The organism is Sandarakinorhabdus sp. (assembly GCF_987265915.1).
This window is the reverse complement of the sequence record NZ_OZ503948.1, coordinates 3217906-3330166: the sequence shown is the minus strand read 5'-3', so window position 1 is coordinate 3330166 and position 112261 is coordinate 3217906. Positions and strand designations below refer to the sequence as shown.

General features: G+C 65.8%; 102 protein-coding genes and 1 tRNA gene (2 of these 103 running past the window's edge). 52 read left to right on the top strand and 51 right to left on the bottom strand.

Features of this window, described 5'->3' with window-relative positions:
- The 4 genes in view from eat to AC6UUM_RS15800 are tightly spaced (at most 57 nt apart) and all read left to right on the top strand, a layout consistent with a single transcriptional unit that may run on beyond the window.
- Window positions 1-1281 carry the 3' portion of an ethanolamine permease gene (gene eat / locus AC6UUM_RS15815; protein ID WP_500803205.1) on the top strand. Its footprint begins 84 nt before the window's first position, so only the last 1281 of its 1365 coding nucleotides appear in the window; its start codon lies beyond the left edge, outside the window; its stop codon occupies window positions 1279-1281.
- On the top strand, window positions 1281-2654 hold the full coding sequence (locus tag AC6UUM_RS15810; protein ID WP_500803204.1) for an ethanolamine ammonia-lyase subunit EutB: 1374 nt from the start codon (window positions 1281-1283) through the stop codon (window positions 2652-2654). Before eat ends, AC6UUM_RS15810 begins: the two co-directional genes overlap by 1 nt.
- Window positions 2647-3360, top strand: a complete 714-nt coding sequence (eutC, locus tag AC6UUM_RS15805) for an ethanolamine ammonia-lyase subunit EutC (RefSeq protein ID WP_500803203.1) — start codon at window positions 2647-2649, stop codon at window positions 3358-3360. The genes AC6UUM_RS15810 and eutC overlap by 8 nt, the downstream gene beginning before the upstream one ends.
- A gap of 57 nt (window positions 3361-3417) precedes the next feature.
- Complete coding sequence (locus AC6UUM_RS15800) at window positions 3418-6672, top strand: VPS10 domain-containing protein (protein ID WP_500803202.1); 3255 nt, start codon at window positions 3418-3420, stop codon at window positions 6670-6672.
- Between the two features lie 12 nt (window positions 6673-6684).
- Here the strand turns inward: AC6UUM_RS15800 and AC6UUM_RS15795 are convergent, their stop codons facing one another.
- From AC6UUM_RS15795 to AC6UUM_RS15780, 4 genes are all read right to left on the bottom strand, one after another.
- Window positions 6685-8112 (bottom strand): amidase family protein, encoded by a 1428-nt coding sequence (locus AC6UUM_RS15795; protein WP_500803201.1) that lies wholly within the window; start codon window positions 8110-8112, stop codon window positions 6685-6687.
- Between the two features lie 109 nt (window positions 8113-8221).
- On the bottom strand, window positions 8222-9061 hold the full coding sequence (locus AC6UUM_RS15790) for an alpha/beta hydrolase (RefSeq protein WP_500803200.1): 840 nt from the start codon (window positions 9059-9061) through the stop codon (window positions 8222-8224).
- A gap of 151 nt (window positions 9062-9212) precedes the next feature.
- On the bottom strand, window positions 9213-11855 hold the full coding sequence (locus AC6UUM_RS15785) for a TonB-dependent receptor plug domain-containing protein (protein ID WP_500803199.1): 2643 nt from the start codon (window positions 11853-11855) through the stop codon (window positions 9213-9215).
- A gap of 337 nt (window positions 11856-12192) precedes the next feature.
- The gene (locus AC6UUM_RS15780) at window positions 12193-12402 is read right to left on the bottom strand and encodes a hypothetical protein (protein ID WP_500803198.1); all 210 of its coding nucleotides are present in this window, start codon (window positions 12400-12402) and stop codon (window positions 12193-12195) included.
- A 331-nt stretch (window positions 12403-12733) separates the two neighbouring features.
- Between AC6UUM_RS15780 and AC6UUM_RS15775 the strand changes: the two genes are divergently transcribed.
- Window positions 12734-12907 carry a hypothetical protein gene (locus AC6UUM_RS15775; protein ID WP_500803197.1) on the top strand — a complete coding sequence of 58 codons (174 nt, stop codon included), beginning with the start codon at window positions 12734-12736 and terminating at the stop codon, window positions 12905-12907.
- Between the two features lie 34 nt (window positions 12908-12941).
- Here the strand turns inward: AC6UUM_RS15775 and ung are convergent, their stop codons facing one another.
- Both ung and AC6UUM_RS15765 read right to left on the bottom strand, forming a co-directional pair.
- Window positions 12942-13628 (bottom strand): uracil-DNA glycosylase, encoded by a 687-nt coding sequence (gene ung, locus AC6UUM_RS15770; protein WP_500803196.1) that lies wholly within the window; start codon window positions 13626-13628, stop codon window positions 12942-12944.
- A gap of 49 nt (window positions 13629-13677) precedes the next feature.
- Window positions 13678-14217 carry a cytochrome b gene (locus AC6UUM_RS15765; protein ID WP_500803195.1) on the bottom strand — a complete coding sequence of 180 codons (540 nt, stop codon included), beginning with the start codon at window positions 14215-14217 and terminating at the stop codon, window positions 13678-13680.
- 140 nt (window positions 14218-14357) lie between these two features.
- Between AC6UUM_RS15765 and AC6UUM_RS15760 the strand changes: the two genes are divergently transcribed.
- Window positions 14358-14651: an EthD family reductase gene (locus AC6UUM_RS15760; protein ID WP_500803194.1), complete on the top strand. Its 294-nt coding sequence runs from the start codon at window positions 14358-14360 to the stop codon at window positions 14649-14651.
- A gap of 185 nt (window positions 14652-14836) precedes the next feature.
- On the opposite strand, the gene AC6UUM_RS15755 is transcribed toward AC6UUM_RS15760, so the two are convergent.
- The 9 genes from AC6UUM_RS15755 to AC6UUM_RS15715 all read right to left on the bottom strand — a co-directional run bounded on the left by AC6UUM_RS15755 (window position 14837) and on the right by AC6UUM_RS15715 (window position 24779).
- Window positions 14837-16894: a TonB-dependent receptor plug domain-containing protein gene (locus tag AC6UUM_RS15755; protein ID WP_500803193.1), complete on the bottom strand. Its 2058-nt coding sequence runs from the start codon at window positions 16892-16894 to the stop codon at window positions 14837-14839.
- A gap of 43 nt (window positions 16895-16937) precedes the next feature.
- Complete coding sequence (locus tag AC6UUM_RS15750) at window positions 16938-18386, bottom strand: TolC family protein (RefSeq protein ID WP_500803192.1); 1449 nt, start codon at window positions 18384-18386, stop codon at window positions 16938-16940.
- Window positions 18387-18405: 19 nt separating this feature from the next.
- Window positions 18406-19482 (bottom strand): efflux RND transporter periplasmic adaptor subunit, encoded by a 1077-nt coding sequence (locus tag AC6UUM_RS15745; RefSeq protein ID WP_500803191.1) that lies wholly within the window; start codon window positions 19480-19482, stop codon window positions 18406-18408.
- Window positions 19472-21190, bottom strand: a complete 1719-nt coding sequence (locus AC6UUM_RS15740) for an ABC transporter transmembrane domain-containing protein (RefSeq protein WP_500803190.1) — start codon at window positions 21188-21190, stop codon at window positions 19472-19474. The genes AC6UUM_RS15745 and AC6UUM_RS15740 overlap by 11 nt, the downstream gene beginning before the upstream one ends.
- A 125-nt stretch (window positions 21191-21315) precedes the next feature.
- Window positions 21316-22641 carry an omega-aminotransferase AptA gene (gene aptA / locus AC6UUM_RS15735; RefSeq protein ID WP_500803189.1) on the bottom strand — a complete coding sequence of 442 codons (1326 nt, stop codon included), beginning with the start codon at window positions 22639-22641 and terminating at the stop codon, window positions 21316-21318.
- 22 nt (window positions 22642-22663) lie between these two features.
- Window positions 22664-23152: a glutathione peroxidase gene (locus AC6UUM_RS15730; protein WP_500803188.1), complete on the bottom strand. Its 489-nt coding sequence runs from the start codon at window positions 23150-23152 to the stop codon at window positions 22664-22666.
- The gene (locus tag AC6UUM_RS15725) at window positions 23149-23757 is read right to left on the bottom strand and encodes a thymidine kinase (protein WP_500803187.1); all 609 of its coding nucleotides are present in this window, start codon (window positions 23755-23757) and stop codon (window positions 23149-23151) included. Before AC6UUM_RS15725 ends, AC6UUM_RS15730 begins: the two co-directional genes overlap by 4 nt.
- A gap of 33 nt (window positions 23758-23790) precedes the next feature.
- Entirely contained in the window at window positions 23791-24222 is a 432-nt protein-coding gene (locus tag AC6UUM_RS15720; protein WP_500803186.1) for an ester cyclase, read from the bottom strand.
- Window positions 24219-24779 (bottom strand): DUF2239 family protein, encoded by a 561-nt coding sequence (locus AC6UUM_RS15715; RefSeq protein ID WP_500803185.1) that lies wholly within the window; start codon window positions 24777-24779, stop codon window positions 24219-24221. Before AC6UUM_RS15715 ends, AC6UUM_RS15720 begins: the two co-directional genes overlap by 4 nt.
- A gap of 75 nt (window positions 24780-24854) precedes the next feature.
- Here AC6UUM_RS15715 and AC6UUM_RS15710 point away from each other — a divergent pair, with 75 nt between their 5' ends.
- On the top strand, window positions 24855-25178 hold the full coding sequence (locus tag AC6UUM_RS15710) for a GIY-YIG nuclease family protein (RefSeq protein ID WP_500803184.1): 324 nt from the start codon (window positions 24855-24857) through the stop codon (window positions 25176-25178).
- A gap of 12 nt (window positions 25179-25190) precedes the next feature.
- Here the strand turns inward: AC6UUM_RS15710 and AC6UUM_RS15705 are convergent, their stop codons facing one another.
- The gene (locus AC6UUM_RS15705; protein ID WP_500803183.1) at window positions 25191-26018 is read right to left on the bottom strand and encodes a TIGR00266 family protein; all 828 of its coding nucleotides are present in this window, start codon (window positions 26016-26018) and stop codon (window positions 25191-25193) included.
- A gap of 131 nt (window positions 26019-26149) precedes the next feature.
- Between AC6UUM_RS15705 and AC6UUM_RS15700 the strand changes: the two genes are divergently transcribed.
- The 3 genes from AC6UUM_RS15700 (at window position 26150) to AC6UUM_RS15690 (ending at window position 27403) form a co-directional block, all read left to right on the top strand.
- Window positions 26150-26488, top strand: a complete 339-nt coding sequence (locus tag AC6UUM_RS15700) for a hypothetical protein (protein WP_500803182.1) — start codon at window positions 26150-26152, stop codon at window positions 26486-26488.
- A gap of 67 nt (window positions 26489-26555) precedes the next feature.
- The gene (locus AC6UUM_RS15695) at window positions 26556-27011 is read left to right on the top strand and encodes a copper chaperone PCu(A)C (RefSeq protein WP_500803181.1); all 456 of its coding nucleotides are present in this window, start codon (window positions 26556-26558) and stop codon (window positions 27009-27011) included.
- Window positions 27012-27031: 20 nt separating this feature from the next.
- The gene (locus tag AC6UUM_RS15690; RefSeq protein ID WP_500803180.1) at window positions 27032-27403 is read left to right on the top strand and encodes a c-type cytochrome; all 372 of its coding nucleotides are present in this window, start codon (window positions 27032-27034) and stop codon (window positions 27401-27403) included.
- A 43-nt stretch (window positions 27404-27446) separates the two neighbouring features.
- Here the strand turns inward: AC6UUM_RS15690 and AC6UUM_RS15685 are convergent, their stop codons facing one another.
- The 4 genes from AC6UUM_RS15685 to AC6UUM_RS15670 all read right to left on the bottom strand — a co-directional run bounded on the left by AC6UUM_RS15685 (window position 27447) and on the right by AC6UUM_RS15670 (window position 33085).
- Complete coding sequence (locus AC6UUM_RS15685; protein ID WP_500803179.1) at window positions 27447-28142, bottom strand: DUF2490 domain-containing protein; 696 nt, start codon at window positions 28140-28142, stop codon at window positions 27447-27449.
- An 87-nt stretch (window positions 28143-28229) separates the two neighbouring features.
- A complete protein-coding gene (locus tag AC6UUM_RS15680) occupies window positions 28230-30398 on the bottom strand; it encodes a xanthine dehydrogenase family protein molybdopterin-binding subunit (RefSeq protein WP_500803178.1) in 2169 nt (722 codons plus the stop codon).
- Window positions 30399-30401: 3 nt separating this feature from the next.
- Window positions 30402-32633 carry a xanthine dehydrogenase family protein molybdopterin-binding subunit gene (locus tag AC6UUM_RS15675; protein WP_500803177.1) on the bottom strand — a complete coding sequence of 744 codons (2232 nt, stop codon included), beginning with the start codon at window positions 32631-32633 and terminating at the stop codon, window positions 30402-30404.
- Entirely contained in the window at window positions 32630-33085 is a 456-nt protein-coding gene (locus AC6UUM_RS15670) for a (2Fe-2S)-binding protein (RefSeq protein ID WP_500804993.1), read from the bottom strand. Before AC6UUM_RS15670 ends, AC6UUM_RS15675 begins: the two co-directional genes overlap by 4 nt.
- A 247-nt stretch (window positions 33086-33332) precedes the next feature.
- Between AC6UUM_RS15670 and AC6UUM_RS15665 the strand changes: the two genes are divergently transcribed.
- Together AC6UUM_RS15665 and AC6UUM_RS15660 are read left to right on the top strand one after the other, a co-directional pair.
- Complete coding sequence (locus tag AC6UUM_RS15665; RefSeq protein ID WP_500803176.1) at window positions 33333-34340, top strand: GGDEF domain-containing protein; 1008 nt, start codon at window positions 33333-33335, stop codon at window positions 34338-34340.
- Between the two features lie 51 nt (window positions 34341-34391).
- Window positions 34392-35255 (top strand): alpha/beta hydrolase, encoded by an 864-nt coding sequence (locus AC6UUM_RS15660; RefSeq protein WP_500803175.1) that lies wholly within the window; start codon window positions 34392-34394, stop codon window positions 35253-35255.
- Here AC6UUM_RS15660 and AC6UUM_RS15655 read toward each other — a convergent pair.
- The 3 genes from AC6UUM_RS15655 to AC6UUM_RS15645 all read right to left on the bottom strand — a co-directional run bounded on the left by AC6UUM_RS15655 (window position 35245) and on the right by AC6UUM_RS15645 (window position 38466).
- A complete protein-coding gene (locus AC6UUM_RS15655) occupies window positions 35245-36396 on the bottom strand; it encodes a DUF1501 domain-containing protein (RefSeq protein ID WP_500803174.1) in 1152 nt (383 codons plus the stop codon). The genes AC6UUM_RS15660 and AC6UUM_RS15655 overlap by 11 nt on opposite strands.
- Window positions 36393-37823 (bottom strand): DUF1800 domain-containing protein, encoded by a 1431-nt coding sequence (locus AC6UUM_RS15650; RefSeq protein WP_500803173.1) that lies wholly within the window; start codon window positions 37821-37823, stop codon window positions 36393-36395. The genes AC6UUM_RS15655 and AC6UUM_RS15650 overlap by 4 nt, the downstream gene beginning before the upstream one ends.
- A 106-nt stretch (window positions 37824-37929) precedes the next feature.
- Window positions 37930-38466, bottom strand: coding sequence for a hypothetical protein (locus AC6UUM_RS15645; RefSeq protein WP_500803172.1), 537 nt, complete (start codon window positions 38464-38466; stop codon window positions 37930-37932).
- A 225-nt stretch (window positions 38467-38691) separates the two neighbouring features.
- Between AC6UUM_RS15645 and AC6UUM_RS15640 the strand changes: the two genes are divergently transcribed.
- On the top strand, window positions 38692-39303 hold the full coding sequence (locus AC6UUM_RS15640) for a DUF4142 domain-containing protein (protein WP_500803171.1): 612 nt from the start codon (window positions 38692-38694) through the stop codon (window positions 39301-39303).
- A 37-nt stretch (window positions 39304-39340) separates the two neighbouring features.
- On the opposite strand, the gene AC6UUM_RS15635 is transcribed toward AC6UUM_RS15640, so the two are convergent.
- Together AC6UUM_RS15635 and AC6UUM_RS15630 are read right to left on the bottom strand one after the other, a co-directional pair.
- A complete protein-coding gene (locus AC6UUM_RS15635) occupies window positions 39341-39730 on the bottom strand; it encodes a type II toxin-antitoxin system VapC family toxin (protein ID WP_500803170.1) in 390 nt (129 codons plus the stop codon).
- The gene (locus AC6UUM_RS15630; RefSeq protein ID WP_500803169.1) at window positions 39727-40005 is read right to left on the bottom strand and encodes an AbrB/MazE/SpoVT family DNA-binding domain-containing protein; all 279 of its coding nucleotides are present in this window, start codon (window positions 40003-40005) and stop codon (window positions 39727-39729) included. The genes AC6UUM_RS15635 and AC6UUM_RS15630 overlap by 4 nt, the downstream gene beginning before the upstream one ends.
- Window positions 40006-40268: 263 nt before the next feature.
- Between AC6UUM_RS15630 and AC6UUM_RS15625 the strand changes: the two genes are divergently transcribed.
- Together AC6UUM_RS15625 and AC6UUM_RS15620 are read left to right on the top strand one after the other, a co-directional pair.
- Window positions 40269-40775 carry a VOC family protein gene (locus tag AC6UUM_RS15625; protein ID WP_500803168.1) on the top strand — a complete coding sequence of 169 codons (507 nt, stop codon included), beginning with the start codon at window positions 40269-40271 and terminating at the stop codon, window positions 40773-40775.
- Window positions 40772-41917 (top strand): alpha/beta fold hydrolase, encoded by a 1146-nt coding sequence (locus tag AC6UUM_RS15620; RefSeq protein ID WP_500803167.1) that lies wholly within the window; start codon window positions 40772-40774, stop codon window positions 41915-41917. The genes AC6UUM_RS15625 and AC6UUM_RS15620 overlap by 4 nt, the downstream gene beginning before the upstream one ends.
- Here AC6UUM_RS15620 and AC6UUM_RS15615 read toward each other — a convergent pair.
- Together AC6UUM_RS15615 and AC6UUM_RS15610 are read right to left on the bottom strand one after the other, a co-directional pair.
- Complete coding sequence (locus AC6UUM_RS15615) at window positions 41912-42703, bottom strand: LytR/AlgR family response regulator transcription factor (RefSeq protein ID WP_500803166.1); 792 nt, start codon at window positions 42701-42703, stop codon at window positions 41912-41914. The genes AC6UUM_RS15620 and AC6UUM_RS15615 overlap by 6 nt on opposite strands.
- A gap of 4 nt (window positions 42704-42707) precedes the next feature.
- Window positions 42708-43835, bottom strand: a complete 1128-nt coding sequence (locus AC6UUM_RS15610) for a sensor histidine kinase (protein ID WP_500803165.1) — start codon at window positions 43833-43835, stop codon at window positions 42708-42710.
- A gap of 243 nt (window positions 43836-44078) precedes the next feature.
- On the opposite strand from AC6UUM_RS15610, the gene AC6UUM_RS15605 reads away from it, so the two are divergent.
- From AC6UUM_RS15605 to AC6UUM_RS15595, 3 genes are read left to right on the top strand one after another with little or no spacing between them, the layout of a single operon-like run.
- On the top strand, window positions 44079-44699 hold the full coding sequence (locus tag AC6UUM_RS15605) for a DNA-3-methyladenine glycosylase family protein (protein WP_500803164.1): 621 nt from the start codon (window positions 44079-44081) through the stop codon (window positions 44697-44699).
- Window positions 44696-45502: a TrmH family RNA methyltransferase gene (locus AC6UUM_RS15600; RefSeq protein ID WP_500803163.1), complete on the top strand. Its 807-nt coding sequence runs from the start codon at window positions 44696-44698 to the stop codon at window positions 45500-45502. Before AC6UUM_RS15605 ends, AC6UUM_RS15600 begins: the two co-directional genes overlap by 4 nt.
- Before the next feature lie 50 nt (window positions 45503-45552).
- Entirely contained in the window at window positions 45553-46926 is a 1374-nt protein-coding gene (locus AC6UUM_RS15595) for an amidohydrolase family protein (RefSeq protein WP_500803162.1), read from the top strand.
- 6 nt (window positions 46927-46932) lie between these two features.
- Here the strand turns inward: AC6UUM_RS15595 and AC6UUM_RS15590 are convergent, their stop codons facing one another.
- Window positions 46933-48435, bottom strand: a complete 1503-nt coding sequence (locus tag AC6UUM_RS15590; protein WP_500803161.1) for a TLP1 C-terminal extension domain-containing protein — start codon at window positions 48433-48435, stop codon at window positions 46933-46935.
- A gap of 124 nt (window positions 48436-48559) precedes the next feature.
- On the opposite strand from AC6UUM_RS15590, the gene AC6UUM_RS15585 reads away from it, so the two are divergent.
- The 5 genes from AC6UUM_RS15585 (at window position 48560) to AC6UUM_RS15565 (ending at window position 52724) form a co-directional block, all read left to right on the top strand.
- Window positions 48560-49621, top strand: coding sequence for an AraC family transcriptional regulator (locus AC6UUM_RS15585; protein WP_500803160.1), 1062 nt, complete (start codon window positions 48560-48562; stop codon window positions 49619-49621).
- 91 nt (window positions 49622-49712) lie between these two features.
- Window positions 49713-50507 carry a sterol desaturase family protein gene (locus AC6UUM_RS15580; protein ID WP_500803159.1) on the top strand — a complete coding sequence of 265 codons (795 nt, stop codon included), beginning with the start codon at window positions 49713-49715 and terminating at the stop codon, window positions 50505-50507.
- Between the two features lie 29 nt (window positions 50508-50536).
- The gene (locus AC6UUM_RS15575) at window positions 50537-50908 is read left to right on the top strand and encodes a hypothetical protein (RefSeq protein ID WP_500803158.1); all 372 of its coding nucleotides are present in this window, start codon (window positions 50537-50539) and stop codon (window positions 50906-50908) included.
- Window positions 50905-51819: a phenylalanine 4-monooxygenase gene (gene phhA / locus AC6UUM_RS15570; RefSeq protein WP_500803157.1), complete on the top strand. Its 915-nt coding sequence runs from the start codon at window positions 50905-50907 to the stop codon at window positions 51817-51819. The genes AC6UUM_RS15575 and phhA overlap by 4 nt, the downstream gene beginning before the upstream one ends.
- A 35-nt stretch (window positions 51820-51854) precedes the next feature.
- Window positions 51855-52724 carry an alpha/beta fold hydrolase gene (locus AC6UUM_RS15565; protein WP_500803156.1) on the top strand — a complete coding sequence of 290 codons (870 nt, stop codon included), beginning with the start codon at window positions 51855-51857 and terminating at the stop codon, window positions 52722-52724.
- Here the strand turns inward: AC6UUM_RS15565 and AC6UUM_RS15560 are convergent.
- A complete protein-coding gene (locus AC6UUM_RS15560) occupies window positions 52721-53368 on the bottom strand; it encodes a TetR/AcrR family transcriptional regulator (RefSeq protein ID WP_500803155.1) in 648 nt (215 codons plus the stop codon). The two genes, AC6UUM_RS15565 and AC6UUM_RS15560, sit on opposite strands and share 4 nt — an antisense overlap.
- Before the next feature lie 70 nt (window positions 53369-53438).
- Here AC6UUM_RS15560 and AC6UUM_RS15555 point away from each other — a divergent pair, with 70 nt between their 5' ends.
- From AC6UUM_RS15555 to AC6UUM_RS15545, 3 genes are read left to right on the top strand one after another with little or no spacing between them, the layout of a single operon-like run.
- Window positions 53439-54863: an efflux transporter outer membrane subunit gene (locus AC6UUM_RS15555; RefSeq protein ID WP_500803154.1), complete on the top strand. Its 1425-nt coding sequence runs from the start codon at window positions 53439-53441 to the stop codon at window positions 54861-54863.
- A complete protein-coding gene (locus tag AC6UUM_RS15550; protein WP_500803153.1) occupies window positions 54856-55983 on the top strand; it encodes an HlyD family secretion protein in 1128 nt (375 codons plus the stop codon). The genes AC6UUM_RS15555 and AC6UUM_RS15550 overlap by 8 nt, the downstream gene beginning before the upstream one ends.
- An 8-nt stretch (window positions 55984-55991) precedes the next feature.
- On the top strand, window positions 55992-57524 hold the full coding sequence (locus AC6UUM_RS15545; RefSeq protein WP_500803152.1) for a DHA2 family efflux MFS transporter permease subunit: 1533 nt from the start codon (window positions 55992-55994) through the stop codon (window positions 57522-57524).
- Between the two features lie 39 nt (window positions 57525-57563).
- Here the strand turns inward: AC6UUM_RS15545 and AC6UUM_RS15540 are convergent, their stop codons facing one another.
- From AC6UUM_RS15540 to AC6UUM_RS15530, 3 genes are read right to left on the bottom strand one after another with little or no spacing between them, the layout of a single operon-like run.
- Window positions 57564-58937, bottom strand: a complete 1374-nt coding sequence (locus AC6UUM_RS15540; RefSeq protein WP_500803151.1) for a sensor histidine kinase — start codon at window positions 58935-58937, stop codon at window positions 57564-57566.
- A complete protein-coding gene (locus AC6UUM_RS15535; protein WP_500803150.1) occupies window positions 58938-59624 on the bottom strand; it encodes a response regulator transcription factor in 687 nt (228 codons plus the stop codon).
- Window positions 59593-60003, bottom strand: a complete 411-nt coding sequence (locus AC6UUM_RS15530) for a PDZ domain-containing protein (protein ID WP_500803149.1) — start codon at window positions 60001-60003, stop codon at window positions 59593-59595. Before AC6UUM_RS15530 ends, AC6UUM_RS15535 begins: the two co-directional genes overlap by 32 nt.
- Window positions 60004-60219: 216 nt before the next feature.
- Between AC6UUM_RS15530 and AC6UUM_RS15525 the strand changes: the two genes are divergently transcribed.
- From AC6UUM_RS15525 to AC6UUM_RS15510, 4 genes are all read left to right on the top strand, one after another.
- Complete coding sequence (locus AC6UUM_RS15525; protein ID WP_500803148.1) at window positions 60220-60417, top strand: hypothetical protein; 198 nt, start codon at window positions 60220-60222, stop codon at window positions 60415-60417.
- Between the two features lie 343 nt (window positions 60418-60760).
- The gene (locus tag AC6UUM_RS15520) at window positions 60761-62104 is read left to right on the top strand and encodes a TolC family protein (RefSeq protein ID WP_500803147.1); all 1344 of its coding nucleotides are present in this window, start codon (window positions 60761-60763) and stop codon (window positions 62102-62104) included.
- Window positions 62101-63222, top strand: a complete 1122-nt coding sequence (locus AC6UUM_RS15515; RefSeq protein ID WP_500803146.1) for an efflux RND transporter periplasmic adaptor subunit — start codon at window positions 62101-62103, stop codon at window positions 63220-63222. The genes AC6UUM_RS15520 and AC6UUM_RS15515 overlap by 4 nt, the downstream gene beginning before the upstream one ends.
- Window positions 63223-63236: 14 nt before the next feature.
- On the top strand, window positions 63237-66341 hold the full coding sequence (locus AC6UUM_RS15510) for an efflux RND transporter permease subunit (protein ID WP_500803145.1): 3105 nt from the start codon (window positions 63237-63239) through the stop codon (window positions 66339-66341).
- Between the two features lie 302 nt (window positions 66342-66643).
- On the opposite strand, the gene AC6UUM_RS15505 is transcribed toward AC6UUM_RS15510, so the two are convergent.
- Window positions 66644-66720, bottom strand: a tRNA-Arg gene (locus AC6UUM_RS15505).
- A gap of 73 nt (window positions 66721-66793) precedes the next feature.
- Here AC6UUM_RS15505 and AC6UUM_RS15500 point away from each other — a divergent pair.
- A complete protein-coding gene (locus tag AC6UUM_RS15500; protein ID WP_500803144.1) occupies window positions 66794-67345 on the top strand; it encodes a hypothetical protein in 552 nt (183 codons plus the stop codon).
- Here AC6UUM_RS15500 and AC6UUM_RS15495 read toward each other — a convergent pair.
- The gene (locus AC6UUM_RS15495; RefSeq protein ID WP_500803143.1) at window positions 67339-68253 is read right to left on the bottom strand and encodes a P1 family peptidase; all 915 of its coding nucleotides are present in this window, start codon (window positions 68251-68253) and stop codon (window positions 67339-67341) included. The genes AC6UUM_RS15500 and AC6UUM_RS15495 overlap by 7 nt on opposite strands.
- Before the next feature lie 88 nt (window positions 68254-68341).
- Between AC6UUM_RS15495 and AC6UUM_RS15490 the strand changes: the two genes are divergently transcribed.
- From AC6UUM_RS15490 to AC6UUM_RS15475, 4 genes are read left to right on the top strand one after another with little or no spacing between them, the layout of a single operon-like run.
- On the top strand, window positions 68342-69439 hold the full coding sequence (locus tag AC6UUM_RS15490; protein ID WP_500803142.1) for a type III polyketide synthase: 1098 nt from the start codon (window positions 68342-68344) through the stop codon (window positions 69437-69439).
- On the top strand, window positions 69436-70170 hold the full coding sequence (locus tag AC6UUM_RS15485; protein WP_500803141.1) for a methyltransferase domain-containing protein: 735 nt from the start codon (window positions 69436-69438) through the stop codon (window positions 70168-70170). Before AC6UUM_RS15490 ends, AC6UUM_RS15485 begins: the two co-directional genes overlap by 4 nt.
- The gene (locus AC6UUM_RS15480; RefSeq protein WP_500803140.1) at window positions 70155-71261 is read left to right on the top strand and encodes an NAD(P)/FAD-dependent oxidoreductase; all 1107 of its coding nucleotides are present in this window, start codon (window positions 70155-70157) and stop codon (window positions 71259-71261) included. Before AC6UUM_RS15485 ends, AC6UUM_RS15480 begins: the two co-directional genes overlap by 16 nt.
- A gap of 21 nt (window positions 71262-71282) precedes the next feature.
- Window positions 71283-72047, top strand: coding sequence for a precorrin-2 dehydrogenase/sirohydrochlorin ferrochelatase family protein (locus AC6UUM_RS15475; RefSeq protein ID WP_500803139.1), 765 nt, complete (start codon window positions 71283-71285; stop codon window positions 72045-72047).
- Window positions 72048-72059: 12 nt separating this feature from the next.
- On the opposite strand, the gene AC6UUM_RS15470 is transcribed toward AC6UUM_RS15475, so the two are convergent.
- The gene (locus AC6UUM_RS15470) at window positions 72060-72644 is read right to left on the bottom strand and encodes a twin-arginine translocation pathway signal protein (RefSeq protein WP_500803138.1); all 585 of its coding nucleotides are present in this window, start codon (window positions 72642-72644) and stop codon (window positions 72060-72062) included.
- Window positions 72641-73834: a hypothetical protein gene (locus AC6UUM_RS15465; RefSeq protein ID WP_500803137.1), complete on the bottom strand. Its 1194-nt coding sequence runs from the start codon at window positions 73832-73834 to the stop codon at window positions 72641-72643. Before AC6UUM_RS15465 ends, AC6UUM_RS15470 begins: the two co-directional genes overlap by 4 nt.
- Window positions 73835-73949: 115 nt before the next feature.
- Here AC6UUM_RS15465 and AC6UUM_RS15460 point away from each other — a divergent pair, with 115 nt between their 5' ends.
- The 3 genes from AC6UUM_RS15460 to AC6UUM_RS15450 all read left to right on the top strand — a co-directional run bounded on the left by AC6UUM_RS15460 (window position 73950) and on the right by AC6UUM_RS15450 (window position 78356).
- Complete coding sequence (locus tag AC6UUM_RS15460; protein ID WP_500803136.1) at window positions 73950-76715, top strand: phosphoenolpyruvate carboxylase; 2766 nt, start codon at window positions 73950-73952, stop codon at window positions 76713-76715.
- Between the two features lie 112 nt (window positions 76716-76827).
- Complete coding sequence (locus tag AC6UUM_RS15455) at window positions 76828-77202, top strand: RidA family protein (protein ID WP_500803135.1); 375 nt, start codon at window positions 76828-76830, stop codon at window positions 77200-77202.
- Window positions 77199-78356, top strand: a complete 1158-nt coding sequence (locus AC6UUM_RS15450) for an alanine racemase (RefSeq protein WP_500803134.1) — start codon at window positions 77199-77201, stop codon at window positions 78354-78356. The genes AC6UUM_RS15455 and AC6UUM_RS15450 overlap by 4 nt, the downstream gene beginning before the upstream one ends.
- A gap of 58 nt (window positions 78357-78414) precedes the next feature.
- Here AC6UUM_RS15450 and AC6UUM_RS15445 read toward each other — a convergent pair whose 3' ends face one another.
- On the bottom strand, window positions 78415-78825 hold the full coding sequence (locus AC6UUM_RS15445) for a MerR family DNA-binding protein (RefSeq protein ID WP_500803133.1): 411 nt from the start codon (window positions 78823-78825) through the stop codon (window positions 78415-78417).
- A 67-nt stretch (window positions 78826-78892) separates the two neighbouring features.
- Here AC6UUM_RS15445 and AC6UUM_RS15440 point away from each other — a divergent pair, with 67 nt between their 5' ends.
- From AC6UUM_RS15440 to AC6UUM_RS15430, 3 genes are read left to right on the top strand one after another with little or no spacing between them, the layout of a single operon-like run.
- Window positions 78893-79639 (top strand): MauE/DoxX family redox-associated membrane protein, encoded by a 747-nt coding sequence (locus tag AC6UUM_RS15440; protein ID WP_500803132.1) that lies wholly within the window; start codon window positions 78893-78895, stop codon window positions 79637-79639.
- Window positions 79636-81618, top strand: coding sequence for a multicopper oxidase domain-containing protein (locus AC6UUM_RS15435; RefSeq protein WP_500803131.1), 1983 nt, complete (start codon window positions 79636-79638; stop codon window positions 81616-81618). The genes AC6UUM_RS15440 and AC6UUM_RS15435 overlap by 4 nt, the downstream gene beginning before the upstream one ends.
- Window positions 81618-82325, top strand: coding sequence for a copper resistance protein B (locus tag AC6UUM_RS15430; RefSeq protein WP_500803130.1), 708 nt, complete (start codon window positions 81618-81620; stop codon window positions 82323-82325). Before AC6UUM_RS15435 ends, AC6UUM_RS15430 begins: the two co-directional genes overlap by 1 nt.
- 1 nt (window position 82326) lies before the next feature.
- Here AC6UUM_RS15430 and AC6UUM_RS15425 read toward each other — a convergent pair whose 3' ends face one another.
- On the bottom strand, window positions 82327-84204 hold the full coding sequence (locus AC6UUM_RS15425) for an NAD(P)-binding protein (protein ID WP_500803129.1): 1878 nt from the start codon (window positions 84202-84204) through the stop codon (window positions 82327-82329).
- 112 nt (window positions 84205-84316) lie between these two features.
- Between AC6UUM_RS15425 and AC6UUM_RS15420 the strand changes: the two genes are divergently transcribed.
- The 8 genes from AC6UUM_RS15420 to AC6UUM_RS15385 all read left to right on the top strand — a co-directional run bounded on the left by AC6UUM_RS15420 (window position 84317) and on the right by AC6UUM_RS15385 (window position 93804).
- Window positions 84317-84847 (top strand): hypothetical protein, encoded by a 531-nt coding sequence (locus AC6UUM_RS15420; RefSeq protein WP_500803128.1) that lies wholly within the window; start codon window positions 84317-84319, stop codon window positions 84845-84847.
- A gap of 271 nt (window positions 84848-85118) precedes the next feature.
- The gene (locus AC6UUM_RS15415) at window positions 85119-86750 is read left to right on the top strand and encodes a M20/M25/M40 family metallo-hydrolase (RefSeq protein ID WP_500803127.1); all 1632 of its coding nucleotides are present in this window, start codon (window positions 85119-85121) and stop codon (window positions 86748-86750) included.
- Between the two features lie 57 nt (window positions 86751-86807).
- Window positions 86808-87572 (top strand): ABC transporter ATP-binding protein, encoded by a 765-nt coding sequence (locus AC6UUM_RS15410; protein WP_500803125.1) that lies wholly within the window; start codon window positions 86808-86810, stop codon window positions 87570-87572.
- A 2-nt stretch (window positions 87573-87574) separates the two neighbouring features.
- On the top strand, window positions 87575-89113 hold the full coding sequence (locus tag AC6UUM_RS15405) for an ABC transporter permease (RefSeq protein WP_500803124.1): 1539 nt from the start codon (window positions 87575-87577) through the stop codon (window positions 89111-89113).
- Window positions 89106-89630: a hypothetical protein gene (locus AC6UUM_RS15400; RefSeq protein ID WP_500803123.1), complete on the top strand. Its 525-nt coding sequence runs from the start codon at window positions 89106-89108 to the stop codon at window positions 89628-89630. Before AC6UUM_RS15405 ends, AC6UUM_RS15400 begins: the two co-directional genes overlap by 8 nt.
- A 5-nt stretch (window positions 89631-89635) precedes the next feature.
- Window positions 89636-91108 carry an ABC transporter permease gene (locus AC6UUM_RS15395; protein WP_500803122.1) on the top strand — a complete coding sequence of 491 codons (1473 nt, stop codon included), beginning with the start codon at window positions 89636-89638 and terminating at the stop codon, window positions 91106-91108.
- A gap of 25 nt (window positions 91109-91133) precedes the next feature.
- On the top strand, window positions 91134-92489 hold the full coding sequence (locus tag AC6UUM_RS15390; RefSeq protein WP_500803121.1) for an ABC transporter permease: 1356 nt from the start codon (window positions 91134-91136) through the stop codon (window positions 92487-92489).
- Between the two features lie 13 nt (window positions 92490-92502).
- Window positions 92503-93804, top strand: coding sequence for a hypothetical protein (locus tag AC6UUM_RS15385; protein WP_500803120.1), 1302 nt, complete (start codon window positions 92503-92505; stop codon window positions 93802-93804).
- A gap of 23 nt (window positions 93805-93827) precedes the next feature.
- Here the strand turns inward: AC6UUM_RS15385 and galE are convergent, their stop codons facing one another.
- The 6 genes from galE to AC6UUM_RS15355 form a co-directional block, all read right to left on the bottom strand.
- Window positions 93828-94820 (bottom strand): UDP-glucose 4-epimerase GalE, encoded by a 993-nt coding sequence (galE, locus tag AC6UUM_RS15380; protein WP_500803119.1) that lies wholly within the window; start codon window positions 94818-94820, stop codon window positions 93828-93830.
- Between the two features lie 50 nt (window positions 94821-94870).
- Window positions 94871-96313 (bottom strand): sigma-54-dependent transcriptional regulator, encoded by a 1443-nt coding sequence (locus AC6UUM_RS15375; RefSeq protein ID WP_500803118.1) that lies wholly within the window; start codon window positions 96311-96313, stop codon window positions 94871-94873.
- Window positions 96314-96315: 2 nt separating this feature from the next.
- Window positions 96316-96855, bottom strand: a complete 540-nt coding sequence (locus tag AC6UUM_RS15370) for a heme NO-binding domain-containing protein (protein WP_500803117.1) — start codon at window positions 96853-96855, stop codon at window positions 96316-96318.
- Window positions 96856-97193: 338 nt separating this feature from the next.
- On the bottom strand, window positions 97194-98201 hold the full coding sequence (locus tag AC6UUM_RS15365) for a glycosyltransferase family 4 protein (RefSeq protein WP_500803116.1): 1008 nt from the start codon (window positions 98199-98201) through the stop codon (window positions 97194-97196).
- Window positions 98198-99193, bottom strand: coding sequence for a glycosyltransferase family 2 protein (locus AC6UUM_RS15360; RefSeq protein WP_500803115.1), 996 nt, complete (start codon window positions 99191-99193; stop codon window positions 98198-98200). The genes AC6UUM_RS15365 and AC6UUM_RS15360 overlap by 4 nt, the downstream gene beginning before the upstream one ends.
- A gap of 96 nt (window positions 99194-99289) precedes the next feature.
- Window positions 99290-100126, bottom strand: a complete 837-nt coding sequence (locus AC6UUM_RS15355) for a glycosyltransferase family 2 protein (protein ID WP_500803114.1) — start codon at window positions 100124-100126, stop codon at window positions 99290-99292.
- Between the two features lie 262 nt (window positions 100127-100388).
- Between AC6UUM_RS15355 and AC6UUM_RS15350 the strand changes: the two genes are divergently transcribed.
- The gene (locus tag AC6UUM_RS15350; protein WP_500803113.1) at window positions 100389-101051 is read left to right on the top strand and encodes a WecB/TagA/CpsF family glycosyltransferase; all 663 of its coding nucleotides are present in this window, start codon (window positions 100389-100391) and stop codon (window positions 101049-101051) included.
- A 58-nt stretch (window positions 101052-101109) separates the two neighbouring features.
- On the opposite strand, the gene AC6UUM_RS15345 is transcribed toward AC6UUM_RS15350, so the two are convergent.
- Together AC6UUM_RS15345 and AC6UUM_RS15340 are read right to left on the bottom strand one after the other, a co-directional pair.
- A complete protein-coding gene (locus AC6UUM_RS15345; RefSeq protein WP_500803112.1) occupies window positions 101110-102807 on the bottom strand; it encodes a response regulator in 1698 nt (565 codons plus the stop codon).
- Entirely contained in the window at window positions 102804-106397 is a 3594-nt protein-coding gene (locus AC6UUM_RS15340; protein WP_500803111.1) for an ATP-binding protein, read from the bottom strand. The genes AC6UUM_RS15345 and AC6UUM_RS15340 overlap by 4 nt, the downstream gene beginning before the upstream one ends.
- A gap of 196 nt (window positions 106398-106593) precedes the next feature.
- Between AC6UUM_RS15340 and AC6UUM_RS15335 the strand changes: the two genes are divergently transcribed.
- Window positions 106594-106752 carry a hypothetical protein gene (locus tag AC6UUM_RS15335; RefSeq protein ID WP_500803110.1) on the top strand — a complete coding sequence of 53 codons (159 nt, stop codon included), beginning with the start codon at window positions 106594-106596 and terminating at the stop codon, window positions 106750-106752.
- 55 nt (window positions 106753-106807) lie between these two features.
- On the opposite strand, the gene AC6UUM_RS15330 is transcribed toward AC6UUM_RS15335, so the two are convergent.
- The 5 genes from AC6UUM_RS15330 to AC6UUM_RS15310 form a co-directional block, all read right to left on the bottom strand.
- Entirely contained in the window at window positions 106808-108331 is a 1524-nt protein-coding gene (locus tag AC6UUM_RS15330) for a hypothetical protein (protein WP_500803109.1), read from the bottom strand.
- Window positions 108331-109932 carry a PDZ domain-containing protein gene (locus tag AC6UUM_RS15325; protein WP_500803108.1) on the bottom strand — a complete coding sequence of 534 codons (1602 nt, stop codon included), beginning with the start codon at window positions 109930-109932 and terminating at the stop codon, window positions 108331-108333. The genes AC6UUM_RS15330 and AC6UUM_RS15325 overlap by 1 nt, the downstream gene beginning before the upstream one ends.
- Window positions 109933-110528: 596 nt before the next feature.
- Entirely contained in the window at window positions 110529-110693 is a 165-nt protein-coding gene (locus tag AC6UUM_RS15320; protein ID WP_500803107.1) for a hypothetical protein, read from the bottom strand.
- 12 nt (window positions 110694-110705) lie between these two features.
- Window positions 110706-110858, bottom strand: a complete 153-nt coding sequence (locus AC6UUM_RS15315; RefSeq protein WP_500803106.1) for a hypothetical protein — start codon at window positions 110856-110858, stop codon at window positions 110706-110708.
- 13 nt (window positions 110859-110871) lie between these two features.
- Window positions 110872-111759 (bottom strand): LysR family transcriptional regulator, encoded by an 888-nt coding sequence (locus AC6UUM_RS15310; RefSeq protein ID WP_500803105.1) that lies wholly within the window; start codon window positions 111757-111759, stop codon window positions 110872-110874.
- A gap of 110 nt (window positions 111760-111869) precedes the next feature.
- On the opposite strand from AC6UUM_RS15310, the gene AC6UUM_RS15305 reads away from it, so the two are divergent.
- Window positions 111870-112261, top strand: the 5' portion of a protein-coding gene (locus AC6UUM_RS15305; protein WP_500803104.1) for a carboxymuconolactone decarboxylase family protein. Its footprint extends 187 nt past the window's final position; 392 of the gene's 579 nt are visible here — the first part of the coding sequence; it begins with the start codon at window positions 111870-111872; the stop codon falls past the right edge of the window.

Below are 112261 nucleotides of genomic sequence, written 5' to 3'. Positions count from 1 at the left end.
GGGGAGTATTTCGGCTGGAGCTATGGCTGGGCGGCGGCGGGCACGCTGGGCTTTCTGATTACCGCGGCCGGCGTGGCGGCGCTCTATGTCGCCTTCATCTTCAGTTTCACCGAATTGACGACGGCAATCCCGCAGGCCGGCGGCCCCTTTGCCTATAGCCTGCGCGCCTTCGGGCCGCTGGGGGGCGCCATTGCCGGCTATGCCACGCTGATCGAATTCCTGTTTGCGCCGCCGGCAATTGCGCTGGCGATCGGCGCCTATCTGGCCGTGCAGTTTCCTGGCAGCGACGAGAAACTGGTGGCGACCGCCGCTTATGCGGTGTTTGTCACGCTCAACATCGTTGGCGTCGCCATTGCCGCCAGCTTTGAACTGGTGGTGACCTTGCTCGCCGTGGCCGAGCTGCTGGTGTTCATGGGCGTGGTGGCACCGGCGTTCCAGTGGCAGGCCTTTGCCGTCGGTGGCTGGGCGGGGGCGGAGCGCTTCAGCCTGGCGGCGCTGCCGGGGATGCTGGCGGCGATCCCCTTTGCCATCTGGTTCTTCCTGGCCATTGAAGGGGTGGCAATGGCCGCCGAGGAAGCGCGCGATCCGCGGCGAACCATCCCGCGCGCTTATGGGGCCGGCATGGTGACGCTGATCCTGCTGGCGTTTGGCGTGATGCTGTTTGCTGGCGGGGCGGGCGATTGGCGGGCACTGGCCAATGTCAATGATCCGCTGCCGCGCGCCATGCAGGCGGTGGTCGGCCAGGCCAGCGGCTGGCTGCACATGCTGGTGTGGCTGGGGCTGTTCGGGCTGGTGGCATCCTTCCATGGCATCATCATGGCCTGTGCCCGGCAAATCTATGCGCTGGCGCGCGGCGGCTTGCTGCCCGGCCCGTTGGCGCGGTTGCATCCGCGTTTCCGCACGCCGCATCTGGCCACCTTGGCCGCTGGCGCCGTGGGCATTGCCGCGATCTGGAGCGACCGCCTTGTCAACATCGGCGGCCAGCCGCTCACCGCCGGCATCGTCACCCTGTCGGTGTTCGGGGCGCTGGTGATGTATGTGATGAGCATGGCTGCCCTGTTCCGCCTGCGCCGGATCGCGCCCGACCTGGAACGCCCGTGGACGGCGCCGTTCTATCCGTGGCTGCCCGGCCTGGCGCTCGTTCTGGCTCTGGCGGCATTGGCGGCGATGATCTGGTTCAACCCTCTCTTGTTTGCGCTGTTTGCCGGGGTGATGGGCGCAGCCGTGCTGGGGGCGGTGCTGGCCACCAGGCGGCGCGGGCCAGCGGTGGTGCCGGTCTGATGCCCTACACCCGCGATCTGGGCGGCACGCGCCACCGCTTTGCCGATCTGCGCGCCGTAATGGCGGCGGCCAGCCCGCACCGGTCCGGCGATGTGCTGGCCGGCGTCGCCGCCACCAGCGCCGAACAGCGGGTGGCGGGGCGGCTGGTGCTGGCCGATCTGCCGCTGGCGACCTTCCTCGCTGATCTGGTGGTGCCGTATGAAACCGACGAGGTGACACGGCTGATCATCGACAGCCATGATTTAGAGGCCTTTGCCGCCATCGCCCATCTGACGGTCGGGGGCTTTCGCGACTGGTTGCTGGCCAGTGATGGCGCCGCCATATCGGCGGTGGCCGCCGGTCTGACACCGGAAATGGTGGCCGCCGTCACCAAGATCATGCGCAATCAGGATCTGATCGCCGTGGCCCGCAAGATCCGGGTGATCACCCGGTTTCGCGGCACCATCGGCCTGCCCGGCCGGCTGTCGGTGCGGTTGCAGCCCAATCATCCGACCGATGATCCGGCCGGGATTGCCGCGGCCATTCTCGATGGCCTGCTGCTGGGATCGGGCGATGCGGTGATCGGCATCAATCCCGCCGGCGACAGTGTGGCGGCGGCGCATGATTTGTTGCGGCTGATCGATGAATTGCGTGCAGCCTATGCCATTCCCACCCAAAGCTGCGTGCTCACCCATGTCACCAACACGCTGCAACTGATCGAGGCCGGCGCGCCGGTGGATCTGTGCTTCCAGTCGATCGGCGGCACGCAAGGCACCAACACTGGCTTTGGCATCGATCTGGCGCTGCTGGCCGAAGCGCGAGATGCCACGCTGGCGCTGGGGCGCGGCACGCTGGGTCAGGATGTGATGTATTTCGAAACCGGCCAGGGCTCGGCGCTGTCGGCCGGGGCCCACCACGGGGTCGATCAACAGACGCTGGAGGCCCGCGCCCATGGCGTGGCGCGCGCCTTCCGGCCCTTGCTGGTCAATTCGGTGGTCGGCTTCATCGGGCCGGAATATCTCTATGACGGCAAACAGATATTGCGCGCCGCGCTGGAGGATCATTGCTGCGGCAAGCTGCTCGGCCTGCCGATGGGGCTCGACATCTGCTACACCAACCATGCCGAAGCCGATCAGAACGACATGGATGGCATCCTCACCCTGGCCGGGGTGGCGGGGGTGAATTTCATCATGGGCGTGCCCGGCGCCGACGATATCATGCTGAATTATCAATCGACGAGCTTTCACGACGCGCTTTACCTGCGCGACGTGCTGGGGCTGAGGCCGGCGCCGGAGTTCGAGGCATGGCTGCTGGACAGCGGCATCACCGATGCGGCCGGGCGCCTCGCGACGTCGCCTGCTCGCCTCGCCCTGCCGGCGCTGCTCGATGGCTGAGCTGCCGGCACGTCTGGCCGCGCTCACCCAGGCGCGCATCGGCCTGCCGCGGACCGGGCAGGCGCTGAACACGGCGGCGACCCTGGCCTTTGATCTGGCGCATGCCCGCGCCCGCGATGCCGTCCACGCCGTGTTCGATGTGGCTGCCCTGCATGCGGCCTTTGATGTGATCGACGTGCACAGCGCCGCGCCCGACCGGGCCACCTATCTGCAGCGGCCCGATCTCGGCCGCATGCTGCCGGCCGCGCAGGCCGCCCGGCTGGTGCCGTCCGGGGCCGACACCGCCATCGTGGTGGCCGATGGCCTGTCCGCAACGGCGGTCGCGCTGCATGCGGTGCCGTTGATCCAGGCGCTGCGGCCCCGGCTGGGCGGCGTGTGGGCGCCTATCGTGGCGGCGCATCAGGCGCGGGTGGCGCTGGGCGATGCGATCGGGGCGGCGCTGGGGGTGGAGATCGTGGTGATGCTGATCGGCGAGCGGCCGGGGCTCAGCGCGCCAGACTCGCTTGGGGCCTATATCACTTGGCAGCCGCGGCCGGGCCGGCAAGACAGCGAGCGCAATTGCGTGTCCAACATCCGCCCGCCGCATGGCCTCGATCATGACACCGCTGCGACCCGGATTGCCTGGCTGGTGCACCAGGCCCGCGCTCGGCGGCTGACCGGGGTGGCGCTGAAGGATGAAAGCGCGGCACCACCCAGATTGGGATAGGGCGTTTGCGGCTGGCGTGCAGCCTGCTAACACGGCGCAAAGCTTGGGGGATATGGGATGCGGGCGATCTTACTGGCGGGTGTTGCGGCCGTGGCGGTGCTGGGCGCGGTTGTGGGGTCGGCGCAGCCGGCCAAGGTGCCGGTAGCGACTGGCGTGGAGGCCTATTTCGGCGGCCTCAAATGGCGCAACATCGGCCCGGCGCGCGGTGGGCGTTCGATTTCGGCGGTGGGCAGCGTGGCGCGGCCCAACGAATATTGGTTTGCCGCCACCGGCGGCGGCCTGTGGAAAAGCGTCGATGGCGGCACAAGCTGGCAGCCGATGACCGACGGCAAGGTGAACACTGCCGCCTTTGGCGGGGTCGCCGTGTGCGAAGCCAATCCCGATATTGTCTATGCCACCACCGGCGAATCCCAGCTGCGCGGCAATATCCTGCCGGGCAATGGCGTGTGGAAAACCAGCGACGGCGGCAAGAGCTGGGCCAAGATCGGTCTGGCCAATGTGCAGAATTTCAGCCGGGTGCGCATCCACCCCAAGCATTGCGACACGGTCTTCGTCGGCGGCTTTGGCCATTATGGCGCCGACAATGACGATCGCGGCGTGTTCCGCACGAAGGATGGCGGCAAGAGCTGGACGAAGTCGCTGTATCGCGACGCCAAGACCGGCGCGGTCGATATCAGCATCGATCCCGCCAACCCCGACATTGTCTATGCCGCGCTGTGGGAAGCCTGGCGCAAGCCGTGGGGCATGTCGAGCGGCGGGCCGGGCAGCGGCCTGTTCAAGAGCGCGGATGGCGGCGGCAGCTGGACCGAGATCAGCCGCGCACCGGGCCTGCCCAAAGACGGCCTGCTCGGCAAGATCGGCGTGAGCGTATCGCCGGCTGATCCCAATCGCGTTTACGCCATCATCGAGCATGAGGCGGCCGGCGGCGTCTATGCCAGCAACGATGGCGGCAAGACATGGGAAAAGCGCAACGAAAGCCGCGACCTGCGCCAGCGCGCCTTTTATTACACGCGCATCGTCGCCGATCCGAAGGACAAGGAACGCGTCTATGTGCTGAATGTCAATTTCCATCGGTCGGACGATGGCGGCAAGACATTTCCCAAGAAGATCAAGGTGCCGCACGGCGACAATCATGATCTGTGGATCGCCGCCGACAACAACAACCGCATGATCCAGACCAATGATGGCGGCGCCAACGTCAGCGTGAACGCCGGCACCAGCTGGACAAGGCAGGATTTTTCCACCGCGCAAATCTATCGCCTGGCGCTGACCGCGCATCAGCCGGCCTATGCCTGCGGCGGCCAGCAGGACAACAGCACCATCTGCGTGCCGGTGCGCGGCCACCGCAATGCGAATGTGCTGGGCGGCGCCTATGGCATTGCCGTGGGTGGCGGCGAAAGCGGCTATGTCGCGCCCGATCCGCGCAATCCGGATATCTTCTATGCCGGCAGCTATGGTGGCCTGCTTACCCGTTATGACCATGCGACCGGCCTCAGCCGCGTCATCAATGTGCTGCCCGACAATCCGATGGGCTATTCGGCGGGCGACATTGCCGAGCGGTTCCAGTGGACCTTCCCGATCGTGTTCGATCCCCATGAGCCCGGCACGCTCTATGTCACGTCGCAGCATGTGTGGCGCAGCCGCAACGAAGGCCAGAGCTGGGAAAAGATCAGCCCCGATCTGACCGCGCATGATCCGGCGACGCTGGGGCCGTCGGGCGGCCCGATCACCCGCGATCAGACCGGGGTGGAAACCTATGCCACCGTCTTCGCCCTGGCGCCGTCCAGGCGGGAAAAGGGCGTGATCTGGGCGGGCAGCGATGATGGCATGGTGCACATCACCCGCAATGGCGGCGCCAGCTGGGCCAACATCACCCCGCCGGCGATGCCGAAATTTGCCAAGATCACCACGGTGGAAGACAGCCCCCACAGCCCCGGCACGGCCTATGTGGTTGCGCACCGCTTCCTGATGGATGATTTTTCGCCCATCGGCTTCAAGACGACCGATTACGGCAAGAGCTGGACGCCGATCACCGCCGGGCTGCCGGCCGACGAGATGCTGCGTTCCATCCGCGAGGATCTGGCGCGCCCCGGCATGCTCTATCTCGGCACCGAACGCGGCGTGCGGGTGAGCTTTGATGGCGGCACCGCCTGGCACAAGTTGCAGGCCAATCTGCCCGATGTGGAGGTGGCCGATCTTGCCGTCTCCGGCCAGGATCTGGTGATCGCCACCCATGGCCGCGGTTTCTGGGTGATGGACAATGTCGGCCTGCTCCGTCAGGTCGATGCCGGCCTGACGCCAGCGACGCGGCTGTTTGCGCCGGCCCCGGCGCAGCGCGGGCTCGATCCCGGCGTGGCCATCGATTATCATCTGGCCGCAGCGCCCAAATCATTGGCCATCGAGATATTGGGCAGCGATGGCAGCCTGATCCAGCGCTTCGAAGGCAAGGCCGAAGCGCCGAAGCCGGAAGTGCCAAAGCCCGATCCGTTGAAACCCGATGGGCAGAAGCCGGAGGCCGCCAACGCCGGCGGCGCGGTCGCGGCCGGCGGTGACGACGACGAGGATGATGGCCCGCCGAAAACACCGACCGCCGCGATGAAGCCGGGCATGAACCGCTTCACCTGGAACATGCGCCACCCCGGCTACACCGTGTTTGACAGCATGATCTTCTGGGCCGCGTCCAACCGCGGTATCGCGGCCCTGCCCGGCGCCTATCGGGCGCGGCTGATCGTCGATGGCCAGGCGTTCGAGCAGAATTTCACCATCGGCGCCGACCCGCGGGTCAAGGTGACGCCAGCGGCCCTGAAGGCACGGTTCGACCTGGCCCGGCAGGTGACAACGCGGGTGAGCGACGCCAACAATGCCGTGCTGCTGGTGCGCGGCATCCGCGCCCAGGTGGATGCGATTGCCAAGGCCGGCAAGCCGGTGCCGGCGACGGTCTCGGCGCTGATGGCCCGGCTGTCGGCGATCGAGGCCGAAATCTACCAGGTGAAGATGCAAAGCCGGCAGGATCCGCTCAACTATCCGATCAAGCTGAACAACAAGTTGGCGGCGCTGATCGGCATCATCGAAAGCGCCGAGGCACCGCCAACGGACGGCACCCGCACCGTGTTTGCTGCGCTGTCGGCCCAGCTTGATGGGCAGTTGAAAGCACTGGAAGCCGCGCTGGCCGAAGGCTTGCCGGCAGCGAATGCGGCGCTGCAAACCGCCGGGATGACGCCGCTGGCCCGCAAGCCGCTGCCGCCGGGCGACAACAAGCCGGTGACCGGCGACGATGATGCGGAGGACGAGGACGAACAGAAGATGTGGTGAGGCGCGCCTGGCTCAGCCGCGCAGCACCGGCGCCGGCAGCGTTCCAAGCACCGCCTCCACCGCCATGCCGATCGCCAACAGCCGCCGGTCGTCACCGGCCGGGCCGTCGAGCTCGATGGCCACCGGCAGGCCGCCAGCCGTCAATCCGCACGGCAGCACCAGCGCCGGCAAGCCCAGGGTGCTGGCCGGGCTGATGTTGCGGGCGATGGCGGTGACAAATGGCACCGACCAGCTGCCGATATCGATATTGCTCTGGTCGCCCACTGGCGTCGCTGCCACCATCGTCGCCGGCAACAGCATGGCATCAATGCGATGATCGGCGAACCAGGCCGCCATCCCCTGTTGCAGCGCCGGGCGTGCGACGTCGCGGGCGGCAAGATAGAGATCATCACCGATGGCCGACGGTGCGCCGCGCAGCGCAACCTGGGCAAACACCTCGGCGACATCGGCGCTGACGCCGGCAAACATCGTCTCGAAATCGACCGGCGCGTCGGATTCGCTGAGGTAGCGTTCAAACGCCGGCACCACATCATGGGCCTGGATCGCCATGGCCACCGGGATGACCTGATCCAGCCCCGGCGCCGGCGCCTCGATGATCACCGCCCCCGCCGCCGCAAGCCGGGCCAGCGCTTGTTCGGTCAGCGCCGCCACCTCGGCGTCAAGGCCGGCGAAGAAGAAATCGCGATCGATGCCGATGCGCAGGCCCGCCAGCGTGGCCGGCGCGATGGGTGCCGCTTCGCCGCTCACCACCGCATCGAACAGCGCCAGATCGGCCACACAACGTGCGTGCGGCCCGATCTGATCGAACAAGGGCGTGATCGGCGCGGTGCCGTCGGTAGGGTAGCGGCCGGTTGTTGGGCGAAAGCCGGCGATGCCGCACAGCGCCGCCGGCACGCGGATGGAGCCTTGCGTATCCTCGGCCACGCCCAGCGGGGCCATCCGTGCCGCCACGGCCGCCGCCGTGCCGCCCGACGATCCGCCGGGGATGCGCGACGGGTCATAGGGGTTGCGCACTGGGCCAAACTCCAGATTGCTGCTGGTCCAGCCGAACGACAATTCGTGGATATTGGTCTTGCCCAGCACGATGGCACCGGCCGCCTTCAGCCGGGCGATGGTGGTGGCATCGCGCGCCGGAATCCAGCCGCGCAGCGCCCTGGTGCCCGCCGTCGTTTCGATGCCGGCGGTGTTGACGCTGTCCTTCACCGGAATCGGCAGGCCGTGCAGCGCGCCCAACACGCCGCCCGCCGCCCGATGCGCATCCGCCGCCCGCGCCGCGGTCCGCACCGCATCAGGATCGAGCGTGATGAACGCGTTCAGCGCAGCACCCGCCGCACAGCGCGCCAGCAGCGCCTCGGCATAATTCAACGCCGAAAAGTCGCCCGCCCGCATCGCCGCCACCGCCGCGCTTGCCGAAAGCTCGATCATGTCTGCGCTGTCCATGTGCATTCCCCCTGCCTGATGGACCTCCCTATCGCATCACGGGTGCGCGTGCGCGGCCTTATGCGAGGGGAGGCGGGGCGAGACAAGGCCGGTGTTGCCCGGCAATCCATCAGCGGGCGGGCAGGGCCTGCAACCAATCGTGGATGCGCGTGGCCAGCGCCAGCCGGGCATCCGACCAGCTGTGATCGGTGGCCTGATGCGCTTCGGTCACGCTGCCGCCGGCGGCGCGGGCGGCCGCGACGATCGGGTCGGTCAACGGCTTCAGCCCATCATCCGATGTCAGCACCAGCAGCGGCTGGCGGGCGAGGCCAGCGGCGCGCGGGCGCAGATCGAAACGGGCGGCGCTGGCGATCAGTTCATCGGCCTGGATGTCGGGCGATGTGCCGGCCAGCGCCTCGCTGTTGCCGGCCGCCTGTGCCACCACCCGCGCGCGCGGCTGGGTGCCGACCATCCCCATGTTGGCCGCCGAAATCAGTACGACTCCAGCCAGTGCGGTATCGTCGCTGCCGACCGTTGCCGCCACCCAGCCGCCCATGCTGTGCCCGGCCAGCACGATGCGGCGCGGATCGATGCCCAGTTTCGCCGCCACGTCGGGCGTGCGCAGATGCGCCAGCACGGCGCGGGCATCATCGGGATTCTGGGCGAAGCGGAAATTGCCAGGGCTGCCCCAGCTGCCGCGGTAATTGAAGGTGATGGCGTTCCACCCCGCCCGCCGCAACGCCTGTGCCAGATCGAGATTCTTCTCGTTGCCGGGCCAGCCGTGGCAGATGACAATGGTGGGATGCGGCCCCGGCCCGGCGGCGAGATAGGCGACGCCGTTGATCTCCACCCCGCCTGAAGCGATGTGCAGCACCTCCATCCGGGCGCGGGGCGACACAGTGGTCGGCGGATCGGTGAACAAGGGCGAAGGCTGCGCCAGTGCGCTGCCGGCCACGGTCAGCGCGGCCACGCACGCCCATATCCCTTGTCGCATCATCGCCTGCTCCCGCCTTGTCGGCCTGTCTGGCGCAACGCCCATCGCCTTGCAAGCCCGACAGAAAGAGGCCCTGCCACCCGTCGGCGGCAGGGCCATGCCCTTCATTCAGTGGTTCAGCCGGCGATCAATATTTGATGCGCACACGGGCATACCACAGGCCGCCGTTGATCCCGAACGGGCCGCCGCTGCTCGGATAGACCGAACCATCGTTGAGGCCGCCGGTCAGCGCATAGATCGGGCCGGCACCCGACGTGGGGCTGATCTTGTCCGGATAGGTGTTGAACAAGTTGCTGGCGCCAACCGACAGCGTGTAATGTTCCGCGATCGTGTAGCTGACGTCGATGTCCGTCGTGAACTTTGCACCGAAGGTCTGATCCGGGAAATCAACCGCGTTCTTCCAGGCGCCATAATAGCCTTCACGCAGGGTGATGGCCAGATCGTCCTTGCGCCAGGTGGCGGTGAAATTGGCGCGATGGTTGGGCGCCAACGCACCGATGGTGATCACCTGGCCAAGGCTGATGATGCTGGCATCACGGCGCGGCACGGTGGTCTTGTTGTAGCTGTAGGCCAGAGCCAGGTTGAGATTGCCGGCGAAGGCATCGCCCTTCCAGGTGCCGACCAGATCGACGCCGCGGGTGCGGGTGTCAAAGGCGTTGGTGAAATAATTCACCGCGCCGCCCAGACCCACCGCCGACAGCGCCGGCAGCGACACCAGGTTCGCCGCGGTCACGGTGAAATCCTGGGTGATGCCGATGCGGTTGGTCACCTTTATGCTGTAGATGTCGGCGGTCAGGTTGAAGGCGTCATTGGGCGTGAGCACGAAGCCGAGGCCCAGGTTGGTCGAACGTTCCGGCCGCAGCGACTTGGCGCCATAGAATTGCGCGATGGAACTGGTCACCGGATAGGTGCCGGCCTGCACCTGATCCCCGTTCACGAACTTGGTGGTCAGGATCTGCACATTGTTCTGCCCCGGCGACGGCGCGTGGAAACCGGTGCCGGCGGTGCCGCGGATGGCCAACACATCGTTCAGCTCCCAACGGAAGTTGCCCTTGGCGACAAAGGCGCCGCCGAACGTGTTGTAATGTTCATAACGGCCCATGGCACCAACGCTGAACGCATCGGTGATGTCGGTTTCGGCGCCGGCATAGACGGCGTAGCTCTTCTGGCTGTAGCTGCCCGATGCGGCCGGGCTGGTGCCGCCATAACCGCTGGCGCCGGTGGGCTTGGTCACCTGGCCTGATGCCACATAGGTGTTGTTGGGTTGCAACGTGAAAAGATTCTGCACGGCGAACGGCCCGGCCGCATAGGATTGCAGGTCACCCGGCGTCTGCGAATAGGTTTCGCTGCGATATTCGGCGCCGGCCGACAGGGTGATCGGGCTGGCGAGGCCGGCTTCGATCGGATAGGCCAGATCGAGGTTGAGGTTGGTTTCCTCCTGGATCAGCGAGCCTTGGTCAAACGATGTCTGCGATTGCGGACCGAAGGACGGGTTCAGCGACGCGTACATCGACAGATCGACCTGGTTCTTCGCCAGCGTGCCGGAAATGTCATAGGTGAAGCCGTTGTCGAACTTGCCCTTGATGCCGAGCACGCCGTATTTTTCTTCAACCTTGCCGATGAAGCGCGGCGTGAAGCCGGCCGGATAAAGGCTGGTGAAGTTGTAGACATTGCTGTTGTTGACAAAGCCACCGGCCGGGCAACCCAGCGGCGCGGCGTTGGCCGGGCAGGGCGTCAGATAGACCGGGGTCGCGAAAGCGGCGTTGGGGCTGAGCGAGTTGGTGCCGCCACCGACCGTGGCGAGATTGTTGGCACCGATCGGCGGGCGGTAGTTGAAGCTCTGATCCGCCTTGGAGCGGGCATAGTTGCCAATGAAATAGACCTTGGCTTGCGACGACAGCTCATAGGCCGAGTTCACGATGAACTTGTAGCCGTAACCGGGCGAGGTGCCCCAGATCTGCGCCGGACCCGGGAAGTTGGGGATCTGGCTGGCCAGGCTTGGGTTCTGGGCAGCAAAAACCGCAGCCGTGGGCCGGGTCACGCCGCGGCTGGTGCCGTTCTGGTCACTGTATTCGCCGGTCACGTTGATGAAGCCGCGGTCACCGAGCTTGACACCGGCATTGGCAGCAATCTGGTAGTTGCCGCCGTCGCCGCGATAATTCTGGCCATAATGGCCGATCACTTCAAACCCGGCATCTTCGCGCAGGCCATAGTTCATCACGCCGGCAATGGCGTCAGAACCATATTGCGCGGTGGCACCATCACGCAGCACTTGCAGGCTGCCGATGGCCAGCGACGGGATCGCCGAGATATCGGCACCCTGCGAACCGAACGAGAGGGCCGTATCACCGCCGGTAAACACCTGCACCAGCGCCGAACGGTTGTAGCGCTTGCCATTCAATTGAACCAGCACTTCATCGGCCGACAGGCCGCGCAGCGACGGGGCGCGCACGAAGGTGGAGGCATCGGCAATGGTGTTCTGGCCGACATAGAAAGACGGCACCAGCGCCCTGATGATGTCGAGCACGTTGGACGCCGGCTGCGTGGAAATTTCGGCCGCGCCAACGACGTCGATCGGCGAAGCGGAATCGAGGACCGAACGATCGGTACGGCGGGTGCCGGTGACGACGATGGTGGGGGCTTCATCAGCCGCTTCGGCCGCCGGGGCGGCAGCAGTCTGCGCCAGCGCGGGGCCCGCCAGCATCAGGCCGGTCAATGCGCTGCCGGCCAACAGCCGGCGCAGCGTGATTGTTGATGCAAAATTCGTCATCCATCGTCTCCCCTGGGTTCCAAAGCCCCGTGCCACGGCTGCCGACCCTGTCGGTGCACGACCGAAACTTTCGTCATGCGAATGTCATATGACAGCCCGGAGACACCGCTACCGCGCTGGCGCGGGCAAGCATTGTGACAAGAGAGTAATGAAGCTGCGCTGCAGCAATTGGCTGAGGCGGTGTGTTGAAACTGCATCGGTTTATGACGAAAAATCAATCTTGTGCCCGAGTCGTAGGCAGGGCCGATCGGTCAAGCCAGCCCGAGGTCGCGCTCCAGTTCGGCCAGTTCGACCGTTTCGACGATTTGCCCGCGACCCAGACTGGCGGTACGGATGATCACCTTGGGGCGCAGCGCGCCACGGTCTCGAAGCCTTCGGCCGGCAACAGCGATGCCAGCCCCTCCAACATGATCGGGTGGTCATCGGCCAGCAGCGTCGGCAACGCGAGCATCGGCCGGCCGAGTGCGTTGATGCGATCGGCACGATTGATGACGTTCTGCTTCAACTCGCGATGGCCAGCATCGGCCGGGCTTTGGTCCCGATCCAAATTGCAATGCTGCGTGCATCGCTTGTTGCCGCCGCGGCCCGGCGGCAGGACCTGCGCAAACGGGGCTTGATTAACTAATTCAACATATATATGAAGAAACGCAATCGGTAACTGGAGGAACCACCGATCGCGGGATTTGACATAATGTTACAATGCCGGCGCGTTTGAGACCGTACGGCCTGTTTGAAATTTCACGAAACCGAAATCAGGCGCGGAACGCCCATGGTTATGGAGCGGCCATGTGGAACCCACGCATGTTCGCATCCATCGCCATTTGGCTGCCGCCGTCTGATTTGCCCAACCCGTTCACAGCCCACACAGGACATTGATCATGACACGCTTCCGCTTTTTCACGCTCGACTCAACCGGCCGGATCGATCGCGGTCTCGAACGTGAGTACCAGAACGTGGCCGATGCCATTCAGTTTGCCAGACGGCTGACCCAAGCCGACTGCGTCGAGGTGTGGCAAGAGCGCAAGATGATCACCAAATTGTTCCCGCACTGACCGCCCGAGCGGACAGGATGACGTGGCAGGCGCGTCAAACGGCCGGCAGGGCCCAATCGATCGGCGGCAGGCCTTGCGATACCAGCCAGTAATTGGTGCGCGAAAAATGCCGGCAGCCGAAAAAGCCACTATAAGCTGATAGCGGCGACGGGTGCGGTGCCTTCAACACCAGTTGGCGATTGCCGTCCACAAAGCTTGCCTTTTTCTGGGCATGGCCGCCCCACAGCAGGAAGGCGCACGGACGCGCGCGCGCCACCACCAGCCGGATGACCGCATCGGTGAAGCCTTCCCAGCCACGGCCCTGGTGGCTGGCGGCCTGGCCCTGCTCGACCGTCAGGCAGCTATTGAGCAGCAACACACCCTGCCGCGCCCAATGTTCGAGGAAGCCGTGCCGGGCCGGGGCAAGGCCGAGATCGGTCTGCAATTCCTTGTAGATATTCACCAGGCTCGGCGGCACGCGCACGCCGGGCCGCACGCTGAAGGCCAGGCCATGCGCCTGGCCGGGGCCATGATACGGGTCCTGCCCCAAAATCACCACGCGCACCTGATCCAGCGGCGTCAGATCGAGCGCGCGGAACCATTCGCTGCCCTTGGGGAAGATCGTCTTGCCGGCCGCGCGTTCGGCCAACAGGAATGACTTCAACGCCGCCATCTGCGGCGAGGCGAACTGATCGGCCAGCGGCGCGCGCCAGCTTTCATGCAAGTTCACGGCTTCGGCCATGCCCCTTGATGGCGGGCTTGGGCCGTGCCAGTCAAGCGCGGCGCGGGGATCAAGCGCTGCGCGGGCGGCCGATACCCATGCGCGGCAGCAGATTGTCGCGATCCAGCACCATATGCTTGATGATGCCGGCAATGTGCAGCGCGATCAGCGCCAGCATCGTCCAGCCCAATATCTCGTGGGCTTCGTGGAAGCTTTCGGCCACCGCCTTGCTCACGCCGAATTTTGGCACGTCGAACAGGCCGAACCAGCTTTGGCCGCGCGCATTGCGATCGGCCATGATCCAGCCCGACAACGGCAGCGCCAGCATTGCAGCGTAGAAGCCGAGATGCGCCGCCTTGGCCAGCACGCGCTCGCCGCTGGTGAAATAGCCGGGCAGGGCCGGCGGCTTGTGGGTCAGCCGCCAGCCGATACGTACCAGCGTCAGCGCCAGGATGGTCAAGCCGAAGCTTTTGTGCAGGTTCATCACGAACAGGCGCTGGCCGCCTTCGCTGGGCACGAAATCATGCAGCAGGCCGCCGGCCAGGTTGCCGATGATCATTACCGCCATCAGCCAGTGCAATGTGATGGCGACCTTGCTGTATCGGCTCATGGCGTGTCTCCTGCGCATCCATCGTTATGGGCTAGGCTTATGGCGCACCGCTGTCGATACGGGCTTTTTCCCTCCCCATATCGACAAGTCCGCGTATTTCCCCCGCTGCTATGCTGGGTTGGTTGAACAGGGGAATGATCATGGCAACTTTGGTGGTGACCTATCCGGCGCAGCCCGATGCGACATTTGACCGGGAATATTATGTCAACGTGCATCTGCCGCTGGCGGCCAAGCATTTCGGCGCGGCGGGCATGACCGGCAGCCAGGCGCTGTTTCCGCTGGCGCCTGATGCGCCCACGCTGTGTGTCGGCCTGCTCAGCTTCACCGATGCCGCCGCACTGGGCGCCGCCATGCAGGCTGCTGGCGCCGGCGAGGTGATGGCCGATATCGCCAACTTCACCAATGTGCAGCCGACCGCGGTGGCGATGGCCTAGAGCGCTTTCCGACCAACTTGGATCAACGTCATCGCCGTTCCGGCGACCCCTCCGGGGCGGGGCGATTTTGGTCCAAGGCTGCGTCCCTCGTCGATTACGATGCACAAGGCATCGCGCCCTCCTCACTTCTTGCCTTGAACCAAAATCGGCACCGTGCCGATGACCCAAGTTGATCGGAAAGCGCTCTAGAAATTCAGCCGCGCACCCACCCAGATGGTGCGCGGCAAGGCCTGTTCGATCACGCCCGTGCCCGAAAGCGCGGCCTGCACCTCGGCATCGAACAGATTTTCCACCCGGCCTTCGATGGCGATGCCCTTGACCAGCGGCACCACCAGCAGCGCATCGACCATGGTCGCCGCGCCCAAGACCCGCGCGTTCTGATCATCTTCGAACTGGCTGGCGATGTGGCGCAGCGTGGCCGAGGCGGTGAACAGCTTGCCCGTATAATCCGCCGTGCCCGAAAACTGGTCGCGCGGGGTCTGCGCCGGGGCGAGGCCATTCAGTGGGGCGGCGGCACCGCTGGCCTGGATCACGGGATCGACATGGCTCCAGCTTGCGGTAAGGCCAAAGGGCCCACGCCGCAGCCGCGCATCGACTTCCCAGCCCCACACCTCCAGTGCATCCAGATTCTGGCGCTGGCGGAAGAAGCCGCCGGCCGCGACAAAGCCGACGCCGGTGAAATTGCCCGGACCGGTGCCCACGGTCACATTGGCGATGGTGTCGTCCATGCGATTCCAGAACCCGGTGATGCCGATTTCCACACCCCGCGCCGGCTTCAGAGTCAGGCCGGCATCGACGCCGGTGATGCGTTCCGGGCGGAGCAGTGCGTTGGCGGCGGTGGCGTCCGGGCCAACGCGGAACGGGCGATACAGCTCGTTCAGGGTCGGCAGCCGCCAACCGCGATAGGCGGCGCTGCGCAGCGTCAGCCAGTCGGCGGCAGCCACGGCCACGCCGGCGCGTCCGGTCAATTCCTCGCCGGATCGGTCAGCAAAGCGCAGGGTGGTGAAAGGCGCGCCGGTGGCGATGGTGGTTTCCAGCAGCCGGCCATCCTTGATCGTCCACCAATCCAGCCGCCCGGCCAGCGTCAGCGTGACGATGCCGGCGGCAATGCTGCCATCGGCAAAAACGCCGCTGGTGGTGCTGCGCCCGCCGGCTTCGCGCTGGCGGGTGGGGGCGGCGTTCACATAGGTGAACAGCTCCATGGTCTGGCCGGTCAAGGCCCGCGTGTCGGCGCCCAACCGCAGCGTGATATTGTCGCCCAGCGGTGGGGCCAGTTCCAGCCGCCCGCCCCAGCCGGTGGCCGGCGTGTCGTACTGCGCCAGGCTTTGCGTGGCGGCGGTGCGGGTGGCGTTCACCGCGGCAAAATCCGAGGTGAAATTGCGCGTCTGCACATAGGCCAGCGCTTGCCAGCCCCATCGGCCACGCCCGACCAGGCGCAGCGCGGCATCGGCGCCTTCGGATGTGTTGCGCGAAAACTGGGTGCCGCGTTCGCGGCTGTCGGTAAACGCCGTGGCGGTCACCTGCGCTTCGGTATCGGGCGCGATGCCGATCACGACGCGCAAATTTGCGCTGGCCTGTTCATAGGGTGCGGCGCGATCAGCGGCCCCGCGGCTGCGCGCCACGATGGGCACGAAGCCATCGCCGCGGCCATAGGCGGCTGACAGCGTGGCAAACCCGCCCTCACGCTTCAAGCCCAACGATCCTTGCGCATCCAGGCTGTTGCGGCTGCCATAGGCGATGCCGCCGGTGAACGGCGTCAGCGCGGCGCCGCCCACCGATTCCAGCTCGATGGTGCCGGCCAGGGCGCCCGGGCCCCAATATCCCGATCCACCGCCGCGCGTCACCCGGATGCGGTCCAGCCGCCCGGTGGCATAGGCCGGAAACGCCACCCAGCCGCCGAACGGATCGGCCTGCGGCACACCATCCAGCACCAGCAGCGCGCGCGACGAGGCATTGCCGCCCAGCCCGCGCAAGGTGATGCCTTGGCTGGTGGCGTTGGCGGATCGGCTGTCGGACCGGCGGAACTGCTGCTGCCCGGCGATATCGGCCAACACCGACTCCAGCCGGTTGGACCCGCTGTTCAGGATGCGATCACGATCGATGACCACCAGCGACAGCGCAGCATCGCCGGGCAAATCCTTCAGGCCCTTGCCGGTGACGGTGATCAGCGCGTCTTCGGTCTGCGCGGCGGCGGTGGTGGCTGCACACAGCAGCAGGGCGGCGAGGAGGGAGCGGTGCATCATATGCGCCCCTTAACAAACAAGGGGGTCCGCGCAAGCCGGAGCGTCAATCGAGCCCGAGCAGCTTCAGATCGGCCGTCGCCGCGGCCAGATCGGCATGGGCAACAATTTGGCGGAACGCCGCATCCAGCCGGCGCACCTGCGCATCGGCCGCAGCCTCCTCGCGGATATTGACCAGGAAGAAATCCGATGCCCCTTCCTGAAAGCGCCGGCGTTCGGCATTGGCCATCAACCCGGCGCGATCCTGTTCATCGATGGCGATGCCGAGCAGCCGCCGCGATTGCCGCGCCGCGATCGACAGGTTCATGATTTCAGTGCGAATCTGGTCTTCCATCAGGCGGCGGCGCTGCGCAAAGCCTTCCAGATCGGCATTGGTCTGGCCCAGCCGGCCGCGCGCATTGCGCTGTTGCAGCGGCACCGACAGCGCGATGCCGACCTTGCTTTCCAGCCCAGTATAGTTGCGTGCGCCCATGCCGGCATCGCCGACATACTGATTCACTTCGGCCTTCACATCCAGCTTGGGCAGGAAATAATTGCGGTCCAGCGCCAGCTTGGTGCGCGCCTGCGCGATGCGCACATCCACCACGCGCAGATCGGGGCGATTTTCCAGCGCCGCCATCACATCATCGGCCAGCGGCAGTGGTGCGCCCAGCCGCGGCGGCAGCCGTTCCGGCCCCGGCACCACCGGGTTGCCATCATTGTCGCGCCAGAACAGCGACAGGGCAACCGCCGCCTGCTCCAGCGCCTGTTCGGCCTGCACCACCAGAGTCTGGCGGCGCAGGATATTCTGTTCATTCTCGGTCAGCAGGATCGCCGGGCGCAGGCCTTCGGCCACCTGCCGCTTGAAGCCGGCCTGGCGATCGAGCGCCAGTTGCAGCAGCCCCTTGTACACCGCCACCCGTTGGCCGGCGATCACCCAGTTGTTCCACGTGGCAATGGCGCGGGCCTGCACGCCGATCGCCACCATCAACCGATCGGTATCGGCCAGCACGGCGTCACCGGTCGCGATGGCGCGGTTGAAGCGCCGTTCATCAATGTCACGATCCCGCAGCAGCGAAAACAGTGTGCCCGCCGTCAGCCGCCCGGCGCGCGCGGTGAACTCATTGGCCTGATAGGTGGGGAAATCGCCGCGCGAAATATCATAACCGGCATAGACATTGCCACCATTGGTCGCGAGCGGCTGGTACACCCGCACCCCGGCGTTCGAGCCGTCATAATAGCCGGTGGGCCGGATATCGACATTGGCGCTGAACAATGTGTCGAACGCGCCCTCGGTCGACAGCAATTTGGCCTCCGCACCGCGCACCTTGGCCAGCGCCTCCAGCACCTGCGGCGCGTGAAAGCGCGACGCGGCCAGCACGTCATTCAGGCCAAGCGGCGTGGCGGCGGCGGGCAGCGGCTGGGCGGCGGCGCGCGCGTCTGCCTCCAGCGCCCGGCGGCCCGGCGCGTCCGGTGCCGGTTGCGCCGCGGCAATTCCCGGCAGCAGCGACGCCAACAGCATGAGCAGCCGCAGTTTACTTGGCAGCGGCATTGGCACCCTTGGCCTCAGGCGCTTCGCCGTTCACCGCCGGGGATGCGCCGGGGCGGGTGAATTGCAACGGGAAATCATTCAGCACCCGCCACAGTTCGAACCAGATCGGGACGGTGTTCATCTGCACCCAGCCGCGCACCTTGGCGCCCAGCCGCACCGATCGTTCATCGGGCCACGCATCGCGATCCGGGCTCTGCGCCACCAGGATGCGGAACAGGCCATTGGCCGAGGCATTCTGGTCCATCGCTGCGACCTGGCCATCGAAAAAACCCTTGGCCACCGATGGCCAGCCGGAAAACTGGATCGCCGGCCAGCCTTCGAATTCCAGCCGCACCCGCCGGCCGACGGTGATCAGCGGCACATCGCGGCCATCGACATACAGCTCCACCACCCGGCGCGAATGTTCGGGCACGAAGGTCGCCAGCACATCGCCCTGCTTGACGATGGTGGCGGTGTCGATGCTGGTCACCCGCATGATGCGGCCATCGCGCGGCGCCAATATTGTCTGTTCGGATTGGCGGCGCAGATTGGAATCGATCTTGTTGATCTCGGCGCGCGACGACGCCAGTTTGGCGGCATAATCCGCCACCTTGATCTGCGCCAATTCCATCTCGCGCCGCGCCGCCAGGCCTTCGGCATAAAGCGTGCGCATGCGCACCACATCGCGCTGCGCCGTCGCCATGGCCGCACTGGTCGCCGCCATTTCGGCGATCTTTTGCTCGCGCTCGGCGCGCAGCCGCACCAGATAATCGGGATCGATATCGATCACCCGCGCGATCGGTTCGCCGGCCTTCACACGGGCGCCATCGGTCACATACCAGCGCGACAGCCGGCCCGGCACCAGCGCGGTGATATTCTGCTGGCGGTCGCGCGGATCGAAGGCGATCACCTGGCCCGATCCTTGCGCGGTCTGAACCCAGGGCACCAGCGTGATCACCAGCAGCACGATCACGATCGTCGTCACCAGGATGCGGGCAAACAACTGCATCACCGGCGGCGGGTTGAGGCCGCGCAGCGTCGGGAAATGGCCGTCGGGCAGCTTGACCTTCTCAGTCGCCATCTTCGGTCTCCCGGCCGGCGCTGCCCCGGATGGCATCAAATTCGCTGCGCCGCCGGCTGATCACCTGGGCGTCGAGCCCCAGCCAGAGATAGCCATCGAGCACCAGATCTTCGGGTCGGTTGCTGAAATAGAGGATGGTGGTGGTGGTAGTCCGGAAATGCTCGATCACCGCCTTCAACCGCAACCTCGACACGGTGTCGCACAAGGGCGACAGCACCAGGATGCGCGGCTCCGACAGGATCGCTGCCGCCAGTTTCAACTGCATCATCTTGGCGGTCGTGAACGGCGCACCGGTGGTGGACAATTTCGTGTGGATGCCTTCGGGCAGCAGCGCCAGCCGGTCTTCCAGGCCGACCAGCCGCAGCGCCGCCATCTGGTCGCTGGCATTCTTGGCCGGATTGGCCAACCGCAGATAATCGGCAATGGTCGATTCGACGATGGTGGCGCGGTCGAGCACGATGATGTCGGACCGCAAGCTCAAGGGGTCCATCAGCGCGATATCCACGCCGCCCAAGGTGATCAGCCCGGATTCCGGCTGCTCCAGCCGCTTGAGCAGCTCGGCGAATTCGCGCTCCATACCCGGCACGCCCTGACACACCAGTTGGCTGCTCTGCGGAATCTCCAGATTCAATTCGGCCGGCCCGGCCGGCAGGCTGAACCGCACCCGGCTCATGCCCAGCGCGCCGCCCACAGGCGCCGAAAGATTGGCCAGCGCCGGTGGCTCCTGCTTCAGGCCATAGAGCAGCGACAACTCTTCAATCGACGCGACCAGATCATACCAGTCATCCAGATAGGAATAGAGGCTGTTCATGCCGGCAAACACGCCCGACAGGATCAGTTCGGCCGCCACCAGTTGCCCGATCGACAATTGTTCCTGGATGACCAGCCAGCCGCCCAGCGCCAACAGGCCGGCACTGGCCAACGCATACAGGAAATAAAGCGCAATCGTCTGTGGGAACTGATAGCTGAAATGCCCGGCATGGGCCTTCACATAGCTGGCGGTGACCTGCTCGGCCTTGTTCAGCGCATAATCGATGTGGCGCGCGGATTTGTAGAAGCCGTTGGACGCGCCGACGGTTTCGAGGAACTGCGCCGCGTTATATTTCTCATGGCTCAGCACGATCGAGGTTTTCATCGCGCCGCGCGCCCAGATCGCCCACACCATATAAAGCAGGCCGATCAGCACCAGATTGAACGCCAGGAAAAACGGGTGGTAAAAGGCCGTGACGACGAAGCCGACGATCATCGCCAGGAGGATGGTGAAGCCACCGATCAACAGCGACGGCACCGATTTCTGCATGTTGACCAGTTCAAAATAGCGGTTGAACAGATCGATGCGCCGATCATCCTGAAAAAAGGGATCGGCGGCATTGATCGCCCGCATGGTCACATCGGCCACCAGCCGCGCCATGAAGCGCCGGCGGTACATTTCCATCAGATGGATGCGCAGCACGCTGAGCAGGCCCGATATGATCAGCAAGCCAAACAACAGCGCAGCCAGCGTGAACAGCGGCACCGGCAGCGCGGTGTTGGCCAGGCTGTTGATCAGCAGCTGCACCGAAATCGGCACGGCCAGGCCCAGCAAGGAAATGCCGATGCCATAGATGATCGCCAGCCAGAAATAATTTTTCTCCGGCCACAGGACCACCTTCAACCAGCGGTACACCAACCGGTTGAGGTCCATCTGGGCAAGATCGGTGGCAGCCATGCGTCTCCTGTCGCCGAATCCGGTCGATACAAGGGCGATGTAGGGGGCAACCCCCCACTTTGCCAAGGGTTGGCCTCAAAAAAGATTACACGGATGTAATGGGGCTGTAACGAAACAGAGTGCGGCTAGGCCAGATCCTGCAATGCAAAAGCGATCATCGCCACCATCGCGTCGATCTGCTCCGCGCTGACGATCAAGGGCGGCGACAGCGCGATGGTGTCGCCGGTCACCCGCACCAGCAGGCCGGCATCGAACAGCGTGCGCAGCATCTGGGTGCCGCGCGCGCCCGGTGCCCCGGCCCGCGCCGCCAGCTCGATGCCGGCCATCATCCCGAAATTGCGGATGTCGATCACATGCGGTGCAGCGGCCAGGCTGTGCACGGCGGCTTCGAAATGCGCTTCCAGCGCGCGTGCGCGGGCAAACAGGCCCTCATCGGCATAAAGCTCCAGCGTGGCGATGCCGGCCGCGCAGGCCAGCGCATGCGCGGAATAGGTATAGCCATGGAAGAGTTCGATGCCCGGCACATCGCCGGGTGCATCGACGATGGCATCATGCACGTGCCGGGCCGCCGCCACGGCGCCCATCGGCACCGATGCGTTGGTCAGCCCCTTGGCCATGGTGATCAGATCGGGGGTCACGCCAAAACGCTCCGACGCGGTGGCCGCACCCAGCCGGCCAAACGCCGTGATCACCTCATCGAAGATCAGCAGGATGCCGTGCTTGGCGGTGATGGCGCGCAGCCGTTCCAGATAACCCACCGGCGGCGGCAGCACGCCGGTTGATCCGGCCACCGGCTCCACGATCACCGCGGCGATCGTGTCGGCGCCGTGCAGCGCCACGATCGCCTCCAGCCTGTCAGCCAGTTCCGCACCATGCGCCGGCAGCCCCCGGGCAAAGGCGTTGCGCGCCAGATCATGGGTGTGCGGCAGATGATCCACACCCACCAGCCCCGGCCCGAAGGTGCGGCGGTTGGCGACCATGCCGCCGACCGAAATCCCGCCAAAGCCGACGCCATGATAGCCGCGTTCCCGCCCGATCAACCGCGTGCGCTGGCCTTCGCCGCGCATCCGGTGATAGGCCAGCGCAATCTTCAGCGCGGTATCGACGCTTTCCGATCCGCTGTTGGTGAAAAAGATGCGGTCCAGCCCCGGCGGCATCAGGGCGCCCAGCCGGTTGGCCAGCTGAAACGCCAGCGGGTGGCCAAACTGGAAGGTCGGCGCGAAATCCAGATCGCCGGCCTGCTGCTGGATGGCGCGCACGATGCGATCACGGCCATGGCCGGCATTCACGCACCACAGCCCGGCACAGCCATCCAGCACCTGGCGGCCATCGCCAGCGGTGTAGTGCATGTCCCTGGCGGCCACCAGCACGCGCGGATTGGCCTTGAAATGGCGATTGTCGGTGAACGGCATCCACCATTGCGCCAGATCGTTGGGCAGCGTGCTGTGCATATGGTGCGTCCCCTTGTTGGACTCAGGCCTTGGCGAGCAGCGATTCGATCTGGCCGCCCAGCGCTTCCGGCTTGGTGGCCGAGGCGATGCGTTCCTGCACCTGGCCATGCTTGTCGATCAGGAACTTGGTGAAGTTCCACTTGATGCTTTCGGTGCCGAGCAGGCCGGGCGCCTGTTTCTTCAGCATCTGGAACAGCGGATGCGCATTGTCGCCGTTGACATCGATCTTGGCGAACATCGGGAAATCGACATCATAGGTCAGCTTGCAGAAATTGGCGATTTCGGTGGCATCGCCCGGTTCCTGCGCGCCGAACTGGTTGCAGGGAAAGCCCAGCACGGCAAAGCCATTGGGGCCATATTTCTTGTGCAGCGCTTCCAGCCCGGCATATTGCGGGGTGAAACCGCATTTGCTGGCGGTGTTGACGATCAACAGCACCTTGCCTTCGAAATCGCGCATCGACACGTCGCGGCCGTCGATGGTCTTGGCGCTGAACTCATACACACTGGTCATCTTGCGTCTCCCGCTCCATTCAACGCCGCCCCATTCAACGCGGCCACAAAATGCCGCCGGCACAGCGCCACATAACGATCATTGCCACCAATTTCGGTCTGCTGGCCAGAGGTCACGGCACGGCCCGCGCTGTCTATCCGCAAATTCATGGTCGCCTTGCGCCCGCAGTCACACACCGCCTTCAATTCGCTCAGCGTGTCGGCCAGCGCCAGCAGCCATTGGCTGCCTTCGAACAGCGCCCCCAGAAAATCGGTGCGCAGGCCATAGCAGAGCACGGGGATGCCCAGATCATCGGCCACCCGCGCCAGTTGCCACACCTGCGATTGGCTCAGGAACTGCGCCTCGTCCACCAGCACGCAATGCTGCGGTGTGGCATCATGCGCGGCGCCAATGATCGCGAACAGATTGGTATCGCCGGCAAAGGCCTGCGCCGGCGCGCTCAGCCCGATGCGCGAGGCAATCACCCCGGCCCCGGCGCGATCATCGACGGCGGCGGTGAACAGCATCGTGTTCATGCCGCGCTCGCGATAATTGAAGCTGGCCTGCAACAGCACCGTCGATTTGCCGGCGTTCATCGAGGCATAGTAGAAATAGAGCTTGGCCATCGGCGCCCTTCTTGGTCCGCCGGATGGTTTGCGTCAACGTGCCGCCATCAGCTGCTGGAACACGCCCATCCGGTCGCTGATTTGCCAATGGCCGGTCAGTCGATCCTGCGCATCGAACCCGTAAACCGTCGCGCCCGACATGCGGATGGTCGCGCCGGTGGCGGGAAAGCCCGGCAGATCGCCCGCATGGGTCGCTGCCCACAACCAGGTCATCACCACGTGATCGCCATCGGCAAACATCGCAGCCACATCGAAATGCTGATCGGGAAAGGCAGCGCGGGACTGGCGCAAACGGTCCTTGAAGCCGTCCACATCAAGCACGCGGCCATCCCAGGCATCGCCGGGATCATGATGGATGGTGTAGGCCTGTGCCAGATAATGGTCGACAGCATCGGCATCGCCATCGTCCCACACCTGCGCGATGAAGGCGGCGAGCCGCTGCTTGCGGGGATGATCGAGGGTCATTGGGTCGCTCCCTCGTGGCCGGCAAGGCGCAAGGCATAGGCGCGCACAGCGGTGGGCCAATCCGCCATGCGTTGTGCAAAGGCCGCGCCGTCGCCGGCGAACAGCGCCCGAATTGCCTCTTCATAAACGGGCAGATCGCCGGCCAGCGCGCTGAGAAAGCGATAGGCCCGCTCGTGATCGGCCCTGGCCGCCGTCGTTCCGCCATCGGCCTTGCGCGCCACATCGATCAGCCGGCGCAGTGCCTGAGAGGCCCCACCCGGCTGCTGCCCGAGCCATTCCCAGTGCCGCGGCAGCAGCGTGACCTCGCGTGCCACCACGCCAAGCTTCGGCCGCCCGCGCCCGCGCGCCGGCTCAGGCTCGCCCAATCGCTGCACGATATCGGCCATACTGCCACGCAGGTCCAGATCCACCACACGCCCGCTGGCATCATCGAACAGCAGGATCGACTCAGCGTCGCCAGCCGTCTTGATGGCAAGCGCGACATCGATCAGCGGCCCGCTGGCCAACAGGTCCATGCCGGAAAAAGCGGTGCAGGGTGTTGACAGTGCATGTGACATGCCAGTATTTTATCCGGACTAAATATAGAGTCAATACATCAGGGTAATATAGGGAGCCAGGTGATGGATGAGCAAATGCGCAGGGCCGCCGTGGCCGACTGGAAGGAGCGCAAGCCGGAACCAGGCGTCTATGCCATAAGCTGCACGGCATCGGGCGAACTGTGGGTGGGTGCCGCACCGGACGTCGCGCATATCCAGAACCGCATCTGGTTCAACCTGCGCCACGGCAGCAGCCGGCACCGCTCTCTGGCGGACGCGTGGGCGGCGCACGGCAGCGCCGCCTTCGCGTTCGAAATCAAAGAGCGGCTGCGGCAAGAACCGCTCGAATATGTGCGCGATCGCCGGCTGCGCGCCCGCCTTGATCATTGGGCGGCGCAGCTCGGCGCAACACGCATCTAAGATGGCGTCAGGTCAACGATTCCCGCCGATCAGATCGCCGAACTCGCCCAGCAAGCTGCCTTCGCCGCGATTCTGGCCGCGGCCGCCGGCGGCCTGCAACATGCGCCCGGCCAGCCGGCTGAACGGCAGCGACTGGATCCACACCTTGCCCGGCCCGGTCAGCCGCGCGTAAAATGCGCCTTCGCCGCCGAACAACATGCTCTTCACGCCGCCCACGGTTTCCAGATCGAACTGCACGCCCGGCGTATAGGCGGCCAGGCAGCCGGTATCGACATGCAGCACTTCGCCGGGCGCCAGGCTGCGCTCCACGACGGTGCCGCCCATCTGCACGAACACCCAGCCGTCGCCTTCCAGCCGCTGCATGATGAAGCCTTCGCCGCCGAACAGCCCGGTCATGATGCGGCGCTGGAATTCGATGCCGATCGAAACGCCGCGCGCCGCCGCCAGAAACGCATCCTTCTGGCAGATCAGCGTGCCACCCACGCTGTCGAGCTTGATCGGCAGGATTGCGCCCGGCGTGGGGCTGGCAAAGGCCACGCGCGCCTTGCCGCCGCCATTGTGGGTGAACACGGTGGTGAAGAGGCTTTCGCCGGTCACCAGCCGTTTGCCGGCGCCCAGCAACTTGCCCATGAAGCCGCCGCCGGCATCGGCGCTGCCATCGCCGAACACCGTGGTCATGCCGATGGCCGCGTCTTTCCACACCATCGCGCCGGCTTCGGCCACGGCGCTTTCGCCGGGGTCCAGCTCGATCTCGACGAACTGCAATTCCTGGCCCTTGATCTCGAAATCAATGTCGTCGGCGGAACCGCTGCTGCGGCTGTGCTGCCAAGGGTTGGGCATGGGAACGATCCTCGGTTGGGTTGAACCATCTGAATGTAGTTACACTGTATTGCGCTGCCAAGACGCCGCACACGCGAAATCGCTTATGGGCGGGGCTTGCCGGCGAACCGGGCGCGTGGCAGGCGCAAGACATGCCGCGTCGCCATCCTGGGCCCTTGCTGGTTGCTGCCTGCCTGGCGGCGCTGGTGCTGCGTCTGCTGGTGCCGGTGGGCTGGATGCCGATGACCAGCGGCTTTGCGCTCACCCTGTGCAGCGGCGCTACGCTGCCGGCCGATCCGCTGCTGCCAGCGGGCGATGCCGACACGCCCTGCGATTATGCGTTGGCGCTTGGCCCGGCGTTGATCAGCGCCGCGTTGCTGCTGCCGTTGCTGGCCCTGCATGTCCTGCCTGCACCACTGCCTATACTGGTGCGGGCCATTCTGCGCCGCCATCGTCCCCGCCAGCTCGGCCAAGGCCCGCCGCACGCCTGATTGGCAGGGAACCTGCCGAGCCATCGTGCCGCAGGCCAATTTGCCGTCTTCAGATCAGGAAGCACGCATGAAACAGTTGATTTTGGCGGCCGTGCTTGCCATGGCCGCATCCGCGTCCGCGCACGAATACAAGGTGGGGAAGTTGCTCATCGATCATCCGGTGCTCCGTGTCGCCAGTCCGGTGTCCAAAACCGGCGCGGGCTTCATGGCCATCACCAATCGCGGCACGGCGGCGGATCGTCTGGTCGCCGTCACCACGGCTGGGTCCAATCGCGCCGATCTGCACGGCACGGTGGCAAAGGGCAACGTGATGCAGATGCGCAGCGTATCCGGCGGGGTGCCGGTGCCAGCGGGGGCCACAATCCGTTTCGTCCCCGGCGGTCTGCATGTGATGTTCATCGGCCTGAAAGCGCCGATGCGCGATGGAGCAATGATGAAGGCCCGGTTGCTGTTTGAAAAAGCCGGGCCGGTTGACGTTGAATTCAAGACCGAACCCGCCGCCGGTGGCGGCCATCAACACTGATTGTCCAGGGAGAGAGACGAATGAAGACGATGATGATGACTGTGGCGGCGCTGGCTGCCATCGCGGCTGCCGCCCCGGCCGCTGCCCAGGATGCCGCTGCCGGTGAAAAAGTCTTCACCCAGTGCAAGACCTGCCACAGCAATGTTGCTGGCCAGAACCGCATCGGGCCGTCGCTGGCCGGTGTCGTGAACCGCAAGTCGGGCACCTATGCCAAGTTCAACTACTCGCCCGCCATGAAGGGCAAGAATGTGGTGTGGACCGAAGCCAATCTCGACACCTACCTCACCAAGCCGCAGGCTTATGTGAAGGGCACGCGGATGGCCTTTGCCGGCATCCCCGACGCCAAGAAGCGCAAGGACGTGATTGCCTATCTCAAGACGCTGAAGGGCTGAGCCGCTGATCTGCCGGCCGGGCAACTGAACCAGCGACGCTGCTTCAGCCGCCCGGCCGGATAAACAGGGTCAGATTGGCAATATGCTGCATCTGATCGCCAGCCGGGCGATTCACAAACCGGTTCATATAGCCGGCTTCAACATGAATGCGCCGGTTGATCGGGATGATCGCCCCGGCAAATGTCCGCTGCTGATCAAAACCGGCCGGCGGTCCCCAGCTGGTATCGTTCAGGGTCGCAAACGTCTCGCTGAAAAACAGCGGGCCGGCCGTGCCGGGGCCATGCAGCGGCACGGCCAGACGCAACTGGCCACGCACCCGCCAGCCGGTGTCCGGGCGATTTTCCAGCATGCGCTGCTCCAGCCGCAGCCGCGCCACCAGCGCCAGCCCATCCTTGTTGCGCACGATCGGCGCCACCACCTGCTGCCAAAATCGATGCTCATCGGTTCTGACCCCAGGGGTCAGATTGCCATGTTCATATTGGTAGCCGGCATAAACATCGATATTATGCTTGAATCGCAATCCGATGGCCGGGCGCAGGATCAGCGTGCCCAGCCGGCTGACATCGCTGGTAAACCGCGATTGCACTTCACCCCACACCAGCAGCCGGCCTGAAACCGGGCCAAAGGTCTGCACGGTGGTCCACACCTGCGTATCATCGGGCCGGCGGACAGCTTGCGCGACTGCCGGGACGGCCGAGCAGGCCAAGGCCAGGGCGGCAAACCAGTTCAAGCGATTCATCAGAAGCCCCCAAAGTGAAATCCGCACGTCAGGGCATGTCTATCCCGCCCCACAGGCTCAGGCTCCACGCGTTTCTGTCGCTTTCGCTCAGGCCTTCAGTAGCGCCGCATCGAACGGCATCCGCCGCAGCCGCACGCCGGTCGCGGCAAAGATCGCATTGGCCAGCGCCGGCGCCACCGCCGGATAGGCCGGCTCGCCCAGGCCGGTCACCGGATAATCCGGGGTGAGGAAGGCGACCTCGATCGGCGGCGTCTGGTCCATGCGCGCCAGCGGCACGTCGCCGAAATTGCGCTGCTCGATGGCGCCATCGGCAAAGGTGATGGCGTGCGTCTGGCAGGCGTTCAGCGCGTCGAGGATGCTGCCCTGCACCTGGTTGATCGCGCCGGCCGGGTTGACGATCTGGCGGCCGACGTCGCCGGCCACCCAGATTTTCACCACCTTCACTGTGCCATCCCTGGCCACGCGGGCTTCGACGACATTGGCGAAATAGCCAAGATGGCTGAAGTGGAAGGCGATGCCGAGGCCCGACCGCGCCGGCAGCTTGCGGCCCCAGCCGGCCATGGCTGCGGCCTTGTCGAGCACCGCGCGCATGCGACCGGTGTTGTAGGAACCGCGCGCGGCGGGATCGCCGATGAAGCGCGCCGGCCCCAGGAAATCACGGCGGAACTGCAACGGGTCCTGACCGGCGGCATGTGCCAGCTCATCGATGAAACCCTGTGTCACGAAACCAAAGGCATTGTTGGCCGGGGCGCGCAAAAACCCGGTGGTATGGATCAGGGGCAGCACGGTGGCACCCAGCCGAAAATCGGTGACGATGCCGGCCGGGAAATCGCTGGCACCGATATTGGCGGCACGGGCGAATTTGCCGTCGCGGCCATGGCTGATGAAATGATTGTCCCACGCGATGCAGCGCCCGGCCGCATCCAGCCCGGCTTCCAGATAATGCCAGCCGCCGGGGCGCAAGAAATCCTGGGTGATGTCGTCTTCGCGCGTCCAGGTCAGCTTGACCGGCCGGCCGGCGGCCCGCGCGATCCAGGCGGCCTCGACCATATAATCATTCTGCAACCTGCGCCCGAAACCGCCGCCCACCCGCATCATGTGGATGGTGACATTCTCCGGCGGCACGCCCAGCGTTTTGGCGACCGCGGCGCGGCCCGGTTCGGGGTTCTGCGTCGGTGCCCAGATCTCGACCTTGTCGCCAATCACCTGCGCCGTGCAGTTGATCGGCTCCAGCGGCACGTGCGGGATGAAAGGATAGGCATAATCGGCGGACACGCGCTTGGTGGCGCGCGCCATGGCGGCGGCCACATCGCCGCTGCTGTGCACGGCCATGGCCGGCGGCTTGCCCTTGGCATCGGCGGCCAATTTCTCCCAGGTTGCCGTCGATTGGAAGGCGGCCGGGCTGTCGGTCCATTGCACATTCAGCGCCGTGCGGGCGCGCTGTGCATGCCAGGTGGTGTCGGCGATCACCGCCACCCCGGCGCTCAGCCCTTCATAATCGTCGCTGCCCGGCACGATGAAGGCATCGCGCACCCCGCTCATCGCCTTGGCCTTGGCGAGATCGGCGAATTTCACCTTGGCGCCCTGCACCGGCGGCTTTTCAAAGGCGGCGTGCAGCATCCCCGGCAGCACGGCATCGATGCCGTAAGCCTGCTTGCCGGCAACGATGGTGCGGTTGTTGACGCCGGGCTGGAACGTGCCGATCAGCTTGAAATCCTTGGGCGCCTTCACCGGCACGCTGGCCGCATCGGGGGCGGGCAGGGCGGCGGCAGCGGAGGCGAACTGGCCATAAGGCGCGGTGCGCTTCGATGCGGCGTGCATCACCATCGCCTTCGCCGTGGTCAGCTCGGCCGCAGGCACACCCCAGGCCGTGGCCGCGGCCTGCACGATCAGGCTGCGCGCCGACGCGCCGACCTTGCGCATCAACTCATATTGGGTTGCCATGGCCTGCGATCCGCCGGCGACCTGGCGGCCATAGACCTTGGAGTCGGCGATCGTCGGCACCACCTCCAGCTTGGTCCAATCGGCGTCGAGTTCCTCGGCAATCACCATTGGCAGGCTGGTGCGGATGCCCTGGCCCACTTCGGGATTGCTGGCCATGATGCGGATGTGATTGTCCGGCGCGATCACCACCCAGGCGTTGAGCTGGCCCGGCTCTGCCGCATCAGCGGCTTGCGGGCTGATGCCCAGATACAGGCCGCCGCCCACCGCCGCACTGGCAAACAGGAAATTGCGGCGGCTCATCTGGATCGTCATGGCTCAGGCTTTCAAAAGCTCGGTGTCGAACGGCAATTGCCGCAGGCGCTTGCCCGTGGCGGCAAAGATCGCCCCGGCCAGCGCCGGCGCCAGGCTGGGATAGGCCGGCTCGCCCAGGCCCGTGGTGTGGAAATCGGTGGGCACAAAGGCCACCTCCACCGGCGGCGCATCGTTCATGCGGGCCAGCGGATAATCGCCATAATTGCGCTGCTCGACCGCGCCGTCGGCGAAGGTGATGCGCTGGCCCATGGCCGCACCGAGCGCGTCGATCACGCTGCCCTGCACCTGGTTTTCGGCGCCCGACAGGTTGACGATCTGCCGGCCGACATCGGCTGCCACCCAGATCTTGTGCACCTTCACGCTGCCATCGGCGGCAACGCTGGCCTCCACGACATTGGCGAAATAGCCCAGATGGCTGAAGTGGAAGGCGATGCCCATCCCTCTGCGCGCGGGCAGCTTGCGGCCCCAGCCGGCCATGGCCGCGGCCTTGTCGAGCACGCCGCGCATGCGCCCGGTGTGATAGGGCGTGCCTTGCGCATCCGCCTTGGTTTCGCCGCTGAATTCCTCGGCGATCGGAATGGCGCGGGGCGCGCCCAGCAAGGTGCGGCGATATTCCAGCGCGTCGCGCCCCACGGCGTGGGCGCATTCATCGATGAAGCCTTGCGTGATGAAACCAAAGGCATTGTTGATCGGCGCGCGCAGCCAGCCCAGCGTGGAGGCCAGCGGCAGCACGGTTACGTCGGCGCGATAATCGCGGATCACGCCCGAAGGGAACAGCGAGGCATCGATCACCGCCGGCGGATCGAGCTTGCCGTCGCGGCCATAGCTGATGAAATGGTCGTGCCAGGCAATGATGTTGCCGGCCGCATCCAGCCCGGCTTCCAGCCGGTGCCAGCCGCCGGGGCGCAGCCAATCATGGGCGAAATCCTGGCCGCGATCCCAGGTCAGCTTCACCGGCACGCCGGCCGCCTTGGCGATCACCGCCGCTTCCACCGCGACATCGTTCATCAGGCGCCGGCCGAAACCGCCGCCGGAGCGCATCAGGTTGAGCGTGACATCCTCGGCCTTGATGCCCAGCGCCAGCGCCACCATGCGGCGCGCGTCCTCGGGCGTCTGGGTCGAAAGCCACAACTCGCACTTGCCGTCCTTCACCTGCGCGGTACAGTTCATCGGCTCCAGCTGGGCATGGGCGATGAACGGATAGGCATAATCGGCCTTCACATGGCGAGCCGCCGCCGCCAGCTTGGCCGGCGCATCGCCATGGTTGATGTAGCCGGGTTTCTGCGGGCCATCCCTCAGCGCCTTGGCTGCGGCCGCATCCCAGGCCACGGTGGATTGAAAGGCTGCATCGCCGCCTTCCCACACCGCATCCAGCGCATCACGCCCCTTCAACGCCGCCCAGGTGCTGTTGGCCAGCACGGCAATGCCTTGCGGCAACACCTCGATGCCGGGCAGGCCGACGTCGATTTCGGTTTTCAGATCGCGGCGCTCGGCGATGTCGATCACCGCCTTCACGCCCGGCACCGCCAGCGCGGCGGCCTTGTTGGCGCTTTTCAGCTTGCCGGTGAAAACCGGCGATTTGGCATAGGCGGCATGGACCATGCCCGCCGGGCGGGCATCGATGCCGAACAGCGGCTGGCCGGTGACGACGGCGCGATTGTCCACGCCGGGCACGCGCTTGCCGAGAATGCGGAAACTGGCCGGGTCCTTCAGTTTCAGGGATTCCGGCTTGGGCGGCGTGATCCAGCCGGCGGCTTCGGCAAACTGGCCATAGCCGGCCTCGCGATTGCTCGCCTTGTGATAGAGGCGGCCGCTGGCGGTGGTGATTTCGCCGGCCGGCACGCCCCAGCCCTTGGCGGCAGCTTCGATCAGCATGGCCCGCCCGGCCGCACCCAGCCGGCGCATGCGTTCGAACTGGGTGGGGGTGGCACTCGATCCGCCGGCAATCTGCGCGCCATAGACGGCGCGGTTGCCGGGAGCCTGCACCACCTTCACCTGGGCCCAATCGACGTCGAGTTCCTCGGCGATCATCATCGGGAAACTGGTCTTCACGCCCTGGCCGATTTCCGGCTGATGCGCGGTGATCTCCACGCTGCCGTCGGCGCGCACGATGATGAACGCCGACAGCGCGCCCGGCACGCTGGCCTTTGCCCCGGCGGCGCGCAGGCCAAGCGTCATCGCACCGCCGGCCAGCACCCCGGCCTGCAACACGGCCCGGCGCGAGGCGGCAATCATGCTGCGGCCGCCTGTTTGATGGCGGCGCGGATGCGGGTGTAGGTGGCGCAGCGGCACAGATTGCTGCTCATCGCGGCATCGATATCGGCATCGGTCGGCTTGGGGGTGGAGCGCAGCAACGCTTCGGCAGCGAGCAACTGCCCGGCCTGACAATAGCCGCATTGCGGTACATCCAGTGCCACCCAGGCATCCTGCAACTTGCGGCCCCAGGCCGACATCGACAGGCCTTCGATGGTGGTGATCTTGGCGGTGCCCACGGCCGAAACCGGCGTCTGGCAGCCGCGCACCGGTTCCCCATCCAGCTGCACCGTGCAGGCGCCGCAGAAGCCGGCGCCGCAACCGAATTTGGTGCCGGTCATCCCCAGCACATCGCGCAGTGCCCACAACAAGGGCATGTCAGGATCGGCGGTAACCTCGGTCGGCTTGCCGTTGATGTTCAGCTTCATGATGATCCTCCCGCGCGATGGCCGCAGCATAGCCGCGCCGCGCGCCGCCTGCAATCGGTGCACCAGGCCGCGCGTGGGGCCGCCCGAAGATCGTGGGATGCGTTCCGGTCTTCATGGCATTTGCGCCGGCCATGGGGCCGCATCCGCGGCAGTTTGGGTGGCACGGGCCGTGTCCATGTGATAGAGCGAAAATGTCCGGCATGGCTGTTTCGCATGCTGGACGCGTGACGGGCCCCGCGGGAGATTTGCTGTGTTGAAACCGCGACATGCCGACAATGAACTGCACCGATTGCAGGTGCTGGGTGCGCTGCAACTGCTCGATACCGGCCCGGATGAGCGCTTCGATCGCCTCACCCGGATGGCATCGCGCCTGTTCAAGGTGCCGATCGCGCTGTTCACCCTGGTCGATTTCAACCGGCAATGGTTCAAATCCAACATCGGCCTCGATGTGCCGGAAACCGCTCGCGACATCAGCTTTTGCGGGCACGCCGTATTGGGCGACGATGTGTTCGTCATCCCCAATGCCCTGGCCGACTTGCGCTTTGTTGACAATCCGCTGGTGACGGGCGCGCCGCATATCCGTTTCTATGCTGGCTGCCCGCTGCGCGTCTCACGCTCCGCCAAGGTCGGAACGCTGTGCATCATCGATACGCAGCCGCGCCGATTCGACCATGACGACATGCTGGCGCTGAAGGATCTCGCCGGCATGGTCGAAGACGAGCTGGCATCGTTCCAGGCCTCGAGCACCGATCCGCTTACCGGGGTCTGGAACCGTCGGGGTTTTCTGAATGTCGCGCAAGGCAGCTTCGATTATTGTGCCGGCCAGGATCAGCCCATCACCTTGTGCTGCTTCGACCTCGACAGTTTCAAGGCGATCAACGACAGCCATGGCCATGCCGAAGGCGATGCGGTGCTGCGCCGCTTTGCCGATGCCCTGCAGCAGAGCGTTCGCCCGACCGATGCGATCGCGCGCATGGGCGGCGATGAATTTGTCGTGTTGATGCCGGGGGCCAGTGTCAGCGATGCCAATCTGGCCATCGCCCGGCTGCGCCAAGGGCTGCGCGCTACCGAAGAACGTTTTGGGTTGCCCTATCGCACGACCTTTTCCACCGGATGCGTCGTCCATGATGCCCTGCAAGACCGTGATGTGGGCGATCTGCTCACCCGCGCCGACGCCGCCATGTACCGCTCCAAGAACCGCCGCGCGCCGCCCGGAACCGTGGCAACATCACAAATCATCCAGCTGCCGCTGCGCGATTGAACCGGCCTTGGCGTGGTTGCCCAAAGGCGCGCGGCCCCCTATCGCCATCCCATGATGTCCCGCCGCAATCTCCTCGGTTTCGCTGCCATTTCGGCGCTCACTGCCGCCTGCTCGCCGCTGGGCGCGCTCAATGGTGTCAACCGGCTGACCCCCGGCGATGGCGGGGTGAAGCGCATCGTTTCGGGCGCGGCGTTCGGCAGCGATGCGCGGCAGCGGCTGGATGTGTGGGCGCCCGAAGGCGGTGCCGGCAAACTGCCCGTGATCGTGTTTTTCTATGGCGGCAGCTGGAACAGCGGCATGCGCGATGGCTATGGCTTTGCCGCCCGCGCCCTGGCGGCCAAGGGGTTCGTGGTGGTGGTGCCGGATTATCGCCTCGTGCCGCAGGTGCGCTGGCCGGCGTTTGTTCAGGATGGCGCGGCGGCGATCAAATGGGTGGCGGCCAATATCGCCGGCCACGGCGGCGATCCGGCGCGCATCGGCGTGATGGGGCACAGCGCCGGCGCGCATATCGCCCTGTTGCTCAGCTTGGATCGGCGCTGGGGCGTGGCAGACCAGATCAAGGCGGCAGTGGGCCTGGCCGGGCCCTATGATTTCCGCCCCTTCGAACCGGGCGGCGCGGCGGAAGCCGCCTTGGGCAACGCGCCCGATCTGGCCGATACCCAACCGATCCACTTCGCGCGCGCCGATGCGCCGCCGCTTTTGCTGCTGCACGGTGATGCGGATGAAACGGTGCGCCCGCGCAACAGCCAGCGCTTGGCCAATGCCGTAAGCGATCTTGGCGGCCGCGCTACGGTCAAGCTGTACCCTGGCATCGGCCATATCGGCATCCTGCTGGCGCTGTCCAAACCGTTTCGCGGCAAGGCCCCGGTGCTCACCGACGCCAGCAATTTCCTGCTGGCGGCGCTTACGCCCTGACCAACCCGGCCATTGCCTTGGCTGGTGCCGCGGCAAAGACTTTGGCCACCACCCGCTCCGGGTCCAGCCCATAAAGGCCGGCCACCGCGCCGGCGAACAGTGCATTGAGGCTGCTGGTCGGCATCAGATCACGGTCTTCGAACAAGCGCGCCAGCCCCGGCCAATCGCCGTGCACCCGGCCGCCGGCGACCCGCCCGCCGGCCAGCAGCGCAGCGCTCGCCGTGCCATGATCGGTGCCGCCGGTGCCGTTGGCGGCCACCGTGCGGCCAAATTCCGTTGCGGCGATCACCAGCGTATTGGCCCATGCGCCGCCCAGGCCGGATTTCAGCGCAGCGAACACCGCATCCAGTTGCCGCAACTGCGCCGCCAGCCGGAACGCCTGGCCGGCATGCGTGTCCCACCCGCCCAGATCGAGCACGGCGATGCGCGGCCCGGCCGGATCGGCGAGCAGCCGCGCCGCGGTGGTGGCCAACGCGGCCGCATTCTGCGGGCCGGCCGCATCGCCGGCCCTGCCCGCCATCATCTCGGTCGCCATGGCCTCGCTCCACAATCGGTGCAGCAGCGGATCGGCTTCATACAGCGCCGCCACCCGCGCCTTCAGCCCAGCGCTGGCATCGGGCAGCCGGCTGGGGGCAAAGCTGGTGGCCGGCGCCGCGCCCTGCAACAAGGCCGGCAGCGTGGCAGAAATCGCCACCGGCGGAGGCGCGGGCGGCAACAGCGGCAACAACCGGTTCAGCCAGCCATCCTTGACCGCATAGGCGGCATTGCCGGCGGTCTCCAGGATGTTCTGTGCGTCGAAATGGCTGCGCTCGCGATACGGGCTGGCCACCGCGTGCACCACCGATGCCTCGCCCGCAGCGAACAGACCGGCAAAGCCCTTCAGCGCCGGGTGAGCGGCAAAATCACTGGTCAGCGTGATCGGCGCGCCTTGCGCTTCGGGCGGCGTCGCCAGGCCCCCGCGCAACCGTTCCAGGCGGGGATCGTTCAGCGGCGGGAAGGCGGCCAGCCCGTCCATGGCGCCGCGCAGGATGATGAACACCAGGCGCTGATCAGTGCCGGCGGCGGCCAGCGCCAGATTGGGGTGCAGCGCCAGCCCGCCGACCAGTGCACTGCGAGCCAACAAGGAACGACGGGTGATCATCGGCGCATGAACTCCGGCGAGACAAGCAGCAGCGCAATGCCTTCGACCGGGCTTTCGGCCCGCGCAATTGCGGTGGCCGTGGTCGGTGAAAGCGTGCCGGGCAGCAATTTCTGCGCCAATGCGCGCGGATCGGCACCAGCCCCCAGCGCGGCCATGCGCCCCGCCACCTCCACCCGGCGCAGCAGCGCATCGGGCGCGGCCCAGCGCGCCGTATCATCCGGCCAGCCCGCCGGCGATCCTGGCCGCCATACCGGCTGGCCCAGTTCGTTCAGCATCAGCACCAGCCGCAGATCGGGCCTTTCGGGCTTGGGCAAGGCGCGGGCGACCGACACGGTCCAGTCCCACGGCGTCTTGAACTTGGCCAGCGGCTGCGCCCACGCCTCCGGCGCGTTGATCAGCGCGCGATACAGCGCCGGCAGATCGCCGCCGCTCTCCTGCCAGGCACGCGCCAGCCGCGCCACCAGCGCCGGCGGCGGCACATCGGCCACCAGATGCCGGGCCAGTTTCTCCGCCACGCGCTGCGCGGTCAGTGGATGTACGGCCAGATCGCGCAAGATGGCTTCGCCCTGTGCGGCACCATCCTGAGCATAGCGCTTGCCGGCCACGGTCACGCTGCCCGGCTCGTGCCAGTTCGGTTGAAACACATAGTCGCCGTTAGCGGCCGGAACGCCGATTGGCCGCCGCACGAAGCCGCCAATGCTCCAGCCGGTCAGGGCGCGCGCCAGCCCGGCAACATCGTCCTGCGTGTAATGGCCGGCGCCCAGCGTGTGCAGCTCCAGGATCTCGCGGGCCAGATTCTCGTTCAGGCCAGGCTGGCGCCTGGCTCCTCGCGCCCGCGCGGCTTGGGCCAGCAGGCTGTTCGGCCCGATCGATTGCGCCTGATCGAGGTAAAACATCATGCCGGGGTGGCGCACCACGGCGAGCAGCAGATCGGCGAACTTGCCACCGATATTGGGGCGGATGGCTTCGAACTCAAGCGGGCCGCCCATGGTGGCGGTGGCCAGCTTGTCGGTGGAAATCGCGAAATGATTGGCCCAGAAATGCACCAATCGCTCGGCAAACGGCGTCGGGCCACTGATCGCCAGGGCAAGGCGCGCCTGCACCTGCGCGCCATAGGCCTGGCGAAACGCCTGGCGCCGCTCCTTCTGATAACGATCGGCTTCGTCCTGCGCGGCCTTGCCTTGCAGGGGTTCCGGATCGCCGGGCTGCGGCGGCAAGCCGCCGATGCCGACCCGGCGCAGGCTGGCGAGATTCTGGCGATATTGGATGGTCATCGCTGCGCCGCCGGGCAGGTTGGCGATCATCGCCGGGCGCGGATCAAACCCGTCAATCTGCGCCAGCAGCCAGGCCCGCGGATCGGCCGGCGGCGTCATGTCCGGCCGGGCGCCGAGGCCGAAGCGATTGAGGGCGATGGCGGTGCTGCTCATGCAAGCTCAACGAATCGGACTGGGGATTCCCCCCGCCAAACGCCAAAGCCAATCGCGAAAACGCGCCCCGCAGCCAGCAATTCCATGCCGGCCGCGGGGCGGCGCTTCACATCGCCATGTTCATCTTTTCGCGCGTGCTGCTGTGGCCGCCGTTGCGATAGAGGATGTCGCGCGCCACTGAACCGTGCAGCGGCGTCTTGCTGGTGTCCACCGACACGAAGATGCCGCCGTCGCCGACGCGGGCTTCATAGTAACGTGCATCGTCCTCGCTCACCCCGTGATCGGTGAACAGGCCAGCCAGGCCGCCGGCCACCGCGCCAACGGCAGCGCCGGTCAGCGCCGCGCCCGGAACCGCCACGGCGGCGATGGCACCGGCCGCAATGAACGGGCCGACACCGGGAATCGCCAGCGCCGCCACGCCCAGCGCGGTGCCGATGCCGGCGCCCAGCGCGGTCTTGCCGATGACATCCTGCGTGGCATTGGACACGTCGTCACCGTCGCCGTCGGTGGTGACATTCGCGCCATCATGGCGCGCGATCAACGAGATGGCTGCCGTATCGATGCCGGCATCGCGCAGCTGGGAAACGGCGCGGTCGGCTTCGGCCTGGGTATCGAACACGGCGGAAATATGGTGGTGGCTCATGGCTATTCTCCGTTGGGGAAGCAGTCCTGATTGAACCCCGCGCAGCCCCGCCGGTTCCGGCAAAGTGGCCAATTCCGCCGCGGATTCCGGCCTTTCTGGCGCTCCTTCCACCGCAGACAACCAGGTTGTTGTGCCATCCTTTACTGGCGGTGCCGGCTGGCTCGGGGGGAACTTTCGCGCGCCTCGCCGGTTTGCCCGCTGACGACCATCCACCGGAGAAACGCCATGAAGACCTTGTTATTCGCCGCCGCCCTGTCGTCGCTCGCGCTGGCCGCGTGCGGGGAAAAGGCCAAGGAAACCCCCGTCGCCGCGCCCGCCGCCGATGGCATGACGGCCGATGGCAAGGCGACGATGAACGGCATGGGCGGCACCACGGCCAGCAGCATCTCGGCGGCGAGTGATCCCCAGGAATATGCCACGCAAGCTGCATCGGGCGACCAGTTCGAAATCCAGGCCAGCCAGTTGGCGCTCACCCGCTCGAACAACGCGGCCGTGCGCGAATTTGCCCAGCAAATGATCGATGATCATCGCGCTTCGACCCGGCTGTTGCAGGTGGCCACCACCAGCGCGGCCTTGCAGGCACCGCGCCTCGAACTGCTTGCGGCGCACCAGGCGCGCCTCGTCCTGTTGAAAGATGCCGGCGCCAAATTTGACGAACTCTATCTGGAACAGCAGCGCGAGGCCCATGCCGAAGCCATCGCCCTGCATCAGACGATGACGGGCAACGCCGCCGCGCCGGCGCAACTGAGCAGCTACGCCAAGGAGGTGCTGCCCAAGGTGCAGGAGCGTGCCAAGCGGCTCGACATGATCAAGCTCGGCCCGGCAACGAAGACCTGATTCGTTTGGCTCCCGCCTCCCGCTGGCGGCGGGAGCCCTACCGGATCAGTTCCACTTCGACACCGATCGCTTCGGCCAGGGCCGCCCAGGCGCGATCCGCCGTCAGCACCGGCACGCCGCGCACGCGCGCCAGCGCCAGAAAGGCGCGATCGCCCAGCGACAGGCCGGCGTGGCGGGTGAAGGCGCGCAGGCGGCCGGATTCAAGCGCCTGGTCCAGATCATGCGGTATCACGGTCAACGTGGCTGCAATCAGCAGCCCGGTCAGTTCGGCTTCCGGCATGCCCAGATCGATCAGACGGGCCACGGTTTCGGCAATGTTCACCGTGCTGACCATACCCTGTTCGATGCGCGATAACAGCTGTGGCCAGCCGGGCTCCTGTCGGATGACCGCCAGCAACACCGATGCGTCCAGCGCCGGTCCGGTCACTCCCCGCGCTCTTCGCGGGCAGCTTCGGCGCGCCGGAAGGCAATGAAATCGTCGATGGAATCGGTTCCCGGCGGAACATGCTTGGCATATAGTAACTGCAGCTTCCGCAAGGCCTGCCGCTGCGTTGACAAGCGCACTTCGCCATCCGCGTCCAGCGACACCACGACCTTGTCGCCCTTCTTCAGATTGAGCGCGGCGCGCACTTCGGCGGGCACGACGATGCGGCCGCCATCGAGCATGGTGGCGGTCAGGCGCTTGGTCGGATGGGCCTTCATCGGGCAGCTCCGGCGTGGCAGGGCAATTTGTTCAACATAGGGCATTTCTGCCCCACCTGCCATATGCGCGCCACGCCTGTCCTACGCATGCGCCCTGTGTCATGATCGGGATCGAGGATGACACGGGGTGTTGCCCGGATATTGGCATTGTTCATGTCGGAAAAACGCAAAAAGCGGAACCTTTGTAACCTTGTAAATCACAATTACGCCGCTTGGCGCAGCCCGATCCCTGTGCAAGCGTGGGGACGGGGAGGACTCAGCCGATGACCACAGCACTCAAGGGCATCCATCACAGCGCCTATCGCTGCCGCGACGCCGAAGAAACGCGCGCCTTTTATGAAGACGTGCTCGGCCTGCCGCTGGCGGCCGTCGTGCAGGAGGAAAAGGAGCCGGGATCGGGCCTGCCCAACCCGTTCGTGCACCTGTTCTTCCGCCTGCCCGACGGCAATTTCATCGCGTTTTTCGATGCGCCAAATAGCGTGAAGGACGGTGATTTCAACCTGGCGCACGGGTTCGACCGCCATGTCGCCTTCGAAGCCGAGGATGAAGCCAAATTGCTGGCGTGGCGGGACCAGTTGAACGGCGCCGGCGTGCCTTGTTTCGGGCCGATCGATCATGGCTTTGTCAAATCGGTCTATTTCGCCGATCCCAACGGCCTGCCACTGGAAATCACCACCCGCGTCGCCGCGCATGATGCGATCTTGGCCGAAGACGCCCGCACCGCCCACGCCACCATCGCCGCCTGGAGCGCCCGCAAGGCCGCGGCATGAGCTTTGCCCGCATTCCCCTGTTGATCGCCTTTCGCGAAGCCGTTGGCCTGCGCGATACCTATGGCGGCATTGATGGCGTGGTGGCGTTGCAGGCTCATCACCTGAAGCCCGATGCGCCGTCGGACACCATCGTCATCTTCATGCACCCGATGGGCATCATGCATTATCTGCCGCTGCCGCCCGCGCTGGCGGCGGCGGGCGTCCATGTACTGACGGCGGTGTCGCGTTACCCCAACAATGATTCGGCGCTGATTATGGAGAAGGTCGCGGTCGATCTCGGCCGCTGGGTGGCGCATTGCCGCGAGGTGCTGGGCTACAGCAAGGTCGTGCTGGCCGGCTGGTCGGGCGGCGGCAGCCTGGCGCTCTTCTATCAGGCCGAGGCGGCCGACCCACAGGTCACCCACACGCCGGCTGGTGATCCCTTCGCCATGGCCGAAGCCAAGCTGCCGCCGGTCGATGGCGTGATGCTGCTGGCGGCGCATGTGTCGCGGGCGCAGACACTGACCGAATGGTTCGATCCGTCGGTGCTGGATGAAGGCGACCCGACCCGCCGCGATCCGGCCTGGAACCTCTATGATTCCGCCGCCCCGCAACCGCCGTACAGCGCGGATTTCCTGGCCGAATATGCGGCGCGGCAGGTCGCCCGGTCGAACCGCATCACCGATTGGGCATTGCACACGCTGGCCGAACTGAAGGCCCGCGAAGGCCCGCATGCGGAGCGCGCCTTCATCGTCCACGGCACCATGGCAGCACCGTGCTGGCTCGACGCGCAAGTGGACGCCAATGATCGCGCGCCCGGCCGCTGCTATCTGGGTGATCCGCGCCTGATCAACGATTCGCCGGGCGGGCTGGGCCGTTTCACCACGCTCCGGTCATGGTTGTCGCAATGGAGCCTGCGCAGCCATGCCTGTTCGCTGAAAGTTGGCCATCGTATCACCGTGCCGGTGCTGGTGGTGGGCAACAGCGCAGACGATGCCTGCACCCCCAGCCACACGCAGCGCCTGTTTGCCTGCGTGCCGAACGCCGCTTCGCGCGAGCTGCATGAGGTGAAAGGCGCGACGCATTATTACGCGTTCCAGCCCGAACATCTGAAAACCGCCGCCGGCATCGTCACCGACTGGCTGGGGCGCCAAGGCCTATAGAAACCGCGCCACCACGTCGCGATAGCTGCGCGACACCTTCACCTGCGTGCCGCTGCCCAGCACCAGGAAACATTCGCCGTTGGTATGGGGCTTCACGCTCTTGATATTGTCGAGGTTGACGATGGTGGAGCGGTGGATGCGCTGGAACTTCTTGGGATCGAGGCGTTTTTCCAGATCCTTCATCGTCTCGCGCAGCACCAAAGTCTGATCGGCGGTGTAGATGCACATATAATCGCCAGCGGCATCGATGCGCTCGATCTCGGCCACTTCCACCCGGAAAATCTGGCCGCGATCCTTGATGTTGATCACCTTTTCGAAACGGCTGGCGGCTGGCGCATCGGCCAGATCATCCGGCAGGGCTTCGGGGGCGACTTCGGACAGGATTTCCTTCAGCCGCTCGGCACCCTGCGCCCCCTGGCGTTCGGCCAGGCGCTGGCGGACCCGCTCGACAGTGGCGGCCAGCCGCTCTTCCTCGACCGGTTTCAGCAGATAATCCACCGCCTGCGCATCAAAGGCCTTCAGCGCGTGCTGCATGAAGGCAGTGACAAACACGAACAACGGGGGCTCGATGTCGGACAGGCCGGAGACCACGGAAAAGCCATCGAAGCCCGGCATCTGGATGTCGAGGAACACCAGATCGGGCTTGTGGGTGCGGATGGCGCGGATCGCCTCGCGGCCATTGGCGCAGCGTTCGACGATCTCGATATCGTCGAACGCAGCCAAGCGCAGCTCCAGGCCCTGGATGGCCAGCGGTTCATCATCAACCAATATTGCACGGATCAGCATGGCATCATCCTTGGGAGCCAAGTTGCGGCACGGCAATCGGGTTTGCGGCAGGCAGTGGCACAATGTCGGTCTGGTACGGAATGTCGATCAGCACGATCAGCCCCTGTGGGTCATTGTCCGCCAGTTCGAAGCGATGATCGGGGCCATAGCTTTGCGCCAGCCGCTCGCGGATATTGGCCAGGCCCACACCGGTGCCGCCGGCTTCGGCGGGCGTTCCGCCCAGGCCGGGGCCGGTATCGGCGATGGTGATCACCAACCGATCGCCCATGCGCCGCGCATCGATCACGATGTCGGCGCCGTCTTCGGATGGGGTAACGGCATATTTGATGGCATTTTCCACAATCGGTTGCAGCAACAGCGATGGCAGCCGCGCCTCCATCACATCGGCCGCGACATCGAATCGTGTGCGCAGCCGGGCTTCGAAGCGGGTGCGTTCGATATCGAGATAGAGTTTCAGCGCTTCGGCCTCTTGTGCAACCGTCGCGAGGCCTTCGCGTTCCCCGACCAGGCTGTAGCGCAGGAAGCTCGCCAGCCGCGACAGCATGGCGTTGGCACGGTCAGTCTGTTTCAGCAGCACCAGGGTGGAGATGCTGTTGAGCGTGTTGAACAGGAAATGCGGGTTGAGCTGATAGCGCAACATCGCCAGCTGCGCGCTGTTGGCCTGCGCCGCCATGTTCAGCATCCGTTCCGACTGATCGGCGAGCAGCAGATAATAGTTGATCCCGTAATAAAGCCCCGTCCAGGCCCCGAGCACCGAGAAATCCAGCAGGATGGCGCCGAGGAACTGGATGCCCTTGGGCTGCCAGCCGGGTTGATAGAAGGTCGCGTGCGCCCACACCTCCAGCACCGAAAACAGCGCCGCGGCCGTCATCAGCAGCATGGCGGTCAACGTCCAGGTCCAGATCGGCTTCATGGTGATCAGCCGGCGATAGGCAGCCGCCAGCAGCAGGGTGATCGAAAAGCCGGTCGCCGTGATGATCACCGCCGGCAGCACGAAGGCCAGCCCCATGGAATTGGCAAGGCCGGACAGCGCCCGCAGCATCAGATAGGCGATCCAGCCGCCGCCCTGCAAAATCCAGAAGGCACGGTTCTTGTCTTGGAAAAAGCCGATGCGGACGCGAGGGTCGACCATCTTCAGGACCATAACGGGTCGGGGGCGAAAGGCCAAATGCTGGTGTGTTTGTGCTGTTCCTTCCCACCCCCAGCCCCTCCCGCAAGCGAGAGGGGAGTCGTTGGTGCACGCGCAATCTGCTCCCCTCCCCTTCAGGGGAGGAGCTGGGGGTGGGGACGTGCCACGAAGACCAGACCAGCGATTTACAGACCTCCTCATCCCACCCGCTGGCCAGCCGGCTGCCGCCCCGCTAGGCTGGCGCCCATGGGCCTTTCCGCTGCACAGCTTGCCGCCAGCCTCGATGCGCTGGCCGCCGATCATCCGCCGATCGCGGCCACGCTGGCCGCGCATGGCCCGCCCAAACCGCGCCTGCGGCCGCGCGGGGCCGGTACGATGATGCGCGCCATCGTCGCCCAGCAGGTCAGCACCAAGGCGGCCGCCAGCATCTGGAACAAATTGGAAGCGGCGTGCGGTGGCGACATGGACGATCTGGCGCGGGTCGCCGCCACGCCTTTCGACACACTGCGCAGCGCCGGCCTGTCCGGTCAGAAAGCCAGCTATGTCCATGCGCTGGCCGCAGCGGTGACCGGCGGGCACGTGGATTTCGCCGCGCTGCCGGCCGATGACGAGGACGCCATCGTGTTGCTCAGTTCGATCAAGGGCATCGGCCGCTGGTCGGCGGAGATCTACCTGCTGTTTGCTGAAGGCCGAACCGACATCTTCCCGGCCGGCGATCTGGCCTTGCAGGTGCAATTGGGCCGCCTGCTCGGCGAAGACTCGCGCCCGACGGAAAAACGCGCCCGGGCGCTGGCCGAACCGATGCGCCCGCACCGCGGCGCGCTGTCGATCCTGCTATGGCATAATTACAACATCGTCGCGCTATGATCCGCATCACAGATGTCACTTCGCCGGCCAACCCGGTGCTGAAATCGCTGAAATCGCTGGCCGACAAGCGTGGCCGGCGTGCGGCCGGGCAGTTCCTGGCCGAAGGCCTGCGTGTCTGCACCGAAGCGCTCAGCGCCGGGCAGGCGCCCAGCACGCTGGTGTTCACCTTCGAAGCCGAGCGCCACCCGCTCACCCAGGCGCTGATCGCGGCCGCCGCCGCGGCGCACGCCACATGCTTGCGCACCACGCCCGATCTGATGCAGCGGCTGACGGGGAAGGATAATGCGCAAGGCGTCGCGGCGGCCTATCCAATCCCGGACACGGCGTTGGCGAACATTGATCGCAGCACCGCCAAGCTGTGGCTGGTCGCCGAGAATCTGAAGGATCCCGGCAATTTCGGCACCATGCTGCGCACTTGTGATGCCACCGGCGCCGGCGGGGTGATCCTGCTCGATCAAAGCTGTGACCCGTTCAGCGTGGAAGCGGTGCGCGCCAGCATGGGCGCGCTGTTCAGCCGGCAAGTGGCGCGCGCCACCGGGCCGGAGTTCTTCCAGTGGCTGCGCAGCGGCGAAGGCCAGTTGGTCGGCGCGGCGCTGGACGGGCGCACCGTCGATTACCGCGCCCATGACTATGCCGCGCCCTGTTTCCTGTTCATGGGCAATGAACAATCCGGCCTGCCGACGGACTATGCAGCACAGTGCGATGCCCTGGTGAAACTGCCGATGCTGGGCGCCGCCGACAGCCTGAACGTGGCCGTGTGTGCCGGCGTGCTGCTCTATCACGCGCTCGATTCTGTGGGTTGACGCCTGCACTCGCTGCAGCCCACCCTGACTTATATCGGGAGAACACAGACATGCGGGCCATCATCTTCGCGTTGCTTGCGCTGCTTGCCACCGCCGCGCACGCCGCCGGCATCACCGCGCTGGTTGGTGGCCGCTTGATCGACGGTCAGGGTGGCCCGCCGCTGGCCAATAGCGTTATCCTGGTAGAAGGGGAGCGCATCACCGCGATCGGCACGGTGGCGACGCTGCCGGTGCCGGCCGGGGCCACGGTTGTCTCCACCGAAGGCATGGATGTGCTGCCCGGCCTGTGGGACATGCACGTCCATCTGATGCTCAATGGCCACGCCGAATATTCGCACTGGCACCAGGCCTATCGGGCGCGCTTCGGGCCGGAGATCATGCCGGCCAGCGCGGCGCAATTGTTGCTCGCCGGCGTCACCAGCGCCCGCGATCTGGGCGGGCCGCTGGCCGAATCCATCGCCATCCGGGATGATGTGAAGGCTGGCCGCCTGCCGGGCCCGCGGCTGTATGTGTCGGGGCCGTTCCTGCAGAAAAAGCCCTATCCAGGCACCGATTTCTACCGCTGGGGCGTGAAAGATCCCGACGATGCCCGCGCCAAGGTGCGCACGCTGAAGGCCGCCGGGGTCGATATCATCAAGATGATCGATCAGGACGAGATGGGCGAAGCCACTGCGCGGGCACTGGTCGATGAAGCGCATAAATTGGGCCTGAAGGTTGTTGGCCACAGCCATCTGCCCGACGAGATCCGCATCGGCCTGAAGGCGGGCGTCGACAATTTCGAGCATACCGGGCTGGGTGCGGCGCCGCGTTATCCGGACGACATCATGCTGGCCATCGAAGCTCGCGCTGCCGAAGGCCGGGTGCGCGGCAATCCGCTGTTCTGGACACCGACGATCACCAGCCTGTACAACAACGCCAATCTGATCACCAATCCGGAACAGATCGACGATCCCTGCTGGAAGCGCGGCCTGAAGCCCGACACGATCGCCGATATCAAGGCATCATTGAAGGACGTCGCCGCGCTGGAATACAACCGACTGATCCCGCGCCGCAAACCGACGCTGGACACCAAGTTCAAGCAGTTGCGCCAATCCGGCGCCATCCTGCTGATCGGCACCGACAGCGGCGTGCCCACCGCCTTCCAATGCCAGACCACCTGGAGCGAGCTCGATACCTGGGTGAACAATCTGGGGGTGCCGCCGATGGAGGCCATCCAGGCCGCCACCTATTGGCCGGCCAAGTTCATGGGCGTGGAAGGCGACAGCGGCACCGTCGCAGTGGGCAAATATGCCGACATCATCACGGTGCGCGGCGACGTGCTGCACACCATCGCTCTGCTGCAGAACCCCGCGCATGTCATGAAGGGCGGCAGGCTGTATAAACGCGACGGCGTGGTCGATGAGGCCGCCCTGGCCCCCCGGTAATGGGGTTCAGCCCATCGCCCAGTGTTGCAGGCCATCGTCGCCGACGCTCACCACGCCGGGCAAGCCTACAGGCGAGGCATCGAGGCTGAGGAACGTCGCCAGCGCGGCCGTGTCGGCCATGTCCAGCTTGCCGAACACGCGGGCATGCGCCGGCGTCCGCCCGACGACGCTGCCATGGCTGGGCTGGCCATCGCGGCCAAAGACGATGCTGAAGCTTTCCACCCGCGCCGGCCCGGCATAGCCGCCGTCAAAACGCGGCACGTCGCCCCGCGCATCCTCACAAGCATCCTGCTCATCGCGGTTCAACATCAGCCACGCCGGCTCGGCGGCGCGGCAGCCAATCACCAGCGCATGATGCTTGGTGACATAACCGCCCTGGCCATAGAGCAAAGCCGAATCGGCCGGCGCCGCGCGCAAGGATCGCACCATCGCGCAGGCCGAATGCAGCATGTAACAATTGAGGCCGGCGCCCGCGAACGACAGACCGCCGGTCACCGAAAGCGGCACATCGGCCGCCAGCCCCAGCGTGCGCCGCGCCATCTTCGGCACGGTCGGGAAACAGCTGTAGAGTTCCACCCGGTCAAAGCCCTGCGGTGCAATCTGCATCGCCTGGCCGAGCACGGCATCCTGCGCCACCGAATGTACATATTGATCGCGCTTCAGATAATCCATCGGCTCGCCGGCGCTGGCGCCGCCATGGATGTGGATGATGCGGGCTTCCGGAATGCCGGCCGCACGCGCTGCCGCCAGCGTGGTCATCAACACGGCCGCGGCGGCGTTGACATTGTTGTTGGCCACCATGCGCTTGGTATAGGGCCAGCAGATCATGCGGTTGTCGTCGGTCACCGTGGTGATGTCGTCCGCGTGGTAAGCCTTTCGCCCCCAGGCGTTGGGGTTGGCGGCAGCCGCCGCGCTGATCCGTTCATAGGCCGCGCCGCTTTCGGCCAGCGCCGCGGCGGGGGTGAGCCCCCACGCCGCGACCGTGGCATTTTCATACAGCGGATAGATGTGGATCGGCTGGAAAATGCCGTGGCTCATGCCCAGCGGCGTGACATGTTCGGACGGGATGATCGGATTTTCCGGCACTTTCGCCGGCGGAGTCCATGGCAGCGTCACCCCGGCGGCCTTGGCCTTGGCGACGGCATTCTGGGCTTCGCCGCCGGTCACCACCGCCACCACCGAATTGCCGTTCATGATGCGCAGCGCGGCTTCGTGGATTTTTGTCGTCGGCGTCTCGCCGCCCACCACGCCATAGACCGCACGCGGTGGCACGATGCCGAGCCGTTCCGCCAGTCGCGCCGCCACCCGATCATAGCGCCAGGAAATCAGGTTGATCACATCCAGGCTGTCGATGCGCGCCAGAAAGCCGCCGCCGGCGTCCTGATCGGCGGCCCGCACCGCTGCCTCCATCAGCGCCAGCGGCTCCAGCGCCGCCGCCGGATCGCCGGGCCGGTCAAGCACCTCGCCCACGCCGATGATGACTGGTGTGCGATCCGCGGGCAGCGCCATGATATTCCCCTTTCCCGCCTTCGTTAGCCTGCGCTGCTGCGGCGGGGAAGTCTGGCGGCTGTGGCAGGGTGGCTGGCGCGCGCCGTGGCCGTCGGTTACCAGTGCGGCAGCGGAAAGGTGATGCATGGACGGCGCGGAAACGCTCGAACTGCTGTTGCGAGGGCTGGCGGTGGGCGCGCAAGTGGCGTTCGGCCTGGCGCTGGCGCGCAGTGCCCGTGATGCCAGCCTGCGCTTCGCCACGATCCTGTTCATCCTGTCCAACCTGGCCTTCGTGCTGAATGGCGATGCATCGATCCGGCACTTGCTGGGCCCGCTCACCCATCTGCTTTGGGTGATCCAGATTGGTGGGGGCGGCGCCTTCTGGCTGTTCGCAGCCGTCTTGTTCGAGGATCGCCGCCTGTCGCCGGCCTTGTTGGCGCCGTTCGCTGGCTTGATCCTGATCGGCCTGTGTGCCCAGTTTGCACCCGACGCCATCGCAGCCGTTCTGTGGACCCTCCACAATCTGGTCGGGCTGGGGCTCTCGGCGAATGCTATGCTGTTCATCGTGCGATCGGGCCAGGTCGATCTGATCGAGGAGCGCCGCCGGCTGCGCGTTCCGTTCCTGGGCATCGTTGCCGCCTATGCCGTGCTGATCAGCCTGGTGCAGATCGGCATGATCGCCGGCATCAATTCGCGCTGGTATGGCCTGGTTGATGCAGGCTTGCAGGCGGCGCTGGGGCTGCTCGGCGCCACCGTGCTGCTGGAGGCGCGCGCCGTGCTGTTTGGTGTGGCGGCCCCGGCGCCGGCATCGCCCGACGATGGCGCCGATCCCGATGCCCCCTGGCTCGAACGGCTGGCCCAGGTGATCGAACGCGACGCGCTGTGGCGGCGCGAGGCGCTGACCATCGGTGATCTTGCTGCTGCGGTTGGCCTGCCCGAACATCGTCTGCGTCGCCTGATCAACGATCGGCTGGGCCACCGCAACTTCCCGTCGTTCATCAACGGCCTGCGCATCGATGCGGCCAAGGCGATGCTGGTTGCGCCGGATTCGGCTGGCCGCACGGTCGCGGCCATCGCTTTTGATTTAGGCTTTGGCTCGTTGGGGCCATTCAATCGCGCCTTTCGCGACGCCACCGGCCTGACGCCAACCGAATATCGCCGCACCAGCAGCGTCCAAAGCTCGCCGATTCCCGAAAACTCTGGCTGATTTCGAAACCGGCCAGCGATTTTCACCCCCGGCGAGACCCGCCGCCCCGCGCCAAGCCAGAAGCGTGCCACCCCAACCACAGGAGGCACGCTTGACCAATTTCGAACTCGATCCGCTCTTCCGGCATTGGCTGTTGCTGATGGCCGGCGATCTCATCCGCTACGCCATTTTCGCCATCGGGACCTGGGCCTTGCTCTGGGTGGTGCTGGCCCGGCCACTGGCCCGCCGCCGCATCCGGGATCAGTGCCCGCCAGCAAAGCAATTGCGCAGCGAATTCTTCCACTCCCTGCGTTCAGTGATGGTCTTTGCCACGCTCTCGCTGGGCGCGACGCTGGCGCTGAAAGACGGCTGGATCGACGGCAATGCCATCGCCAAAAGCTGGGGGCAGGGCTGGTTCTGGCTCAGCCTGGTGCTGATGGTCGTCGGCCACGACACCTATTTCTACTGGGTGCACCGGCTGTCGCACGACAAGCGCTGGTTCCGCTGGGTGCATCTGCGCCATCACAAGAGCCACAACCCGTCGCCCTTCACCGCCTACAGCTTCGATCTGGCCGAAGCCGTGCTGATGGGCAGTTTTGTGCCGCTGTGGGTGCTGCTGGTGCCGACGCAGTGGACCGTGGTGGAGATTTTCGCGCTGCACCAGATCGTGCGCAACACGCTGCTGCATTGCGGGATCGAAGTGATGCCAGCGCGCGCCGATGGCCGCCCGCTGTTCGACTGGATGACCAGCACGACCCACCATGATCTGCACCACGCCAAGACCGGCTGGAACTTCGGCCTGTATTTTACATGGTGGGATCGCTGGATGGGCACCGAACATCCACAATATCACGCGCATTTCGCTGCGGCTGTCCGCCGCCCGCTGGCGGCCACTGCCGCCGCCTGAACCCCGACATCGCAAAAGGAAACCAGACCATGATAAAATATCTCGCTCTTCTCGCGGCCAGCTTCGTGGCTGGCCACGCTGCCTCCGGCACCCCTGCTTCGTTGGTCGGGGTGTGGGTGGAGGTGAACGGCCCCGGCGCCGCCATGATCGCGCCGTGCGCCGATCAATCGGGCCAGCTTTGCGCCATCGGCCTCGACCGCAGCAACCTCAAGCCGCCAGGCAAGGCGCAGGTGGTGCTCAGCGGGCTGGAACCGGCTGGCACCGGCCGCTGGCAGGGCCGCTATCATGATGGCAGCCGCAAGCTGCCGGCAACCGTGCGGCTGACCGGTGAAAACAGCGTGACCATGAAGGTGTGCCTCTTCATCGTCTGCCAGTCCGCCAGCTATATCCGCCGGCCATGAGGGCAGCGCGCCGCCTGGGGTTTCCGCCCAAGCGGCGCGCCTGCTACACTGAAGTCGTGATCACCGTTGCCCCTTCCCCAGATTGGACCGTCCCCCAGGATTGGGCGCATTTCACCGCCACCGATCACCGCGTTTGGGATCATCTTTTCGATCGGCAGACGCAGCTTTTGCCCGGCCGGGTTGCGCCCGAATTTCTGGCAGGGCTGCGGTTGCTCGATCTCGGCCGGCCCGGCGTGCCGGATTTTGCCCGGCTGAATGATCAGCTGATGGCGCTGACCGGTTGGCAGGTGGTGGCGGTGCCGGGCCTGGTGCCCGATGCGGTGTTTTTCGATCATCTCGCCAATCGGCGCTTCCCGGCCGGCAATTTCATCCGTCGGCCCGATCAGCTCGATTATCTTCAGGAACCCGATGTGTTCCACGATGTGTTCGGCCATGTGCCGCTGCTCGCGCATCCGGCTTTTGCCGATTACATGCAGGCCTATGGCCAGGGCGGCCTGCGCGCGTTGGAATATGATGCCATCGGCCGGCTGGCGCGGCTCTATTGGTACACGGTGGAATTCGGCCTGATCCGCAGCGGGGCCAAAGGCAATGGGGGCCTCGCCATCTACGGCGCCGGCATCGTTTCCAGCCATGGCGAGACGCGGTTTGCGCTCGATAGCAGCAGCCCCAACCGAATTGGCTGGCAACTGGAACGCGTGTTGAAAACGCCCTATCGGATCGACGCTTATCAGCAGGCCTATTTCGTCATCGACAGTTTCGCCGATCTGCTGCGCGTCACGCTGGAGACGGATTTCGGCCCGCTTTACCAGCGGCTGGCCGGCAGTGCCGACATCCCCATCACCGCCATCCTGCCCGATGACGCCGTGTTCACCCGCGGTGATCAGCACCAGGCCGACCTGCCACCCGCCTGATTGACAGCGCCGCCGCCACGCGCCAACCGAACGCCATGATCAATTCGGGCCCCACCTCGCACAGCTTCATCTCGCAGCGGCTGCGGCTGCATTATTGTGATTGGGGCAATGCCAACGCGCCGCCGTTGCTGTTGCTGCACGGTGGGCGCGATCATGCCCGCAGCTGGGATTGGGTGGCGCGCGAATTGCAGGGCGATTGGCACATCATTGCCCCCGATTGGCGCGGACATGGCGACAGCGCCTGGGCGCCCGATGGTGATTATATCACCCATGATTATGTCTATGATCTGGCGCAGTTGATCCATCAGTTGAAGCTGGCGCCGGTCACCATCGTGGCGCATTCGATGGGCGGCAATATCGCGCTGCGCTACACCGGGCTGTATCCCGAACATGTGAAGAAGCTCGTCGCCATCGAAGGCCTTGGCCCGAGCCCGAAGATGATCGCGCAGCGGCAGAAGACCGATTTTGGGACGCGCGAGCGCGAATGGATCGATGCCAAGCGCGCGGCCGCCGCCCGAAGCCCCAAGCGCTATGCCACGCTGGAAGAGGCATTCGCCCGCATGCATCAAGAAAACAGCTTCCTCAGCGAGGAACAGGCCCGCCACCTCACCATCCACGGCACCCACCGCAACGAGGACGGCAGCTACAGCTGGAAATTCGACAATTATCTGCACCTGCCGTGGCTGCACGACATGCCGAACGATCTGGTGATGCAGTTGTGGCAGCGCATCACCTGCCCGACGCTGTTGATGTATGGTGCAAAAAGCTGGGCATCCAACCCGGTGGATGATGGCCGCATCGCCCATTTCCAGAATGCCCGGGTGGTGACATTCGAAAACGCCGGCCACTGGCTGCACCACGACCAGTTCGACCGGTTCATGGCAGAACTGCGGGCGTTTCTTTAGGTTGACCACGCGGACAGGAAGACCTTCACCGCCGCCTGCACCTCGCGTTCGCCCTCGGCTTCGTCATCATCGCCAACGATGCCCACCATGCGCCGATCGACCACGCCGCCCCGGCACAGCCCGCTGAACTGCTGCGCCGCCAGCCGCGGATCACCGGCCTTCAATCGCCCGGCCTGCATCTGGCGGTGCAGATAGGCGGCCAGCCGCATCAGGCCTTCGGCCGGGCCCAGCGCATACATCACCTGGCCCAGTTCCGGCACCCGCGCCGCTTCGCCGATCACCAGACGCTGGATTTCCATCACCGGGCCGGACAAGACGGTGGTCATGATCGCCCGTCCCATCAGCAGCAGGGCGCTGCGCACGTCGGGCGCGCTGTCCATGTCCACCTTCACCGCCGTACCATAATCGCGCACGATGCCTTCCATCACCGCTTCGAACAGCGCGAGTTTCGACGGAAACAAGCTCCACAGCGTTGTTTTGCTGCCGCCCACCGCCGCCGCCACGGCGTTCATCGAGGTCGCGCCATAGCCGTGTGCAAAGAACAGGCGCTGGGCGGCCGTGATATAGGCCTGGCGCCGGCAATCCGGGTTGGCGCCCGGGTGCAGGTCTGCTGCGACATAGGTGTCTGTACCGGTCAGTATCATTTCACTTGACGTATCAATGGGCACGGTTGCAAAGGCCTTTCTGTACCATCCAGTATCGCGCGAGTCGCCTGTGCATCGCAAGCCTTTCCTGTTGATCCTGCCTGTGCTGGCCGCCGCTTGCGCTGCGCCGCCACGCCTGGGCGATGCGCCGGTGCTGCGTGCGGCCCAGCCGGCCGCCAGCGCGCAAAGCCTGTCGGGCCAAACGGTGCGCGACTGGCCGGCGGACAATTGGTGGAAAGCCTGGGGCGATCCCCAGCTTGACGCGCTGATCGCCGAAGCACTGGCCGGCAACCCCGACATGGCCCTGGCGCAAAGCCGGCTGGCGGCTGCCGATGCGGCCGCCCGCCAGTCGCGCGCGGCGCTGCTGCCCAGCCTGAATGCCAACGCGGCCGGCGGCGGCCAGCAGCAATCGCGCAATCTCGGCATCCCGCCGCAATTCGTGCCGCCCGGTGTGCGCGAATTCGGCCTGATCAACCTGCAGGCCGGCTGGTCGCTCGATCTGTGGGGGCAAGGCCGGGCACAATTGCGCGCCGCCCGCCGTGAGGCCGAAGCGGTCGCGGTGGAACGCGCCCAGGCCAAGCTGATGCTGGCGGCCAGCGTGGCGGCGGCCTATGCCGAATATGGCGCGGCGCTCGATCGTGCCCAAGTGGCGCAGGATGTCTTTGCCATCCGGCGCCAGACGCTCCATCTCACCGCCAGCCGGGTCAGCGCCGGGCTCGAAAATGATGGCGCCCGCGCCCAGGCTGCATCGCGGCTGGCGCTGGCGCAGGCCGATCATGCGGCGGCGGCGCAACTGGTGCTTGTGGCGCGACACCGGCTGGCGCTGTTGCTCGGTGCCGGGCCTGATCGCGGCCTGGCCATCACGCCGCCGGCCATCCGCCCGCTGCTGCCGGGTTTGCCGGCCGATGCCGGCATCAACCTGATCGCGCGTCGGCCGGATATCATCGCCGCCCGCCTGCGCGCCGAAGCTGCGGGCGCCCGCGAAACCGCCGCCAGACGCGCCTTCCTGCCCAATTTGTCGATCAATGCCACGCTGGGGCAGCAGAGCCTTGGCTTTGGCAATCTGCTGCAAACCGGCAGCCTCTATGCGCAATTCGGCCCGGCGCTCAGCCTGCCGATCCTGGATGGCGGCCGCCGCGCCGCCGATGCGCGCGTTGCCCGCGCCGGGCTGGAATCGGCCGTGGCCCTGCACGATGCCGCGCTGCTGCGCGCCTTGAACGAGGTCGCCGATGCGGCCGGCGCGGTGCTGGCGCTGGATGCGCGGCGCCAGTCTGCCGCCACCGCGCTGGCCGAGGCGCAAGCGGCGCAGCGCGTGGCGGCGCAGCGTTATGACGCCGGCCTGTCCAACCAGTTGCTGGTGCTCACCGCCGATGATGCCGTGGTCGCCGCGCGCGGTGCGGTAGCTGATCTCGCCGCCAATCGCCTTGCTGCCGATGTTGCGCTGGTGCGCGCGCTGGGCGGCGGTTTCCGTTCAGAGGACAAAGCCAATGACTGACCTGTCCGCGCCGCCGGCTGCCGAAGCGACCGCCAACCCCAAGCGCAGCCGGGCGCTGCGGCTGCTCATTGCCGGTGTGGTGATTGCCGCGCTGCTCGCCGGCGTCTGGTGGGCGCTGTTTGCCCGCGGCATCGAAGAAACCGACAATGCCTATGTTGGCGGCGACACCGCGCTGGTGACGCCGCAACTGGCCGGCACGGTGGTGGATGTGAAGGTCGGCGGTACCCAGGCTGTGAAGGTCGGCGATGTGCTGGTGGTGCTGGATGATGCCGATGCCCGCATCGCGCTGGCCCAGGCGCAGGCCACTCTGGCGCAGGCCCGGCAACGCTTTGGCCAGGCCAGCGCCATGGCCCAGGCCGCAGCGGCGCGCGTGCAAGGGCGCAGTGCCGAGATTGCCGCCGCCACCAGCCGGCTGGCCGAAGCCGAAGCGCAAGTGGCGCGCACCAGGGGTGATTATGATCGCCGGCAGACTCTGGCCGGCAGCGGCGCCGTTTCGGCGGAGGAACTGGCCGCGGCGCGCAGTGCGCTGGCCGCCGCCACCGCCGCGCGCGATGCCGCCCGCACCGCCGTCGCCAGCGCCCGCGCCACCGCGCAATCGGCGGCCGGGGATGCGGCCGCGGCCGCCGCGATGGTCGCCGGCACCACCGTGGCCACCGCGCCGGATGTGCGGGCGGCAGAAGCCGCCGTGGCGCGGGCGCGGCTCGATCTGGACCGCACCGTCATCCGCGCGCCGATCGGCGGCATCGTCACCAATCGCAATGTGCAGATCGGCCAGCGCGTCGCCGGCGGCGCACCGTTGATGACGCTGGTGCCGACCACCGGCCTGTTCGTGGATGCCAATTTCAAGGAAGGCCAGTTGCAGGCGATCCGCACCGGGCAGACGGTCGAGCTCGAATCCGATCTCTATGGCAGCGATGTCGTTTTCCACGGCAAGGTGGTCGGCATGGCTGGCGGCACCGGCGCGGCCTTTGCGTTGATCCCGGCGCAAAATGCCAGCGGCAACTGGGTGAAGGTGGTGCAGCGCCTGCCGGTGCGCATCGCTCTGGATGAAGCCGAACTGCGCGCCCACCCGCTGCGCGTTGGTCTGTCGATGACCGCCAGCGTCAACACCCGGAAGTAAGTGGGGCCGTGACCACCGCATTGAGCCCGCCTGCGCCACTCACCGGCGCGCGTCTGTGGACTGCGGCGATGGCGCTGGCGTTGGCCAATTTCGTCGTGGTGCTGGATATCACCATCGCCAACGTGTCGATCCCCCACATCGCCGGCAGTCTGGCCGTGGCGCCATCGCAGGGCACCTGGGCGGTGACCAGCTACTCCGTGGCCGAGGCCATTTCAGTGCCGCTGGCCGGCTGGACAGCGGCGCGGTTCGGCACGGTGCGCTGGTTCAGCCTGTCGTTATTCGGGTTCGGCTTCTTCTCGCTGCTGTGCGGGCTCAGCACCAGCCTGCAGGCGCTGGTGTTGTTCCGCATCTGCCAGGGCTTTGCCGGCGGCGCGCTCATGCCGCTCAGCCAGGCGCTGCTGCAATCGATCTTCCCGCCGGAACGCCGCGGGGCCGCCATCGGCCTGTGGGCCGCCACCACCACGGCCGCGCCGATTTTCGGGCCGATCTTGGGCGGGCTGATCTCCGACAATCTGTCGTGGCACTGGATCTTCTTCATCAATCTGCCGGTGGTGGCGCTGTGCCTGCTGGTGGTGCCGCGCCTGCTGAAACCCTTCGAAACCCCCCCTCTGCGCCAGCCGATCGACATCATCGGCTTCATGCTGCTGGTCATCGGTATCGGCGCCTTCCAGATCATGCTGGATACCGGCCGGGAGAAAGACTGGTTTGGATCGACCGAGATTGTCATCCTCGCCATCGTGGCCGCCGTCGGCATTGCCGCCTTCATCATCTGGGAACTCACCGAAGAACACCCGATCGTCGATCTGAAGATATTCCGCCACCGTGGCTTCGCCGCCGCCACCGGGGTGATCAGCCTGGGCTATGGCTGCTTCTTTGCCATCGTCGTGCTCACGCCGCTGTGGCTGCAATCGGTGCTGGGCTATTCCGCCAGCCAGGCCGGCTATACGGTGGCATGGATCGGGGTGTTTTCGGTGCTGATCTCGCCCGCGGCCGGCCTGCTGCTCACGCGCATCGATCCGCGCATCACCGTCACCTTCGGCATCGTTTGGATGGGCCTGATCGCCTACATGCGCAGCGGCTGGTCAACGGACAGCGACTATTTCCACCTGATGCTGCCGCATCTGCTCACCGGCATCGGCGTCCCGTTCTTCTTCATCGGCCTCACCAGCCTGGCCGGTGCCAGCGTGCTGCCGCGCGAAGCGGTGTCGGCGGCCGGCATCCAGAATTTCTGCCGCACCCTGGCCGGCGCCATCGGCGCCGCGCTGGCCAGCAGCCAGTGGGACAGCGAATCGCGGCAGGTGCGCAGCAATCTTGCCGAGGGGATGAACGGCGTCGATGGCACCATCGCCAAGCTGCAAGGCGCAGGGCTCAGCCTCGATCAGGCCCGCGCCAGCATCGATCGCCTGCTGGAGGTGCAAGCCGCCACCGTGGCCAGCCTGCACATCTACACCGGCACCGCATTGCTGTTCTTCGGCGCTGCTGCCGCCGTCTGGTTGATCCCAAAGGTGCGGATCGGCGGCGGGCCGGTGGCCGGGCATTGAAGCCTGCACACCAGATGCCGCCACGATCCTTGTGATCGATCAGCCAGCGGGCGCTGCGCCGGCAAGCGCCATGATGGCCCGCAGGCCGGGATCATGATCCTCCAGAACGACGGTGCCTTCATGCAGTTTTGCCACCGCGTCCACCAGCGCCAAGCCGAGCCCTGCGCCGGCCTTGTGGCGACTGGGATCAAGCCGGCCGAAACGCTGCAATGCCATGGCGCGGTCCACCGCAGCAATCCCCACCCCATTGTCGGCGACGATAAGCTGCAAACCGTCCGCGTACCGCTCCGCCGACAGGATGATCTCGGTGGCGCCTTCGCCATATTTCAGGGCGTTGTCGATCAGGTTGCCAATGGCTTGGCCGATCAATTCATGGTGCAGCCGGAATCGGCCGACGTCGCCGACGACCTTCAAGGCAATCCCCTGATCCTCGGCGGCATATTCATAAAGTTCGGCGATGCCGGTCAGCATTTCGCCGATATCCACGTCGGCGAACCGGTTGCGCCCGATACCGGCTTCGGCCTGCGCGATCTGCATGGCGGTCGCGAGCATTTGCTGGAGGATGCCGGTTTCGGTCGCGACCCGATCCATCGCGGCTAACGCCTTTGGGTCGGCCGTGTCTTGCATGGCTTGTTCCAGGGTCGCTGTGATGCGGAAAATTGGTGCGCGCAGGTCGTGGGCGAGGCTGCCGGTGACGACGCGCAATTCATCCACCAGATGTTCGACCCGCGCCAACATCGCGTTGAAGCCGGCACCAAGCCGGTCGAAGGCATCGTCGCTGCCGTCAAGTTCGACGCGGCGGGCAAGATCGCCGTCACCCACGACGCGTGCTGTCTCGGCGATGCCCACGATCCGCCGCTCGATCAGCCAGGTCGCAGCGAAGGCCACCAGCAACGCCAGGGGCATTGCGATCAAGAGCGCCACCAGCAGAACGCCTTCACTCAATTGCGCCATCTGCAGTCCGCTTTCGACAACACGGCCGGCGAGCAGGCGCGTACCGCCGGGCAAAACGGTAGCGCTGACACCGATCCGTTCAGCTTTCTCGCTGCCGGTGCGAAACAGATCGAGTGCCAGCCAGCGCGTGGTGGCCGGAATGACGGTTGGCCAGGCATCGAGGTTGCCGGCCACGATCCGGCCGCGGGCGTCGGTCATCAACAGCAGAAGATTCTCGCCCTTCAGCGTCGTCAGGCGCTCACGGATTTCAGCGGCAAGCGCGGGGTCGCCGCCACGCGCGTGCGAGCCGACAAGGTCGTCACGCAGTTCGGCAACGAAGGCCTGTTGTTCTCGCGTCAATTCTGCCGCGATCGATTGCCGGACATAGAACAGGACGGCAGCGGTTGCGGCGAGTTGCAGCACGAAGAACAGGGCCACCAGACGTGTGGTGACCGAACCGAAACGTCGGCCACCCACCATTCAGTCAGCCAAGCCAAAGCGATAGCCGGCGCCGCGCAGGGTGTGCAGCAACGGCTTGTCGAACCCGGCATCGATCTTGCGGCGCAAGCGGCTGACATGGACATCGATGATGTTGGTGCCTGGATCGAAATGATAATCCCACACCCCTTCAAGGATCATCGTCCGCGTCACCACCTGATCCTGGTGCCGTACCAGATATTCGAGCAGGCGGAATTCGCGGGGTTGCAAGGCGACGCTGATATCGCCGCGCCGGACGCGGCGGGCGAGCAGATCAAGTTCGAGATCATGGCAGACCAGCTTGGTCTCGACGGTCGGAACCGCCGTGCCGCGCTTCATGATGCGCTGCAAGCGGGCGAGCAGCTCGGCAAAAGCAAAAGGTTTGACCAGATAATCGTCGGACCCTGCGGTCAGGCCGGTAACGCGATCTTCGGCGGTGCCGAGCGATGACAATATGATGATCGGCGTTTCGATCTGCGCGGCCCGCAGCGCGCTGAGCACCGCCATGCCATCCATGCCGGGCAACATGCGATCAAGGACAATGGCGTCAAAGCTGCCATCGCTGGCCAGGAAAAGGCCGTCGCGGCCATTTTCGGCCTTGTCCACGTTGAACCCGGCTTCGGTCAGGCCCTTGACGATGAAGGCGGCAGCGACCGCATCATCTTCGATCACCAGAATCTTTCGCGACATGTGGCGGCTCCTGCGCGCGGATGAGGCGAACAACGCGCACGTAGTGGGAATGATATAGCTGCATGTCAATTACAGCATGTTTTTCATCAAGAAGGGTGTTTCGTGCTGCCGCGAGCCCCGTGACCGGATGGCCACCGATCGACGTGATGCGGTCGCCAACTGCAATACCGGCGCGCGCGGCGGCGCTGGCGCTCTGGACGCTGGTGACGATGATGCCGCTGCCGTTGCCGCTGTCTTCGGCTGTGAGGCCCGGCAGCACCGCGGCCTTTCGCGGCGCCAGAGGCATTTCCGGTGACCTTGCAAGCCATGCAACGCCGATGGCCATCGCCACGGCAATAGCTGGCGGCAACCAGGCCCCGCTGGCGTGGTTGATCGTCATGATCGCGGCGCCTGCGGGCCATGCAGCGCGTCAGCGCGAGAGCCGGAATGGAGCATCGACAGTCCTTCGCTGCGTCGCCCTCATCGAAGCGATGCAGTGACCAAGATACGCCTCGCGCAGAAAATCTGCCCGTTAAACAGATTTCACCTAACCGACAGCGCTCCGTTCGATTGCTGGTCTATGCCCCGCTTTTCGCAGCCGCAGCGGGGCAAGACGATGCACAACAAGATCAGTATGGGCCTTGCTGCTGCCGCGAAGCTGGAGCTGGTCGCCGCCTCCCGCCCGGCGATCGAGCGTTTGCGCGGCACCCCGCTGCAATGCCTGCGAGGTGTATCGGCAGAAGATGTTCTATGTCGTCGTCAAGGCCGTGAGCGCGGCGTTGACAGGGCCGCGCGTTGGCTGGGGCAGGCTTGAACGCTCGGCATCGGTGGTGCTGTGTCCAATTGGGCAGGTCATCACCCATGGATTGCAATGTCCCGGTCGAAGGCGACACGCAGCTCAACTGCGGGCGCATGCGCACGGTTCCTGCTCGGGGCGATGAAAACCAACCAAATCAGGCAAAGGCAACGCCCCGCAACAGGTCAATTCCGGCTGCGAATATCACGCCAAATCAGCAGTTTTGCGCCTTCTGGCTGTCTAAACGATTGTTCATGCAACCGCCATCGCTTGGCAATGCTTCGGCTCCCATAACGTTCCTGTCACCCGGCCTTTTCCCCCCAAGGCCGGCTGACAGGAAGGACAAGAGGCCAGCACGATCATGATCACTCCGGAAAAGCTGATCCGTGCTTCACTCCTCTTCCTCGCCCTCGCCGCACTTCCCCCGGTGCCGGCGATGGCCCAGCGTGCGGCCGGACCTGCCATCCCCCCCGTCAGGCCGGCCGCACCCCCTTCCAACGGCGTGCTGACGGCCCTGCCGATCACGCTCACACAGGCGCGGGATGCCGCTGCTGCTGCCAACATCGATCTTATCCATGCTCGTCAGGCCCGCGCCATTGCCCGTGCCGGGCAAACAATCGCGGCCGAACGCCCAAACCCTGTTCTCAGCATCGGCGGGACCCAGTTGCGTCCGCGCGGTTTCGGCGCGCAGCAACCGGGCAACACCATCGACGAAGTGGTGCGCATCGATCAGCCGATCGAGCTGGGCGGCAAGCGCCAGGCCCGCATCGCCGCGGCCGCGGCCGGCGCGCTGGCCGCCGATGCCGATCTGGATGATGCCCGCCGGCAGGTGCTGGCACAGGTGGACACCGCTTATGCCGCGTTGCGTGCCGCGCAGGATCGCGCGGCGGCTCTGTCAGACATTGCGGCCGCCTGGGGCCGCAGCGCGGCGATTGCGCAGCGCCGACTGAAAGCCGGAGACATTGCAGAAGGCGAACTGGCGCGCCAGCAAGTGGAAGCCGCGCGCGCCGATACCGATGCGATCAGCGCGCGCGGTGCCGTGACGCAGGCGCAATTCGTTCTGGCCATATTGATCGGTCGCGACTCGGTTGCCGCCCAGTTGCAGTCTGCCGATCCCTGGCCCGCGCCGGCGGTGCCGCTGCCGGAACCACCCGAAGATGTGGCGGCACAGCGCCCCGACGTGCGCGCCGCCGCTGCCCGTGCCGTACAGGCCAGGCAACTTCTGGCTGGCGCCCGCGCCCTGCGCACTCCCGACATCAGCGTGGGCGCGCAATATGAGTATCAGGCGCAGCCCGTGGGTGTCGGTGGGTCGGTCGGCTTTGGCGTTTCAGTGCCGTTGCAAGTGTTCAACCGCTATTCCGGCGAAGTTGCCACCGCCAGCGCCGTGCTGGGCGATGCCGAAGCCACAGCACAAAAGGCGCTGGCTGCCGCCACCGCCGATATCGCCGCGGCCCGCAGCGCACTGGTGACGGCCAGTGACCGCCGCCGCCGGCTGGAGGGTAACTTGCTGCCAGCTGCCCGGCGCGCGGCTGGCACGGCCGAGTTCGCCTATGCCCGCGGCGCGCTGCCCCTCACCGATCTGCTCGATGCGCGGCGGACGCTGGCGGCCGCGGCGTTGAGCCTGGTCGGCGCTCAGGAAGATGAAGCCGCCGCGAGCGCCCAACTGCGCGCGGCGGAGGCCGGGACCAGCGGAGATGAGACATGATCCGATCCACCATCCTGAAGCAAATGCTGCTGTGTTGTGCCCTGGCCGCGTTGGTGCCCGGCTGTTCAGATCCCTCACCGCCGCCGCCCGCCAAGGTGACCAGCGAACCTGGCGTGATCAGCTTCGCGCCGGATTCCGCCGATCTCGATGCCCTGCAGTTCGTGAAGGCGCAGGACGACACGCTGCCGGTGTCGGCCGATCTCAATGCCCGGCTGAGTGTGGATGAGGCGGTGACGGCACGTGTGGGTGCGCCGGTGGCGGCGCGGGTCACGGCGTTGCTGGCCGACATTGGCGACCGGGTGCGGCGCGGCCAATCGCTGGCCCGCGTTGACGCGCCCGATCTGGCGCAGGCCAGTGCCGATCTGACCGAAAGCGCCACCGAAGCGGATCTGAAGGCGCGCGCTGCTGGCCGCGCCCGCGAGCTGTTCGCCGGCGGCGCGGTGGCGCGGCGCGAGCTGGAAAGCGCCGAGGCCGAAGCCCGGTTGGCTGGCGCCGAGCTGGCCCGTGCCCGCCAGCGATTGGCCTCGCTGGGCGGCAACAGCAGCGGCACTTCGCTGGCGCTCACCGCGCCGCTGGGCGGGACCGTGCTCGACCGGCAGATCGAACCCGGCCAGCAATTGACCGCCGGGCAGGGACCATTGTTTACCATTACCGATCCGGCGCGCCTGTGGCTTTTGATCGACGTGCCGGAAAGCGCCATTGCAAGGCTCCATATTGGTCAATCCGTGCGCTTTGGGGTGCAGGCGTTTGGCGATCGGGCCTTCGATGCGACCGTTGAAAAGATTGGCCTTGCCGTCGATCCCGGCACGCGGCGCGTGCAGGTGCGCGCGCGGGTGGACAATCGGGATTTGGCGCTGAAGCCCGAGATGTTCGCCACCGCGCGGTTGGTTGCCGATGATGGTCGCACCGGCGTCAAGCTGCCCAATGCTGCCTTGTTCGAACGGGGGCAGACCAATCATGTGTTCCGTCAGGACGCACCAGGGCGGTTCCGCCGGGTGGCCGTAACCGTGGCCGTGCGCGGCGAACAATATAGCTGGATCACCGCTGGCCTGAAGCCTGGCGACACGGTGGTTGGCGAAGGCGCACTGTTGCTGAATGCCCAGCTTGGCGACCAGTAAGGACCCGCAAAACCATGCTGCAAAGTCTTGCCCGTTTTTCCACCACCAGCCGCGTGTTCATCGCCATCATGACCGCCGCGCTGATGGTCATCGGCGTGCGCGCCGCCTTCAACCTGCCGATCGAAGCCTTTCCCGACGTGCAGGACACGCAGGTGGTGGTGATCACGCAACAGCCCGGTCAAGCCCCCGAAGAGGTGGAACGGGCGGTCTCGCTGCCCATCGAGCGGGCGCTGGCCGGCACGCCGGGCGTCACCACCATGCGCTCGGTTTCCATCACCGGCCTGTCAGTGGTGACGCTGATCTTCAAGGACGGTGTCGATGATTATTTCGCCCGCGCCCATGCGCTGGAGAAACTTCGCGATGCGGATCTGCCGGCCGGTGTGGTACCCAGCCTGGCGCCGCTGACATCGGCGGTGGGCGAAGTCTATCGTTATGTGCTGGAGCGGCCGAAGGGCATGCCCCTGCGCGACGCCCGCGCCATTCAGGATTTTGTCGTTCGCCCGGCGCTGCGTATGGTGCCCGGCGTCGCGGATGTCACCACCTTTGGCGGCGCCTTGAAACAATATCAGATCAATGTGCGGCCCGACGCCCTGAAGCGCTATGGCGTCACCCTGGCCGACGTGCAGACGGCGGTTGGCAATGCCAACAGCAATGTGGGCGGCGGCACCATGGCGCGGGGCGACGAGGCCATGGTGGTGCGCGGGCTGGGCCTGTATCAAACCGTGACCGACATTGCCGATACGCTGGTGAAGGCCGACAATGGCCGTACCGTGCGCGTCGGCGATCTGGCCGATGTCCGCATCGGCGATGCCTCCCCGCGTGCCGGCATGGTTGCGCTCGATCGCGAGCCGGACGTGGTGGAAGGCGTGGTGCTGATGGTGCGTCACGAAAATGCCGCCGAAGTGGTAAAGGGCGTGCGCGATACGGTCGATCAATTGAACGCCCGCTTCGCGCTCGATGCCAAGCGCAGCGGTCAGCCGGCCGTGCAAATCCGGCCCACGTACCAACGCACCCGCCTGTTGGATCGCACCATTGATACGGTGGCCGAAAACCTCGCCACGGGTGCCGCGCTGGTCTCGGCCATCCTGCTGATCTTTCTGCGCAACTGGCGGGCTGCGGCGGCTGTGGCCATGCTGATCCCGCTGGCGCTGCTGTCGGCCTTTGCCGGACTTTATCAGCTGAACGTGCCGGCCAATCTGATCTCGATGGGGGCGGTGGATTTCGGCATCATCATCGATTCCGCTGTCGTGCTGGTGGAAGCCCTGATGGTGGCGCTGGCGGTGGAAACCGCGACACAGGGCGGCAGCTTGAGCGCCGTGCAGAAACAGACCACGCTGCGCGCTACGGTGACCGACCTGTCAAAGCCCATCTTGTTTTCCAAGGCCATCATCATCATGGCCTTCGTGCCGATCTTCACCTTCCAGCGTGTGGAGGGCAAGATGTTCTCGCCAGTCGCGCTCACGCTCAGCCTGGCGCTGCTGGCGGCGCTGCTGCTCACCCTCACCTATCTGCCGGCCGTCTTGTCGTGGATGATCGAGCGCTATGATTTTGCCGAAAAGCATATCGCTTGGATCGACAAGCTGCGTGATGGCTATCGCCGGATGCTGCACTGGGCCAACGGGCAGCGCATTGGCATAGTCGCGGGTGCCGCCATATTGCTGATGGTCACCGCGCTGGCAGTGCCGCAGCTGGGCAGTGAATTCCTGCCCAAGCTGGATGAGGGCAATATCTGGCTGACCGTACAGCTCACGCCGTCGGCCGCGATGGACACGACGCGCGGCGTTGAAGCGCGCATCCGCCAGATCATGCTGTCCTACCCTGAGGTACGCCAGGTTTCGAGCGAAACCGGCCGGCCCGACGACGGCACCGATCCCAAGGGGCCATCGTCGTTGCAGATGCTGATCGATCTCAAACCCCGCAACGAATGGCGCAGCATGTTCCCCAGCAAGGAAGCGCTGGAGAACGACATGCGGGCCAAGATCGCCACCATGCCCGGCGTGCCGACCAATTTCAGCCAGGTGATCGAAGACAATGTGCAGGAATCGCTATCCGGTGTGAAAGGTGACATCTCGATCAAGATCTTCGGCGATGATCTGACCATCCTTGAACAATTGGCGGATCGCACGGCAAAGCTGGTGGCCACCGTGCCGGGCGCTGCCGACGTGGCCGCCATCAAGGTGGGCGGCCAGGCCGAAGTGCGTGCCGTGCTGGATCGTGCCGCGCTGGCCCGGTTGGGGCTGAACAGCAATGATGCCAACCAGGTGATCGCGGCGGCCTTTGGTGGGGCCACGGTGGGCAGCGTGTATGAAGGCGACCGGGTGTTCGACATTGTTGCCCGCTTCACCCCCGATGCTCGCGGCGCTGTGGCCGATCTGGCGGCCTTGCAAATCCCGCGTCCGAGCGGCGGCAGCGTTTCGCTGGGCGATGTCGCGCGCATTGAAGTGCGCATGGGAGCCAGCCGCATCAGCCGCGAAGCCGGTGGCCGCAACGTGGCCGTGAAAGTGAATGTCGATGGCCGCGATCAGGGCGGCTTTGTCGCCGATGCCCAGGCGCGCGTCGCCAGCGCGATCCGGCTGCCGCCCGGCTATCGCATGGTGTGGGGCGGCCAGTTCGAAAATCAGCAGCGCGCGGTTTCACGGCTGGAGGTGATCGTGCCGCTGGCGTTGCTTGGGGTGTTCGCGTTGCTGTTTGGCGCCTTCCGATCGGTGCGGTCTGCCGGCCTCATCATGGCGATGATCCCGTTCACGCTGGTCGGCGGTATGGCGGCGCTGGCAATCGCAGGCCTGCACTTGTCGATCTCGGCGGCCGTTGGATTCATCGCGGTGGCCGGCATTACCGTGCAGAACGGCGTCGTGATGCTGGAACATGTCTCCCAGCGCTTTTCCGACGGTGATGCGCCTGAAGTGGCGGTGATCGAAGGGGCAGTGGACCGCTTGCGCCCGATCCTGATGACGGCGCTGATGGCTGGCCTCGGCCTGCTGCCTGCCGCACTGTCCACGGGAATCGGTTCGGAAACCCAGCGTCCCTTTGCCTGTGTAATCGTTGGCGGCATCATTTCGGCCACCGCCGCCATGCTGGTTCTGCTCCCGCTGGGCCTAAGGCGTTTCATGAAGAAATGATCGGCCAAGGCGCCTTTACCGGACCAGCAGCGAACGACAGCTTTCAGGAACCTCGCGGCTGGCATGAATCGTCCGCATTTGAGGCCCAAAGCCGGCTTCCACCAACTGGACTTCTGTTCCCCAAGAGTGTTGCTGTTGGGATGAGTCGCCCCGCAGATCGCGCGGCAGCTTCCACCCCGGCCACCCCCAAGCCGTAACCAACCGCCTGAAACTTGGCTGCGACGCCCTGGTCGCGGGGATCTATTGGTCAACATGGGCGTGCTGCCGCCGTGCCCCGCACGATCCCGGCCATTTTGAAGCAGTGGTGCGCCCGGAACGATTCGAACGTCCGACCCTCAGATTCGTAGTCTGATGCTCTATCCAGCTGAGCTACGGGCGCGCACTGTGGAGGCGCCTCTTAGCGGCGCGTGTCAGCCATTGCAACCTCTTCCTTGCCGTTCTAGGCGGGGGCCATGGCGCGCCTGTTCAACCCGATTTTTGTTGTGCCGCTGCTCGCCTTCGCGCTGGCCGGCTGTGGCGGCCGGCGCGCCGATTGGCCCAGCCTTGCGCCGCGCGCCGGTGAAGTGACCACCATGGTGCCGCGCAATGTCGTTGGCGCCGGCCGCTGCGCCACAGCGGCCGATTGCGCACCGCCGATCGCAATTGCGCCCGCAGCTGCGCCCGATATGCCGCCACCGGTGCCAGTGCCGACTCTGGCCCAGGCCCAAACCGAACTGGCGGCCATCGCCGGCTTGATCGATGCGGTGGCGGCGGCCGCGGCCCCGGCGCGGGCGGCATTGGCCACGGCGCAGCGCAGCGCCACGAGCAGCGCCGATGACAGCGCCGCGAGCAGCAGCGCCGAAGCCGCGCAATCGTCACTGGCCGCCGCGTTGGCGCCGCTGGCGGGAGCGGCGTTCCGGTTGCAGGCCCTGGATCTCGGCACCAGCACGGCCGCAGATCGCCCCGCCTATGCGGATCGCCTGGCCGAACTGGCCGGCCGCATCGCCCAGTTGCAGGATCAGTAAAGCCCCACCGCTTGCCGTGTGGCCAGCGCCACCAGATCGGCGGCGACACTGGCAATGATCGCCAGTTGCACATCATCGACAGGCGACTGATCGGGCGGTGCTGTCGAGATGGCGAACAGGCAATCGCCATCAAATTGTGTGTGCACCGGCCGCACCACGCGGGCCAGGCCGGATTGCGCCACCATCGCCACCCGCAGCGCCTGCGCGCGCGTCAACGGCGCATTGGTGGCGACCGCGCCGATCACCGTATTCTGGCGGCCGAAATCGCGGTTTCCCGACAGTTTCGGCATTTCGACCGGGCCATCGTCGGGCGGCGCGCCGGCATAGACTTCGCCGAAACTGTTGGCAGCAATCAGCGCGCCGACGATCACGCCGTCGCCGATATCGCGCGCCAGGCTGCCGATGCCGCCGGCGCGGCTGCCTGATCGCGCGCCATGGCCGGCACCGATCGCGCCATGCCCATCGCTGCAGGGCTGGCCGACCTGCGCAAAGGCTTCGCGCGTCAACCGGCGATAGGGCGGATCGAGGCCCCAGTTCTTGTCCCCGCCATTGCCGAGATCGAACAGGATGGCGGCCGGCACTACCGGCACCGGCGGCACGCCGGCCCCCATCGGCAGGCCGCGGCCGGCGTGGCTGAGCAGCAGCGCCAGTTCATCGCCGGCCGCCAGCCCGAACACCGAACCGCCGGCCAGCGCCAGGCCATGCACGCGCGCCACCAGATTGATCGGGTTCAGCGCATCGGTCTCGCGCGTGCCCGGCCCGCCGCCGCGCACCTCCACCGCCATCACGGCGGGCTGGGCCGGCACGATCAGTGTCACGCCGGTGCGGGCCGCCGCGCAGTGGGCGTGCCCGACGTGGATGCCGGGCACGGCGCTGATTCCGGAGGCGGGCGGGAACGGGGTGATCATGATCCGCAACCATCGGCCGCAGCGCCGGCACTTGCAACCCAAGGCTGGGGGGCGCAGTTATGACGTCACATTCAGATCAAGGATCGTGATGGCTGCCCCCGCAATCGCGCATGTAAATCGCATCGGCACTGCGCTGCCACCCCACGACGTGCACGATGCCTTCGTCGATTTCGTCGGCACCATGATCAAGGAACGCCGTGACCAGTTGATCTTCCGGCGGCTGGTTGGCCGCTCCGCCATCGATCACCGCTGGAGCTTCTTCACACCGGTGAAGGACCCGGATGGCTTCACCGCCGATGCTGAAGGCTTTTATCGCCCCGGCGCCTTCCCCGGCACGGCCAAGCGCATGGCGCGATTCGAGGCCACCGCGCCCGATCTCGCGGTCGAGGCCATTGCCGGACTGGGGCTGAGCGCGGCCGAGCTGCAGGGCATCACCCATCTGGTGGTCACCAGCTGCACCGGCATGGTGGCGCCGGGCCTCGATCAGATCCTCGTCCAGCGGCTGGGCCTCCACCCTGGCGTCGAGCGCACGCATGTCGGCTTCATGGGCTGCTATGCGGCGGTGAACAGCCTGCGTCTGGCGCATCATTTCGTCCGATCCGATCCGGCGGCGCGGGTGCTTGTGGTCAATATCGAACTGTGCACGCTGCATTTCCAGGAAACCGGCGAACTGGAAAGCCTGCTCGCCATGCTGCTGTTCGGCGATGGCTGTTCGGCCGCTTTGGTCAGTGCCGATCCCCACGGGCTGGCGCTGGTCGATTTCCGCGCCACCACGGTCGCCGATTCGGCCGATGCCATCACTTGGCGGATCGGCGATCAGGGGTATGACATGCATCTGTCCGGGCAGGTGCCGCCGCTGTTGCAGCGCGCGCTGGCCGGCCCGGCCGGTGCCGATCTGCTGCGCGGCCACAGCCCGGATGAATATGGCGTGTGGGCGGTGCACGGCGGCGGCCGTGCCATCCTGGATGCGGTCGAATCCGGGCTGGGCCTGGGGCAGGGGGCGCTGAACTGGTCGCGCGACGTGCTGCGCGAATGCGGCAACATGAGCAGTGCCACGGTGATGTTCGTGCTGCAACGCATCATGGCCGGCATCGGCACCGCGGTGCCGCGCGGCACGCCGGGCTTTGCCGTGGCGTTCGGGCCGGGGCTGGCGGCGGAAAGCTTCCGCTTCACGGCGGTCGGATGACACGGGATTTCGTGGTGCCGGCGGCCTGGCCGCGTGCGCCGCTGGATTTCAGCCGCCGTGCCGATCTGCCGGAGGTGATGGACGACGATCATCTCGATCGGCGCATTTACGCCGCGGTGATTGCCGATCTGGCGCGGGTGAACACGATCACCATGGCGCGGCCGCCTACCCTGGCCTGGCTGAAACGGCAGACGCGGGGGGTGCAAAGCTTTTCGGTGGTTGATGTCGGCTTTGGCCATGGCGACATGCTGCGCGCCATCGCGACCTGGGCGCAGCGTTCCGGCAAGGAGGTGCGGTTGATCGGCATTGATCTCAATCCGCGCTCGGCGCCGGTGGCGCGCGCCGCCACCGATCCTGCGCTGGGCATTGATTACCGCACCGGCCGCGCCGAAATGCTGGGCTTCCAGCCGGATTTCATCATCTCCAGCCTGGTCGCGCATCACATGGAGGATGCCGAACTGGTCGGGTTCATCAAATGGATGGAAGGATCGGCGCGGCGCGGCTGGCTGATCAACGATCTGCATCGCCATCCCATCGCCTGGGCCGGCTTCCGCGCGCTGGCGGCGCTGCTGCGCTGGCATCCGATTGTGGCCCATGATGGCGCGCTGTCGGTGCGCCGCGCCTTCACGGGCGATGATTGGGCGCGGCTGCTGGATCAGGCCGGGGTGCAGGCGCAGGTGCGCTGGCATGTGCCGTTCCGCCATACGGTGGCAGCATGCCCGAAACCGTGAAACGCGCCCTGATCATCGGCGGCGGCCTGGCCGGCTGTGCCGCGGCCATCGATCTGGCCCGTGCCGGGGCGGCACCCGTGTTGCTGGAGCGTGAAAGCGCACCGCATGACAAGATCTGCGGCGAATTTCTGAGCGGGGAGGCGGTGGCGGCCCTGGTGGGGCTGGGCGTCGATCCGGTCGCGCACGGCGCCGTGCCGATCACGCGCGTTGAGATCAACGCCGGACTGCGCAAAGTGGCGGCGCAATTGCCCTTTCCGGCGCTCAGCCTGACGCGCCGGGTGCTGGATGAGGCGCTGCTGGACCGGGCCGCGCGGGCCGGGGTCGCCGTGCAGCGCGGCGTGACGGTGCGCGGCCTTTCGGGCTGCGTCGCCCACACCAGCGCCGGCGACATCAGCGCCCCCACCCTGCTGATGGCCAGCGGCAAGCACGACATTCGTGGCCATGCCCGGCCGGCCGGGCCGGATCAGATCGGCTTCAAGATGTATCTGCGCAGCGCGCACCTGAGCCGCGCGCTGGCCGGCACGGTGGCGGTGACCTTCTTCGACGGCGGCTATGCCGGGCTGCAACCGGTGGAGGGCGGCCGACTCAATCTGTGCCTGCTGATCGATGGCGCGCAATATCGCGACCTCGGCGATTGGCCTTCGCTGTGGGCGCGGCTGGCGCGGGAGCCCGGCCTCGCGGCATTGGCAGACGCCGAACAATATCTGGCCCGGCCGCTGGCGATCAGCCGCGTGCCTTACGGCCATCTGGCGCGGGCGGCGCCCGATGGACAGTGGCGGTTGGGCGATCAGGCGGCGGTGATCCCCAGTTTTTGCGGCGACGGCATGGGCATCGCGCTCACCTCCGGGCGGCTGGCGGCCGAGATGGTCGCTGCCGGCGCGAGCGCCGACGATTTTCAGCGCGCCTTGTTTGCCCGCACAAGCCGGCCGGTGCGGCTCGCCATGGCGGCACTGGCGCTGGCGCGTCACCCGGCCGGGCGTTGGGCGGCGATGGCCGGGCTGGGCGCAGTGCCCGGCGCGCTGGCGCTGCTGGCGCGCGCGACGCGGGTGGCCGATCCGGGCCAGAAACCTGTGGGTCTTGCGCCGGCCTGATGCGCAGGCCACAGCACGGCCATGCAACAACTGCCGATCTTCCTCACGCTCAGCGGCCGCCCGGTCATACTGGTTGGTGAGGGCGAGCCGGCCGAGGCCAAGGCCCGACTGATCATCGCGGCCGGCGGGGTGATCGTTGGCGAGGACGCGCCCGCAGCCGTCCTGGCCTTCGTCGCGATTGATGACGACGACGAGGCAAGCGCCGCCGCCACCCGCCTGAGGGCGCGCGGCCTGTTGGTGAATGTGGTGGACAAGCCGGCCATGTCGGATTTCCTGATGGGCGCCATCATCGATCGCTCCCCGGTGCTGGTCGCGATCTCCACCGGGGGCGCCTCGGCCAGCCTGTCACGGGCCTTGCGCACCAGGCTGGAGGCATTGCTGCCCGCCAGCCTGGGGCCGCTCGCCGCTGCGATCCGCGCGTCGCGTGATGTGGTGAACGCGCGCCACAAGACGCCATCGGATCGCCGCCGCCTGTGGGAACGCGCGCTGGCCGAGTTCGCGCCGCTCGATCCGTTCGCGGCGCTGCCCGACCCGCAAGCCGCCGTGGCGAAGGTGATCGCCGGTGATTCCGACGCAACACCGCAGCTCGCCACCATCCACGTCACCAGCCCCGACCCCGGCGAACTGACGCTCAATCAGCTCAACCTGCTCGCCCGCTGCGATGTGCTGGTCGTGGCCGGCGCCGTCGCTCCCGCCGTTATCGACCGCGCCCGCCGCGATGCGATGCGGCTGGATGCAATACCCGAGCCGTTGCCACCGGGGCTGACGATATTGTTGAAGGGCTGAATGCCAAGCGGCCTACTTTGGCCCCGCAGCCTTGCTCGCCGCCACCATCGCGTCCCACTCGGCCCACGGAATCGCGCGGCCCGGGTATGCCACCTTGGCGAACGGCCACTCCTTTCGCACCCAGCCCGTCACCCACGCATAGAGCTCGGGATCAAAGCCGGCGTCATATTCGGCCTTGGTCACCCACAGCCGGACCACCGCATCATAACCGGCAACACGACTTGGCGCGACATAGACGCTACCGCGTTCACGCCGGCCATCGGGGGTCAGCACGGCATAGGCAAAGGACTGGCGCTGCTGGAAGCGCGCCGCCTCGCCCTCCATGTCCTTCATCGCATCGGCGGCGGTGAGGCCGGCATGTGGCCAATCCTTGCTGCGGGTGAACGTTGTTTGCAGATGTTCGATGGACGACATGTAGGCATCGTAATCGATTTTCACCAAGGCCGGGCCGAGCGGCACCAGCTGGAACCCGATGGCCTTCACCTGCACCGGCGCCGTGAACCCGGCGGGCACGAACGATGGCGCTGTCGGCTGGGCGATGGCCGGCATGCCGTTCATCGCCAGCAACAGGGCAATGGCTATGATCCGTGCTGTCATGGTGATGGTTCCCCCAGTTTTGCGGCATAAAGCGCCACCCGCTTGCGCACGGCGGCTTCGTCTCCGGTGTTGGCCGGCAGGCCCAGTTTCGGCAGTGTTTCGCGCGCCGCCACGCTGCCCTGTTCGGGATGCGCGGCGATGGCCGCCATAATGCCAGGCAGTTGCGCCGCCGGGATGCGGGCGCGCAATTCGGCGCGCACCAGGATCGGCAGATGCGATTGCAGCGGTTCGGTATCGTAAAGGTCGGGCACCGCCGCGATCAGCAGCAGGTTGCGGGCGCGTTGCAGCGGATCGGCTTCGGCGGCCGGCGGCCAGGTCTTGATCTGGCGCTGCACCCGGGCGAGCGCGCTGGCCAGTGCCGCATCGGGCGCCGTGGTGGCAATCGGGGCGATGCGGGCATCGCGCTTCGACAACTGCTTCAGGGCCTCCACGGTGTAGATCGCGCCCATGTCGGCGCGCGGCAATGGCGGAGCCGGCTGCTGCCACACCAGCCCGGCCAGCCCCAGCCAGCCGGCACCCAACAGGATCAGCGGCCAGCGTCGGCCTATCAGGCAGGCCGCCAGCAACGCCAGGCCGCCCACCCCGGCCAGCGCCAGCAGCGTGGCTGCGGCGGCGCGGGTGCCGGTGCCGGTCACCGCCGTCTGGATGGCCGCCTGCGCCCAATGGCCGGGCGACAGGGCCAGCACGATCGGCTTGCCGATATCCTTGTTGCCGAAATCGAGGCCCAACATGATCAGCAGCACCACCCCGATACGCACCAGGCCCTCACTGCTGGCGCGGCCCGGCAGCATGGGCCAGACGGCCGCAAGCCCCGCACAGAAGAGCGCCGTCACTGCCAGGGCCAGCGTGGTCGAAACCGGGTGGGGCAGGGCCGGCATCCCCAATGCGCGCGCCACCCCATGCACCAGCACCAGCAACAGCACCGTGCGCAGCAGGGCCGCCCAGAACTGCCGCAGGCCTGCCGCCTGCGGCGTGTATTGGCCTTCGTGGGCCGCCATCGCCGCCACCAGCGCGACCGCCGTGTAAATCGCGCCGGCATGCAGGGCCAGCGGCGCCGGCTCGTCCGCGGTCGCCAGCCACCACAGCAGCACGGCGCCAAAGGCCAACGACGCCAGAATCAGCGGCCGACGCAGCGGCAGCAAAGTCAGCGCGGCAACATCGTGCCAGGTGGCGCGGGATATCAGGGCCATACGCATTCATCCCGCGCTTTCCCGGCCATCGCAAGGGGGAGAGCGTGATCGCCCGAATCGCGGCTTGCCCTGCCGCCCGCGCCAAGCGAGATTGGCGGCAGAAGGGGAATCCACCATGATCGAAGCCTGTCGCCAGCGCATGAACGAGCTGCATGCCCGCACGGCGGAAACCCCATTGTTCAACCCGGTGTTTCAGCTCGGGCTGGAAATCTCGCGCCAGTTGGAAAAGGGTGAGATCACGCTGGCAGGCCTGCGCGACGCCATTGCCGAACTGGGCCGCGATGGCTTGCGGGCGCGTAGTCATAGGCTGGCGCGATTGATTGGCCCGCTGGCGGAGGACGAGAATATCGCTGCCTTCCGCGCTGCGGTTGTGGCATCGGCGCAGGGCAGCGATTTCGCTTCGTTTGCGGCCCGCTGGTCGCAGCCGCTGTTGCATGTGGTGTTCACCGCCCACCCGACCTTCCTGCTGACGCGGGCTGAATATGCCGCCGTCGCCCATGCCGCTGTTGCCGGTTCGCCGGTCAGCATCGCGCCGCAACTGGATCGGCCGTCGCCCAGCCTGGCCGATGAACATGCGGAAGCCATGGCCGCGCTGGCCCGCGCCCAGACGGCGCGCGATCGGCTCCACGCCGTCGTGCTCGATGTTGCGGCGGCGCATTATCCCGATGACTGGCAGGCGCTCACCCCGTGCCTGTTCCGGCTGGCGACCTGGGTCGGTTATGACATGGACGGCCGCACCGATATCGGCTGGGCGACCAGCTTGCGCTTCCGCCTGGATGAAAAGGCGCGACGGCTGGCGCTTTATGCCGATGCGGCCAGCGCGGTGGGGGAGGCGGACCTCGCCGACCGCTTGCGCCGCGCTGGCCGCCATGCCTCGACCATGGCGGCGCTGCTGGCCGGCGATACCGACACGCCGGCGGCGCTGTCCACCATCGCCAACCAGATCACCTCGTCGCATGCGGACAATCTGACCAGCCTGTCCGGCATAATCGCCGATCTGCGCCGCGCTGCCGCCGCGCTGCCCGCTGATCAGGCCGCGCCGCGTCTGGTGCTGGCGGCGGCCATGGCCGCGGATGGCCTCGGCATGGGCGCCATCCATTTCCGGGTAAACGCCGCGCAACTGCACAATGCCATCCGCCGCCGCATCGATCCTGATGGCAGCCTCGATATGGCCAGCGGCCAGGCGCTGCTGCGCCTGCGCGACCTGCTCGACACGGTGCAGCCGCTGCGCAGCAATTTCGCCGCGCTGGCGGTGGAAAGCACCACGGCGGTGCGCCAGTTCCTCGCCATGGCGGCGATCCTGCGCCACATCGATGCCGACACGCCGATCCGCCTGCTGATCGCCGAGTGCGAACAGCCGCAAACCGTGCTGTCGGCGCTGTATTTCGCGAAGCTGTTCGGCATCGACAGCCATGTCGATGTGTCGCCGCTGTTCGAAACCGAAACCGCGCTGGAACATGGCGGGCGGTTCCTCGATGCGCTGCTGGCCGAGCCAGCCTATGCCGCCCATGCCCGCCGTCGTGGCCGTGTGGCGATCCAGACCGGATTTTCCGATGCCGGGCGCTTCGTCGGCCAGATCCCGGCGGCGCTGGCCATTGAACGACTGCAGGGCCGGCTGGCCCGCGCCATGGCCGCCAATGGGCTGGGCGATGTCGCGGCGCTGATCTTCAACACGCACGGCGAATCGATGGGCCGCGGCGCCCATCCAGTGGATTTCGGCGATCGCCTGGCCTGGCCGCTCAGCCGCTGGGCGCGTGGGCAGTTTGCGGCGCGCGGCATCCGCATCGAGGCTGAAGCCAGTTTCCAGGGCGGCGACGGCTTTCTGTTCTTTGGCCATGAGGCGCTGGCGCTGGCCACATTGGCGCGCATCGCCGCGCTGTGGCCGGGGCTTGCCGATGCGCCAGACGACAGTTTCTACACCCGCACCGATCTCAGCCTTGATTATTACCGCATGATCCGCCGCCACCAGCGCCGGCTGTTCGAAACCCGGCCCTATGCCCGCGCCATCACCGCCTTTGGCCTTGGCCTGCTGCCGGTCACCGGATCACGCCGGCTGAAGCGCCAATCCGATATCGGCAGCGATCGGGAGGCGAATCTGCGCCAGATCCGCGCCATCCCGCACAATGCCGTGCTGCAACAATTGGGCTATCCGGCCAATGTGCTGGCCGGGGTGGGCACCGCCGCTGGCGAAGCGCGTGAGGCGCTGGCGGCGCTGTTGGCGGGATCGGCGCGCGGCCGGCAGATACTGGGCCTCGTTGGCGCGGCCAATGCACTGGCCAGCATCAAGACGCTGGCGGCCTATGGCGAATTGTTCAACAGCGCCTATTGGGCGACGCGGCCCTATCGCGGCACCGAGGATCATCTGGCGCGGCCCTGCCTGGCGCTGGCCGAACGGCTGATCGAGGATGACCGCTCCGGCCAGTTCCGCCGGCTCGCTTCGCAATTGCGGGTGGACAATATCAAGCTGCGCCAGATGCTGGCCCATTTGCCCGCCGCGCCGGTGGACCCAGCCGGCGAAGCCACCCGCCGCAATCTGGGCGTGCTGCACGCGCTTCGGCTGGCGCTGATGCAGCATCTGTTCCTGCGCGCCGTCGATATGCCGGCCTTTTCGCGCAGCAACGATATCAGCCGCGACGATGTGCTGGACATGATCCTGTCCCTGCGCACCGATGAAGCGCTGGCACAATTGCGTCGGGCCTTTCCGGTGACGGCGCCGGACCTGGGGGATTATCGCATGGATGAAGCCAGCGACTGGCCCGATGGCGACCCGCAGGCCTATGCCGGTATCCAGCGCCGCTTCATCGAGCCGATCGCCGAGGCGGCCAAGCTGCTGCCGCTGATCGGCATCGCGATTGCCAATCATTTCGGTGCCTTCGGCTAGGGGCCAGCGCGGTGACGCATGGCCGGCCGATTTTCCGGGGCCGCAGCCCTTGTGCAAGGCCTGCCCGCTCTGCGATGATCGTTCTCCGCCCCGAAAATGCGAGCAAATCAGCATGATCAACATCGAGGTGCCGGACCATGCCCCGCCCGGCGGCCATTATGCCCACGCGACGTCGGCCGCTGGCCTGGTCTTCATTTCCGGCCAATTGCCGATCCATCCGGTTGATGGCCGGCTGAACCAGGCCGCGTTTGCAGCCCAGGCCGGCTGTGCCATCGACAATCTGCTGGCGGTGCTGAAGGCGGCCGGTTCCGGGCCGGAACGGCTGTTGAAAGTGAATGTCTATGTTGTCGGGATCGAACATTGGCCGGCGTTCGACGCCGTCTATGCCCAGCGCATGGGCCGCCACCGCCCAGCCCGGGCAGTGATTCCGGTGCCGGAACTTCACCATGGTTTTCTGGTGGAAATCGACGGGATTGCCGCGGCATGATCCACAGCGATCGCCCCGGCACGCTTGCCGACGTACAGACACCGGCCCTGATACTTGATCGAGACCAGATGCGACGCAACATCGCCCTGATGGCGCAAACGATTGGCCGCAGCGGCGCCCAATTGCGCCCGCATGTGAAGACCCACAAATCGGTGGATGTCTGGCATGATGTGCGCGACGGCGGCGGCACGCGCGGGATCACGGTTTCCACCCTGGCCGAGGCCGAGCATTTCTTTGCCCATGGCGCCGACGATATTCTTTATGCGGTCGGCATTGTGCCCGCCAAGATCGCCCGGGCGGCGCGGCTGCTGAAGGCCGGCGCGCGTCTGACCTTGGTGGCGGACGATGTCAATCAGGCACGGGCTATCGCCGCCGCCGCGCGAGACGAAGCCGTGGTGCTGCCGGTGATGATCGAGATTGATGTGGACGGGCATCGGGCCGGCATCGGGCCGGATGCCCCCGCGCTGATCACGCTGGCGACCCAGATTGCCAGCGATCCGGCCCTGCAACTGGCCGGAATCATGACCCATGCTGGCGGCTCGTATGGCAGCAACACCGCCGCCGCGCGGCTGGTGGCAGCCCAGCAGGAAGCCTCTGGCTGCGTGCGGGCGGCAAAGCTGATCCGGGCGGCGGGCATCACCTGTGAAACCGTGTCGATCGGATCAACGCCAACCGCGCTGGCGCAGGCCGATCTGGCCGGCGTCACCGAAGTGCGCGCCGGGGTCTACACCTTCTTCGATCTGGTGATGGCCGGGCTTGGGGTGGCCGAACCCGGCCAGATCGCGCTCAGCGTGCTCACCACCGTGATCGGCCACCAGGCGGAAAAGGGCGTGCTGATCACCGATGCCGGCTGGATGGCGCTATCCCGCGATCGCGGCACCGCAGGGCAGGCGGTGGATCAGGGCTACGGCCTGGTATGCGATGTGATGGGCAACCCGCTGGGCGATGTGATTGTACGGGAATGCAACCAGGAACATGGCATCATTGGCGCGCGCGCGCCGGGCGCCGGGCTGGCGCTTGACCGGTTTCCGATCGGAACACAGCTGCGGATCCTGCCCAACCACGCCTGCGCCACGGCGGCGCAGCATGCGCAGTATGTGGTGCTGGAACAGGGTGAGGTGATCGGCCAATGGCCGCGGATCAGCGGTTGGTGAGGCGGATTTCGGCCCTGCTTCAAGGGTGATCGGCTGGCGCTGGAGGTTCTGCCGTCGTTCAATGGCAGGCTGCGCCGGTAAAGGTCGCGATGATCGGGCAGGGGCCATCCTGGCTGCTGGTGCATTCATCGAGCAAGACCGACAGTGCAGCGCGGGCGGCGGCGAGCTCGGCCATTTCGGCATCGAGCGCCGCAAGCCGGGCGCGGGTGAGGGCTTGGACGCGGGCGCGATCATGGCTGGCATCAAGCGCCAGAAGCTCGGCAATTTCCTTCAGGCTGAAACCGGCGCGCTGGGCTGAGCGAATGAAACCAAGTCGCTGTACGTCGGTTTGATCATAATGGCGCACGGCGCCGGCGCTTTCGGGCACCGGCATCAGCCCCTTGCGTTGGTAAAATCGCACCGTTTCGACGCCGACACCGCCGGCTGCGGCAAGACGCGCGATCGTCAAAGTGGGGGTGAGGGCTGCCATGGCTTGACTCCGTATCTTGGTACGGAAGCTATACGGCAGCGACTCGACGAACGCAAAGGATCGTCCCATGGATGCCCAACTGCCCCGCAAGGCCCGCCTGGTGCGCATGGCTCTGCCCGATCATGTTTGCCCATGGGGCCTGCGTGCGCGCCATCTGCTGCAATCCAAGGGCTATGACTTCGACGATGTGCTGCTCACCAGCCGAGAAGCGGTCGAGGCGTTCAAGGCCGAGCAGGGCGTGAAGACCACCCCGCAGATCTGGATCGCCGGGCAACGTGTGGGCGGCCATGATGATCTGCGGCGCTGGCTTGGGCTCAGCGTGCATGATCCCAAGGCGCTCACCTATCGTCCGGTGATTGCGTTGTTCGGCATGGCGGCGGCGATGGCGCTGGCGATCAGCATGGCGGTGCGGGGCACGCCGTTCACCGGCCAGGCCGGCATCTGGTTTGTCGGCATTGCCATGTGCCTGCTGGCCTTTCTGAAACTGAAAGATATCGAAGGCTTTGTGACAGGGTTCATCGGCTATGATCTGCTGGCGCGCGCTTGGCTGCCTTACGCCTATGTCTATGCTTGGGCCGAAGCCACGACGGGCGTGCTGATGCTGTCGGGCCAATTGGTCTGGCTGGCATCCGGATTGGCATTGTTCATCGGCGGCATCGGCGCGGTGTCCGTGATCAAGGCGGTCTATATCGACAAGCGTGCGCTCACCTGCGCCTGCGTCGGTGCCGGCAGCAACGTGCCCCTGGGCTTTGTGTCGCTCCTGGAAAATCTGATGATGCTGTTCATGGGTGCGTTCATGGTGATGATGCGATGAACGCAGGGATAAACCGTTTTGTCCTGATGTTGCTCGCGCTGTGCCTGTTGGTGCCGGCGTCGGCGGGCGCTGCCACCTATGACCTGCTGGTCGAACGCCGGCAGATGGCACTCGTGCCCGGCCGCAGCGACAGCGTGATCGCCATCAATGGCAGCGTGCCCGGCCCGACCTTGCGGTTCAAGGAAGGCGAGGAGGCCATCGTCCGGGTCACCAACCGGCTGAACGCCCATACCTCGATCCACTGGCACGGCTTGCTGGTCGATGGGCCGCAGGATGGCGCGCCGGGCTTCAACGGCTTCATGGGCATCGCGCCTGGCGAGACCTATACCTACCGCATCAAGGTCCACCAAAGCGGCACCTATTGGTATCACGCGCACAGCGAAGGCCAGGAACAGGCCGGCCAATATGGCGCGCTGATCATCACGCCGGCCGGCGACGACCCGATCCAGGCGGACGCCGAGCATGTGATCCTGTTTTCCGATCACACGCGCGAAGATCCGGGCCGCGTGCAGCGCAACCTGAAAAGCGACAGCGGCTATTACAACTGGAACAAGCGTACCCTGCCTGAACTGCTGCGTGACGTGAACAAGTTCGGTATGGACAAGACCATGGCGGAGCGCCGCGCCTGGGGGCAGATGCGCATGGATGCCACCGATATCGCCGATGTGACGGGCTATGCGCTGCTCGCCCAGGGCCAGCCAAGCGCCGCCAAGCCGGTGTTCGGCTTCACCCCCGGCCAGCGCGTGCGGCTGCGGCTGATCAACGGCAGCGCGATGAGCTTCATGGATGTGCGGATTCCGGGGGTGGCGATGACCGTGGTCGCCGCCGATGGCCGGCCCATTCAGCCGGTGGTGGTGGATGAACTGCGCATGGGGGTCGCCGAAACCTGGGATGTGATCGTGGAGCCGCCGGCCGGCGCACACGCGATGTGGGTGGAAACGCTCGATCGCCGCGCCAGCGTGCTGGTCAATCTGACCAGCGATCCGGCGCTCAAAGTGCAGGCGCCGCCGTCGCGGCCGAAACAGGTGCTGCTGCTCAGCGAAATGGGCCATGCCATGCCGGCGCCCGGTGAGGCGTGCAGCGCCGAACACGCCGCGATGGGGCATTGCACGGTTGGCGGCACGGCGCCGGTCGCGGCTGCTGCCGACCCCGATTGCCCGCCAGAACACGCTGCCATGGGCCACTGCACACCAAAGGCTCCGGTCCCCGCAATGGCAGCGGCGAAACCGGCCGCAGACCCTGATTGCCCGCCTGAGCACGCCGCGATGGGCCACTGCACCCCCAAGTCGGCTGCCCCCAGCTCTGGCCCCACCACCGGCCCGCGCGTTGGCAGCGCCGTGGCGCTGGCGGAAAAGCCCATTGGCGGCACGCCCTTCCCGGTGGTCGATTACGGCTATGGCCGCGATCCGATGGCCGGGATGGTGATGGCCGGCATGCCGGTGTTGGGCCGCGAAGGCGACACCGATGGCAGCGGCCGCGTCTTCGGCTGGGCCACCGGCGCGCCTTATGGTGCGCGCGTGCTCTCCATGCGCGATCTGGTGGCGCTGGTGCCACGCGCCGATGCCCCCCCACCGACGCGCGAGATCATCGTGCGGTTGCAGGGCAATATGGAGCGTTACATCTGGACGCTGAACGGCAAGAAATTCGGCGAAGGCCCGCCGATCGACGTGAAATATGGCGAGCGCGTGCGCATCACCTTCATCAACGAAACCATGATGGCGCACCCCATGCACCTGCACGGCATGTTCTTCGAAGTTGAAAACGGCCAGGCGCCGGGCCTGACGCCGGAGAAGAACGTCATCGTCGTGGCGCCGGGCCGCACCCAATCGATCGTGCTGACGGCGAACGAAGCCGGCGAATGGCCGCTGCACTGCCACCTGCTCTATCATATGAACAGCGGCATGATGCAGAAGCTGGTGGTGGCCAATGTCGCTGGGCCGGATGGCAAGGCCGCGCCGCCCATGCAGCATTCGCATTGATGCGCGCTCTCCTGCTCGCGGCCCTGCTTGCCGCGCCGGCCGCAGCGCAGAACGCACCCATGGCAGCCCATGGGCATGATGGCGGCATCAACAACTACACGCTGGTCGAGGAAGCCGATCTCACAAGCTTCAAAGGCAAGCTGGTCGCCAATTGGGAAGCGCAGGGTTGGATCGGCAGCGACCGCGACAAATTCTGGTGGCGTACCGAAGGCGAAACCAAGGGCCCGCGGTTGGAGCAAAGCGAATTCCAGGCACTGTACAGCCGCAACATCGCCACCTTCTTCGATGCGCAGGTCGGCCTGCGCCACGATATCGCGCCTGATGCGCGGACCTATGTGGTTGTTGGGGTGACGGGCCTGGCGCCGCTGTTTTTCGAAACCGAGGCGCATGCGTTTTTCGGCCTGAAAGGCGATGTGCTGCTGCGCCTGCGCCAGTCGTTCGACATTCGCATGACCAACCGGTTCGTCATCCAACCGCTGGTGGAAACCGACATCTACCTCACCCGCGAACCCGAACGCCTGATCGCGCCCGGCCCCGCCATCATCGAGGCCGGCCTCGTCACCCGCTACGAGCTCACCCGCCGCGTCGCGCCCTATGTGGCGGTGATGTTCGAGCGGCGGCTGGGGGAATCGAGCCGCCTGGCGCGCGCGGCGGGGGAAAATCCGGGCGGCTGGTCGATCAGGACCGGCGTGCGGTTCTGGCTGTAGCTCAGATCAACCCCCGGCTGATCAGACACTCCTGCACCGCTCGGTCTGCCATATCGATCGCCGTGTTGGTGAAGGCCGACGCCGCCGCATCCGCATTGGCAATCGCGATGCGGCCGAAGCTCTGTCGGCCCAGGATATGCGGGCGCTGCTCATCCGGCACGTCCGGGTCGCCGAGCGTGTCATAGGTATAGGCATAGCCGTGCGGCCAGCGGTTGACGGTGATCCCCGCGATATCGCGCGCCGCGTCAAAGCCGGCGCCGCCCAGCATGCGCTGCAACTGGGACCGGATTTCGCGTTCGATGGTGGCGTAATCGGTGTTCAACATGTCGGCGCGGCCGATGCGGTTCTGTTCCTTCCTCGGCAGGCCGGGGCTGTTGGGGTTGCGCACCATGTGCAGCACCACCGGCTCGTCCGGCGTCTGCGCGCTGCTGTAGCCACCGATGCGCATCGGCGTGTCGAGCGCTGTCGTGGTGTGATAACCGTTCGGGGCATGGATGGCCTTGGTGTTCAGCTTGGCCCAGGCCCGCCAGTTGCTCAGCAGCACATTGGTGTACTGCATCGGCACCTTCGACGGATAATGCAGCGCCGCCTTCTGCGCGTCCGGCAGGCTGGGCACGATGTACGGAATGATGTTGTTGAAACAGGCCATGATCGCATTGGCCGCCGTTACCGCGATGCGCTTGCCGCCCTTCACATAGACGACGCGCACGGCCTTTTCAGTGCTGCGCGTCACCGGGCCGGTGTGTTCGGCGCGGATTACCATGGCGTTCAGCCGGATGCGCACGGGATTGGCCGGATTGTCGAGCGCGGCATAATTGGCCGGCGCGAGCACGACTTTTTCCTGATCGATGGGGCCGCGAAACACGCCCGGCACCAGGGCCGACACCAGCAACCGTGCCACCGAGGCATTGCCATCGGGCCAGTGGAAATGTTGCGCTTCGGCATGGATCTGCCCCGGCAGGGTCATGCCGGCAAACACCGGCGCGCGGCCACCGGTGGCGACTTCCCAGGCCGGCACCGTATCGACCCGCTTGTTGTTGCGATGGCCCTGGCCGGTGAAGAACGGCAGGCTTTCCTGCAACATGCCGGCGTGCTTCATCAGGAAAGCCTGATAGCTGATCGCCTTCAGCGCCGCCGCCTTCTGGTCAGGCGTCAGGCCGGGCAGATAATCCTTTTTCTCGGTGTGCAGCCGCGTCAGGTCGGCGCGCACGGCTGGCGACAAGGGCGCTTCAGCGAAGAATTGCGCCCACGGCTTCTTGCCGGTGCCGGTCACCAGCCTGTCGGCGGCGAAATGCTCGCGGTCGAAAAACGTCGCGTTGCCCAAGCCCTCATAGGCCTTGGTCTCAAAGCGTTCATAGCTGGTGAGATCGACGCCCAGTTCGCCCAGCATGCGCTTTGACGTGAAACTGTAGGGGAACGGCGATTCAATGCTCATCGTGCCGCCATAGGCCAGGATGGTGCGGCCATTGTGGACGAACTCGTTGCGCTTGGCGTGGCCGCCGAAATCATCGTGATTGTCGAGGATCAGGATCTTCTGGTCGGCGCCCATGGCCTGGCGGTGGAACCAGGCCGCCGACAGGCCGGAAATGCCGCCGCCCACGATCACCAGATCATAATGTTCGCCGCTGTCGTCCGCCGCCAGCGCGCCCCCTAAACTGCCATCCCGCGCCCCATCACGCACCATGTGCGCCATTTCGAAACTGCCCGGATATTGCCCGCGCAGCCCGGATTTCAGCGGCGGATAATCCGCGCTTTGCGCCGCCGCCGCGGATGGCAGCCCCAGGCCGCCTGCGGCCACCGCCAGCGCCGCGCCGCCGAGGAAATCCCGCCGCGCAATCGGCCGCCCCATGCCGAGTTCGTGATCCGACCAGTCCGCCATTCTTGCCCCCTCCAGCCGCGCGCCCCGCTGCATCCCGCCTGCGGCATCCGGCCAAGACAAGCGCCAAAAGCCGCGCTAATCTTGGTTACCTCTTGATCGAAGGATAGTCCCGATGCTGCGCCGTGCAATCCCCCTCGCTCTCTTGGCTGTGCTGCCGGCATCGGTGGCGGCCCAGCCGGCCAAGGCGCCCAATGCTGCCGGCGTGTGCCGCAGCGACGCCAATTATCGGGCCCAGGATTTCACCGTCGGCGAGTGGGATGTCTACACCGGCGCGAACAAGACCGCCGAAGTCTCCATGAAGCTGATCCTCAATGATTGCGTGATCGAGGAGCGCTGGACGGTGTACAAGGGCCGTGACGATGGCAATGGCATCGGCGTGTTCAGCTATTCGCCGCTGCTGAAGAACTGGGGCTATTATTGGGCGACCGACAATGGCGCCACCACCAGCTTCCGTGGCGCGCTGATCAAGCCCGGCGAGATGCGCTATGTTACCGAACGGCCGATGCCAAATGGCAAGGTGCGGTTGCGCCACTGGACGCTGTCGAAAAACCCCGACGGCACCATTCGTGAGCTGTCCGTCGGGACCGAAGATGGCGGCGCCACCTGGATCACCGAATATGATCTGAAATGGGTGCGCAAATAGGGCCTGATCGTGATGGCGCCAGCCGTGCCGCAGTGCGCTGCTGACCGTTGTCGTCCATGCGCTGGTGCAGCCCATCATGTGCCCCTTGTCGGCGGGCATCCATTGGGGGTTCAGATCACACCAGGTCTGCAAGGCGGTCGAATTGCGTATATGCTGTTGGTCGCTGCTGCTGAAACCTGTCAGCGCAGGGGTCTCGCTTGGCGCGCGATCATATTGCCTTGCGAATCGACCAGGGGGATCGACCGTGACCACATTCAAGCAAGTTCGTTGGATGCCGCTTTTCGCATCGCTGGCCATCGCACTGGCAGCGTGCGGCGATCAGACGGCCAAGGATGGCAAGGATGCCACGGCAACCGCTGCCGCCGATGGGCCGAAACTGGGCATTCGCCCGGCCGGGGATGAAACCATCAAGCTTGATCGCAGCAAGATCAAGAACGCCGACCTGCTGAAGATCTACGATCATATCGATGCCAACATCGATTCCCACGTCGTCAACCTGCAGAAATGGATCCAGCAGCCCACCGTGTCGAACACCGGCGAAGGCATCCCGGAATCGGCCGAGATGGTGAAGGGCTTCTTCGACAAATTGGGCTGCCAGAAAACCCAGGTCTATGATCCTGGCATCAACAAATGGGGATCGCAGTCCAATCCGGTTGTCTACGCCAAATGCGACGAGGGCGCGGAAAAGACGCTCGCTGTCTATTGGCAGGGCGATACCATGCCGGTGACCCAGCCTGATTTGTGGAAGGCGCCGCCGTTCGAAGGCCGCCTGGTCGAACAGGCGCCCTACAAGAAGGTGTTGATCGGGCGTGGCGCGGTCAATTCCAAGGGCCCGGAAATGTCGTTCTACAACGCCTTGCTGTCGATCAAGGCGGTCACCGGCAAGCTCCCGGTCAATCTGATCTTCATCGTCGAAAGCGATGAGGAACGTATGGATGTCGGCCTCAACAAGTTCATGCAGGATCATGCCGATCTGGTGAAGGATGCCGATGCGCTGTGGGGCCCCGGCGGTTCGGAAGGCTGCGTGTTCGTCGAGCTGACCACGAGCGGCAAGAGCTGGGGCCGCGGCCCGGTCTATTCCGACATCCACGGTTCCAACAAGCGCTCGGTCGACAGCCCGGCGTGGCGCCACATCCAGATGCTGTCCAAGCTGGTTTCGGCCGATGGCAACACGGTGCTGATTCCCGGATTCTATGACAATATCGTTCCGCCAACCAAGGAAGAGCTGGCCATGCTGGCCAAATCGGCGGCGAAATATGATCTGAAGCGCGCGGCGACCAATCTCGGCGTGGCGCGGTTCATCTCCGATGATCCGCTCACCCAGCTGAAGATGGCGCGGATGGGCACATCGATGAACCTGGATGGCATCTGGGGCGGCAACATGTTTGCCGGCGGTTCCGGCGCCATCTTGCCCAACAAGATCATGTCCAAGCATAATTTCCGCTATGTGCCCAACATGAGCGGGCCGGACATCGTGAACAAGCTGCGCAAGCATCTCGACAAGCTTGGTTACAAGGATGTCGAGATCAATCTGGTCGGCGATGTGCCGTGGGCCAAGAAGAACACCGACAACGACATCAGCCGTGCCACCGCCTATACCGCGCAGATCTGGGGGCAGAACCATGATCCGATCACGCCCAACGACAGCATCCTGCTGGCCGGCGGCGGCGGCGGCTATTGGCCGGCCTATCTGTTTTCGGGCACCGAATCCCCGATCAACATCCCGATCAGCTCGGTTCGTGGCGGCACCGGCGGCAACGCCCACGCGGCCAATGAATTCTGGGTGATCGAAGGGGCCGGCAATTCGCCGGGGATGGCGACGGCGGAAAAGATCATCGCCACCGCGCTTTATACCTATGCCGGGTTGAACGGGCCGATCGCCCTGGCACCCGAAAAGCCCTGACAGCGCCGCAGCACCGAACATTGCCGGGTCTCTCCGGCGCCAGTCACATCCAGGGTCATGTCGATGCCAGTGGTTTCACTTCAGAATCTCAAGAAGATCTACAAGCTTGGCGACAATGACGTGCACGCCTTGCGCGGCGTATCCCTGGATGTGGAGGCGGGGGAATTCGTGGCGATCATCGGGCCTTCGGGTTCGGGCAAATCCACGATGATGCACATATTGGGCTGTCTCGATCGCCCGACCGAGGGCAAGTATCTGCTGAACGGGGTCGATGTGTCGGGGCTGTCGGCCGACAATCTCGCCGAAATCCGCAACCGGCAGATCGGCTTTGTCTTCCAGGGGTTCAACCTGCTGGCGCGCACATCGGCGCTGGAAAATGTCGAAGTGCCGCTGCTCTATTCGCGTCCGGTGATCCCGCCGGCCGATCGCCGGGCACGGGCCGGCAAGGCGTTGCAGGCCATCGGCCTGGGGGACCGGACGGATCACCATCCCAACCAGCTTTCCGGCGGGCAGCAGCAGCGCGTGGCCATCGCCCGGGCGCTGGTGAACGAGCCGACGCTGATCCTGGCCGATGAACCAACCGGCAATCTGGACAGCGCCACCAGCATCGAAGTGATGCGCATCCTGCAGGAACTGCGCGCCCGCCGGAACATCACGATCATCCTGATCACTCACGAGGCCGAAATCGCCGCCTATGCCACCCGCATCGTGGCGGTGCGCGACGGCGTGATCATCAGCGACACGCCCAACGAACCCAAGAGCCTGCTGGACGAGGCGCCGGCCGCGCCGATGGCCACGGCGGCCAGAGCGGTGGGCGCCTGACCATGTTCAACCCGCTGCCGGCCCTGCCGATGGCGCTTGCTGCTTTGCTGCGCAACCGCAATCAGGCCGCACTGGCGGTGATCGGCGTCACTATCGGCGTCGCGGCGCTGGTCACCTCCATGGCGCTGGGGCGCGGCGCCCAGAATGCGCTCAACGATCAATTGCTGGCCGCCGGGGCCAATGTGATCGTGATCACCTCTGGCAATTATCGCATGGATCGGGGTGCCCGGCCTGATCCCGAAGCCACGATCGGCCATGCTGCCTTCGATGCCGACGCCTTGCCAAAAGCAGCACGGCCGCGGGTGGTGCTGGCCGCTTACAGCCCCGGATTTTCGGATCCCTTTCATGGCCTGCTCAGGCGGGTCCACGAAGAAGATGATCCGATGGAGATGCACGATCACCCCCTGGCCAAGGAGCGGCTGGGCGACATGGCCGCTGGCCTGGGTTCGGCCGCCACCCTGACCCGCGACGACGCGCGCGTGCTGGCCGAACAAGTGAAGGGCGTCAAGTTCGTCGTGTCGGGCGTGCACGAAAATGCCCGCGTGTTCGTGGCCGACAGCCCGGAAAAGCGCCAATGGTTTACCCGGCTGCACGGCACCGAAGCCGATCTGCCGCAGGTGCGTGCCGGATGGGTGATCAATCACGGGCGGTTCCTCAGCCCCACCGATGTGGAAAACAGCGCGCAGGTGATGGTGCTGGGCCGCGTGGTGGCGGATCGGCTGTTCGGCGAGGGTGCCGATCCGACCGGCAAGACGCTGACGCTGTGGAACCAGCGGTTTCAGGTGATCGGCGTCGTCGGCAGCAAGAGCTGGGCATCGCAGCCGGTCGCTGGTGATGATCAGTTCGATGCGGTCTATGTGCCGGTCACCACGGTGCATCGACTGCTGAACCTCAGCAAGCTCAACACGGTGACGGTCACCACCACGTCGGTGGGCGAAAATGCGGCGGTGGCCAAGCAGATCACCGATCTGCTGCGCGAACGCCATGGCATCACCGAAGCCGAACCCGATGATTTCATTGTCACCAGCATGGCCAAACAGGCGCTCGGCAAGGGGTTGCCGCCAGAGCTGGCCCGGGCCGTGGGCGGCAATCTGGAGCGCGTCGAGGAACTGACGGTCGAACAATTGTCCGGATCGCTGTCGCGCGCCAATCAGACCATGCTGGTCATGCTGGGCAGTGTTGCCGCGGTGTCCATGCTGGTGGGCGGCATCGGCGTGACCAATCTGCTGTTGCTGTCGGTTACCCAGCGCACCCGGGAAGTGGGCTTGCGCATCGCGCTTGGCGCGCGGCAAAGCGATATCGCCGCGCAGTTCCTGCTGGAGGCGGTGCTGCTCAGCCTGATCGGCGGCGTGCTTGGCATCGCGATCGGCGTCGCGGCATCGGGTGGGCTCGAACGCTTCTTCCACTGGTCGGCGACGGTATCGCCGCTGACCGCGCTGGCGGCGATTGCCGCTGCCCTGGTGTTGGGGATCGTGGCGGGCGTCTATCCCGCCCGGCGTGCATCCGAATTGCGACCAATAGAGGCCTTGCGACATGAATAAGCGTTTGATCCTGATGATGGGCGTGGTGGCGTTGTGCGCCATCCCGGCGGCCGCCCAGCATGGTTCGATGACCCATGGCGACCACAACGCGCACCATGGCGGCGCCGTGGATATGTGGGGCACGCTGCATTACGAAGTGGTGACGCCGCCGACCGGCAATGTGATGGTGTATTTCACCGACGAGATGCGCAACGATCTGCCGGCGTCGGCGGTCCAGCGGCTGAAGGCCGAGATCGTCCGGCCGGATCGGTCGATCGAGCCGCTGGCCATGGCGATCAGTGCCAATGGCGATCACTGGATGGCGCGCAGCAAGCCGGTGACCAGCGCCAAGACCGTGATCCGCCTGGCCTTCGTCCACCGGGGCGAGCAGGCGACGGTTGAAATCTATGGCGACATGATCCCGCGTCTGGCCCAAGCTGCTCCCAAGCCCGCGCCGAAGGCCGCAGCCAAGCCCGCGGCCAAGGCTGCCGCGGCCGCCGCCAAGCCGAAGCCGGTCAATCCCCACGCCGGCCATTGATCGATATGGCCAATAATCTCGGCATGGCCTTGCGGGCGTTGTTGCAAAACCGCCTGCAAACGTTGCTCACCCTGCTTGGGGTCGGGGTCGGGGTGGCCATGGTCGTGATCGTGTCCGGGCTGGGCCTGGGCGCGCAGGCGCGGATCGAGGCGCAGATCGAAAGCGCCGGGCCGACGATGATTGTGATCCGCGCCGGAAACTACCAGCCGGCCGGCATCGCCACCGAAGGCACGCAGGACAGCAGCGGCGGTGAGCCTTCCGAAGGCGCCGTATCGGGCGGTGTTGGCGGGGAAGGCGAATTTGATCCGGGCGTCGATGCCGCTATTGTGCAGAACCGCGCCCGGCTGCGCCGCACGGCGGCCCCCAAGCGCCATCAACCCGTGCCCGTCCCGCTGGCGACGGCCGACATCGCCCTGCTGCGCGGCCAGGTGGCGGATATCAGGGCGATCGCCGGCGTGGTCGAAGGCAATGTGACGCTGGACGATGCGGCCGCGGGCCAGAAGGTGCCGACCCGGATCGTGCGCGTCAGCGGTTTCGAGGAACCGTGGCCGGAAATGCGCGGCTGGAAGCTGGTGGAAGGCCGCCTGATCACCACGCAGGAACATGCCGCAGGCGCGCCGCTGATGGTGATTGCGCCCGCGGTGGCCCGGCGGCTGTGGCCGGGGGCAACGCCCGTGCTGGGAAAGACCCTCGCCATTGGCGGGCGTGATGTGACGGTTGTCGGCCTGGTTGATGGCACCAAGGATGCTGCCGATGAATTGTTGCCGCGCATCTACACGCCGCTGCGCAGCGCCCAGGCGGCGTTGGCGGCGGGCGGCGGCAATCGCGACACGCTGGATTCCATCACGGTGCGCACCACATCGGTTGCGGTGACGACGCGCGCTGCCAAGGCGATCAAGGCGGTTTTGCGCAAACAGCATCGGTTGCCTGATGATGTGCTCGATGATTTTCGCGTGCAGACGCAAAGCGTGATGGCCATGCCGACGATGGGCGGTGATCCGCGGCTGGCGCGATCGGTGCACGGCAATGTCGTCGGGCTGGAGGCGGCGTCGTGGCAGGAAATGGCCAAGAGCCTGCGCGCCGCCGGGCGCACCTTCACGTTGCTGTTGGCTGGCGCGGCGGCGGTGTCGCTGCTCGTGGGCGGGATCGGCGTGATGAACATCATGCTGGTCTCGGTTTCGGCGCGCACCCGCGAAATCGGCCTGCGTATGGCGATGGGCGCGCGGGCGCAGGATGTGATGACGCAGTTTCTGGTCGAGGCGCTGACCCTGGCCGGGCTGGGCGGCACCTTCGGCCTGGTGCTGGGCGGGATCGGCCTGGTCTTTGCCGATCAACGGCTGCACTGGGCCACGGCGGTCTCACCGATCATGCTGGTGCTGGCGCTGGCGATGGCCGCCATCATCGGTGTCGTCTTCGGGATCGGCCCGGCGCGCCGGGCGGCGGCGCTCGATCCCGTCGTGGCCTTGCGCGCGGAATAACCCGGTTCGGATTTGCGGAGATCATATGTTTGCGCTGCTTCCCGTCAACCTCCGCCTCGCGCTGCGCTCGCTCAGCCGCAATCGGCTGCGCAGCTTCCTGACCATGCTGGGGATCATCATCGGCGTGGCCGCCGTGTTGACCATGGTCGCGCTGGGCACCGGGGCGCGATCGGCAGTGGAAGGCGAAGTGAGTACGGCCGGCACCCGCCTGGTGTTCGTGCGCAGCGGCAATTACACGCGCGGCGGCGACAGTATCGGCATCACCTCCGGCGCCGGTTCCGCCAGGACGCTGATGCCTGCCGATGCCGACGCGATCAAACAGAGCATCGACAAGGTGGATATCGTCAGCCGCGGCGTGTCGCTGCGTGACACGCTCACCGTCGGCACGAAGCGCAGCTTTGCCAGGGTGCAGGGTGTCGAGCCGGGCTATGAACAGGCCTATGGCTGGGAACTGGTGCAGGGCCGCATGCTGGTCGACGGCGCACCCGAAGCGGTGATCGGTGCCACGTTGGCCGGGCAGTTGTTCGGCCGCGGCGAAGATCCCGTGGGCCAAACCGTGAACTTGGCCGATGTGCCGTTCACCATTGTCGGCGTGACCACCGGCGTGTCGGAGGATCATGCCGAAGTGCTATTCGTGCCGTGGCAGCGTTTGCAGGCCATCCGCGGCGGCAGCCATATCGATACGATCGTCGTTGCCGCGCAAAAGGCGGGCGAAGCGTCGATCGTCGCCGATGCGGTGCGCAAATTGTTGCGCGAACGCCACCGCAAGGCACCCGGCGCACCGTCCAGCGGCGGCTTTGTCAGCGCGGCGCCGGTGCAATCGGCGCAGGCGTCGATGGGTGCGGCCGACGATTTCACGGTGGAAACCCAGGCCGCCAAGGCGCTGACGCAGGGCCTTTATACGCCGGCGGCGGCCTTTGCTTTGGCCAATCTGCCCAAGCTGGATGAAGTGACGCTGGAAGAAATGTCGGACACGCTTGATCGGGCCAGTGATACCATGACGGCGTTGCTGGCCAGCATTGCCGGCGTGTCGCTGATCGTCGGCGGCATCGGCATCATGAACATCATGCTGGTCTCGGTGACGGAGCGCACGCGCGAGGTCGGGCTGCGGGTGGCGGCGGGCGCGCGATCATCGGATATCGGGATGCAGTTTCTGGTCGAGGCGATGACCCTCAGCCTGATCGGCGGCCTGATCGGGCTGGTGATCGGATTGGCGGCATCGTGGATCATCGGCTGGTCGCTGGGCTGGCCGGCGCAGGTGTCGGTTGCGGCGATGGCGCTGGCGGTTGGGGTATCGGCCGCGGTCGGCCTGGTGTTCGGGATCTATCCGGCGCAGCGGGCGGCCCGGCTGGACCCCATCGATGCGCTGCGCACCGAATAGGCGGCGGTAGACCGTGGCCGGATGGCGGCCTGTAGCGCGCTATGCGGCGCTGGCCTTGCTGCCGTGTGTGGCGGGTGCGCTGTGGATCATCTGGCCCGATTCGCCCGAAAAGGCGCTGGACGCGGCCGGCGGGCGATATGCCGAACTGGCGGTGCGCGGCCTTGGCCCGGATGAAATCGATGCCTATTTCGGGCCGGCCCTCCCGCAGGATCGGCTGCCGCCTGATGTGCTGCGCAGCCAGGTGCAGGCGCTGGCGGCGGACCTGCGCGACGCGCAGGCGCAAGCGCCGGTTGAACGCCGCGCCCGCCTGCTGGCCCGCACCGAACAGCTTGAGGCGCTGATCGGGTTGATCGCGGCGCCGCGCGGCCTGGGCTTTGATGCCGAAGCGGCGGCGATTTTCGGCCTGGCGCCGGCGCGGATCGACATGGCGGCGCAGGCGGCGGCGCGGCAATCCCTGGCGGCGCTGCTGCCGGGGCCGGGTCCGCTGGCCGAACGGGTGATGGCGTATCGCCGCCGCTTCGCGCTGTCGCCGGACAAGCGCAAGCCGGTGTTTGCCCGCGCGCTGGCCGAATGCCGGGCGCGCACGCTGGCGAATTGGCCGCTGCCGGCCCAGGAGCGTCTCGACATCGAATGGACGAGCAGTGTGCCGGCGGCGTGGCACCGCTATCTGGGGCAATATCGAAGCCGCTTGCAGATCAACCCGGCCGCGGTTGCCGATCCAGCCGTGGCGCTCGATCTGGCCTGCCACGAAGCCTATCCGGGGCACCACGCGCAGTTCGTGGTGATGGAGGCCCGCAACGCGCTCCGGCCAGAAGACCGCGTCGTGCTGCTGCGATCCCCACAATCGGCCTTGCGCGAAGGCGCCGCCAATCACGGCGTCGATCTGGCCTTCCCGCCCGAACAGCGCCTGGCGTTCATGGCCGGTACCCTGTTTCCGCTGGCCGGCTTTTCGCCCGATGACGCCCGCCTGCACGGCCGCGTGCACCAGTTGATCGGCGTGCTGGCGCTGTCCACCGTGCCGATCCTGCGCCGTTACCGCGATGGCGACAGCAGCCGAGCAGTGACGCTCGTGGCGCTGGCAGATGATGCGCTGATTTCCAGCCCGGAGGCGCTGCTGGCCTATTTCGATCGCTATGGCACGCTGGTCGCCGGCTACTCGGTGGCGCAGCAGCGTGTGGCGCGCTGTGTGAATGCCTCACGCGATCGTTGGGCCGCCTTGCGTGACTTGGTGACACGTGTGGACACAAGGCCCTTGGGCCAGGATGAAGACGCCAGCCCGTGCGCAGACCGTGAACCGGGCGGTTCAGGCCTGTAGAACGCCGTGATCCGGTCCTGGTTTCAGGTCGCTTCAGCTCTTGCCGCCAGGGTGCGTTCCCAGGCGATGGCATCGGCGACAATTCGATCAAGATCGTCGAACGCCGGTTGCCAGCCGAGCTGGCTGCGGATCCGGCTGGTGTCGGCGACCAGGCGGGCCACGTCACCGGGCCGCCGGCCGGCTGCGATGCGGTGCAGCGTCTGCCCGGAAACGCGATCGACCGCATCGAGCACGTCGAGCACCGAGGCGCCATGGCCATAGCCGACATTGAAGGTCAGGCTCTGCTCCGGCCGGGCGGCCAGGGCATCCAGCGTGGCCAGATGCGCCGCCGCCAGATCGGTGATGTGGATATAGTCCCGGATGCCGGTGCCGTCGGGCGTGCCGAAATCATGGCCGGTCACCATCACATTATCGCGCTTGCCGATCACCGCCTCGGCGGCGATCTTGATCAGGTGGGTGGCGGTTTTCGAGACCTGGCCCGAACGCCCGGCCGGGTCGGCGCCGGCGACGTTGAAATAGCGCAGCACGCCGACATTGACGGCCCCGGTGGCGGCAACATCGGCAAGCACGCGTTCGACCATCGCCTTGCTGGCGGCATAGGGGTTGACCGGGGCCAAGGGCAGGTCTTCCGACAGGCGCTCCGCATCGGGCGCGCCATAGACGGTGGCGGTCGAGGAAAACAGCAGATGGCGGGCCCCGCCGGCCATGGCGGCGCTGAACAAGGCGACCGCGCGGCCGACATTGATGTCGTAATAGGCCAGCGGCTGTTCGACCGATTCCGGGACCGAAATCACCCCGGCGCAATGGATGACCGCGGCGATGCCATGATCGGCCACCAGTTTGGTGACCAGCGCGGTATCGGCGCAATCGCCTTCCACGAACATCGCGCCTTCCGGCACCAGCCAGCGGTTGCCGGTGGACAGATTGTCGAGGATGAGCACAGGGTCGCCGCGATCAAGCAGCGCCAGCGCGATATGGGAACCGATATAGCCGGCACCGCCGGTGACAAGGATCATGGCCAAGTTTCGCCTCCGGCTGGCACCGTTGGCACGATCTGCGGAAAATGTCAGGCCGCGTCGGTGGAATGCGGCGCGCCCAGCCAGCGTTCGCGCTTGCGGTACAGCGTGGACGGGCTCAGCCCCAGGGCGTGGGCCGCCTTGCGCAGGCTGCCGTCGGCGCGGGCGACGGCCGCCTCGATGGCCCAGCGTTCGATCTCGTCGAGCGTCATGTTGGCGAACATATCCGCCGATGGGCCGGTTGCGGCCGATTGCGATGCAGCGTCATTGACCATCACCGGCGCGACGACCGGTTCAGCGCCGATGCTGGTGCCGGCAAAGGTTGCCATGGTCAATTCCGGGCCGGCGCTCATCACGACGGCGCGGCGCACGACATTCTGCAATTCGCGCACATTGCCGGGCCAGTTGCTTGCAAGCAGGCGGGCGCGGACATCCTGGCCCAGCGGATCGAAGTGCTTGCCTTCCTGTTCGGCGAAGCGTTCCAGAAACGCCTCGGCGAGCAGTACGACATCATCACCGCGGTCGCGCAGCGGCGGCATTTCCAGCGGAATCACGGCAAGGCGATAGAATAGATCCTCGCGGAAGCGGCCGGCGGCGACTTCGGCGGCGGGATCGCGATTGGTGGCGCAGATCACCCGTACATCGACCGGTTCAGGCTTGCTGCTGCCGACGCGCTGGATCATGCCGGTCTGCAGGAAGCGCAGCAACTTGACCTGCAGCTTCAGCTCCATCTCGCAGATTTCATCAAGGAACAAGGTGCCGCCATCGGCTTCCCTTGCGGCACCCAGGCGATTCTCGATGGCGCCGGTAAAGGCACCTTTCAGATGGCCGAACAGCTCGGATTCGAGCAGATTTTCCGGAATGGCGCCGCAGTTGATGGCGATGAACGGCCGGTTGCTGCGGCGGCTGGCGCGGTGGATGGCTTCGGCGGCGACTTCCTTGCCGGTGCCGCTTTCGCCGGTGATGAACACCGTTGCCTTTGAATCCGCCACGCTTTCAATCGCGCGATACACCGTTTGCATCGGGTTGGAACGGCCGACAAAGCCCTGGAAACTGTCGCGCGAGGCCAGCTTGCGTACCGTCTGCACTTCGGTTTCGAGACGGCGGCGTTCGGCGGCGTTGCGAACCGTGGTCAGCAGGCGTTCGGGTTGCAGCGGTTTGACCAGGAAATCATAGGCACCCATCCGCATCGCCGCGATGGCGCGCTTGATGGAGCCATCGGCGGTGACGACGATGACGCCGGATTCCGAGACCAGACCCGGCATGCCGCCCAGCCATTCCAGGCCATCGCAATCCGGCAGCTGCAGATCGAGCAGCACCACGTCATAGGGTGTGCCAGCCGCCACGGCATCGGCGATCAGGCCGCGGGCGACATCCCCGCGATCGGCGGTATCAACGGCATGGCCGGCGCCTTCGAGATGCGCGGCATAGGTCATCGCCAGCGAGGCAATATCCTCGACCACCAGAACACGGGCGGCGATGGGAATCGACACGGTCAGTCGCCTTCAGCAGAAATGATGAACTGCGCTTCTTCGGCGCGGCCGGCATTGTGCCAGCGGACGGTGCGGGTCTCGCCATAATCGATCAGGCACTGGCGAATCAAGCCGAAGGCAATATGCGCCATCGGGCGGTGCGACCGGTAGCTGACGGTCATGGTGTCGCCCTCGCTCACCGCTTCGATCAGCGGCGGGCGGGCATCGGGATACAGCACCCGAACTTCTTCATGAATGTGCGAGCCGACGTGCAGCAACAGCGATTCGGCCGTGGGGTAATTGGCCATGATCGTCGGGAACAGCACCCCGAAGCGCCCAAACAGCCAGGCGCCATAATCCTGGCACAGGATTGCGCCATCGATGCCGCTCAATCGCGAGGCCACGCCGACCATCGTCAGGGCCTGCGCGCTGGGATAGTTGCCGACCGTGGTGAAGGCGCCATCGTTGGGCAGATTGCTTTGGGTGATCACATCATCAGCAAAGGCCATGCCGTGCTGGGTTTCCAGATAGTTGACCAGCTCGGTGAAAATAACGCCCTTCATGTCATCCTCGCAATTTGCAGGCCGTCGGTATTGCAGTCTGCATCAATCGTTGCAGCAAGAGGCATGCCAAGTGGCGCTCTGAGTGGTGACCCTGTGACGGGATCGATTGGCCGTGTTGCAAGATGCGAACAATTGCAAAATGCAACATAGCTATAGCGCATTTTGCAATATTTCGCATGCCAAATGCGACATGTCTCTGGGATTGGCCAGGACGCCAGTTGAAGGAATCGCTCAGGCCAAGCTTGTTTTGGCCGGTGCATGTGAGTCGGCTTCGACACGCTCAGCCTGAGCCAGCCGTTGATGACTCAATAGGAATGCAATCAAGCGTGGGTGACCGATCAGGCGACAGCCGGCGCGAGTTGGCGAAGGAACAGCGCCCGCCAGGCGTCGATCCGTTCGCGCTCGGCGGTCAGCATGGCGCGGCGCCCGGCGGCGCCCATTTCCGCCAGTGGTTGCGCCGGCAATGCCGCCAGCGCCTGCGCCAGCGTTTGCGCGGTGCTGCAATCGGCGATCACGCCGGCCGCACCAACTTGTTCGGGCAGGCCATCGACATCGGCGACCAGCACGGCGCGCCCGGCCATCTTGGCTTTGGCGACAACCTGGCCAAAGGCTTCCCAGCGCGACGGCACGACCATGACATCGCAGCGCGACAGGAAATCCGGCACATCATCGACCTTGCCGACAAAGTGGATGTGCGGCAGCCCGGCGGCCCGGGCATGCAGCGCCGCATCATCGGCGCCAAAGCCGCCGAGCAGCAGGGTGAAACGCGCCGGATCAAGCTGCGCCATGGCATCGATCAGCGTGTCAAAGCCCTGTTGTTCATTGAAGCGGCCGAAGGCGCCGAGCACCAGTGGGCGCTGATCGGAAAGCAACGGGGCGGCGACCGCATCGAGCTGCTGGTTGCCGCTCCAGGGATGCAAAACGTGAAGCTTGCCCGCCGCCAGCCCGGTGACCGTGCGCAGCCAGCGGGCCTGACCGTGCGACGCGGCGACAATCTCGTCAAACAGCCCAAAGGCCAGCCACAGCATGAGGCGGAACCGCAGCGGATTGGTAAACTTCGCCGCTTCCCAAGCGCCGGTATAGCTGTGCTCGACATGTACCAGACGGGCTGCGGGGTTGCGCAGCCGCAGCGATGCCAGAAACGGCAAGACCCGCCAGCTCGGCGAGAAATGCGTCACGATGATATCGGCGGCCAGATGAGGCGCGAGGTTGCCGCGGGGATCAGCCGGCAACACGCGGCTTGTAATCACGGTGGCAAGCCTGGGGTGCAAATAGACGTTCAGTTCCTTGCTGACCATGCCGAGCGCGACATCATCGCACAGATGAACGCAGCGCAGCCGCGTCATGCCTGCGCGCCATCGCCAATCGGGTGCGCCGTCAGTGCCTGAAATTGCGCGGTGGGCCGCAGGCGCGCTGCGAGCGCGGCCACCAGCGTCGTCAGCGTCTTGCGCGGCTCGGCGATCAGCATCGCCGGGCCGGCCTGCACCGCCTGCAACGCCAGTGACCAGCCAAAGCTGCCGTCGCCAAGCTGGATGGCGCAGCGCGCCAGATCACGCAGCTGATAGGCCATCGCCTGCCGGCCATGGCGGGCAATCAGCCTGGGCGATGTCGCGGCGGTCTTGGCGATGGCGCGTTCCCAGCTTTCATACTGGCGGGCGATGTTGGCCGACAGGCCGCTGGCGACGATACGATGATCGGTCAACAAGCCCTCGATGCCTTCGAACCGGCAGCCGTGGGTCGCAGACAGGCGCAGCCAGAGTTCCATATCCTCGGACTGGCGAAAGCTTTCGTCGAACCAGCAGGTGCGCCCCGGCTCGTTGGGGTGGGCAAAGGCAACGCGGTTGAGCGAAGCGCGGCGCATCACCGCCGCCGAACCATTGCCGACGGGATTGCGTTTCAGGATGTGGGCGGGCGTGATGCCGGACAGCCGTGGGCGCATCGCCGCCTTCAACGGCTGGCCGGCGGCATCGATCATGCGCGAACCGGCATAGCTGACATCGACCGAGGCATTGGCCTCGAGATGGATCACGTGCATCATCAACTTGCTGGGATGCCAGCGATCATTGGAATCGAGCAGGGCGATGTAACGGCCGCGCGCGTGGGCGATACCGGTGTTGCGCGCGCCGGCCAGGCCGCGGTTGGCCTGGGTGATGATGCGGATGCGCTTGTCGGTAAACATCCGGCAGATCGCCATGCTGGCATCCGCGCCGCCGTCATCGATGATCAGCAATTCCCAATTGGCAAAGCTCTGGCACAGCACTGATTGGATGGCTTCGCCCACAAAGGCTTCGACATTGTAGACCGGCATGATGACCGAGATCAGGGGCGCTGCGTTCATGGGTAGGGATTCCTTGGGCAAAATCTGGGATTCAGGCGAACAGGTGGGCACGCGCCGACGCCGGCAGCCGCACGCCGGTGAAGGCACCGGCTTGCGTCAGGCCGCCACCTCGCGGCGCATGCCGGGCATGGCGAAATCCAGGGCATCGAATGCAGGGCGGGCATTGCGCAGGGCGCGGCGGGCGAGATGGCGGAAATACACGGCTTCGGCGGCGCCAACATCGATGCTGGTCCGATGTTGGTGCGCCAGCCTTCTCCAGCCGCGGTACATGCGGCGCAGATTGGAGGAGAGCCGCGACGGCGACAGGCGAAATTCCACCAGCAGGCGATCGATGCCACAGACGCCAAAGCCTGCTGCCGCGACGCGCGCCAGCCACTCCCGATCTTCGCCATAGGCCATGCCGCTGCGAAACTCGCCAACCGCATCGAAACAGGTGCGGGTCACCACGATGTTGGATGTGGTGCAAACCGGGTTCTCGCCGATCAGTTGCGTGATCGTCAGCGGCCCGCTGGGCACGGTCGATTCGGTGTGTGCAATGGTGCCGGATTTGCGGCCGGCCTCCCGAAAGCCAACGCGGGCAAAGCTTACCCCAACGTCAGGCTGGGCGGTGTGGAATGCCCGGTGGCAGGCCAGCTTGTCCCTGTGCCATTGATCACCGGCATCAAGGAACGCCAGCAACGTGCCGCGCGCCAGTTCGACACCAAGGTTGCGCGCTTGCGCCGGGCCGGCATTACCTTTGGAAACGATACGGATGCGGTCATCTGTTGCGGCCATCGCCAGCGCGACGGTGAGACTGTTGTCGGTTGAACCATCATCAACAATGATCAGTTCGAAATCGGGATCTGCCTGGTTCAGCACGCTGGTGACGGTCGCAGTGATCGAACTGGCCGCATTGAACATCGGAATGATCACGGAAAAATACGGGCTGGTCATACGAAGCGTTCCTGGCTGGCAGTGGGACGGCCCTGACCGGCCGCTATGAGCATCTCCATTCAAGAAGCGTGCCAAGCGAAGCGACGGCGTGATCAGGCCGGCGAGCGCTGCAAAACGACCGGGTTTGTTGCAAAATGCGACGATTGAATGTGCAGTCTGGGACGTGTGTTGCATAATGGGGCGCATTGCTGGCCATGCCCCTTGGGCGTGAACTTGGCACGCTTCATGCTTTGAAGCTGGCACACCCACCGAGGAATGACCGATGCGCCACGACCATGATTTCAATGCTACTGTCGCCGGCCTCGCTGCACCGCTGTTCAATCCTTCTCTGCTGGAAGCCGGCCAAAGCGAAATCGCTGACGTGCTGGTCAGTCTGGCTGACCAGGGGGTTCCGACGGTGGTCAACTTCGTCAATACCCATTGCGTCAACCATGCCAGCCGTCTGGATCACTTGGCCTCGAGCATGTGGCACCGGGATGCGCTGTTGCCTGATGCTGCTGACATGCGCCTGGCAACTCCGCTGGCCGGCACGAGTTTTGTGGACGATCTGAACGGGACCGATCTGTTTCCGCACATCTGCGAGCGCGCCGCCGCGCGGGGTACACCGATCTTCCTGCTTGGCGGCAGCCCCGGAATCGCGGCGGCGGCAGCAGAAGCAATGCAGGCGCGTTTCCCTGACCTGATCGTCGCCGGCACCCAGCATGGCTTTTTCAACGACAGCGCAAATGACGCTGTCGTTGAGCAAATCAACGCGTCGGGTGCTGCGATCCTGTTTGTCGGTTTCGGTGAGCCGCGGCAGGAGGCGTGGCTCGCGCGCTACCGCGAACAGCTCGATGTGCCGGTTCTGCTCGGCGTCGGCCGGATCTTCGATTATTATTCCGGCCGGATCCCGGGCGCGCCGCTGCTGCGGAGCCGCCTTTGCTGAGCACGGAGGCCGGGCTGCTGCTGCGGACCATTCCAGCGGTGATCGACGGGCACGGCGCCTATTGATCGGTGGCGCGGCGATTGTGGAGGAGCGCACCTTGCAGCAGGGCGCGGCCTTCGCTGATCGCCGCTTCAACGATGGCGGTCAGCGCCGCAGCAGTGTCATGATCAGGGTGCGGCTGATCCCGGCTCGCGTCCAGCAGCGCGGTGAGACCTGCAACACCGAAGTTGCCGGCAACGCCGATCAGGCTGTGCCGGGCCCGGCGTACCCCTGCCTCATCATCGTTCGATGTGGATGTGGCAAAATCCTGCGCAAGCTGCGTCAGGTCGCGCGACACCTGATCAAAAAGCGCCCCACGACGCGCAACCGGCAGCGCGGACATCGCCGCCAGAAACAACTTGGCATCGATTGCCGGTTTCGCTGTTAGAATGCTCCGCAAGGCCCCCACCAGCATCGGTACGGAGATTGGCTTGGCCAGGCATAAGTTCATGCCGGCGCTCTTCAGGGCGTCCCGTTCGGACTGGATCGCCTGTGCCGTCACACCGATGATTGGCACAGCGCCAGCTGCGCCGGCCAGCTGGCGGATTTCGCGCGTCGCTTCGGCGCCGTCCATGATCGGCATCTGGATGTCCATCAATATGGCATCGATCCCGCCCAGCCGCGCCGCTTCCACGGCCAATGCGCCATTGCCAACCACCAGATGATCGCAGCCGATCGAATCCAGCATGCTGGTCAAGACGATCTGGTTGGTTTCGATATCCTCGGCCACCATGATCCGGGGTCGCCGCCCGGCGACAGTCAATGGCCCATCCTCGGCTTGCGTTTCCGGAACCGGCTGGGGAAGCGATGGCCGCGGCGCGTCGGTGCCAGCATCGGCGATGTCGATGATCTCATCGATGAGGATGCGCAGTTCATCGCCCGCCGCCCTTGCCAGCTTCAGCTGCTGTTGTTGTTGCGGATCCAGCTGGGTTTGTGCCAGCGCCGTCATCATGCCGAGCACACCGTTCATCGGCGTCCGGATCTTGTGGCTCATCCGGGCCAGAAACTGGTCCTTGGCCGCATAGGCCGCATCGGTTCGCGCGTGGCTTTCGGCCAGGGCGCTGGCGCTGCGTTCAAGTTCGATGACGCGCTCGGCGAGCAAGGCGTCGGTCCGCCGCAAGCGCAGCAGATTGCGCTGGCTGATCAGTTGCAACGCTTCGGTGCGGCGCTGGGCGGCGCGCTGGGCCGTGATGTCCTGAACCGTTCCGGAGATGCTCGGTCGGTTGTCGTCGGTAAGGCTTTGGCGGACAGTCCAGCGCAACCAGCGCACGGACTGGTCGGGCCGGATGATCCGGCATTCATAGTGATAGTCCCGGCCCGTCTGCGCGTTGGCAAAGAAATCCATCTGGAAGGCAATCACCCGGTCGCGGTCGAGCGGGTGCAGCACCCGCGCCACATCCTCCACCGTCACCGCGCGGTCGCCTGGGTGACCGATGATATCGGCGAGCGCCTCGGAGGCGCGGAAACTCTCGCCCTTGCTGCCATAAAAGCTGGCGATGCCACCCAGCCGCTGGGCTTGCAGCAGGTTGCGGTTGCCGATGTCGAGCTGGGCGACCAGCAATTGCTCGCGCTGGCGCAGATCGCGATTGCTGCGATCCAACTCGCGTGACCGGCGTTCGAGCAAGTCCTCTGCCTCGGCGCGCGCCGCCTCCGCCCGTTTCACGCGGCGTTCCAGCAAGGCATATTGCGCGGCAAGATCAGCGCTGCTTTCCGTCATGGCGCGGTCGCCTTTTCCAACGCAGCCGCAACGCGCCCCAGCACAATTTCGGTTTCGCACGCGATCGCCGCTCCAAACCATTGGCAGCGCGCTGGATCGGCGGCCTGCACCAAGGCCTCACCAAAGGCGCAGCGTGCCGCAAGCGAAGTTTCGCCGAGTATGCCGGCAACCCCTGCCAGCGCATGCAAGGCGCGTTGCGCCGGGATGCGCTCATTTTGCGCGATCGCTGTCAGCAGCGCCAGCACTTGCTGCTTCACATCTGCCTCGACGCTTTTGCCAAGCTTGGCGCGTGCTGCCGCCGGCAACGAATGAAACAGCCCCTGCAAGGCCGAGTCCGGGTCCGCATCGTCGACTTCAGCGGGTCGCGCCAACATCCTCGCGAGGCTTTCGGCAAGCCGCTCGCGGTCAAAGGGTTTGCGCAGGATGCCGTCGACGCCAGCGTCATCCAACAGCCGCTCGGTCGTGCTGGTGCCAGCCGTGAACCCGATGATCGGCACGCGGCCCGCAACGCCTGGCAGCAGCCTGGCCAGCGCCGTCGCCGCCGCCCCGTCGAGCAGCGGCAGCTGATTGTCCATCAACACCACGTCGAAATGGCCGGAAAACATCTGCTCCATCGCCGCCATGCCATCGCCGACAATGACCACATCACAGCCAAGCGCCTGCAAATGCCCCTCGGTAACCAGCCGCGTCGTGGCATTGTCCTCGACAACAAGGATCCGTGGCGGCTGTCCGGCCGGCGTCAACAGCATCGGCGCTACAACGGGCAGGCTTGCGGCTGTGTCGGCCGCCGGGAAGGAGAGTTCAACCCAGAAGCAGCTGCCCTGGCCCTTGGTGCTGGTGGCGCCGATCCGCCCGCCCATCGCTTCGGCCAGCCGGCGGCTGATCGACAGGCCCAGACCGGTCCCGCCGTGGGTGCGGGCAATGCCGGCTTCGGCCTGGCGAAACGGCGTGAACAGCTTGGGCAAGGCATCGGCGGCAATGCCGATGCCGCTGTCGACGACTTCGATCCGCACCATGTCACCCGCCAGACGCACGGCGACCAGGCTTACCCCGCCGGCAGCGGTGAATTTGACCGCGTTGCCGACCAGGTTCGACAAGATCTGCTGCATCCGCGACGGGTCTCCCGTCACTCTCCCCAGGCCCTGCGCCGCGACATTGATCTCGATGCCTTTCGAGACGGCCAGCGGTCGAAACAATTGCGCCGTCTGTTCGATGACGTCGCCCAGATCGAAATCGATGCTTTCAAGGCGCAGCGCGCCGCTTTCCATCCGCGAATGTTCCAGCACATCATCGAGAATCACCATCAACGTGCGGGCCGATCGCGCAATGCCAGCCACCGACATGGTGGTGGGCAACTGCCCCCCGGTCTCGGTCATCAGGTCGAGCATGCCGATGATACCGGTCATCGGTGTCCTGATCTCGTGGCTGACGGTGGTCAGCAGTTCGGCGCGCGCCTGTGCGGCGGCATCGGCCGCTTCGCGGGCATCGGTCAGCCGCCGCTTGGCTTCAAGCTCTTCGGTGATGTCGCGCATCACGCCAAAGATCGCGACCAGTTCACCGGTCTCGTCCCGCTCCGGCGAGGATTCGATGACAACATGGCGATGCACGCCATCGGCCCGGATGATTTCGGTGGTGATCCGGCGGGCCTTGCCGTCCTTCAGCAGCGCGTCGATCATCGCATCCACACCGGAGCGCTGCCCAGGCGCATAGAATTCCATGACCATGGCCATGGTTACCGGCATGCCGTGCGGCAAACCATGGATGCGATAGGTGCCGGCCGACCATTCGACCTCGTCATGCCCGGTGCGGAACCGCCAATGGCCAATGGCGGCCATATCCTCGGCCAACGTCAACAGGCGCAGGCTTTCCTGCAGCTTCAGGCGTTGCTGCCGCTCATCCGTGATATCGCGCATGATTTCGGCAAAGCCGATCAGCTGGCCGCCTTCATCCATGATCGCTTCGGTGACGATTGATGCCCAGAAACTTCTGCCGTCACGATGCTGGCGCCAGCCCTCCACGATGGCGCGGCCGGTCTCTTTGGCCGCAAGTTGCAATGCAGCCGGGGTTGCATCGGGATCGGTGTCGCCACCAGCGGGCGCCAGCAGCGCAATCGGCTGGCCCAGCACGTCCGCGGCGGCAAAGCCGGTCATCTGTTCGGCGCCGCGGTTCCAATTCAGGATCTGGCCATCGCGGTCGAGCATGTAAAGGGCATGGTTCTCCACCGTCTGTGCCAGCAGATCGAAGGAGCGTTTCAGCCGTTTGCGCTCGGCATCAATGGCGTCTTCCATCACATCGAAACTGGCACCCAGCCGCGAAAGTTCTTCCGGCACGTCTGCATCAACCGACAAGGGCGGCATGGATCGCCCCGATCTGGCAGCAATATCTTCGGCGCGCGCCGCCAACGCCAGCAAGGGTTGCCCGATGGTGCGCCGCATCAGCAGCCAGATCCACAGGATGAGGGCGCCGCTGACGATCAGCCCGACCGCGAGCAGCGCCACGGCGGCGCGCAGCGACTGCGCCATGACGGCTTGACGCGGGAAGTAGGTGATGACGTGCCAACCCGGCGTCGCCACCGGGTTGAGCGCCACATAGGCATCCAGCTCGGGCACCAGACCCGTGAACCGTGAAGCGCCTTTTCGGGCCTTGATGAACTGCCACAGCGCGCGGGAACGCCGATCGGGCGCGCTGGCAAGGTCAAGATGCTGGCCCGTGGCCTTTTCAGATTGAACGGTGAGCGCAGGGTCGAAGATCAGTCGGCCGGATTTTGAGACGATGATGGTTCGGGCACCCGGCGGCCCCGCGGGAATGCGGCCGGCGAAAAGCTCATGCAGCAACAGGCTGACGCCCCAGCTGCCGATATGTTTTCCATCCACATCGACCGGCGTCATGCAGCCGGTGGTCCAGGTCTTGCCGGTTGGATCGTAGGTGGCTTCCTCAAGATCGGTGCAGCGCAGCCGGCGTTCGGGATTGTTCGCCGCTGTCATGACCCGGGCGACGCTGGATTTCTGGAAATCAAGATTGGCGGGAGCCGTTTCGCGATAGAATATCAGCCGGTCACTGCGTGAAGGCGCGTAGATGATGATATCGTTGGCAGGCGTGAAGAAATACAGGCTGGTCAATTCCGGGCCGATGCCGCCGCTTGTTGCCCGCAAGACATCAAAGGCGGCCAACAAGGTCCGCAACCGCTGCTCCGGCATGTCATTGGCCTTGCCGATGAAGGCGCCGACGCCGGTGATGATGCTGCCGTCGGCGCGCACCTCGCCTTCGAACAGCGCCGGTCGGCTGCGCCGGGTGCCGTCCGCTGCCAGCGGAAAATCCCGGTCGAACGCAGCCGATGCCGCGGATCGCGGCGCGGCCAGCAGCGCACGCATTTCTTCGGCAGCCTTGGTTTCGATCGCTGCGATCTTGGTGAATCGCCGTTGCTGATCCGCCGCCACATTCCGGCCGAATGCATCGAGCGTTGCCAAGGCTTCGGCTTCGGAATGCGCGCGCTCCACCACGAAAACGACTGGGATGGCCGCCAGAAACAACAACATGATGACCAACGCGATGGTCGATGTTGCCTTGCGCGTGAATGATCGGGACGACACGGCGTATGCATAGCCTTGAAAGCCGGCATTCGCCAGAAGCGTTGGGCGGCCTTACACGGGTCCATTGGGCCGCGTCGTCACAACCCCAAGACCCGCCACCGGCGACATGCACGAAACCCGGTAGAAGCATGACTTTGCCCCCAAACGGGCAAGACAGATGGGACCACCCCATGTCAATGCCGATGGCAAAATCATCATGGCGAAACCGGCGGGTGACGTTCGCTCGATTGAAACCAGCTGCGGGGCGGATCAGCGCGGTCAGGTCCTGGCCATGGGTTCCGTCAGCCGTCTGCATGGCAATGCGCGCATTTTGCGCAGCATCATGCCGGAACCCGCCTCGCACGGCTGCGCCTGAGCAGTAGGGTGTTGCTGAAAACAGCAACGAAGCTGCACGCACGTACCGTTGCCACCTATCGCAGCAGTGCCTGCAATGGCCGCCGGTCGATCATCTGGAGCGTCCTCGCCGTGCCAAACTCCGCCGGCGCGCGGTCGAGATTGGCAAGGATCGGCTCGACTTCGCGGGTCACATTGCTCTTGAGCGTGGCGATATAGCTGCGCAGCGCCTTGGTCACCGGCTCGGCATAGTCACCGGGCACCTTGCCAAAGGCGTCGGAGATCGCATCGTCGGCGCTGTCCCACAGGTTGTTGATCGTCGCCGCGCTCGCGCGCCAGTCGCTCAGCGCCTTGTCCATCGAAACCTTGGCCCAACCATCGGCGCGGTCGAGCCATGGGTCGGTATCGATCAGCAAATTCTCGGTTGCCTTGCTGACGGCACCGGTGAATTTGCCGGTCTGTGACTGGACGAATACCCCGAAGACGCTGACGATCCGTTCATAGCGGCGCTGAATCGCCTCCTTGATCGGGTCCTGGAGGGTGCGCGCCTCGGCCTTCAGCGCTTCGGTCGGCTGCTCGTCACACCACCGGTCGAGCGAATCGAGAAACGACTGGGTGATCGCCTGTGCCTGGCTGACCCCGGCTTCGCGCAGGAAGCGATCGACGTCCTGCCGGGTCTGGGTGAATGTGACGCAAATGGTGGCACGGTTGGGGAATTTGCGCTGGATTTCCTCCAGTTGCCGCGCATAATTGCCCTGCACCCACACGGTGCTGACTTTGAAATATTGCTGCAGGCAGCTGATCAGGGCTTCGCCATAGGGGCCGAACAGCTTGGGCAGCGTCTGGACAATATACATGCCCGGATCGCGGCTGAGGAACGGCGTCGCAATGGCGATATCGGCAGCGGGAATGCCCAGGCTGCCGCCCTTGATGTAAAGATCCTTGCCGGCCAGCCCCTGGTTGACGACAGCGCTGATCACAAGCTTCGGGAAGCCCATTTCGCTCATCGCCGCCGCGACGATGCCGTTGACGCTCGAGGCGATCTTCGAAAAGACATTGCTGTTCAGGTCGTCCATCGCCTTGGCGACGCGCAACCACGCTGCGACCTGTTCCTTCTGGCCGTCCTCGACAATGCGCCGCATCGCCTCGTTGGCTTCAGCCTCGGCGCGGCTGAGCTGCTGGGCCTCATAGCTCGACGTGTCCCACTTCTTCTGAAGGTCGGCGATGAGCATGGTGAGCCCGGCCTCGCAGGCGATCAGCCGATCGATCGTTTCGCCGATTTCAAGGCCATTGAGCGATTGGAAAAACGCATGATCCTCGGCGACATCGTGCCGGTAGATGCGGTTGTTGGCATCGGCAAGGGCACAGATCCGGCCGTAGGGCAGCAGGAATGCATCGATGAAACCGGCGATCGCATCGTTGACCGGTCGCGCGTGCAGATCGTTGCCGGGGTCGACGACCTTGTCGATGATGCGGTTGAGCGCGTCCTGGCGGGCACCGGCGAGCAAGAGCACGTTGTTGGCGTCAACCTTGCCCAGACTTTCGGCGTCGGCGCTCATCTCGTCGGCGATCTCGGCAATCCGTTTTGAAAAGCTCGCCATCAGAGCCTCCCTGCCTGGGCAACGCGCCAGGGTCCGCCGGCATGGCGTTCGAGCTGCCAGCGCGGTTCCACGGAAACGTCGCAGAAGGTCGTCGGAGTCGCCGCACCCTCGGCCAGACCCACGTGCTGGACCCAGACGGTCACCGCCTCCAGGCGCGGCGCCTCATGGCCGGGCCGCGGCCCCAACAGCTGTACCGGCGTATCTTCCCATTCGGGCCAGGCGTCGATCACCCGCCCCATCAGCGACCGGCGCTGATCCTCGAAGCGGCTGTCCTCGATCCGCCGCGCGGCGGGGAGGATGATGGTGCGCTGCTCGTTCTTGTCGTTGCTGATCGTATCGGTCAGCCAATCGGCGTGGAGTGCCTGCCACAGCGCGAGGTCACCGGCCTTGACCGCCGCTATGACGGCGCGAACGACGTCTGATGGCGATGCGTCGGCCGGCGGCAGATCGGGGGTATCGTCGACCAGGCCATCCTCGCCGGCAAAGCGCACCGCGTCGGGCGGGCCCGACAGGTCAACGAACATCGCATCACCAACCAGCGCCGCCAGCGGTTCAGCGACCAGCCCGAAAAAGGCGCGGTCGCCGACCCGGATCAGCCGCGGCGTATCAGTAAGGCGGGCCGTCATCCGCCAACGTGCCGCCAGGTTCGGATTGACGAGCTTGGCATAGCGACGGCCGGCAACGAGCATCGCCTGCGCCGCCGGGCCCTCGGCATCGACAAAGACGTAGCCGCCACCATCGCCGCAGGCGAACCAATTGTGACCGGCGTCGCTGACATAGCCGCTATTGCTGACCTCGGGCAGCAGCACCGTTCGTCCTGCAAACGCCCGGACGTCGTCGCGCGCCGGGTTGGGCGCCGGTGATACGGTCGCGATGCCAGCGCTTGCCGTCGTCCAGGCCGCCTGAGCCTTGACGCGCACCTGCGCCGCCAGTTCTTCGCCGCGCCGGCGGAAATCGAGCGCGCCGGGCGCCAGCGTCACTGGCATGCCAGTCATCGCGGCCAGTGCCGCGTCATAATCTGCCTTCAGTGTCCGCGACCAGTCGCACGGAAATTTCGCCAAGGCATGATCGACCCGGGCGCCGTCCTGTTCGGCCAACATGCGCGCCTCGGCGCGGGTCACCATCGTGGCACTATGCCGGTCGGTATCGAACAGCGCCTGCAGCTTCACGATCAACTTGTCATACCACCCGGACCATCCGCCGCTCGAAAAGCCGGCGTTGTCGTATGTGTCAGGGCCGCCAGAGGCGACAAGGCGCCGCCCGCCGGCATCGGTTGCGGGATCGGGCGGCCCGGCCAGCGGTGCGGCGACCGTCAGACGCTCCCAGCCGCGCGGCGGCGTCCGGCGATCGACGGTCAGCGTCAGAATCGAGCCAACGCCAAGGCCGAGCGCATTGAAAGCCGCGGCTTCGTTCGACAGGCCGGGAAGGTCGTTCGGCGGCAATGCGGCAATGGGTCTATCGTTGACGGCGACGAGCCGGTCGCCGATTCTAAGGCCTGTGCCTCGAAACGGTGAATCCCAGGCAATCCACACGACACGTGGGACCGCACCCGCCCCCAACGTCGGCGTGAAGCAGGTCAGCCCCGAACGCGCATCAGCCATGTGCCTGCCCCCAACACGGAGGCAAAGACTATCATTGGCACGACCCGCGTCAACAAGCCGTCAGTGTTTGATCCTGACATTTGACGGGGCAGCACGCAGCCAGGAATGGATGGATGCGCCATGGGCTGCGAGCCCTGCTGGATGAAATCAGTGGGCAGGTCATCAGGCGGAGATGTACGGTCTCGCGGCCCAGCCGACGAAGGCCAACGAAATTGTGGTCAAGCCGGGAAATTTCGAAGAGAGATTCCGGGGTTTTCGTTGCCCAAGTCAGCGCTTGAGAATCGGGGCTCTGACCATTGGTCATGCGCGGCCTTGCCGCAGAACGGAGAACGGGCAGATTTTCAAGGGAGCACAGCCTAGGCCCCGATAAACGGTTGACCCGAAAACCGTGTGGTGCGCGACGCAGTCCTGACCGAACCGGTCTCCACTCGGATTTGCCTGTTTTAACAGGGAAAATACAGGGAACGCACAGAAAACTGGCTGGTTTGGATTGCCGAACAGTCAGGAATCCCGTGCTTTTTCAGCCAATTTACCGAATGAAGGAACAGGGAAATATTTGACGGGATCAGGGAACGCCTTGGAACTGAACAGCGAACCTAACTGGCCAAGCCATAGATCAGCATGTTGTCGCCGGCCTTGAAACCGAGACGGGCCACGGCTCCGAAACCCCGGCTGGCGTCGACCGAAGCGCGGTTGGCGCCGTTGGTCCTTTGATAATCAGCGGTCGAATCTTGCCGGGTCAGTTCAGCGCCCAGCGTCATCGCACTGCCGGTTCAGAAGTCGTCGCCGATAGCTGCGTTGTCGGTGAGGCCACCAAAGCCTTCATCAATTGACAGCGCCCGATTGTCATAGGCGGCGCGGTCGAAGCTGGCGCCGAGGTGGAGACCGGTGAAATCAGCCGCGGTGGCTGGGGTCGTCAGGGCCAAAGGGGCAAGCGTCTCACTTGTTGCTGATGACCCCTTCAAGCCATTCGCCGAACGCGCGTGCCTTTGTGGAAGGCAGCCGCCCCGCTGGAAAGAGCAGCCAGAGATCGACGGGCGCCAGCGACCATTCCGGCACAAGCTCGACCACCTGTCCCGATGCCAGGCCATCGGCAAACATCCAGCGTGACGCTATTGTCAGGCCCATTCCGGCGAATACCGCCTCGCGTACGCCCTCTGCAGCGGTGAGCGACAGGCGAGAAGCTATGGAAACCGAAGTTTCATCCGTGCCCTTTCGAAAGCGCCACTCGCTGGTGCCGAGGGGTTGCCCGTAGACAACTGCTTCATGATTCAGCAAATCGGATGGATGTTTTGGTGTGCCGTGCCGGGCCACATACGCCGGGCTGGCCAGCACATGGCGCGGCGCTGCTGAAATCTTTCGCGCCCGCAGGGCTGAATCCGCAAGATCGCCCACGCGAAGTGCGACATCGATGTTTTCTTCGACCAGATCGACGTTGCGATCGTCCATCACGAACTCGATCCGCAGTTTTGGATGCTGGTCCAGAAACGATGAAAGGTGTGGCACAACATGTATTCGGGCGAGGGTCACCGGCGCGCAGATGCGCAGCCGGCCTTCAAGTCCGCGCCCCAGGCCTCGCGCGGTCGCTTCCGCGTCATCGGCTTCATCGACCGCACGTCGAGCCCGTTCGTAAAATGCCATGCCAGCTTCGGTCGGGGTCAGGCGACGAGTCGAGCGGATGAGCAGCCGAACCTGAAGCCGATCCTCGAGACCCGCAACGATCTTCGACACCGATGGCTGGCCGATGCCCAGGTTGCGTGCCGCCGCGGAAAACGAACCTGCGTCAACGACCCGGACAAAGGTGTCCATCGCTTGAAATCGATCCATATTCATTCCTTAGGGACATAATTGATATCTCTAGCTGCTGCATTCTCTATATCGGCGGAATGGGCGAATTGAAATGTGCGCCGATCAGGGCGCTCGGAAAGGATTTCGCCATGACCACCAACGGTTTCATTCTGCACGATGCTGTGACGGCTTTGCCCGAGTCGGCAGCCATCCTCGACCAGGTCAAGAAAGGTTGGGGCTTTGTCCCCAATCTGCACCGCGTGCTCGCCGAAAGCCCGGCCGCGCTCGAAGCCTATGGCACGTTGTGGGGTATCGCCGAAAAGACCGGCTTTACGCCGCAGGAGCGCAACATCGTCTATCTTGCCATCATTTACGAGAATGCCTGCACTTATTGCATGGCAGGTCACACCAACCTGTCGCGGATGGCAAAGGTCGACGATGCGGCAATCACGGCAGTGCGCAATGGCGATGCAATCGCCGATGCCAAGCTCGAAGCCCTGCGGGCCTTCGCCGCTACGGTGACGCGCAACCGTGGTGTCGT

Bases quoted from the DNA above. Each gene is read 5' to 3' on its own strand.
- AC6UUM_RS15810 (WP_500803204.1), top strand. From the start codon at position 1,281: ATGCCCTACACCCGCGATCTGGGCGGCACGCGCCACCGCTTTGCCGAT.
- eutC (WP_500803203.1), top strand. From the start codon at position 2,647: ATGGCTGAGCTGCCGGCACGTCTGGCCGCGCTCACCCAGGCGCGCATC.
- AC6UUM_RS15800 (WP_500803202.1), top strand. From the start codon at position 3,418: ATGCGGGCGATCTTACTGGCGGGTGTTGCGGCCGTGGCGGTGCTGGGC.
- AC6UUM_RS15795 (WP_500803201.1), bottom strand. From the start codon at position 8,112: ATGGACAGCGCAGACATGATCGAGCTTTCGGCAAGCGCGGCGGTGGCG.
- AC6UUM_RS15785 (WP_500803199.1), bottom strand. From the start codon at position 11,855: ATGACGAATTTTGCATCAACAATCACGCTGCGCCGGCTGTTGGCCGGC.
- AC6UUM_RS15775 (WP_500803197.1), top strand. From the start codon at position 12,734: ATGACACGCTTCCGCTTTTTCACGCTCGACTCAACCGGCCGGATCGAT.
- ung (WP_500803196.1), bottom strand. From the start codon at position 13,628: ATGGCCGAAGCCGTGAACTTGCATGAAAGCTGGCGCGCGCCGCTGGCC.
- AC6UUM_RS15765 (WP_500803195.1), bottom strand. From the start codon at position 14,217: ATGAGCCGATACAGCAAGGTCGCCATCACATTGCACTGGCTGATGGCG.
- AC6UUM_RS15760 (WP_500803194.1), top strand. From the start codon at position 14,358: ATGGCAACTTTGGTGGTGACCTATCCGGCGCAGCCCGATGCGACATTT.
- AC6UUM_RS15755 (WP_500803193.1), bottom strand. From the start codon at position 16,894: ATGATGCACCGCTCCCTCCTCGCCGCCCTGCTGCTGTGTGCAGCCACC.
- AC6UUM_RS15745 (WP_500803191.1), bottom strand. From the start codon at position 19,482: ATGGCGACTGAGAAGGTCAAGCTGCCCGACGGCCATTTCCCGACGCTG.
- AC6UUM_RS15740 (WP_500803190.1), bottom strand. From the start codon at position 21,190: ATGGCTGCCACCGATCTTGCCCAGATGGACCTCAACCGGTTGGTGTAC.
- aptA (WP_500803189.1), bottom strand. From the start codon at position 22,641: ATGCACAGCACGCTGCCCAACGATCTGGCGCAATGGTGGATGCCGTTC.
- AC6UUM_RS15730 (WP_500803188.1), bottom strand. From the start codon at position 23,152: ATGACCAGTGTGTATGAGTTCAGCGCCAAGACCATCGACGGCCGCGAC.
- AC6UUM_RS15725 (WP_500803187.1), bottom strand. From the start codon at position 23,757: ATGGCCAAGCTCTATTTCTACTATGCCTCGATGAACGCCGGCAAATCG.
- AC6UUM_RS15720 (WP_500803186.1), bottom strand. From the start codon at position 24,222: ATGACCCTCGATCATCCCCGCAAGCAGCGGCTCGCCGCCTTCATCGCG.
- AC6UUM_RS15715 (WP_500803185.1), bottom strand. From the start codon at position 24,779: ATGTCACATGCACTGTCAACACCCTGCACCGCTTTTTCCGGCATGGAC.
- AC6UUM_RS15710 (WP_500803184.1), top strand. From the start codon at position 24,855: ATGCGCAGGGCCGCCGTGGCCGACTGGAAGGAGCGCAAGCCGGAACCA.
- AC6UUM_RS15705 (WP_500803183.1), bottom strand. From the start codon at position 26,018: ATGCCCAACCCTTGGCAGCACAGCCGCAGCAGCGGTTCCGCCGACGAC.
- AC6UUM_RS15700 (WP_500803182.1), top strand. From the start codon at position 26,150: ATGCCGCGTCGCCATCCTGGGCCCTTGCTGGTTGCTGCCTGCCTGGCG.
- AC6UUM_RS15695 (WP_500803181.1), top strand. From the start codon at position 26,556: ATGAAACAGTTGATTTTGGCGGCCGTGCTTGCCATGGCCGCATCCGCG.
- AC6UUM_RS15690 (WP_500803180.1), top strand. From the start codon at position 27,032: ATGAAGACGATGATGATGACTGTGGCGGCGCTGGCTGCCATCGCGGCT.
- AC6UUM_RS15685 (WP_500803179.1), bottom strand. From the start codon at position 28,142: ATGAATCGCTTGAACTGGTTTGCCGCCCTGGCCTTGGCCTGCTCGGCC.
- AC6UUM_RS15680 (WP_500803178.1), bottom strand. From the start codon at position 30,398: ATGACGATCCAGATGAGCCGCCGCAATTTCCTGTTTGCCAGTGCGGCG.
- AC6UUM_RS15675 (WP_500803177.1), bottom strand. From the start codon at position 32,633: ATGATTGCCGCCTCGCGCCGGGCCGTGTTGCAGGCCGGGGTGCTGGCC.
- AC6UUM_RS15660 (WP_500803175.1), top strand. From the start codon at position 34,392: ATGATGTCCCGCCGCAATCTCCTCGGTTTCGCTGCCATTTCGGCGCTC.
- AC6UUM_RS15655 (WP_500803174.1), bottom strand. From the start codon at position 36,396: ATGATCACCCGTCGTTCCTTGTTGGCTCGCAGTGCACTGGTCGGCGGG.
- AC6UUM_RS15650 (WP_500803173.1), bottom strand. From the start codon at position 37,823: ATGAGCAGCACCGCCATCGCCCTCAATCGCTTCGGCCTCGGCGCCCGG.
- AC6UUM_RS15645 (WP_500803172.1), bottom strand. From the start codon at position 38,466: ATGAGCCACCACCATATTTCCGCCGTGTTCGATACCCAGGCCGAAGCC.
- AC6UUM_RS15640 (WP_500803171.1), top strand. From the start codon at position 38,692: ATGAAGACCTTGTTATTCGCCGCCGCCCTGTCGTCGCTCGCGCTGGCC.
- AC6UUM_RS15630 (WP_500803169.1), bottom strand. From the start codon at position 40,005: ATGAAGGCCCATCCGACCAAGCGCCTGACCGCCACCATGCTCGATGGC.
- AC6UUM_RS15625 (WP_500803168.1), top strand. From the start codon at position 40,269: ATGACCACAGCACTCAAGGGCATCCATCACAGCGCCTATCGCTGCCGC.
- AC6UUM_RS15620 (WP_500803167.1), top strand. From the start codon at position 40,772: ATGAGCTTTGCCCGCATTCCCCTGTTGATCGCCTTTCGCGAAGCCGTT.
- AC6UUM_RS15615 (WP_500803166.1), bottom strand. From the start codon at position 42,703: ATGCTGATCCGTGCAATATTGGTTGATGATGAACCGCTGGCCATCCAG.
- AC6UUM_RS15610 (WP_500803165.1), bottom strand. From the start codon at position 43,835: ATGGTCGACCCTCGCGTCCGCATCGGCTTTTTCCAAGACAAGAACCGT.
- AC6UUM_RS15605 (WP_500803164.1), top strand. From the start codon at position 44,079: ATGGGCCTTTCCGCTGCACAGCTTGCCGCCAGCCTCGATGCGCTGGCC.
- AC6UUM_RS15600 (WP_500803163.1), top strand. From the start codon at position 44,696: ATGATCCGCATCACAGATGTCACTTCGCCGGCCAACCCGGTGCTGAAA.
- AC6UUM_RS15595 (WP_500803162.1), top strand. From the start codon at position 45,553: ATGCGGGCCATCATCTTCGCGTTGCTTGCGCTGCTTGCCACCGCCGCG.
- AC6UUM_RS15590 (WP_500803161.1), bottom strand. From the start codon at position 48,435: ATGGCGCTGCCCGCGGATCGCACACCAGTCATCATCGGCGTGGGCGAG.
- AC6UUM_RS15585 (WP_500803160.1), top strand. From the start codon at position 48,560: ATGGACGGCGCGGAAACGCTCGAACTGCTGTTGCGAGGGCTGGCGGTG.
- AC6UUM_RS15575 (WP_500803158.1), top strand. From the start codon at position 50,537: ATGATAAAATATCTCGCTCTTCTCGCGGCCAGCTTCGTGGCTGGCCAC.
- phhA (WP_500803157.1), top strand. From the start codon at position 50,905: ATGAGGGCAGCGCGCCGCCTGGGGTTTCCGCCCAAGCGGCGCGCCTGC.
- AC6UUM_RS15565 (WP_500803156.1), top strand. From the start codon at position 51,855: ATGATCAATTCGGGCCCCACCTCGCACAGCTTCATCTCGCAGCGGCTG.
- AC6UUM_RS15560 (WP_500803155.1), bottom strand. From the start codon at position 53,368: ATGATACTGACCGGTACAGACACCTATGTCGCAGCAGACCTGCACCCG.
- AC6UUM_RS15550 (WP_500803153.1), top strand. From the start codon at position 54,856: ATGACTGACCTGTCCGCGCCGCCGGCTGCCGAAGCGACCGCCAACCCC.
- AC6UUM_RS15540 (WP_500803151.1), bottom strand. From the start codon at position 58,937: ATGGTGGGTGGCCGACGTTTCGGTTCGGTCACCACACGTCTGGTGGCC.
- AC6UUM_RS15535 (WP_500803150.1), bottom strand. From the start codon at position 59,624: ATGTCGCGAAAGATTCTGGTGATCGAAGATGATGCGGTCGCTGCCGCC.
- AC6UUM_RS15530 (WP_500803149.1), bottom strand. From the start codon at position 60,003: ATGACGATCAACCACGCCAGCGGGGCCTGGTTGCCGCCAGCTATTGCC.
- AC6UUM_RS15525 (WP_500803148.1), top strand. From the start codon at position 60,220: ATGCACAACAAGATCAGTATGGGCCTTGCTGCTGCCGCGAAGCTGGAG.
- AC6UUM_RS15520 (WP_500803147.1), top strand. From the start codon at position 60,761: ATGATCACTCCGGAAAAGCTGATCCGTGCTTCACTCCTCTTCCTCGCC.
- AC6UUM_RS15515 (WP_500803146.1), top strand. From the start codon at position 62,101: ATGATCCGATCCACCATCCTGAAGCAAATGCTGCTGTGTTGTGCCCTG.
- AC6UUM_RS15510 (WP_500803145.1), top strand. From the start codon at position 63,237: ATGCTGCAAAGTCTTGCCCGTTTTTCCACCACCAGCCGCGTGTTCATC.
- AC6UUM_RS15500 (WP_500803144.1), top strand. From the start codon at position 66,794: ATGGCGCGCCTGTTCAACCCGATTTTTGTTGTGCCGCTGCTCGCCTTC.
- AC6UUM_RS15495 (WP_500803143.1), bottom strand. From the start codon at position 68,253: ATGATCACCCCGTTCCCGCCCGCCTCCGGAATCAGCGCCGTGCCCGGC.
- AC6UUM_RS15490 (WP_500803142.1), top strand. From the start codon at position 68,342: ATGGCTGCCCCCGCAATCGCGCATGTAAATCGCATCGGCACTGCGCTG.
- AC6UUM_RS15485 (WP_500803141.1), top strand. From the start codon at position 69,436: ATGACACGGGATTTCGTGGTGCCGGCGGCCTGGCCGCGTGCGCCGCTG.
- AC6UUM_RS15480 (WP_500803140.1), top strand. From the start codon at position 70,155: ATGCCCGAAACCGTGAAACGCGCCCTGATCATCGGCGGCGGCCTGGCC.
- AC6UUM_RS15475 (WP_500803139.1), top strand. From the start codon at position 71,283: ATGCAACAACTGCCGATCTTCCTCACGCTCAGCGGCCGCCCGGTCATA.
- AC6UUM_RS15470 (WP_500803138.1), bottom strand. From the start codon at position 72,644: ATGACAGCACGGATCATAGCCATTGCCCTGTTGCTGGCGATGAACGGC.
- AC6UUM_RS15465 (WP_500803137.1), bottom strand. From the start codon at position 73,834: ATGGCCCTGATATCCCGCGCCACCTGGCACGATGTTGCCGCGCTGACT.
- AC6UUM_RS15460 (WP_500803136.1), top strand. From the start codon at position 73,950: ATGATCGAAGCCTGTCGCCAGCGCATGAACGAGCTGCATGCCCGCACG.
- AC6UUM_RS15455 (WP_500803135.1), top strand. From the start codon at position 76,828: ATGATCAACATCGAGGTGCCGGACCATGCCCCGCCCGGCGGCCATTAT.
- AC6UUM_RS15450 (WP_500803134.1), top strand. From the start codon at position 77,199: ATGATCCACAGCGATCGCCCCGGCACGCTTGCCGACGTACAGACACCG.
- AC6UUM_RS15445 (WP_500803133.1), bottom strand. From the start codon at position 78,825: ATGGCAGCCCTCACCCCCACTTTGACGATCGCGCGTCTTGCCGCAGCC.
- AC6UUM_RS15440 (WP_500803132.1), top strand. From the start codon at position 78,893: ATGGATGCCCAACTGCCCCGCAAGGCCCGCCTGGTGCGCATGGCTCTG.
- AC6UUM_RS15435 (WP_500803131.1), top strand. From the start codon at position 79,636: ATGAACGCAGGGATAAACCGTTTTGTCCTGATGTTGCTCGCGCTGTGC.
- AC6UUM_RS15430 (WP_500803130.1), top strand. From the start codon at position 81,618: ATGCGCGCTCTCCTGCTCGCGGCCCTGCTTGCCGCGCCGGCCGCAGCG.
- AC6UUM_RS15425 (WP_500803129.1), bottom strand. From the start codon at position 84,204: ATGGCGGACTGGTCGGATCACGAACTCGGCATGGGGCGGCCGATTGCG.
- AC6UUM_RS15420 (WP_500803128.1), top strand. From the start codon at position 84,317: ATGCTGCGCCGTGCAATCCCCCTCGCTCTCTTGGCTGTGCTGCCGGCA.
- AC6UUM_RS15415 (WP_500803127.1), top strand. From the start codon at position 85,119: ATGCCGCTTTTCGCATCGCTGGCCATCGCACTGGCAGCGTGCGGCGAT.
- AC6UUM_RS15410 (WP_500803125.1), top strand. From the start codon at position 86,808: ATGTCGATGCCAGTGGTTTCACTTCAGAATCTCAAGAAGATCTACAAG.
- AC6UUM_RS15405 (WP_500803124.1), top strand. From the start codon at position 87,575: ATGTTCAACCCGCTGCCGGCCCTGCCGATGGCGCTTGCTGCTTTGCTG.
- AC6UUM_RS15400 (WP_500803123.1), top strand. From the start codon at position 89,106: ATGAATAAGCGTTTGATCCTGATGATGGGCGTGGTGGCGTTGTGCGCC.
- AC6UUM_RS15395 (WP_500803122.1), top strand. From the start codon at position 89,636: ATGGCCAATAATCTCGGCATGGCCTTGCGGGCGTTGTTGCAAAACCGC.
- AC6UUM_RS15390 (WP_500803121.1), top strand. From the start codon at position 91,134: ATGTTTGCGCTGCTTCCCGTCAACCTCCGCCTCGCGCTGCGCTCGCTC.
- galE (WP_500803119.1), bottom strand. From the start codon at position 94,820: ATGATCCTTGTCACCGGCGGTGCCGGCTATATCGGTTCCCATATCGCG.
- AC6UUM_RS15370 (WP_500803117.1), bottom strand. From the start codon at position 96,855: ATGAAGGGCGTTATTTTCACCGAGCTGGTCAACTATCTGGAAACCCAG.
- AC6UUM_RS15365 (WP_500803116.1), bottom strand. From the start codon at position 98,201: ATGACGCGGCTGCGCTGCGTTCATCTGTGCGATGATGTCGCGCTCGGC.
- AC6UUM_RS15360 (WP_500803115.1), bottom strand. From the start codon at position 99,193: ATGAACGCAGCGCCCCTGATCTCGGTCATCATGCCGGTCTACAATGTC.
- AC6UUM_RS15355 (WP_500803114.1), bottom strand. From the start codon at position 100,126: ATGACCAGCCCGTATTTTTCCGTGATCATTCCGATGTTCAATGCGGCC.
- AC6UUM_RS15350 (WP_500803113.1), top strand. From the start codon at position 100,389: ATGCGCCACGACCATGATTTCAATGCTACTGTCGCCGGCCTCGCTGCA.
- AC6UUM_RS15345 (WP_500803112.1), bottom strand. From the start codon at position 102,807: ATGACGGAAAGCAGCGCTGATCTTGCCGCGCAATATGCCTTGCTGGAA.
- AC6UUM_RS15335 (WP_500803110.1), top strand. From the start codon at position 106,594: ATGGCGAAACCGGCGGGTGACGTTCGCTCGATTGAAACCAGCTGCGGG.
- AC6UUM_RS15330 (WP_500803109.1), bottom strand. From the start codon at position 108,331: ATGGCGAGCTTTTCAAAACGGATTGCCGAGATCGCCGACGAGATGAGC.
- AC6UUM_RS15325 (WP_500803108.1), bottom strand. From the start codon at position 109,932: ATGGCTGATGCGCGTTCGGGGCTGACCTGCTTCACGCCGACGTTGGGG.
- AC6UUM_RS15320 (WP_500803107.1), bottom strand. From the start codon at position 110,693: ATGACGCTGGGCGCTGAACTGACCCGGCAAGATTCGACCGCTGATTAT.
- AC6UUM_RS15310 (WP_500803105.1), bottom strand. From the start codon at position 111,759: ATGGATCGATTTCAAGCGATGGACACCTTTGTCCGGGTCGTTGACGCA.